The organism is Streptomyces sp. NPDC046866, from assembly GCF_040704625.1.
Lineage (GTDB): Bacteria > Actinomycetota > Actinomycetes > Streptomycetales > Streptomycetaceae > Streptomyces.
Genome location: NZ_JBEYXN010000001.1, coordinates 507127 through 621623 on the forward strand (window position 1 = coordinate 507127; position 114497 = coordinate 621623).

Annotated in this window: 93 protein-coding genes, 2 tRNA genes and 4 pseudogenes (2 of these 99 only partly in view); 56 read left to right on the top strand and 43 right to left on the bottom strand. The window is 71.7% G+C overall.

Going from position 1 to position 114497, the window contains the following annotated elements; translation table 11 throughout:
• The 8 genes from AB0953_RS02395 to AB0953_RS02430 form a co-directional block, all read left to right on the top strand.
• Positions 1–187, top strand: the end of a protein-coding gene (locus tag AB0953_RS02395; protein WP_366857479.1) for a BTAD domain-containing putative transcriptional regulator. It extends 1790 nt beyond the left edge of the window; 187 of the gene's 1977 nt are visible here — the last part of the coding sequence; its start codon lies off the left edge, out of view; its stop codon occupies positions 185–187.
• A gap of 125 nt (positions 188–312) precedes the next feature.
• Positions 313–1620 (top strand): adenylosuccinate lyase, encoded by a 1308-nt coding sequence (gene purB / locus AB0953_RS02400; RefSeq protein ID WP_366857480.1) that lies wholly within the window; start codon positions 313–315, stop codon positions 1618–1620.
• Complete coding sequence (locus tag AB0953_RS02405) at positions 1607–2011, top strand: GNAT family N-acetyltransferase (protein WP_366857481.1); 405 nt, start codon at positions 1607–1609, stop codon at positions 2009–2011. Before purB ends, AB0953_RS02405 begins: the two co-directional genes overlap by 14 nt.
• 74 nt (positions 2012–2085) lie before the next feature.
• Complete coding sequence (locus tag AB0953_RS02410; RefSeq protein ID WP_366857482.1) at positions 2086–3867, top strand: hypothetical protein; 1782 nt, start codon at positions 2086–2088, stop codon at positions 3865–3867.
• Complete coding sequence (locus AB0953_RS02415) at positions 3857–5326, top strand: amidase family protein (RefSeq protein ID WP_366857483.1); 1470 nt, start codon at positions 3857–3859, stop codon at positions 5324–5326. Before AB0953_RS02410 ends, AB0953_RS02415 begins: the two co-directional genes overlap by 11 nt.
• Positions 5327–5329: 3 nt before the next feature.
• Positions 5330–6904, top strand: coding sequence for a glutamine synthetase family protein (locus tag AB0953_RS02420; RefSeq protein ID WP_366857484.1), 1575 nt, complete (start codon positions 5330–5332; stop codon positions 6902–6904).
• A 49-nt stretch (positions 6905–6953) separates the two neighbouring features.
• Positions 6954–7616, top strand: coding sequence for a thymidylate kinase (locus AB0953_RS02425; RefSeq protein WP_366857485.1), 663 nt, complete (start codon positions 6954–6956; stop codon positions 7614–7616).
• Positions 7616–8836: an MFS transporter gene (locus AB0953_RS02430; RefSeq protein WP_366857486.1), complete on the top strand. Its 1221-nt coding sequence runs from the start codon at positions 7616–7618 to the stop codon at positions 8834–8836. The genes AB0953_RS02425 and AB0953_RS02430 overlap by 1 nt, the downstream gene beginning before the upstream one ends.
• A 35-nt stretch (positions 8837–8871) precedes the next feature.
• Here the strand turns inward: AB0953_RS02430 and AB0953_RS02435 are convergent, their stop codons facing one another.
• From AB0953_RS02435 to AB0953_RS02485, 11 genes are all read right to left on the bottom strand, one after another.
• On the bottom strand, positions 8872–10071 hold the full coding sequence (locus tag AB0953_RS02435) for a GNAT family N-acetyltransferase (RefSeq protein WP_366857487.1): 1200 nt from the start codon (positions 10069–10071) through the stop codon (positions 8872–8874).
• Between the two features lie 56 nt (positions 10072–10127).
• Positions 10128–11177: a hypothetical protein gene (locus tag AB0953_RS02440; protein ID WP_366857488.1), complete on the bottom strand. Its 1050-nt coding sequence runs from the start codon at positions 11175–11177 to the stop codon at positions 10128–10130.
• Positions 11174–12088: a TauD/TfdA family dioxygenase gene (locus AB0953_RS02445; RefSeq protein ID WP_366857489.1), complete on the bottom strand. Its 915-nt coding sequence runs from the start codon at positions 12086–12088 to the stop codon at positions 11174–11176. Before AB0953_RS02445 ends, AB0953_RS02440 begins: the two co-directional genes overlap by 4 nt.
• A 1-nt stretch (position 12089) precedes the next feature.
• The gene (locus AB0953_RS02450; protein ID WP_366857490.1) at positions 12090–13373 is read right to left on the bottom strand and encodes a biotin carboxylase N-terminal domain-containing protein; all 1284 of its coding nucleotides are present in this window, start codon (positions 13371–13373) and stop codon (positions 12090–12092) included.
• Between the two features lie 46 nt (positions 13374–13419).
• Positions 13420–14160 (bottom strand): phosphodiesterase, encoded by a 741-nt coding sequence (locus tag AB0953_RS02455; protein WP_366857491.1) that lies wholly within the window; start codon positions 14158–14160, stop codon positions 13420–13422.
• Positions 14157–15266 (bottom strand): phosphonopyruvate decarboxylase, encoded by a 1110-nt coding sequence (gene aepY / locus AB0953_RS02460; protein WP_366857492.1) that lies wholly within the window; start codon positions 15264–15266, stop codon positions 14157–14159. The genes AB0953_RS02455 and aepY overlap by 4 nt, the downstream gene beginning before the upstream one ends.
• Positions 15263–16117, bottom strand: coding sequence for an isocitrate lyase/phosphoenolpyruvate mutase family protein (locus AB0953_RS02465; protein ID WP_366857493.1), 855 nt, complete (start codon positions 16115–16117; stop codon positions 15263–15265). The genes aepY and AB0953_RS02465 overlap by 4 nt, the downstream gene beginning before the upstream one ends.
• Complete coding sequence (locus AB0953_RS02470; RefSeq protein ID WP_366857494.1) at positions 16117–16815, bottom strand: class I SAM-dependent methyltransferase; 699 nt, start codon at positions 16813–16815, stop codon at positions 16117–16119. The genes AB0953_RS02465 and AB0953_RS02470 overlap by 1 nt, the downstream gene beginning before the upstream one ends.
• 82 nt (positions 16816–16897) lie before the next feature.
• Entirely contained in the window at positions 16898–19165 is a 2268-nt protein-coding gene (asnB, locus tag AB0953_RS02475; protein ID WP_366857495.1) for an asparagine synthase (glutamine-hydrolyzing), read from the bottom strand.
• A 1046-nt stretch (positions 19166–20211) separates the two neighbouring features.
• Positions 20212–20285: transfer RNA gene (locus AB0953_RS02480), tRNA-Pro, on the bottom strand.
• A gap of 102 nt (positions 20286–20387) precedes the next feature.
• Entirely contained in the window at positions 20388–21326 is a 939-nt protein-coding gene (locus tag AB0953_RS02485; protein ID WP_366857496.1) for a metallophosphoesterase, read from the bottom strand.
• 67 nt (positions 21327–21393) lie between these two features.
• Between AB0953_RS02485 and AB0953_RS02490 the strand changes: the two genes are divergently transcribed.
• Complete coding sequence (locus tag AB0953_RS02490; RefSeq protein WP_366857497.1) at positions 21394–21855, top strand: GatB/YqeY domain-containing protein; 462 nt, start codon at positions 21394–21396, stop codon at positions 21853–21855.
• A gap of 86 nt (positions 21856–21941) precedes the next feature.
• Here AB0953_RS02490 and AB0953_RS02495 read toward each other — a convergent pair whose 3' ends face one another.
• Complete coding sequence (locus AB0953_RS02495) at positions 21942–24221, bottom strand: transglycosylase domain-containing protein (protein WP_366857498.1); 2280 nt, start codon at positions 24219–24221, stop codon at positions 21942–21944.
• 397 nt (positions 24222–24618) lie between these two features.
• On the opposite strand from AB0953_RS02495, the gene AB0953_RS02500 reads away from it, so the two are divergent.
• Entirely contained in the window at positions 24619–24969 is a 351-nt protein-coding gene (locus AB0953_RS02500) for a WhiB family transcriptional regulator (RefSeq protein ID WP_366857499.1), read from the top strand.
• A gap of 63 nt (positions 24970–25032) precedes the next feature.
• Here the strand turns inward: AB0953_RS02500 and AB0953_RS02505 are convergent, their stop codons facing one another.
• Together AB0953_RS02505 and AB0953_RS02510 are read right to left on the bottom strand one after the other, a co-directional pair.
• The gene (locus AB0953_RS02505; protein ID WP_366857500.1) at positions 25033–26379 is read right to left on the bottom strand and encodes an ArsA family ATPase; all 1347 of its coding nucleotides are present in this window, start codon (positions 26377–26379) and stop codon (positions 25033–25035) included.
• Positions 26376–27356, bottom strand: coding sequence for an ArsA-related P-loop ATPase (locus AB0953_RS02510; RefSeq protein ID WP_366857501.1), 981 nt, complete (start codon positions 27354–27356; stop codon positions 26376–26378). Before AB0953_RS02510 ends, AB0953_RS02505 begins: the two co-directional genes overlap by 4 nt.
• A 71-nt stretch (positions 27357–27427) precedes the next feature.
• Here AB0953_RS02510 and AB0953_RS02515 point away from each other — a divergent pair, with 71 nt between their 5' ends.
• From AB0953_RS02515 to AB0953_RS02535, 5 genes are all read left to right on the top strand, one after another.
• A complete protein-coding gene (locus AB0953_RS02515; RefSeq protein ID WP_007264966.1) occupies positions 27428–27589 on the top strand; it encodes a DUF4177 domain-containing protein in 162 nt (53 codons plus the stop codon).
• Complete coding sequence (locus AB0953_RS02520) at positions 27586–28059, top strand: RidA family protein (RefSeq protein WP_366857502.1); 474 nt, start codon at positions 27586–27588, stop codon at positions 28057–28059. Before AB0953_RS02515 ends, AB0953_RS02520 begins: the two co-directional genes overlap by 4 nt.
• Before the next feature lie 143 nt (positions 28060–28202).
• The gene (locus AB0953_RS02525; RefSeq protein ID WP_366857504.1) at positions 28203–29114 is read left to right on the top strand and encodes an NUDIX hydrolase; all 912 of its coding nucleotides are present in this window, start codon (positions 28203–28205) and stop codon (positions 29112–29114) included.
• Complete coding sequence (locus AB0953_RS02530) at positions 29111–29956, top strand: MBL fold metallo-hydrolase (protein ID WP_366857505.1); 846 nt, start codon at positions 29111–29113, stop codon at positions 29954–29956. The genes AB0953_RS02525 and AB0953_RS02530 overlap by 4 nt, the downstream gene beginning before the upstream one ends.
• Entirely contained in the window at positions 29953–30264 is a 312-nt protein-coding gene (locus AB0953_RS02535; RefSeq protein WP_366857507.1) for a hypothetical protein, read from the top strand. Before AB0953_RS02530 ends, AB0953_RS02535 begins: the two co-directional genes overlap by 4 nt.
• Here the strand turns inward: AB0953_RS02535 and AB0953_RS02540 are convergent.
• Together AB0953_RS02540 and AB0953_RS02545 are read right to left on the bottom strand one after the other, a co-directional pair.
• The gene (locus AB0953_RS02540) at positions 30261–31091 is read right to left on the bottom strand and encodes a nucleotidyltransferase domain-containing protein (RefSeq protein ID WP_366857508.1); all 831 of its coding nucleotides are present in this window, start codon (positions 31089–31091) and stop codon (positions 30261–30263) included. The genes AB0953_RS02535 and AB0953_RS02540 overlap by 4 nt on opposite strands.
• Before the next feature lie 201 nt (positions 31092–31292).
• Positions 31293–31967, bottom strand: coding sequence for a Crp/Fnr family transcriptional regulator (locus AB0953_RS02545; RefSeq protein WP_014046869.1), 675 nt, complete (start codon positions 31965–31967; stop codon positions 31293–31295).
• 251 nt (positions 31968–32218) lie between these two features.
• On the opposite strand from AB0953_RS02545, the gene nth reads away from it, so the two are divergent.
• From nth to AB0953_RS02560, 3 genes are all read left to right on the top strand, one after another.
• On the top strand, positions 32219–33100 hold the full coding sequence (gene nth / locus AB0953_RS02550) for an endonuclease III (protein ID WP_366857509.1): 882 nt from the start codon (positions 32219–32221) through the stop codon (positions 33098–33100).
• A gap of 116 nt (positions 33101–33216) precedes the next feature.
• Positions 33217–34065 carry a CoA pyrophosphatase gene (locus AB0953_RS02555; protein ID WP_366857510.1) on the top strand — a complete coding sequence of 283 codons (849 nt, stop codon included), beginning with the start codon at positions 33217–33219 and terminating at the stop codon, positions 34063–34065.
• A gap of 13 nt (positions 34066–34078) precedes the next feature.
• Positions 34079–35281, top strand: a complete 1203-nt coding sequence (locus tag AB0953_RS02560; protein WP_366857511.1) for a MarP family serine protease — start codon at positions 34079–34081, stop codon at positions 35279–35281.
• A gap of 394 nt (positions 35282–35675) precedes the next feature.
• Here AB0953_RS02560 and AB0953_RS02565 read toward each other — a convergent pair whose 3' ends face one another.
• The 5 genes from AB0953_RS02565 to AB0953_RS02585 form a co-directional block, all read right to left on the bottom strand.
• Positions 35676–36632 (bottom strand): alpha/beta hydrolase, encoded by a 957-nt coding sequence (locus AB0953_RS02565; protein WP_366857512.1) that lies wholly within the window; start codon positions 36630–36632, stop codon positions 35676–35678.
• Positions 36629–37087 (bottom strand): phage holin family protein, encoded by a 459-nt coding sequence (locus AB0953_RS02570; protein ID WP_366857513.1) that lies wholly within the window; start codon positions 37085–37087, stop codon positions 36629–36631. The genes AB0953_RS02565 and AB0953_RS02570 overlap by 4 nt, the downstream gene beginning before the upstream one ends.
• A gap of 88 nt (positions 37088–37175) precedes the next feature.
• Complete coding sequence (gene nhaA, locus AB0953_RS02575; RefSeq protein ID WP_366857514.1) at positions 37176–38597, bottom strand: Na+/H+ antiporter NhaA; 1422 nt, start codon at positions 38595–38597, stop codon at positions 37176–37178.
• Positions 38598–38847: 250 nt separating this feature from the next.
• The gene (acs, locus tag AB0953_RS02580) at positions 38848–40845 is read right to left on the bottom strand and encodes an acetate--CoA ligase (protein ID WP_366857515.1); all 1998 of its coding nucleotides are present in this window, start codon (positions 40843–40845) and stop codon (positions 38848–38850) included.
• A 167-nt stretch (positions 40846–41012) separates the two neighbouring features.
• Positions 41013–43535, bottom strand: coding sequence for a SulP family inorganic anion transporter (locus AB0953_RS02585; RefSeq protein ID WP_366857516.1), 2523 nt, complete (start codon positions 43533–43535; stop codon positions 41013–41015).
• A gap of 241 nt (positions 43536–43776) precedes the next feature.
• Between AB0953_RS02585 and AB0953_RS02590 the strand changes: the two genes are divergently transcribed.
• Positions 43777–45078 carry a hypothetical protein gene (locus AB0953_RS02590; protein ID WP_366857518.1) on the top strand — a complete coding sequence of 434 codons (1302 nt, stop codon included), beginning with the start codon at positions 43777–43779 and terminating at the stop codon, positions 45076–45078.
• Here the strand turns inward: AB0953_RS02590 and AB0953_RS02595 are convergent.
• Entirely contained in the window at positions 45032–46072 is a 1041-nt protein-coding gene (locus AB0953_RS02595) for an ATP-binding protein (protein ID WP_366857519.1), read from the bottom strand. The two genes, AB0953_RS02590 and AB0953_RS02595, sit on opposite strands and share 47 nt — an antisense overlap.
• Positions 46073–46181: 109 nt before the next feature.
• On the opposite strand from AB0953_RS02595, the gene AB0953_RS02600 reads away from it, so the two are divergent.
• Positions 46182–47006, top strand: coding sequence for an oxidoreductase (locus tag AB0953_RS02600; RefSeq protein ID WP_366857520.1), 825 nt, complete (start codon positions 46182–46184; stop codon positions 47004–47006).
• 432 nt (positions 47007–47438) lie between these two features.
• Here AB0953_RS02600 and AB0953_RS02605 read toward each other — a convergent pair whose 3' ends face one another.
• The gene (locus AB0953_RS02605; RefSeq protein WP_366857670.1) at positions 47439–48314 is read right to left on the bottom strand and encodes an HAD-IB family hydrolase; all 876 of its coding nucleotides are present in this window, start codon (positions 48312–48314) and stop codon (positions 47439–47441) included.
• A 532-nt stretch (positions 48315–48846) separates the two neighbouring features.
• Here AB0953_RS02605 and ssd point away from each other — a divergent pair.
• From ssd to AB0953_RS02640, 7 genes are all read left to right on the top strand, one after another.
• Positions 48847–50073, top strand: a complete 1227-nt coding sequence (gene ssd / locus AB0953_RS02610) for a septum site-determining protein Ssd (RefSeq protein WP_366857521.1) — start codon at positions 48847–48849, stop codon at positions 50071–50073.
• A complete protein-coding gene (locus tag AB0953_RS02615) occupies positions 50070–51218 on the top strand; it encodes a TadA family conjugal transfer-associated ATPase (protein WP_366857522.1) in 1149 nt (382 codons plus the stop codon). The genes ssd and AB0953_RS02615 overlap by 4 nt, the downstream gene beginning before the upstream one ends.
• A 44-nt stretch (positions 51219–51262) precedes the next feature.
• Entirely contained in the window at positions 51263–52108 is an 846-nt protein-coding gene (locus AB0953_RS02620) for a type II secretion system F family protein (RefSeq protein ID WP_366857671.1), read from the top strand.
• A complete protein-coding gene (locus tag AB0953_RS02625; RefSeq protein ID WP_366857523.1) occupies positions 52108–52884 on the top strand; it encodes a type II secretion system F family protein in 777 nt (258 codons plus the stop codon). Before AB0953_RS02620 ends, AB0953_RS02625 begins: the two co-directional genes overlap by 1 nt.
• 360 nt (positions 52885–53244) lie before the next feature.
• Positions 53245–54291: a tyrosine-type recombinase/integrase gene (locus AB0953_RS02630; RefSeq protein WP_366857524.1), complete on the top strand. Its 1047-nt coding sequence runs from the start codon at positions 53245–53247 to the stop codon at positions 54289–54291.
• Positions 54288–56804 carry a site-specific integrase gene (locus tag AB0953_RS02635; protein WP_366857525.1) on the top strand — a complete coding sequence of 839 codons (2517 nt, stop codon included), beginning with the start codon at positions 54288–54290 and terminating at the stop codon, positions 56802–56804. The genes AB0953_RS02630 and AB0953_RS02635 overlap by 4 nt, the downstream gene beginning before the upstream one ends.
• Positions 56801–57346: a DUF6262 family protein gene (locus AB0953_RS02640; RefSeq protein ID WP_366857526.1), complete on the top strand. Its 546-nt coding sequence runs from the start codon at positions 56801–56803 to the stop codon at positions 57344–57346. The genes AB0953_RS02635 and AB0953_RS02640 overlap by 4 nt, the downstream gene beginning before the upstream one ends.
• A gap of 50 nt (positions 57347–57396) precedes the next feature.
• Here AB0953_RS02640 and AB0953_RS02645 read toward each other — a convergent pair whose 3' ends face one another.
• From AB0953_RS02645 to AB0953_RS02670, 6 genes are all read right to left on the bottom strand, one after another.
• Positions 57397–57663, bottom strand: coding sequence for a hypothetical protein (locus AB0953_RS02645; RefSeq protein ID WP_366857527.1), 267 nt, complete (start codon positions 57661–57663; stop codon positions 57397–57399).
• A gap of 301 nt (positions 57664–57964) precedes the next feature.
• The gene (locus AB0953_RS02650; protein WP_366857528.1) at positions 57965–59068 is read right to left on the bottom strand and encodes a methyltransferase domain-containing protein; all 1104 of its coding nucleotides are present in this window, start codon (positions 59066–59068) and stop codon (positions 57965–57967) included.
• A complete protein-coding gene (locus AB0953_RS02655) occupies positions 59065–60066 on the bottom strand; it encodes an MvdC/MvdD family ATP grasp protein (protein WP_366857530.1) in 1002 nt (333 codons plus the stop codon). The genes AB0953_RS02650 and AB0953_RS02655 overlap by 4 nt, the downstream gene beginning before the upstream one ends.
• Complete coding sequence (locus tag AB0953_RS02660) at positions 60066–60350, bottom strand: hypothetical protein (RefSeq protein WP_366857531.1); 285 nt, start codon at positions 60348–60350, stop codon at positions 60066–60068. Before AB0953_RS02660 ends, AB0953_RS02655 begins: the two co-directional genes overlap by 1 nt.
• Positions 60351–60544: 194 nt before the next feature.
• Complete coding sequence (locus AB0953_RS02665) at positions 60545–60778, bottom strand: hypothetical protein (RefSeq protein ID WP_366857532.1); 234 nt, start codon at positions 60776–60778, stop codon at positions 60545–60547.
• Complete coding sequence (locus AB0953_RS02670; protein ID WP_366857533.1) at positions 60775–60945, bottom strand: hypothetical protein; 171 nt, start codon at positions 60943–60945, stop codon at positions 60775–60777. Before AB0953_RS02670 ends, AB0953_RS02665 begins: the two co-directional genes overlap by 4 nt.
• Positions 60946–61435: 490 nt before the next feature.
• Between AB0953_RS02670 and AB0953_RS02675 the strand changes: the two genes are divergently transcribed.
• Positions 61436–62479: a tetratricopeptide repeat protein gene (locus AB0953_RS02675; RefSeq protein ID WP_366857534.1), complete on the top strand. Its 1044-nt coding sequence runs from the start codon at positions 61436–61438 to the stop codon at positions 62477–62479.
• Positions 62480–62541: 62 nt separating this feature from the next.
• Positions 62542–62784, top strand: coding sequence for a hypothetical protein (locus AB0953_RS02680; RefSeq protein ID WP_366857535.1), 243 nt, complete (start codon positions 62542–62544; stop codon positions 62782–62784).
• Positions 62785–62788: 4 nt separating this feature from the next.
• Here the strand turns inward: AB0953_RS02680 and AB0953_RS02685 are convergent, their stop codons facing one another.
• The 4 genes from AB0953_RS02685 to AB0953_RS02700 all read right to left on the bottom strand — a co-directional run bounded on the left by AB0953_RS02685 (position 62789) and on the right by AB0953_RS02700 (position 65990).
• Complete coding sequence (locus AB0953_RS02685) at positions 62789–63166, bottom strand: DnaB-like helicase N-terminal domain-containing protein (protein ID WP_366857536.1); 378 nt, start codon at positions 63164–63166, stop codon at positions 62789–62791.
• 375 nt (positions 63167–63541) lie between these two features.
• Positions 63542–64123 carry a hypothetical protein gene (locus AB0953_RS02690; protein ID WP_366857537.1) on the bottom strand — a complete coding sequence of 194 codons (582 nt, stop codon included), beginning with the start codon at positions 64121–64123 and terminating at the stop codon, positions 63542–63544.
• Complete coding sequence (locus tag AB0953_RS02695; protein ID WP_366857538.1) at positions 64120–64935, bottom strand: hypothetical protein; 816 nt, start codon at positions 64933–64935, stop codon at positions 64120–64122. Before AB0953_RS02695 ends, AB0953_RS02690 begins: the two co-directional genes overlap by 4 nt.
• Positions 64936–64937: 2 nt before the next feature.
• Positions 64938–65990, bottom strand: a complete 1053-nt coding sequence (locus AB0953_RS02700; RefSeq protein ID WP_366857539.1) for a hypothetical protein — start codon at positions 65988–65990, stop codon at positions 64938–64940.
• 236 nt (positions 65991–66226) lie between these two features.
• On the opposite strand from AB0953_RS02700, the pseudogene AB0953_RS02705 reads away from it, so the two are divergent.
• The 3 genes and pseudogenes from AB0953_RS02705 to AB0953_RS02715 form a co-directional block, all read left to right on the top strand.
• Positions 66227–66328, top strand: a pseudogene (locus tag AB0953_RS02705) (DUF4244 domain-containing protein); the annotation flags it as partial.
• Positions 66315–66713: a TadE family type IV pilus minor pilin gene (locus tag AB0953_RS02710; RefSeq protein WP_366857540.1), complete on the top strand. Its 399-nt coding sequence runs from the start codon at positions 66315–66317 to the stop codon at positions 66711–66713. The pseudogene AB0953_RS02705 and the gene AB0953_RS02710, both read left to right, overlap by 14 nt.
• Positions 66710–67201, top strand: coding sequence for an Rv3654c family TadE-like protein (locus tag AB0953_RS02715; RefSeq protein ID WP_366857541.1), 492 nt, complete (start codon positions 66710–66712; stop codon positions 67199–67201). The genes AB0953_RS02710 and AB0953_RS02715 overlap by 4 nt, the downstream gene beginning before the upstream one ends.
• Here AB0953_RS02715 and AB0953_RS02720 read toward each other — a convergent pair.
• A complete protein-coding gene (locus AB0953_RS02720) occupies positions 67179–69632 on the bottom strand; it encodes a DEAD/DEAH box helicase (RefSeq protein ID WP_366857542.1) in 2454 nt (817 codons plus the stop codon). The two genes, AB0953_RS02715 and AB0953_RS02720, sit on opposite strands and share 23 nt — an antisense overlap.
• Before the next feature lie 80 nt (positions 69633–69712).
• Between AB0953_RS02720 and bldG the strand changes: the two genes are divergently transcribed.
• From bldG to AB0953_RS02775, 11 genes are all read left to right on the top strand, one after another.
• A complete protein-coding gene (bldG, locus tag AB0953_RS02725; protein WP_030152678.1) occupies positions 69713–70054 on the top strand; it encodes an anti-sigma factor antagonist BldG in 342 nt (113 codons plus the stop codon).
• Between the two features lie 121 nt (positions 70055–70175).
• A complete protein-coding gene (locus AB0953_RS02730; protein WP_366857543.1) occupies positions 70176–70613 on the top strand; it encodes an ATP-binding protein in 438 nt (145 codons plus the stop codon).
• 251 nt (positions 70614–70864) lie between these two features.
• Positions 70865–73273, top strand: a complete 2409-nt coding sequence (locus tag AB0953_RS02735; protein WP_366857544.1) for a sodium-translocating pyrophosphatase — start codon at positions 70865–70867, stop codon at positions 73271–73273.
• A 147-nt stretch (positions 73274–73420) separates the two neighbouring features.
• A complete protein-coding gene (locus AB0953_RS02740; RefSeq protein WP_366857545.1) occupies positions 73421–73993 on the top strand; it encodes a small secreted protein in 573 nt (190 codons plus the stop codon).
• Between the two features lie 63 nt (positions 73994–74056).
• Positions 74057–75562, top strand: coding sequence for a class I SAM-dependent methyltransferase (locus AB0953_RS02745; protein WP_366857546.1), 1506 nt, complete (start codon positions 74057–74059; stop codon positions 75560–75562).
• A 269-nt stretch (positions 75563–75831) separates the two neighbouring features.
• Positions 75832–76029, top strand: a complete 198-nt coding sequence (locus AB0953_RS02750; protein WP_366857547.1) for a hypothetical protein — start codon at positions 75832–75834, stop codon at positions 76027–76029.
• 291 nt (positions 76030–76320) lie between these two features.
• Positions 76321–79143: a type I DNA topoisomerase gene (topA, locus tag AB0953_RS02755; protein ID WP_366857548.1), complete on the top strand. Its 2823-nt coding sequence runs from the start codon at positions 76321–76323 to the stop codon at positions 79141–79143.
• 210 nt (positions 79144–79353) lie between these two features.
• Complete coding sequence (gene tmk / locus AB0953_RS02760) at positions 79354–82578, top strand: dTMP kinase (protein WP_366857549.1); 3225 nt, start codon at positions 79354–79356, stop codon at positions 82576–82578.
• A gap of 175 nt (positions 82579–82753) precedes the next feature.
• Positions 82754–83965, top strand: a complete 1212-nt coding sequence (locus AB0953_RS02765; protein ID WP_366857672.1) for a DNA polymerase III subunit delta' — start codon at positions 82754–82756, stop codon at positions 83963–83965.
• A gap of 87 nt (positions 83966–84052) precedes the next feature.
• On the top strand, positions 84053–85627 hold the full coding sequence (locus AB0953_RS02770) for an alpha/beta hydrolase (protein ID WP_366857550.1): 1575 nt from the start codon (positions 84053–84055) through the stop codon (positions 85625–85627).
• A gap of 108 nt (positions 85628–85735) precedes the next feature.
• Positions 85736–85809, top strand: a tRNA-Thr gene (locus tag AB0953_RS02775).
• A 121-nt stretch (positions 85810–85930) separates the two neighbouring features.
• On the opposite strand, the pseudogene AB0953_RS02780 reads toward AB0953_RS02775, so the two are convergent.
• Positions 85931–86380: pseudogene (locus AB0953_RS02780) on the bottom strand (tyrosine-type recombinase/integrase); the annotation flags it as partial.
• Between the two features lie 4 nt (positions 86381–86384).
• Positions 86385–87056, bottom strand: a pseudogene (locus AB0953_RS02785) (IS481 family transposase); the annotation flags it as partial.
• A 396-nt stretch (positions 87057–87452) separates the two neighbouring features.
• Here AB0953_RS02785 and AB0953_RS02790 point away from each other — a divergent pair.
• From AB0953_RS02790 to AB0953_RS02805, 4 genes are read left to right on the top strand one after another with little or no spacing between them, the layout of a single operon-like run.
• Positions 87453–88928 (top strand): ATP-binding protein, encoded by a 1476-nt coding sequence (locus tag AB0953_RS02790; RefSeq protein ID WP_366857551.1) that lies wholly within the window; start codon positions 87453–87455, stop codon positions 88926–88928.
• A 49-nt stretch (positions 88929–88977) separates the two neighbouring features.
• Positions 88978–91767, top strand: a complete 2790-nt coding sequence (locus AB0953_RS02795; RefSeq protein ID WP_366857552.1) for a Z1 domain-containing protein — start codon at positions 88978–88980, stop codon at positions 91765–91767.
• On the top strand, positions 91764–92771 hold the full coding sequence (locus AB0953_RS02800) for a PD-(D/E)XK motif protein (RefSeq protein ID WP_366857553.1): 1008 nt from the start codon (positions 91764–91766) through the stop codon (positions 92769–92771). Before AB0953_RS02795 ends, AB0953_RS02800 begins: the two co-directional genes overlap by 4 nt.
• Entirely contained in the window at positions 92764–94782 is a 2019-nt protein-coding gene (locus tag AB0953_RS02805; RefSeq protein WP_366857554.1) for an AIPR family protein, read from the top strand. The genes AB0953_RS02800 and AB0953_RS02805 overlap by 8 nt, the downstream gene beginning before the upstream one ends.
• A gap of 31 nt (positions 94783–94813) precedes the next feature.
• On the opposite strand, the gene AB0953_RS02810 is transcribed toward AB0953_RS02805, so the two are convergent.
• On the bottom strand, positions 94814–95002 hold the full coding sequence (locus AB0953_RS02810; RefSeq protein WP_366857555.1) for an AbrB/MazE/SpoVT family DNA-binding domain-containing protein: 189 nt from the start codon (positions 95000–95002) through the stop codon (positions 94814–94816).
• Between the two features lie 63 nt (positions 95003–95065).
• On the opposite strand from AB0953_RS02810, the pseudogene AB0953_RS02815 reads away from it, so the two are divergent.
• Positions 95066–95224 (top strand): annotated as a pseudogene (locus AB0953_RS02815) (very short patch repair endonuclease); the annotation flags it as partial.
• Between the two features lie 289 nt (positions 95225–95513).
• Here the strand turns inward: AB0953_RS02815 and AB0953_RS02820 are convergent.
• Positions 95514–97490 (bottom strand): DNA cytosine methyltransferase, encoded by a 1977-nt coding sequence (locus AB0953_RS02820; RefSeq protein ID WP_366857556.1) that lies wholly within the window; start codon positions 97488–97490, stop codon positions 95514–95516.
• A gap of 481 nt (positions 97491–97971) precedes the next feature.
• Between AB0953_RS02820 and AB0953_RS02825 the strand changes: the two genes are divergently transcribed.
• Both AB0953_RS02825 and AB0953_RS02830 read left to right on the top strand, forming a co-directional pair.
• Complete coding sequence (locus AB0953_RS02825; RefSeq protein WP_366857557.1) at positions 97972–100221, top strand: sensor histidine kinase; 2250 nt, start codon at positions 97972–97974, stop codon at positions 100219–100221.
• On the top strand, positions 100218–101432 hold the full coding sequence (locus tag AB0953_RS02830) for a hypothetical protein (protein ID WP_366857558.1): 1215 nt from the start codon (positions 100218–100220) through the stop codon (positions 101430–101432). The genes AB0953_RS02825 and AB0953_RS02830 overlap by 4 nt, the downstream gene beginning before the upstream one ends.
• An 86-nt stretch (positions 101433–101518) precedes the next feature.
• On the opposite strand, the gene AB0953_RS02835 is transcribed toward AB0953_RS02830, so the two are convergent.
• From AB0953_RS02835 to AB0953_RS02845, 3 genes are all read right to left on the bottom strand, one after another.
• Positions 101519–103564 (bottom strand): hypothetical protein, encoded by a 2046-nt coding sequence (locus tag AB0953_RS02835; protein ID WP_366857559.1) that lies wholly within the window; start codon positions 103562–103564, stop codon positions 101519–101521.
• A 352-nt stretch (positions 103565–103916) separates the two neighbouring features.
• The gene (locus AB0953_RS02840; protein ID WP_366857560.1) at positions 103917–104456 is read right to left on the bottom strand and encodes a hypothetical protein; all 540 of its coding nucleotides are present in this window, start codon (positions 104454–104456) and stop codon (positions 103917–103919) included.
• A 51-nt stretch (positions 104457–104507) separates the two neighbouring features.
• The gene (locus tag AB0953_RS02845) at positions 104508–105167 is read right to left on the bottom strand and encodes a hypothetical protein (protein ID WP_366857561.1); all 660 of its coding nucleotides are present in this window, start codon (positions 105165–105167) and stop codon (positions 104508–104510) included.
• A gap of 208 nt (positions 105168–105375) precedes the next feature.
• Here AB0953_RS02845 and AB0953_RS02850 point away from each other — a divergent pair, with 208 nt between their 5' ends.
• Together AB0953_RS02850 and AB0953_RS02855 are read left to right on the top strand one after the other, a co-directional pair.
• Positions 105376–106590 carry a serine hydrolase domain-containing protein gene (locus AB0953_RS02850; protein ID WP_366857562.1) on the top strand — a complete coding sequence of 405 codons (1215 nt, stop codon included), beginning with the start codon at positions 105376–105378 and terminating at the stop codon, positions 106588–106590.
• A gap of 151 nt (positions 106591–106741) precedes the next feature.
• Positions 106742–107194 carry a GNAT family N-acetyltransferase gene (locus tag AB0953_RS02855; protein ID WP_366857563.1) on the top strand — a complete coding sequence of 151 codons (453 nt, stop codon included), beginning with the start codon at positions 106742–106744 and terminating at the stop codon, positions 107192–107194.
• An 8-nt stretch (positions 107195–107202) separates the two neighbouring features.
• Here the strand turns inward: AB0953_RS02855 and AB0953_RS02860 are convergent, their stop codons facing one another.
• Positions 107203–108948: a bifunctional 3'-5' exonuclease/DNA polymerase gene (locus AB0953_RS02860; RefSeq protein ID WP_366857564.1), complete on the bottom strand. Its 1746-nt coding sequence runs from the start codon at positions 108946–108948 to the stop codon at positions 107203–107205.
• Positions 108949–109682: 734 nt separating this feature from the next.
• Here AB0953_RS02860 and AB0953_RS02865 point away from each other — a divergent pair.
• The gene (locus AB0953_RS02865; RefSeq protein ID WP_366857565.1) at positions 109683–110861 is read left to right on the top strand and encodes a DUF2786 domain-containing protein; all 1179 of its coding nucleotides are present in this window, start codon (positions 109683–109685) and stop codon (positions 110859–110861) included.
• Between the two features lie 617 nt (positions 110862–111478).
• Entirely contained in the window at positions 111479–111694 is a 216-nt protein-coding gene (locus AB0953_RS02870; protein ID WP_360631634.1) for a DUF397 domain-containing protein, read from the top strand.
• 183 nt (positions 111695–111877) lie between these two features.
• Here the strand turns inward: AB0953_RS02870 and AB0953_RS02875 are convergent, their stop codons facing one another.
• Positions 111878–112414, bottom strand: a complete 537-nt coding sequence (locus tag AB0953_RS02875) for an ATP-binding protein (protein ID WP_366857566.1) — start codon at positions 112412–112414, stop codon at positions 111878–111880.
• A gap of 344 nt (positions 112415–112758) precedes the next feature.
• On the opposite strand from AB0953_RS02875, the gene AB0953_RS02880 reads away from it, so the two are divergent.
• Together AB0953_RS02880 and AB0953_RS02885 are read left to right on the top strand one after the other, a co-directional pair.
• The gene (locus tag AB0953_RS02880; protein ID WP_366857673.1) at positions 112759–113637 is read left to right on the top strand and encodes a helix-turn-helix transcriptional regulator; all 879 of its coding nucleotides are present in this window, start codon (positions 112759–112761) and stop codon (positions 113635–113637) included.
• A gap of 86 nt (positions 113638–113723) precedes the next feature.
• On the top strand, positions 113724–114497 hold the 5' portion of the coding sequence (locus AB0953_RS02885) for an aldehyde dehydrogenase family protein (protein WP_366857567.1). It continues 684 nt past the right edge of the window; the window shows 774 of its 1458 coding nt (coding positions 1–774); the start codon lies at positions 113724–113726; its stop codon lies beyond the right edge, outside the window.

Here is a 114497-nt window from a genome sequence, read left to right on the forward strand (position 1 = left end):
GCTCCACGCCCGCGAGCTCACCTTCAACGTGGACCCCGTGCACAGCAGGCACGGCGCCGTGCAGAACGCGCTCGCCGCCTGGTACGCGCGCCCCGCGGGGGCACTCGTACCGCTGCGGGCCACCCCGGCCGGACCGGCCCTGCGCCGGGCCGCGGCCCTGCCACCGGAGCTCGGCTTCACCGCCTGAGCCGTACCCCCCGCCCGCCTCCCACGTCCCTCCCATCCCCTCACCCCCACGTCCCGCCCCCGCCATACCGCCCGCGGCACCCCGCCCGCGGTCCGCGCGGGGGCAGAACCGAGGAGACCGCGACCGTGATCGAACGCTATTCCCGGCCCGAGATGGCCGCCCTGTGGACCGAGGAGCACAAGTACGCGACCTGGGCGCGGGTCGAGGTGCTCGCGACCACCGCCCAGGTCGAGCTCGGCGTCGTGGACGAGGCCAGCCTGGAGGACATCCGGCGCGCCCCCGTGCCCACGGTCGAGCGGATCCGCGAGCTGGAGCTCACCCGCGACCACGAGATCCTCGCCTTCCTCGCCGCGTACACCGAGACGATGCCGCCGGACTCCGCCCGCTGGGTGCACCACGGGATGACCAGCTACGACCTCGTCGACACCTCCCTCGGCCACCTCCTCGCCCGCTCCTGCGACCTGGTCCTGGACGCGGCCCGCGCCTTCGCGCTGCTGCTCGTCGAGCGCGCCCTCGAACACTGGGACACGGTCTGCATCGCCCGGACCCACGGCATCCACGCCGAGCCCACCACCTTCGGCCAGAAGCTCGCCGTCCACGCCTTCGCCCTGCACCGCAGCATCGAGCGGCTGACCGCCGCCCGCGCCGCCGTCGCCGTCGGCACCATCTCCGGGCCCGTCGGCACGTACGCGCACATCTCCCCGTACGTGGAGGAGTGGGTCTGCGGGCAGCTCGGCCTCGGCGTCGAAGCGATGCCGACCCAGGTCGTGGCCCGCGACCGGCACGCCGAGCTGCTCTCGGCGCTCGCCGTGGCGGGAGCCGTGGTCGAGCAGTTCGCGCTGGAGATGCGCATGCTCCAGCGCACCGAGGTCGGCGAGGTCGACGAGCCGCGCACCAGCGCCTACCAGGGCTCCAGCGCGATGCCGCACAAGCGCAACCCCACCACCAGCGAGCGGCTGTGCGGCCTCGCCCGGATCCTGCGCTCCAACGCGGGCGCCGCCTACGAGAGCGTCGCCCTGTGGCACGAGCGGGACCTCGCGCACTCCTCCGTGGAGCGGGTCATCCTGCCCGACAGCCTGACCGTGGCCCACTACCAGCTGGTGTCGGCCGCCGAACTGCTGCGCGGGCTGCGGGTCTTCCCCGAGCGGATGGCCCGCAACATCGACGCCACCCGGGGCCTGGTCTACAGCTCCGAAGTGTTCCTGGACCTGGTCGCCCAGGGCCGGGACCGCGAGGAGGCCTACCGGCTCGTGCAGGCCGCGGCCACCGAGGCGTGGGAGCAGGAGTCGGCCCTGTCCGACCGGCTCGCCGCCCGCGGCGTCGAGGTCACGGCCGAGCAGCTCGACCCGCGCCGCTTCCTCGGCAACCGTGACCACCTGAAGTCCCGACTGAACGAACTGAGCAAGGAGTTGCAGCGCCATGTGGAAGTGTGAGCCCGTCGTCGGTGCCAGCCTCGACGTCGCCGAGGTCATCGGCCTCTACCGAGCGTCCACCCTCGGCGAGCGCCGCCCGATCGAGGACGTGGAGCGGTTCACCCGCATGCTCGCGGGCGCCAACCTGGTGATCACCGCCCGCCTCGACGGCCGACTCATCGGCATCGCCCGCTCGGTCACCGACGGCTCGTACGTCACGTACCTGAGCGACATCGCCGTGGACGCGGAGTTCCAGCGCCAGGGCGTGGGCCGGGACCTGATCCGCGCCACGCGCGAGGCCGCACCGCAGGCCAAGCTCGTGCTGCTGTCGGCCCCGGCCGCCGTCGACTACTACCCGCACATCGGGTTCACCCGCCATGAGTCCGCATGGACCCTCGATGCCCTCGGCTGATCCCGGGACCCGCGGGACCGGGACCGCTCCCCGGTCCCGTCCCGCCGCCGAACGACGTTTTCGTAGGTGACGAAATGCTTCTGAAGACCCCCGGATTCGCTGCCCAGGTCACTGCGGCCGCCGCGCGGGCCCGCGCCTGCGCGCAGGCCGCCGACGCCATCCGCATAGCGGCCACCCTGGACGGGATGGTCCCCGAACAGGTCGGCAGAGCCGCCATGGGGCTCGGCGAGCGCGTGTACACGGAGCTCGCCGAGGCGCAGGCCGCCGGCTTCGACCCCGTCGCCGGCCCGGTGGACGGCCCGGCCGGCGACCCGGCCGCCGGTGCGGGCGGGGAAGCCGGCGAGGACGGCGCCGGGACGGGGGACCTGCTGATGCTGACCGAGACCGGCCGGCTGCGCGTCGTCCCGGCCGGGACCCGCCCGGCGGTCGGCGGGACGGCCGAGGCGGCCGAGCCGCTCGGCACGCTCAAGTGGCAGTCCCGGCCCCGCTCGCTGGGCCGGCTGTGGGCCCTGGCCCAGGACGTCCAGCGTCGCCAGTTCGAGGAGCTGCGCCGCTGGCTGGCCCAGCAGGACGAGGAGGCGGTCCGCCGGCGCATCGACGCCATCGGCCACGCCCTGGTCCACATGGCGCCCGTGCTGCTGTACGTCGGCGACCGCTTCTACAGCAACCTCGGCCGCTTCAGCAATCTGCCCGGCCGTTCCATGGCCCCCGGCGCAGAGGGCTCCCTGCTCACCGGCCTGGCCCGCACGCCGGCCGCGCAATGGGCCCCCGAGGACGCCACCTTCGTGGTGTGCATGCACGCCCTGATCAACTCCGGCTCCCCGGTCCGCGCCGAGGAGTTCAACGGCGTCCAGCTGGTCCCGGACGAGCTGGCCGACTTCCTGTGCGAGCGCATCGAGGCGTACGGCGACCCCGTCCCCGAGGTGGCCGGCGAGCCCACCGGCGCCGCGCTGGAGACCCTGGCCGCCGCCTGCGCCGGTGCGCGGGCCCGGCGGCTCGGCGAGGGCGCCGTGTTCTACCGCGAGATCAACGGGGCCTCCCTGCACAAGCGGGAGCGGATCATGTCCGAGCCGTTGGGCTGGGACGAGCTGCCCGCCGAGGTGGCCGGGCTGCTGTCGGGCGCCGCCGGGCGGCCCTTCCCCCCGGTGGACGGGCCCGGGACCGTGCGGGCGTACGCGGAGGAGGTCGTCGAGCGGGTCGTGCGCCTCGCCGCGCCGGCCGGCTTCAGCAGCCCGTACGAGGGGTTCCTGCACCGCTTCTTCGAGACCGCGGCCGGGGCCCTGGACTGCGACGTGGCCATGGGCCGCGGCCCCAAGAGCACCGCCGTGCTGCACAGCGACGTGCCCGCCGAGGACCGGATCGCCCTGGCCACCCGCGACTTCTACTGCTGCGTGGCGCCCAGCGGCGGCTTCGCCGCCCGGTTCGCCGAGGACCGGGCCGCCCTGGCCAAGACGCTGTCCGCGTACAGCGCGCGGATGCGCTACAACACCTGGCACTACCTGCCGCACAGCATGTCCTGGACCGAGCGGACCCCGACGCGCGACGACTGGTTCTTCGCGCCGATGACCGCCGACATCACCAACTGGTCCGACCAGCACCACACCGGCCACGTCACCTTCGGCGTCCGGCACGCCCTGCGCGTCCCGCTCGGCATCGTGCTGGAGGGGGAGTACCGGCCCGGCCTGTACGACCTGAGGCTGCTGCGCACCTCGGGCGAGGAGTTCGGGCTGGAGCACCTGCGGGCCGCCATGGTCACGGGCCGGATCCAGGCCCTGCTGCACCAGGCGGCCGCCGACCGGGGCCTGGTGGTCCGCGACTTCGACAACGGCTGGTTCCGGGACTTCCATGGCGCCTGACCCGCGGTTCGCCGACATCCGCACCCTGCGCGCGCTGTACGCGGACGGCAGCCTGCTCCCCTCGGAGCACGTGGCCGCCACCTTCGAACTGCTCGCGCAGTGGGAGCCGTACCTCGGGGCCTTCCTCACGCTCGCCCGCGAGCGGGCGGGCGCCGAGGCCGAGGCAGCCGACCGGCTGCTGCACCGCCTGGGCGCGGCCGCCTGGCGGGAGCGACCGCTGCTCGGCATGCCCGTCTCGGTCAAGGACCTCACGCCGACCGAGGGGCTGCGCACCACCCGCGGCTCCCTGCTGCACGCGGACACCGTGCCCGAGCGGGACGCCCCGGCCGTCGCCCGGCTGCGCGCCGCGGGGGCCGTGGTCATCGGCAAGACCAACACCACCGAGGGCGGCTGGAGCGCGGCCTCGGTGAACCGCCTCCAGGGACCCACCCGCAACCCGTGGGACCTCTCCCGCACCCCCGGCGGCTCCAGTGCGGGCGCGGCCGCATCGGTGGCCGTGGGCATCGGCGTCGGCGCCACCGGCACCGACGGCGCCGGGTCGATCCGCATCCCCGCGGCGTTCTGCGGGGTCGTCGGCTTCAAACCCTCCCTGGGGCGGATCCCGTACGTGCCGCAGAGCCCCGAGGAGCTGTCCCACCTGGGCCCGCTGACCCGGACCGTCGCGGACGCGGCCCTGCTCACGCAGGTGATGTCCGGCCACGACCCGGGCGACCCGCTCTCCTTCGGCCTGCCCGCGCACCTCGGCGCGGGTGCCGCCGGCGACCCCGCCGCCGACCTGGAGGCCGCGGCCGGACGGCTCACCGGCCTGCGGATCGGCTGGATCCCCTCGCTCGGCGCGCCCGCACCGGAGCCCGGCATCGCCGCCGCCGCCCGCCGGGCCGTGGAGGCGCTCGCCGCCCGCGGACACACCGTCGAGGAGATCGACCCGCCGTTCGAGGACCCGTACCCGGCGCTGGAGGTGATCCTGGCCGCCTGGGAGGCGGCCGCCCACGCCGACGACCTGGACGCGGTGGCGGACCGGCTCGACCCCGGCCGCCTGGAGGTCGTCCGGTACGGGCGCGGGCTGAGCGCCGCCCGCCTCGCGCAGGCGTACGAGGCCCGGAGCCGGCTCAGGGCCCGCGCCCAGGCCCTGATGGAGCGCTACGACCTGCTCGCCCTGCCCACCGTGGCCGTCGCCCCGTTCGCCGCCGAGCGCCACGGGCCGGCCGCCCCCGTCCGCAAGGGCGCCCTGAACTGGCTGGCGTGGGCCCCCGAGGCCTACACCTTCAACCTGACCGGCCAGCCGGCGGTGTCCGTCCCCGCGGGCCTCGCCCCCGACGGCCTGCCCGTCGGCCTGCAACTGGTCGGCGCCCGCCACGCCGACCCCACGGTCCTCGCCGCTGCCCGCCAGGTGGAGCAGGACCGCCCCTGGCACCACTGGTACCCGGCGCTCACGACGCCACGGCTGGAAGAGGACTGACCCATGACGACGACCGGATCCCCCCACGAGGCCGGCGCGCACCGCTACGCCCGCTTCGCCACCGGCAGCGTCGGCTTCGTCGCGCGGCACGGACTGTGGAACGAGGCCCAGCGGGCCGCGGCCGAGGCCCTGGAGGACACCCTGTCCTCCCTGGAGTTCGTGCGCGTCGGCTTCGGCGACCCGCACGGGCTGATGCGCTCCAAGACCCTGACCGTCGACGCCTTCCGCACCGCGCTGCGCAACGGCATCGACATGAGCCCCGGCCCGTTCGTCTTCGACACCGGCCACGCCGTCGGCGTCGACTTCTTCGCCCCGGGCGGCGGCATCGGCATCCCCGAGCTGACCGGCGCGGGCGACTTCCTGATCGTCCCCGACCCGCTGACCTTCAAGGTGCTGCCGCACACGACCGAGGCGGCCACCGGCTGGGTCATCGCCGACGAGTACCTGCGCGACGGCAGCCCCCACCCGCTGTCCAGCCGCGCGGTCCTGCGCCGCCAGTGCGAGCGCGCCGCCGCCCGGGGCCTGGCGCCCGTGGTCGGGCTCGAGGTCGAGTGGTACGTGACCCGGCTGGCCGAGCCGGCGCCCGGCGCGGCCGCCGCGGCCGTCGGCGGCTTCGGCGTCCAGGGCGAGCCGCCCGCCGTCGAACCCGTCAACGGCGGCTACCAGTTCAACCTCGACACCCACACCGACGGCCTGATGCACCTCGTCGCCCCGCTGGCCCGGACCCTGCGCGAGCTCGGGCTGCCGCTGCGCACCGTCGAGCACGAGTCGGGCCCGGGGCAGCTGGAGTTCACCTTCAGCCCGATGGACGCCCTCGACGCCGCCGACGCCATGCTGCTCTTCCGCACCGTCGCCAAGCAGGTCTGCGCCCGGCACGCGCACCACGCCTCCTTCATGGCGCTGCCCCGCCTCGACCGCTTCGACCCCAGCGGCTGGCACCTGCACCAGTCCCTGTTCGACACCGCCGCCGACCGCAACGCCTTCGTGCCCGACGCGGGCGGTGACGGCCCCGGCGACGGCGCGCTGCTGTCCGAGGCGGGCCTCGGCTACGTCGCCGGGCTGCTCGAGCACGCCGCCGGGATCGCGCTGTTCTCCGTACCGACCGTCAACGGCTACCGCCGCCTCGACGAGCAGTTCTCCCTCTCCCCGGACCGGGTCGTGTGGAGCGCGGAGAACCGCGGCGCCCTGGTGCGCGTCCTCGGCGGCCCCGGTGAGGAGTCCACGCACGTGGAGAACCGCATCGGCGAGCCCTGCGCCAACCCCTACCTCTACCTCGGCGCGCAGCTCGCCGCCGGCCTGGACGGCATCGAGCGCGGGCTGCGGCCCGGCGACAGCGCCGAGGACCCGCACGCCGCCTCGGCTGCCCCGCTGCCGCGCGACCTCGCCGAGGCGGTGGCCGCGATGGAGGACAGCGCCCTGGCCCGCGACCTGCTCGGCAAGCAGCTCCACGACTGCCTCGTGCAGCTCAAGCGCAGCGAGGTGTCCCGGTTCCGGGAGTGGCTCGCCGAGGCCGGCCCGGCCGCCGGCCCCGGCGAGGTCACCGACTGGGAGCACCGCGAGTACTTCGCCGCCTACTGACCCGACCCGCAGTACCCGCATGAAGGGATTTCCAACAGTGATCGTCGCGATGGACGGACCCGACGGAGCCGGCAAGAGCACGCAGGTCAAGCGGCTGCGGTCATGGGCCGAGAGCCAGGGCCTGTCGTTCCGCGTGGTGGGCAAGTGGCAGGTCTTCGAGGAGGCGGAGGTGCCCGAGGCCCGCTTCCTGCGCGGCACCACCCTCGACGAGCTGCGCGTCTGCATCGCCGAGATGCCCAACCCGGCCCGGATGCTGTTCCTGGGCTGGCTCAACACCTTCGCCGCGGAGCGGGCCCGCGCCGCCGACGAGGACCTCGTCGTCCTCGACGGCTACTGGGTCAAGCACGCGGCGACCGAGCTGCTGGCGGGCTGCCCCAAGGAGCTGGTCGACGCGATCGTCGGCGCCATCGCCCCCGTGGACAACGTCGTCTTCTTCGACGTCACCCCCGAGGAGGCGCTGCGCCGCAAGAAGGGCGACATCACCCCGTACGAGTGCGGCCGCGACCCCGAGTGCCGCCCCGAGCGGTTCCTGGCCCACCAGGCGGCCACCCGCGACGTCATGCTGGAGTGGGCCGGGCAGCACGGCTGGGACGTCGTACGGGCCAACACGGCCGAGGCGGCGGCGCAGCAGCTGCGCAAGCTGCTCGCGCCGAAGCTGGGGGTGGAGGTCAACCCCCGTCCGGCGGCGGTCGACGCCCCGGCCGGACCGTGATGCCGCGCGAGGAGCGGAGCCTGCGGCGCGGCCTCGCGGCCGCGCTGTTCGTGCGCTACCTCGGAGCGGGCAGCTGGGCGCCCCTGCAGGTGCTGTTCTTCGTCCGCTCCGTGGGCCTGTCCACCGGCAACGTCGTCCTCGGACTGACGGCGGCCGGGCTGGCCGGGCTGGTCGCGGGCCCCGTCGTCGGGCGGCTCGCCGACCGGTTCGGGCCGCGCGAGGTGGGCATCGCCGGCCTGGTCGCCCAGGCCGGCGCGGCCGGGGCGCTGCTGACCGTGGACGGGATGGGCGGCTTCCTCGTGGTGATCACCCTGATCGCCCTGGGGCGCGGTGCCTTCCCCGCGATCAGCGGGGCGCTGGTCGCGTACGTCGGCGGCAAGGACCGGGTCGCGTACCGGGCGCGGATCTACTCCCTGCAGAACCTGGCGATGGTCTCCGGTTCGCTGCTGGGCGGCCTCGCCCTGCAGGCCGACACCCGTACCGCGTACGTGATCGCGATCTGCGCGGACGTGGTGTCGTACCTGGTGGCGGCGCTGCTGGTGGCCCGGCTGCCGCACCTGCCGCCCGTGCCCCGGGAGGGCGGCCCCGGCGGGCGGCGGTACGCGCTGTCCGACAGGCCGTTCCTCGCCGTGAGCATGCTCGCGGGGACCCTCGTGATGTTCGACGTCTTCATGACCGTGCTGATGCCGGTGTGGATCGCCGAGTACACGAAGGCCCCCCGCTGGACGGTCTCGCTGGTCTTCGCGCTCAGCTGCACCCTCGTGGTGCTGCTGCAGACCAAGGTGGCCCAGGGGGTCGAGACCCCGCGGCAGGGCGCGCTGACGATGCGGCGCAGCGGGCCGGTGATCGCGCTCGCGATGGGCCTGGTCTTCGCGGCGGCGCACGTGCCGACGTGGGCGGCGGTGGGGCTGGTCCTGCTCGGCACCGCGGCGCTGACCCTCGGCGAGATGCTGTTCACGGCCGGCGAGTACGCCCTCTCCTTCGGGCTGGCCCCCGAGCACGCCCAGGGCGAGTACCAGGGCGTCTTCGCCGTCGGGGTGGGCATCGGCGGGGCGGTCGCGCCGACCGTGCTCAACGCCCTGTGCCTGGGCGCGGGACCGCTGGGCTGGGCCGTGCTCCTGGCGGTCATGGTGGCGGCGGGCGCGGCGGTGCCGCCGGTGGCGGCCCTCGCCGAACGCGGCCGGGACCTGCGCGAGCGCACGCCCCGGCCGGCCGCCTGAGCGGCCGCCCGGGGCGGGGCCCGAGGTCGGGGGCCTCAGCCCCGGGCGGCCACCAGGCGGGCCACCTCCGACTCGATCCCCGGGTCGTGGGCGGCGAACTCCTCGCGCCGGGCCTTCTCCTCGGCGCGTACCCGGTCCAGCACCGGCCCGGACCAGGGGGCGTCGAGGACGACGCCCCACAGGGCCTGCATGCGGGCCCCGCGCGACATCTTCGCCCCGAAGGCGTCGCAGCTCAGGTCGATCCGCCGGTAGCCGTGCTCCGACGCGTACTTCACCGCCTCGTAGTAGGTCAGGTTGAAGTACAGCTTGGCCTCGCGGGCGATCGAGTCGTCCAGGCCGTGGGAGCGGGCGTACATGGTGTCGCCCCAGAAGAAGAACTGGGTGAAGCCCACCATCCGCTCGCCCTGGTACGCGGCCAGCACCCGGCAGTTGTCGTCGAACAGCGGGGCCTGCTGGGCGAAGCGCTCCGACTCGCTCTCGTCGGTGACGGGGTGGCCGTAGCGGATCAGCACCTGCGCGGAGAGCGGACCGAGCAGGTGGTGGCACTCGGAGAGCCGCTTGACCTCGGTGCGGCAGCCCGCCTCCGCGTAGCGGCGCATCTCCCGGCGGATGGAGGTGAACTGGTGGGAGGTGAAGAGCCCCCGGTACCCCTCGATCCCGCCCGGCAGGACGGGCAGCACGGCGGTGGCGTCCATCAGCACCACCCGGTCCCGCGGCCCCAGAAGCGGCAGCAGCCGCTCCACGGAGGCGTCGGTCAGGTAGAGCAGGGCGGTCAGGGCGCCGTCGGCCGCCCCCAGGGCGCGGAACCGGTCGAGCACGGCGGCCACCGCGGCCCCGGCGGCGGCTGCGGGCGCACCCGGGGCGACGAGGACCTCGCTGATGTAGCCGAGGCGGGTGCCGCCCAGCAGCAGCGGCCGCTCGGGCGTGGCGGGTTCGGCCGCGCCCGGGAAGAGGACGGCGGGGTCGTAGAAGTGCGGGACCTTGCCGGTGAAGCGGTGCGTGGGCAGGCCCGCGACGTACGCCCCGTCGACGGAGGCGACCAGGTGGCGGGAGGCGGAGTCGGCGAGCTCCTCGCCGTACTCCAGCCAGCGGTGGCTGGAGTAGAGGGCGGCGTCGCCGGCGAGGGCGTTCCACTCCGCCGGATCCGCCTCGCGTATCGAGGCGAACTCCAGGAGCTCGGGCCCGGATGCCGCCCCGTCCGCCCTGTCCGCCGTGCTGCCCGTCCCAGCCGCCACCGTGCACGTCCTTCCGGTTCGTTCGTGATCAACTTGCAGGCCACGCTAGGCCAGGTTCAGCCGTGCGCGCGGTCCAGTACGCGAAAGCCGGCCATCCCGTCGTCGATGCGCAGGTAGGCCAGGCGGGCGGCCGTCGCACCGCGGCGTGCGTACATGTCGGCCGCGGCCGCGGTGAGTTCGGCGGGGTCGGCCTGCGGGTCGGAGTCCAGGTGGTCGGAGACGGTGGTCTGCACGAGGTCGGAGTCGGCGTCCACGGCCAGCCGGTCGGTCAGGGTGACGGTGAGGCCGTAGCCGTGCCGGGCGGCCCAGTCGCGCAGCTCGCCGCCGGCGGCCAGGCCGTCGCCGGTCTGGAGCAGGAGGGCGGTGAGGTGCGCGGTGCCTCCGGGGGCCAGGTGGCGGGGGAGTCCGGCCAGGACGCGCCGGCCGACGCTGAAGCCGTCCTCGCCGCCCTCGTGGGCGGCCTCCTCGCCGCGGGCGGAGAGGGTCGGCAGGAAGGGGATGTTCGCCACGACGTGGCCGTACGGCTCCACGTCGGAGGGCAGCGGGTCGTACAGGTCGCCCACCAGGACCTCGATCCTGTCCGCCAGGCCGTTGACCTGCGCGTTCAGCCGGGCCACCCCGGCCGTCCCCGGAAGCAGCTCCACCAGGGTCGCCGTCAGGCCCCGCCGGGCGGCGACCAGCCCCTGGAAGCCCGGCCCGGAGCACAGGTCGAGGACTGGGGCGCCGTCCCGGTAGCCGGTCCGCCGGGCCAGCGCGATCGAGTCCCGGCCGAAGTAGTGCCGCACCGGGAAGGGGCTCGGCGGCTCCGCGAAGAGCCACACCCCCGACGAACGGAACAGGCTCACGTCGACGAGCTGGACCCCGTCCCCGCCGCGGGCGGCCACCCCGCCCTCGACCAGCGCCGGCACGGCCTCGGCCAGCGCCGGGGGCAGCAGGTCCTCCCGGACGGCTTCCCCCAGCAGGAGGAACCCGGCGACGGTGCGCAGGGGGCCGTCGAGGCCGCGCAGGCCCGCGGCCCACTGGAGGCGGTCGACCGAGTCCCCGGGGAAGTCGGCCAGGAACTCCGCCAGGCCTAATCGCTCCAGTTCGGCGACGAGCCGCCTCACCGGGCGGCCGCCGTTTCCGCGCCGGCGGAGCCCGGCAGCCCGATCCAGGTGCGCAACATCAGCCTGCCGCCGCCCCCGCCGCCGGCCGCCGCACCGTCCTGGAAGGCGGTCCTGCCGTGGACGATGGACCGGTTGTCGATGAAGATCATCTCGCCGGGCTCCAGGCGCGCGTGCGTCTGGAGGTCCCGCCGGTCCAGCAGCGAGTCGAGCAGGTCCAGCGCCTTGACCTGCTCGGGCGTCAGCGGCGGCACGTGCGGGTGGCGGTGGCCGATCTCGATGTAGTCCCGCAGGTAGTACATGCGCTCGCGGCCGCCCTCGTACGCGAACACCGGCCGCTCGGTGGTCAGCGGCACGCCCGGGGTGTCGTCACGGGTGTCGAAGTGGACCGGCAGCCGCAGCGCGGCCAGCTCCTGCGGGTGGTCCGCGAGGATCTCCAGCAGGTCGCTGACGTGCACCAGGACCAGGGATCCGCCGCTGACGGCCTGCCGGAAGCAGAACAGCGTGAAAATGTCCGGAAGCCGACCGGGCCGGTGCGCGGCATCGGTGTGCAGGCTGCCGCCCTGCCGGCTGTCGGAGTAGCGGCCGGTCGCCCCCTCGCCCAGCTTGACCCCGCGGTCGCGCACGTCGCGCAGCAGGGCCCCCGCGCCGTCCTGCGGCAGCAGCTCCCCGGCGAGCTTCGAGACGGCGACGGTGAACCGGCGGGCCTGCTCCTCGGTGAGGCCGCCGAGCCCCCCGAGGACGAAGTAGCCCGGACGGGCGTCCAGATGGCGCCGCACCAGGTCCTGGACGGTCGCCTCGAACTCCCGGAACCAGGGCTGCGCCGCCTCCTCGCCGGTGCTGTCGGCGACGGCGGCCGCCAGCTCGGGATCGAGGGTGTGGCGCACGGGCGCGAACGGATCGTTGCTGTTCATCTCAGACTCCCAAGGCCTGGCTGCCCGCACGCTCCGGGACGATCCCGGAGCCGCGCAGCCACACGGCTATCTCTTCCGCGCAGTGCGCGACCCCCGCTATCCCACTGCCCTCGACGGCCCGCAGCACCGCCCCGGCCGCCAACTCCCTGCTGTCACCGCAGGCCAGGACCTGGGTGACGATGTTGTCGAGCACCACCGGCCGGCTCGTGTCGAGCGCGCAGTTGTACGTCACCCCGGGCTCGGGCGGCAGCACCAGCGAGGTGATCCGGCCGGGCTCCCCGTCCGCGGCGGGGGTGATGAACAGCCGGGCCTCCAGGCAGTGCACGTCCCGGTCCGCCCGAATGCTGCCGGGGGCGAAGACCGCGCCCTGCGCCAGCTCCGTCTGGAGTGCGACCACGTCGCGGCCGGTCTGCGCCTCGCACATCCGGTAGGCCAGCGGCAGCCTCCCGTTGACCTCCAGGAAGTAGTGCCGGCCCGCGCCGACGATGAACTCGACGGTGGCCACGCCCCGCAGGCCCATCCCGGTCACCAGCTTCGCCGTGTCCGCCCGCATCCGCTCCAGCAGCTCGGCGGCCACCCCCTGGACGGGGGAGGCCTCCAGGAGCTTCATGCTGCCGTCGACCAGCAGGCTCTCGCGCTCGCCCAGCGGGTGCACGGTGCCCGCGGCGTCCACGGCGACGGTGACCCCGACCACGTGGCCGCGTTCCACGTACCGCTCGGCGTACCAGTCGGCGCCCGCGTCCGCGGCCATGAGGGAGAGCGCCTCCTCCGCCTCGGCCCCGGTGTGCACGATGCGCACCCCGAGGCCCCCGCAGCCGGTGACCGGCTTGAGGATCACGGGCAGCCCGATCTCCTTGACCAGCGCGGCGATCTGCTCGCTGCCGGTGGCGTGCGGGAGCACGGGCAGGCCGAGCCGGTCGGCCGTGGCGACGGCGTGGTCCTTGTCCTGCGCCGCCGCCAGCACTCCGGCCGTCGGCCCGATGAACGCGATGCCCGCCGCGGCCAGCTGCTCCGGCAGCGCGGGGTCCTCGGCCAGCGCCCCGTAGCCCGGGTACACGGCGTCGGCCCCGCAGGCCCGGGCCGCCTCGACGATCCGGCCGACGTGGTCGTACGTCTGCGCCAGGCCGGCGCCCTCCAGGTACTCGCAGCCGTCGGCGGCGAGCGTGTGGAGCCGCTGCGGGTCCGAGACGGCGGCGACGGCGGTCGGCGACCATCCCAGGGTGCGGAACGTCTCGATGGCCCGGGCCGCGATCGCACCACGGTTGGCGATCAGGACTCTTCTCATGGCCTTCTCTCAGTGGTCGGGGACGCCGCGCCGGCCGGTCAGGCGGCTAGCCCAGCGCCCTGTAGTGCGTGACGAGCCGCCGCGCGTCGTCGAGGACGTGGAACGCCAGCGCCGGGGCCAGCTCGTAGTCCACGGCCGGACGGCCCTCCAGGGGCAGCGGAACGGTGGAGGCCACGCCGGGCGCCACCAGCAGCGGCAGGCCCGCGAAGGTGGTGGCCGCGGCGACGTGCGCGTGCCCGCACAGCAGGGCCACGACCTGCGGGTGGCGGCCCAGCACCGCGGCGAGGCGGTCCTCGCCGAACTGGCGGACCCGGTCCACGTACGGCGTGTGCAGGTCGACCGGCGGGTGGTGGAAGCAGACGAAGACGGGCAGGTCGCCCGCCTGGTCGGCCAGCGTTTCGTCGAGCCAGCGCAGCGTGGCGTCGCTGAGCAGGCCCTCGTCGCTGCCCGGGACCGTCGAGTCGCACAGCACGAAGACGGCGCCGGGCACGGCGACGACCCGGTTCAGCTCGTCGTCCTCCGGCTTGCCGTCGAGCAGCCCGGTGCGGAAGGGCGCCCGCCGGTCGTGGTTGCCCGGCAGGACCAGGACCGGCCACGGCAGGTCGAGCAGCTCGCGCGCCTGCGCGTACTCCTCGTCCGTGGCGTGGTCGGCGATGTCGCCGGAGACCAGCACGGCGTCCACCGGGCCGGGGATCTCCCGCAGGTAGTCCATGACCGTGCGGGCGCGCGCGGTGGCGCGCTCGCCGAGGTCCAGGTGCAGGTCGCTGACGTGGGCGATGACGGTCAAGGGGCGTCCTTCCGGCTGTCGTTCGCCGCGGCCTGGAAGCGGGCCCGGACCTCGGCGTTGGTGTGCGCCGACGTTACCCGGGGCGGGGTGGCCCCGCCCTTGCCGATGTGCAGCGCCACCAGGTGCGGGCCCGGTCGGCCGTCGATCTCGGCCAGGTGGGCGTCGACCTCCTTGACGGTGCGGCAGATCCGGGCGGTGCGGTACCCGGCCGCGAGCGCCAGCTCGTCCCAGCGCAGGGCCGCATCGCGGGTGCGCTGGCCGCCGGTGGAGTCGTACGAGCCGTTGTCGAGGACGAAGTGGGTGAGGTTCTCGGGGCGCCGCTCGCCGACCAGCGCGAGCCCGCCGAGGTGCATCACCACGGCGCCGTCGCCGTCGATGACGACGACCCGCTCGTCGGGGCGGTTGAGCGCGGTGCCCAGGCCCAGGCCGATGGCGTGGCCCATGGAGCCCTGCATGTAGAAGTTGCGCGCCGTGTCGCTGACGCCGAACAGCTCGCGGCTGATCATGCCGGTGGTGCTGTAGACCAGCGCGCCGTCCAGGTGGGCGGCGATCGCGGCCACGGCCTGCTGCCGGTCCATCTGCGCGTCGGAGGCGGCGGCCGGCACCTGGCACGTGCCCACGGTCTTCGCGGGCACGAGGACCACGAACGAGCGCCGCTCCCGGCGGGCTTCCTCGGCCCGGTCGAGGAGGGCGCCGAAGCTCTCCTCGGTGGGCTCCAGGATGCCGTGGGCCACCCCGATGGCCTCCAGGACGCCGATGGTCCCGGCGCCCATGGCGGCGTGGTGCGGCTCGTCGTCCTCGGCGGACGGCCAGCCGCGCAGGCTCACGAAGAGCAGCAGCGGGATCTCGTACGCCATGGTGAGCGAGGTCAGCGGGTCGAGCAGGTTGCCCAGGCCGGAGTTCTGGGCCAGCACCACGGCCTTGGTGCCGGCCAGTTCGGCGCCGGCGGCCATGGACAGGGCGATGCCCTCGTTGGGTGCGGGGACGTAGCTGCTGCGCTGTTCGAGCAGGGCGAACGGGCCCTTGAGGTACGAGCACGGCACCCCGCTGAAGAACCCGAACCCGCGCCGGTCCAGCTCCGCGCAGAAGAACTCGGCGCTGATCATGCGCTCCACTCCTCCCACCGGCTGACCTGGGTCAGCCCGAACAGCTCCTTCATCGGGGCGATGCTGTCCTCGATGCCGCCGGTCCCGCCCTGGAGCCGGATCTCGCCCAGTACGTCGCGCATGGCCGAGACCGAGGCGCGCAGGGCGTGGTTGGCGTAGATGACCATGGAGACGCCCGCGGCCTGTGCCTCCGCGAGGTCCCAGTGCGGGTAGGTGGTCGGGACGACCACCACCGGCTTGCGGGACTGCCAGGCGGCCAGGAAGTCCACGATCTCGCCGGGCCCGGTCTGCTTGGAGTGGATCAGGACGGCGTCGGCGCCGGCGTCCGCGTACAGGTGGGCGCGGCGCAGGGCCTCGTCGAGTCCGGCGCCCGCGATGAGCGCCTCGACGCGGGCGACGACCTGGAAGTCCTCGCCGGTCTTGGCCCGTGCGGCGGCCTCGATGCGGCCGGCGAACTCGGTGGCGTCCTCCAGGTTCTGGCCGCCGCCGAGGAAGCTGTTCCGCTTCGGGAAGACCTTGTCCTCCAGGCAGATCCCGGCGATGCCGGCGGCCTCGAACTGGCGGACCGTGCGGACGACGTTGATGTTGCCGCCGAAGCCGGTGTCGCAGTCCGCCAGCAGCGGCAGCGAGGTCGCCTGGTTGACGTGGGAGGAGGCTTCGAGCAGCTCGGACATGGTCAGCAGGCCCAGGTCGGGCAGGGCCCGGGACGCCGAGATCTCGAAGCTCGACGCCCACACGCCGTCGAACCCGGCCTCCTCGACGAGCAGGGCGGTGAGCGCGTCGCGGGATCCGACGATCCGCGCTATCTCCTCGCGCTCCAGCAGCTCGCGCAGTCGCGCAGATTTCGACACTATTCCCCAGCCCTCTGCGCGAAGTGGCCGTGGCGGGTGCCGGCCACGTCCTGTCCGGGCAGCTCGAAGACGCAGTGCCAGTGGAAGGAGCCCGGCTTGGCGTGCTCGGCGTCGGTCGCGCTGAGCAGCCGGAAGCCCTCGTGCAGGCGCAGCAGGTCGGCGGCGTCGACGTACATGTGCGGGTGCACCTTGTCGTCGGTGGCCTCGGGCTGGCAGAAGGTGTTGGGGCTGACCTCGTTGCCGCGGCCGTACTCGCCGTTGCGCTTGGAGAGCATCGTGGACTGGTAGATGCCGCCCGGGCGCAGCACGCGTCGGACCTCGTCGAGCACCTTGGCCAGGCCGGCCTCGTCGTTGTGGTAGACGACGTTGAAGGCCAGGACGTAGTCGAAGCTGTCGTCCGCGTACGGAAGTTCGGTGAAGTCGCCGACCTCGAGGGCGAGCTCGACCCCGCGCCGGGCGCTCTCCTCGCGGGCCGCCGCCACGGCCGCCTCGCTGGCGTCCGTACCGGAGCTGGCGAATCCGGCCTCTGCGAACCACAGGGCGTGCCGGCCGACGCCGCAGCCGAGGTCCAGTACGTCCTTGGCGCCGAGCTTCTGCAGCCGGGCGGCCTCGTCCACGACCCACGGGTGCGGCCGCGACCAGTCCGTGCGCCCGCTGTCGGTGCGCCAGACCTCGTCCCAGTAGAGATGGGCTGTCATCGGGTTGACCTCACTCGTGTCTGCTTCCGTACATCCACATCCGGATGCCGAATCCAATGGGGGAACCACAGCTCCGGGGCGGTCAGAGCGTGGGTGCTACAGGTTCGGGGGCGGCTGCGGGGGCGGCTGCTGGGACGGCCTCCAGCAGGCCCGCCTCCAGCGACCCGTCCAGCAGCGGGCGCATCGCGGCGAGCTCGCAGCCCGCATCGGCCAGGGCCTGCGCCAGCGGGCGGCGGCCGTCGAAGCCGCGCAGCAGCCGCAGCCAGTCGGCGTGCGTGAGGTGGTCGATGACGAACCGGATGCTGCCGTCGACCACGACGTACGAGGTGTTCGCGCCCTGCACGTCGTCCAGGACGAGCACGCCCTCGGCCAGCCGGAAGACCGAGTCCTCCTCGATCCGGGCCTGCGGGAACAGCTCCTGCACCTCAGGCCCCTCGAAGTCGGTGACCCGCAGCTCGTAGGGGGCGGGGCCGTTCGGGGTCCGGCTGCCGGGGACGTCCACGGCCATCAGGTCCAGCAGGCCCAGGTTGACCACGCGCATCAGCAGCTCGACGTGGCCGGAGCTCTGGTCGCGCTCCAGCCGGCGCAGGGCGCGGTGGATGTTGGCGCGGTCGAGGTACTGGGCGGCGCGCGGCGAGGACAGGGCCTGCTCGACCAGCTCGTCGCCGTTCTGCGCGAGCATCCGGGTGAAGGTGCGGTGGGTGTGCCGCACGCCCTCGCCCTCGTAGAAGGCGAGCTTCGGCCGGCTGATCACCTCGGCGGGCAGGATGTCCCGTACGGCCTCGCGGATGACCTGCTTGTCCCAGAAGAGCCGCTTGCGGTAGGCGCGCGGCACGGTCGCCAGCAGCTCGATGATGCGGTGGTCCAGGAAGGGGACGCGGGCCTCGACCCCGTTGCCGGAGGCGGTGCGGTCCTCGACCCAGAAGTTGTACTGCTGCATGTCCCGGAACTTCCAGGACAGGTAGGAGCCGTACGGGTCGTCCACCGCGCCGGGTGCGTACGCCGCCACCGCGTCGTCGCTGAGCAGCGGCAGGTCGGTGCCCTCCCACCACACGGAGACCGAGGACTGCGAGCCGAGCGCCTTGCGGCGGGCCATCGTCCGCAGGTTGCCCTCGAAGTCCTCCCAGTCGCCGCCGCCCGACAGCGCGACGCTGTACCCGCCGCTGAACTCGTCCGCGCCGGAGCCCAGCAGGATCGCCTTGAGCTCGGGCCGCTCGGCGCGTGCGAAGCGGTACATCTCGCTCTTGTAGAACTGCTCGGGTCCGCACTGCGGCGTCTCCATCAGCCACAGCAGCAGCCGCCACTCGTCGGGCGAGGGGATGCGGTCCGCGCCGAACGCCACTTGGTGGTTGGGCAGGCCGAGCAGGTCCGCGGTCTGCCGGGCGTACTGCGCGTCGCGGTTGACGACGGTGCTGCCGGTCAGCGCGGAGAAGGTGTGCAGCCCGGTGTGGGCCGACAGCGCGGTGATCGCCGCGGAGTCCAGGCCGCCGCTGAGGAAGACCCCGATCTCGGCGTCGGCGATCAGGCACTCGCGGACGGAGGAGGCCAGCAGGTCGCCCATGCTCTGGACGAAGAAGCTCTCCGGCAGGCTCCCGGCCTCGGCGGGGGCGGGCAGCTCCCAGTACCGGTGGACGCGGGTGGCGCCGTCGCGCAGGCTGATGTTGACGATCGCGCCCGAGGGGACGTGGTCGACGTCCTTGAACCAGGTGACCGGCTCCTCGTCGGTCATCACCGGGGCGGAGCTGAGGCCTTGGTCGGCCAGGGCGCGCGACCAGTCGAGCTCGCGCGGGCAGGCGGGGTGCGCGAACAGCGCCTTGATCTCGGAGCCGAACAGGACCGTCTCGCGGCTGCGGTGCAGGAACAGCGGCTTGATGCCGAGGCGGTCGCGGGCGAGCAGCAGGCGCTGCTCGCGCAGGTCGATGACGGCGATGCCGAACATGCCGCGCACGTCGTCGAGGAAGTCCAGGCCCTTCTCCAGGTAGAGGTGCAGCAGCACCTCGCAGTCGGAGTCGCTGCGGAACGCCACCCGGCCCTCGAAGCCCTTGCGGAGCTCGCGGTAGTTGTAGACCTCGCCGTTCGCGGCGAGGATGACGTTGCCGTCCTCGCTGATGAAGGGCTGCCGGCCGCCTTCGGGGTCGATCAGCGCGAGCCGGGTGAAGGACATGCACGCCTGCTCGGTGTGGTGGAACTGCATGTCGTCCGGACCGCGGGGCCGCAGGGCGTGGGCCATGTCCCGGAGAATCCCGTCAGCGGACCCGTGAAGGGCGCTTCCGTCCGTGTGGGCGAATCCTGCAATTCCGCACATATGGCTTCCGATTCCCCTGGTGACTACTGGTGGTGGAGCGGACATGCCACGCCCCCCGGTACGGGAGGCGTGGCATGGGGGTCGCTACTAGCGGACAGCGGCGACGATGGTGCCCTGGTCGACCTTCTTGGCCTCCGGCTTGGTGTAAACCTTCATTGTTTTCACCTCCGTTCGGATGTCCTGTGGTCATCTACTGGTGAAGAGCTTCCGCCCACCCGGTGTTGCGCCGGTGGCGCGAGGGTGGCGCGCGGGTGTGCCGCACGAGGGGCAGGCGCTGCCGCACCGAACCGGACGGCCCGCACACGACGAACCGCCTCGTGATCCCCGCAGGCCGGGGGCAGGGCGGCCGCAGAAGATCACCACGCGGCCGGCCGGTACTCCGGCGAGGCGGTACCCGAGGAACCCGGAAAAAGATCCACACAGCGGTCCAGCCCGCACCCCGAGCTGCCACCCCGGCCGGTGATCTCCCCGCCCCCCAGCCCGACCGGGAGCCCCCCGGCTCACCCGAAAACAGAACAGCCACCTAGGAGATCTCCTAGGTGGCTCTGACCTGGTCTTACTGAGTCGGGGTGGCGGGGTTGAACCCAAAGACCTCTTCGTCCCGACCCAACTTGGGTGGGGCGCCGCCTTGGGCCGGTGCGGCTCTCACCTGTGTTAATGGTCCGCAGCTGTTCGCGCTCGTCCGCCTCCGTTCGTCGGCGTCGTCACGCAGTGAGACACTCACCGCCCCGCGCTTCCCCTTACTGCCGGACGGGGTCGCTCGCTTGCCTCACATCAGCTTGAGGTGTTCCACCAGCGGGATGATCGCCTCGGGTGCGTCGAGTGCTTTTCGCTGCCTCCACCGCATGATCCGCAGCGCGTCGGGCTGCCCTGGCCTGCAAATATGTCGCTGGAAGTACCAAGGCCGTAACTCCGGCTGCGACTGGGGCGGCTATCCCCCCAAGATGAGCGGCGAGGACGTCGACCGGGGCGACGGCCATGGACGAGATCTTTGGGGCCGCTCCGAACCCGTAGTCACTCAGTTAGTCACCCAGACGCAGAGAGAGCCGGTGCAGATTGCTCTGCACCGGCTCTCACCTGGTCTTACTCTGTCGGGGTGGCGGGATTTGAACCCACGACCTCTTCGTCCCGAACGAAGCGCGCTGCCAAGCTGCGCTACACCCCGATCGCCGCCGTTTCGGGCCTTCGCCCTGGCGACATCGATTACTTTAGCGGACCCTCGGCCGGAGACGAAATCCGGTTTTCGCGGGGCGGTGCCCCGGCCGGGTCAGGCCTTCGGTGCCAGGGTCAGCAGGGTCGCCTCCGGGGGGCAGGCGAAGCGGACCGGGGTGAAGCGGTTCGTGCCGCAGCCCGCCGAGACGTGGAGGTAGGCGCGGTGGCCGCCGGCCTCGTGGGTGGACAGGCCCTTCACCCGGTCGGTGTCCAGGTCGCAGTTGGTGACGAGCGCCCCGTAGAAGGGGATGCACAGCTGCCCGCCGTGCGTGTGGCCCGCGAGGATCAGCGGGTAGCCGTCCGCGGTGAAGGACTCCAGGGAGCGCAGGTACGGGGCGTGCACCACGGCGATCGAGAAGTCGGCGTCCGGCTGCGGGCCGCCGGCCACCCGCTCGTAGCGGTCCCGCTTGATGTGCGGGTCGTCGAGCCCGGTGAAGGCCAGCTCCAGGCCGTCCAGCTTCAGGCGGCCCCGGGTGTTGGTCAGGTTCACCCAGCCCGCCGCGTCGAAGGCGTCCCGCATGCCCTCCCAGGGGTTGTGCACGGCGCCGACGACCGGCTTGTTGCCGTTCAGGCCGTGCCGCCCCTGCACCTTCTCGATCAGGTACCGTCCGGGGTTGCGCAGCCGCGGCCCGTAGTAGTCGTTCGAGCCGAAGACGTACACGCCGGGGAAGTCCATCAGAGGCCCCAGCGCGTCGAGCAGCTCCGGCACGCCCTCGGTGTCGGAGAGGTTGTCGCCGGTGTTCACGACGAAGTCGGGGCGCAGCCCGGCCAGGGACTGCAGCCAGGCGCGCTTCTTGCGCTGCCCGCTCACCATGTGGATGTCGGACACCTGGAGCACGCGCAGCGGGCGCATCCCGGCGGGGAGCACCGGAACGGTGATCCGGCGAAGGCGGAAGGACCGCGCCTCGAAGCCGGCGGCATAGGCCACACCCGCGGCCCCCACCGCCGCGATTCCGGCGGTGACCTTCAGGGGTACTCCGTAACGCGCACGCATGGCCCCATGGTCTCAGACCCGGAAAACCGGCGGGCGCCACCGGGCCCGGACCTGGCAGACTCGGGACATGACCACGCTCAAGGCCAAGCTGCAGGATGACCTCACCACCGCGATCAAGGAGCGCAACGAACTCCACTCGTCCACGCTGCGACTGACCCTCGCCGCGATCACCAAGGAGGAGGTCGCGGGCAAGGAGGCGCGCACCCTCTCCGACGACGAAGTCCTCAAGGTGATCGCCAAGGAGGCGAAGAAGCGCCGCGAGGCCGCGGAGGCGTTCGCGCAGGGCGGCCGGGCCGAGCAGGCCGCGCGGGAGACGGCGGAGGGCGAGTTCCTCGACACCTACCTGCCCAAGCAGCTCTCCGACGACGAGCTCACCGCGATCGTCGCGCAGGCCGTCGAGGAGGCCCGGGCCGCGGGTGCCGAGGGGCCGCGGGCGATGGGCGCCGTCATGAAGATCGTGACGCCGAAGGTGGCCGGTCTGGCGGAGGGCGGCCGCGTGGCCGCCGCCGTGAAGAAGCACCTCTCCTGAGACGGGGGAAGGGCCCCGGTGCCGTCTTCGGCGCCGGGGCCCTTCCTGTTCTCCTCCCGCGGTGCCGCAGGGACCGCGGCCTTCCGCTACTGGGTGTCCGGGCCGCCGATCAGGCCCGGCTCCAGGGAGATCCCGGGGACCGGGACGTTCGGGGAGCCGCCCGTCGGGGAGCCCGTGGAGCCGGTCGAGCCCGTGGATCCGGTCGCGCCGCCGGGCTTGCCCGGCTTGCCGTTCCCGGGCTTGTTCGGCTTGCCGGGCTTCGGGCCCGCCGGGGGGTTGGCCCGGCCGCCGCCGACCGGCGCGCCGCCGTCGAGGCCGACGGTGGCGAAGTTGGGCGCCTCGCGGCCGGCCAGCGCGCCGGAGACCGCCTGCTTCCAGATCGGCCCCGGCAGCCCGCCGCCGTAGACCTTCTCGAAGTACTGGCCGCCGATGGTGATGTTCTCCATCGCCACCTGCTTGGCGCCGCCCGAGCCGACCCAGGTCGCGCCGGACATGTTCGGCGTGTACCCGACGAACCAGGCGTTGAAGCGGTGGTCGGTGGTGCCGGTCTTGCCCGCGTTCTGCCGGTCGGTCAGGCCCGCCTGCGTACCCGTACCGGAGTCGACCACGCCGAGCAGCAGGGTGTTGATGGTGTCGGCGGTCCGCTCCGACATCACCCGGTCGCACTTGGACTTCGGCACGGACAGGGCCTTGCCGTGCGCGTCCGTGATGGACTCGATGGAGACGGGCGTGCAGTAGGTGCCGCGGTTGGCGAAGGTCGCGTACGCGTTCGCCATCGTCAGCGGCGACATGCCCTCGGTGCCGAGGGCGATGGCCGGGACCTCGGGCAGCTTGCTGCCGTCGGCGGGGATCACCCCGAGCTTGGTGGTCATCTCGGTCACCGGGCACAGGCCGGTCTCCGCGATCATCTCGGCGAAGTACGTGTTGACCGACTTGGCCATCGCGTCCCTCAGGTTGTACGCGCCGAACTCCGACAGCGACTCGTTCGGCACCCGCTCGTGGTCGGTGTTCACCCACGGCTTGTCGCCGCAGGTCTCCACCGGGCCGGGGTACTCGATCTCCTGCGCCGTGGTGTACACCTTGCTCGCCGGCATGCCGTTCTCCAGGGCCGCGGCCGCGACGAACGGCTTGAACGTCGACCCGGTCGGGAAGCCGAAGTTGGAGCCGCCCATCCGCTTGTCGACGGAGAAGTTGATCTGCGTCTCGTTCTTGCCGAAGCCGTACGGCTTGGACTGGCCCATGGCGAGGACCCGGCCGGTGCCCGGCTGGACCAGGGTGACGGCCGTGGCGACCTTGTCGTCCTGGCTGACGTGGTCCTTGATCGACTCGTTGACGGAGTCCTGCGACTGCGGGTCGAGCGTCGTACGGATGGTCAGGCCGCCGAGGTTCCACAGCTTGGCCCGCTCCTCGCGGGTCTTGCCGAACACCGGGTCCGTCAGCACCGTGTTGCGCACGTAGTCGCAGAAGAAGCCCGCGCCCTTGACGGCGGTGATGCAGCCGTTCTTGGGCCGGGTCACCTTCAGCTGGACCGGCTTCTTCTTCGCCTCGTCGGCCTCCTCCTGCGTGATCTCCTTCAGCTCGGCCATCCGCTGGAGGACCACGTTGCGGCGCTTCATCGCCTCCTGGGAGTCGTTGACCGGGTCGTACCGGCTGGGCGACTGCACGAGGCCGGCGAGCAGCGCCGACTCGTCCAGGGTGAGGTCCTTGGCGGGCTTGCTGTAGTAGCGCTGGGAGGCGGACTCGATGCCGTACGCCTGCTGCCCGAAGTACGTGATGTTGAGGTAGTTCTCGAGGATCTTCTTCTTCCCGAGCTCCTCCTCGACCTGGATCGAGAACTTCAGCTCCCGGACCTTGCGCCCGAGGCTCTTCTCCTGGGCCTCGCGCACCTTCATCTCGTCGTCGCCGGCCTCCTCGACGAAGACGTTCTTCACGTACTGCTGCGTCAGCGTCGAGGCGCCCTGGGCGGCGCTGCCCTCCTGCGCGTTCTGGTTGACCGCGCGCAGGATGCCCTTGAGGTCGACCGCGCCGTGCTCGTAGAAGCGGGAGTCCTCGATGGCGACGATCGCCTTCTGCATGTACGGGGAGATGGCCGTGAGCGGGACCACCTGCCGGTCGCGCGAGTAGACCGTGGCGATCAGGCCGCCCTCGGCGTCCAGGATCGTCGTGCGCTGGCTCAGCGGGGGTGTCTTGAGATTGGCCGGGATCTCGTCGAACCCCTCGACCGTGCCCTTTGCGGCGAGTCCCAGGGCGCCGGCGCCCGGGATCGCGATACCGGCCAGTACGACGCCGGCGAGAACGGACACCCCGAGGAACTTTGCGGCCTGTTGCGGCCCCGTGAGCCCGGCGCCCGAGCGCTTCTTTCCCATGGAGGGCAGCCTACGTTCTCATTCACCGGACACGCGCGAATGCCTTGGCCTAAGCTGTCCCCAACTGTCACAGCAGTGTGGTGCGACATCAACCCCCCGGCTTGATTTTCACCCTTCCCGAATGGGGTGGACTCATGTCCGAATCCCGCTCTTCACTCTGACGGCCGCTCGTCCCGACTCCGCCGATTACACCCGAATCGCCGGAATGGTCGGGCATGTCGCCGGATCACTCCGTCGGGTGATCTGCCGCTTACCCATAGTCCGTTCGGACCATTCAAGATTGGGCCCGTCGGGGGTGTTGCACTGTGCTCGCCTTCCGTAACGTCCTCAACTGGCAGCGGTGAATATGCCGCTACCGCCGTGGGGGAGCCTCGATTCGGGAGAGGACGGCGCCGGGATGGGCTGGGTTACCGACTGGAGTGCGCAGGCAGCCTGCCGCACTACCGATCCGGATGAACTGTTCGTTCAAGGAGCGGCACAGAACAGGGCCAAGGCGGTGTGTACCGGGTGTCCGGTGCGGACCGAGTGCCTGGCCGACGCGCTCGACAATCGCGTCGAGTTCGGAGTATGGGGCGGAATGACCGAGCGGGAGCGACGCGCACTGCTGCGCCGGCGTCCCACCGTCACCTCGTGGCGACGGCTGCTCGAAACCGCCCGCACGGAGTACGAGCGCAGCACGGGCATCCTCACCGTGGATGTCGATGGGGAGATCGACGTTCCGTACGAGACCTACGCGGCGGCCGGGTAGCCGCCCGACCCGCTCCGCCCGCCCCCGGGCGAGCGGCCAGAGGTCCGCATTCCGTACGAACGCCTACGCTCCGGCCGGTACTCCGGCCGCGAGTCGTTCTCCGATGGCCCGAAGCCCGGCGAGGTCGTGCACATCGCCGGGCAGGGCGGCCACCTCCGTCACCGCGACCTCCGGGTGCAGCGAGGTGAACCGGTCGCGCGTGCGCTGCTCGCGCGCGATCACCTGCATGCGCTCGGCGTGCAGGCGCAGCAGCCCGGCCGTGATCAGGTCCACGTCGGCGTCCGAAGAGGCATCCGCGGAGGCATCCGCATCGGATCCCGGGCCGTCGGCAGTGGGGGAGCCGGTCCCGGGAGTCGGCGCGGAGTCGGAGCCCCCGGCGTCACGAAGTCCAGCTTTCCCGGACTCCTGATCGACAATGCCGCCTTCCTCAAGATTCTCTGCGGCGGCCAGCGCGCGCTCCGCCGACAGCTGCGCGGCACCGCTTCCGTGCACCCGGTTCAGGACGAGCCCGGCCAGCGGCATCCGCTCCGCGGCCAGCCGCTCCACGAAGTACGCCGCCTCCCGCAGGGCGTCCGGCTCGGGCGCCGCCACCACCAGGAAGGCCGTACCGGGAGCCTGCAGCAGCCGGAACGTCGCGTCCGCGCGCGTGCGGAAGCCGCCGAACATCGTGTCCATCGCCGCCACGAACGTCTGGACGTCCTTCAGCAGCGACGCCCCCATCAGCTTGCTGAGCGTGCCGGTCATCAGCGACATGCCGACGTTGAGGAACTTCATCCCCGCCCGGCCGCCCACCTTCGCCGGAGCCATCAGCACCCGGATGAACTTCCCGTCCAGGAACGACCCCAGCCGCTTCGGCGCGTCGAGGAAGTCCAGCGCGGACCGGCTCGGCGGGGTGTCCACCACGATCAGGTCCCAGTCGTCCCGGGCCCGGAGCTGCCCCAGCTTCTCCATCGCCATGTACTCCTGCGTGCCCGCGAAACCGGCCGACAGGGACTGGTAGAAGGGGTTGGCCAGGATCGCCCCGGCCCGCTCGCGGTCCGCGTGCGCCTCGACGATCTCGTCGAAGGTCCGCTTCATGTCCAGCATCATGGCGTGGAGTTCGCCACCGCCGTCGGCCACGCCCGCCACCCTGCGCGGCGTGTTGTCGAGGGAGTCGATCCCCATCGACTGGGCCAGCCGGCGCGCCGGGTCGATCGTGAGGACGACCACCTTCCGCCCGCGCTCCGCCGCCCGCAGTCCCAGGGCCGCCGCGGTGGTGGTCTTGCCGACGCCGCCCGCGCCGCAGCAGACGATGATCCGGGTCGAGGGGTCGTCCAGCAGGCGGTCCACCGCCAGCTCCGGCGGCGCGTCCGTGCCGGGGCCGCTCACGCCCGTACCCGTGGTGTGGTCCTCTGCCCCCGTCGCGCTCATTCCTCGCCCGCCTGCTTCCGCAGCTCCGAGGCCAGCTCGTACAGCCCGGCCAGATCCATCCCCGCGCCGAGCAGGGGCAGTTCGTACGTCGGCACCTTCAACTCCCGCAGTACGGTGCGCTGCGCGCGCTCCAGCTCCACCCGGCTCGCGTGCTCCGCGGCCTGCGTCAGCAGCGGCTCCACCAGCCGCTCCGCGAGGCCGCCGCGCCGCGAACCGCCCAGCCCCGCCCGGGACAGCGCCCGGGCCACGTCGGCCCGGCGCTCGCCGCCCGCGGCCCGCAGCGCGTCCTCGTCCAGGTGGTGCGGGCGGACCATGTTGACCACGACCCGCCCGAACGGCAGCCCCGCCTCCGCCAGCTCGGCGATCCCGTCGGCGGTCTCCTGGACGGGCATCTCCTCCAGCAGCGTCACCAGGTGGACCGCCGTCTCGGGGGACTTGAGCACCTTCATGACGGCCTGCGCCTGGTTATGGATCGGCCCGAACCGGGCCAGCCCCGCCACCTCGTCGTTGACGTTCAGGAAGCGGGTGATCCGCCCGGTCGGCGGCGCGTCCATGATCACGTGGTCGTAGACGTACCGGCCGGACCTGTCCTTGCGGCGCACCGCCTCGCACGCCTTGCCGGTCAGCAGCACGTCGCGCAGGCCGGGGGCGATGGTGGTGGCGAAGTCGATGGCCCCGAGCTTCTTGAGGGCGCGGCCGGCCGAGCCGAGCTTGTAGAACATCTGCAGGTAGTCCAGCAGCGCCTGCTCCGCGTCGATGGCGAGCGCGAAGACCTCCCCGCCGCCCGAGGCGACGGCGATCTTGCGCTCCTCGTACGGGAGCGCCTCCGTCCCGAAGAGCTGCGCGATGCCCTGCCTGCCCTCGACCTCCACCAGAAGCGTCCGCCTGCCCTCGCGTGCGAGGGCGAGCGCGAGTGCCGCGGCGACCGTGGTCTTCCCGGTTCCGCCCTTGCCGCTGACCACCTGGAGCCTGCTCACAGGGCCTGAGCCTAACCACTCGCCCCTCGGGCCGCGCATGACCCTCCCCCACAGGCGATACGCTCGCCCCCATGACCAAGAAGTTCGAATACGCGACGGTCCCGCTGCTGGTCCACGCGACCAAGCAGATCCTGGACACCTGGGGCGAGGACGGCTGGGAGCTCGTCCAGGTCGTGCCCGGCCCGAACAACCCCGAGCAGCTCGTGGCCTACCTCAAGCGGGAGAAGGCATGAGCGGCGCCGTCGAAGCCAAGCTGGCCGAGCTCGGCCTGACCCTGCCGGAGGTGGCTGCGCCGCTGGCCGCGTACCAGCCGGCGGTGCGGTCGGGCGCGTACGTGTTCACCGCGGGCCAGCTCCCCATGGTCAAGGGCAGCCTGCCGGTCACCGGCAAGGTCGGCGCCGAGGTCTCCGCCGAGCAGGCGAAGGAGCTCGCCGCGACCTGCGCGCTGAACGCGCTGGCCGCCGTGAAGTCCGTCGTCGGCGACCTGGACCGGATCGCGCGGATCGTCAAGGTCGTGGGCTTCGTCGCCTCGGCGCCCGACTTCACCGGCCAGCCGGGTGTCCTGAACGGCGCCAGCGAGCTGCTCGGCGAGGTCCTCGGCGACAAGGGCGTCCACGCCCGCAGCGCGGTCGGCGTGGCGGTCCTCCCCCTGGACGCCCCGGTCGAGGTCGAACTCCAGGTGGAAGTCCTCCCCGACGCCTGACGGGCGGGCCGGGCCTTCTCGGCCCCCGCCGGCATGCGGGGCGCGGGTTCCCCGGGGCGGCGCCCCGGGGAACCCGGCTCCGCAGGGCCCCCGCTCGCAGTGGGGGCCTCGAACATCGGGGCGGATGGTCGTAGCATCCCGGCATGCCCAACGGTGAGCAGGGACAGCAGCAGACACACGGAGCCACCCCCGCCGGAGGGCAGTGGTATCCGCCGGAGTGGCCCGACCGGATCCGCGCCCTCGCGGACGGCAGCCTCGTGCCCGTGCAGCCCAGACGTGCGGCCACCGTCATGCTGCTGCGCGACACCCCCGCCGGCCCGGCCGTGCACATGCTGCGCCGCCGCGCCTCCATGGCCTTCGCGGGCGGTGCGTACGCCTACCCCGGCGGCGCCGTCGACCCCCGCGACGAGGACCGCCTCGTCGGCTGGGCCGGCCCCGGCCGGGCCGAGTGGGCGGCCCGCCTCGGCACGGACGCCCGTACCGCCCAGGCCATCGTCTGCGGCGCCGTCCGCGAGACCTTCGAGGAGGCCGGCGTCCTGCTCGCCGGCGAGACCCCCGACACCGTCGTCGGCGACACCACCGGAGACGACTGGGAGGCCGACCGCCAGGCCCTGGTGGCCCGCGAGCTGTCGTTCGCCGCGTTCCTCGACCGCCGCGGCCTGCACCTGCGCTCGGACCTGCTCGGCGCGTGGGCCCGCTGGATCACCCCGGAGTTCGAGCCGCGCCGTTACGACACCTGGTTCTTCGTCGCCGCCCTCCCCGAGGGCCAGCGCACCCGCAACGCCTCCACCGAGGCCGACCGGACCGTCTGGATCCGCCCGGCCGACGCCGCCGACGGCTACGACAAGGGCGAGCTGCTGATGATGCCGCCCACCATCTCCACCCTGCGCTCGCTGGAGCCGTACGCGACCGCCGCCGCGGCCCTCGCCGCGGCCCCCGGCCAGGACCTCGCGCCCGTCCTCGCGCAGGCCGCCTTGGAGAACGGCGAGGTGGTGCTCAGCTGGCCCGGCCACGACGAGTTCACCAAGCGCGTCAGCTTCGGAGGTACGGCATGACCGACGCCGCAGCCCTGCCGGGCCAGCCCCGCGGGGTGGTCGCCTCCGGCCCGGCGACGGCCCGGGCCGTCAACATCCTGGCCCCGAACCCCTCGGCCATGACCCTCGACGGCACCAACACCTGGCTGCTCTCGGAGCCCGACTCCGAGCTCGCCGTCGTCGTCGACCCCGGCCCGCTGGACGAAGGGCACCTGCGCGCGGTCGTCGACACCGCCGAGCGGGCGGGCAAGCGCATCGCCCTGACCCTCCTCACCCACGGCCACCCCGACCACGCCGCGGGCGCCGGCCGCTTCGCCGAGCTCACCGGGACCAAGGTCCGGGCCCTGGACCCGGCCCTGCGCCTCGGCGACGAGGGGCTGGCCGCGGGCAACGTCATCCGCACCGGAGGCCTGGAGCTGCACGTCGTGGCCACCCCCGGGCACACCGCCGACTCGCTCAGCTTCCACCTGCCCGCCGACCGCGCCGTGCTCACCGGCGACACGGTCCTCGGCCGCGGCACCACGGTCGTCGCCCACCCCGACGGGCGCCTCGGCGACTACCTGGACTCGCTGCGCCGGCTGCGCTCCCTGACGGTCGACGACGGCGTGCACACGGTGCTGCCCGGCCACGGCCCCGTCCTGGACGACGCCCAGGGGGCCGTCGAGTTCTACCTCGCCCACCGGGCGCACCGGCTCGCGCAGGTCGAGACCGCCGTGGAGAACGGATTCACCACCCCGGAGGAGGTCGTCGCCCACGTCTACGCCGACGTGGACCGGTCCCTGTGGCCGGCGGCGGAATGGTCCGTGCGGGCGCAGCTGGAGTACCTTCAAGATCACGGATTGATCCCGGGGGGACCTGAATGACCGAGGTGCTGCTGTTCGCGCTGATCGCCGTCGCCGGCTGGCTCGCCACCTCCGCGTCCCTGCGGATGCGGGCCCTGGAGCACCGGGCGGAGCGCGCGGAGCGCCGCCTCGGCCTGCTCCTGGACCACCTGGGCGTCGAGGAGCCGGAGCCGGCCGGCCTGGACGAGGTGCGGGCGCTGCTGCGCGACGGCCGCACGATCGAGGCGATCAAGGCCTACCGCGGCCTCACGGGCGCAGGCCTGGCCGAGGCCAAGCGGGCGGTCGACACCCTGGCGCAGCGCGAGCGGACCCGGTCCGCGTCCGCCTAGGAAGCGTCGGCCGCGCCCGCGTCGCGGGGCGTCTTGGTGCCGAGGCGGGCGGCGTACTCCCGGGCGAGCCACGGCCCGAGGTCGTCGAGGAAGTCCCGCAGCACGGCCGGATCGGCGGTGGGCTCCAGAGCCGCCGCGGCGGCGGCCCGCATCTGCGCCGCCCGCTGCGGGTAGTACCGGCCGAAGACCTCCGCGGACTCGGCGAGGTCGCTGGTCCAGCCGCCCCACCGCGGCATGACGAGGGTGAACCCGGTGCGCACCAGCTGCCGGGAGACGCTGCGGGACAGCCTGCGCAGCTCCTGCGGGGTGGCAGCCTGCGCCAGGCGCCGGCGGAACCTGGGCAGCAGGACGGCCAGGTCCCCGTTGGTCTCCCGGGCCAGCAGGGCGTCCGGGCGGTAGCGCGGCAGGTGCTCGGCCAGGTCGTCGCCGAGCAGCGGGGTGCACAGGCAGGCGAGGAACCAGCCCAGGTCGTGACGTTCCTGCGCGCTCAGCAGCCGGCCCTTGCCGTACAGCAGCACGCCGACGCCGTCGATCTGCGCGAACTCCTCGTCCAGCGTCCGGCCCAGCACCTCGGCCGTGTCCCGGTCCTCGCCGTCCGGCTCCTCGTGCAGGGCCAGCAGCAGGTCGAGGTCGGAGCGGCCCGGGCGGGCGGTGCCGCGCGGGACGGACCCGTACAGGTAGGCGCTGTGCAGCCGGGCCCCGTACGCCTCGGCGATCAGGGCGCGGGCGGCGGCGACCACGGGTGCGAACGGCTCCTGCACCCGGGAGAGGGAGCCCTCCCGCTCCAGGTACCCGTCCGCGTCCAGTCCCGCTCGTGGCTGCTCCATGGGCCTACTGTGCCCCATGGGGCACGTGGGGCGGCTCCGGAGGCCCGCAGCAGCACGAAGGGCCCCACCCGGGCTGCGGGCGGGGCCCCCTCGTCGTACGGGGCGCACGGAGGCGTACGCGGGCCGCGTGCAGGCGGTGCGCGGGCCGTGCGGGCCGTGGGCCGGACGACCGGTGCGGCCTGCGCGGCCGGGCCGGGCGGGTCAGCGCGAGCGCTTCGCCAGCCGCTCCACGTCCAGCAGGATCACGGCGCGGGCCTCCAGACGGAGCCAGCCGCGGCCCGCGAAGTCGGCCAGGGCCTTGTTCACGGTCTCGCGCGAGGCGCCGACGAGCTGGGCCAGCTCCTCCTGCGTCAGGTCGTGCACGACGTGGATGCCCTCCTCGGACTGCACGCCGAAGCGGCGCGACAGGTCCAGGAGCGCACGGGCCACCCGGCCCGGGACGTCGGAGAAGACCAGGTCGGACATCTGGTCGTTGGTCTTGCGCAGGCGGCGGGCCACCGCGCGCAGCAGCGCGGTCGCGACCTCGGGCCGGGCGTTCAGCCAGGGCTGGAGGTCGCCGTGGCCCAGGCCCAGGAGCTTGACCTCGGTCAGGGCGGTGGCGGTGGCGGTGCGCGGGCCCGGGTCGAACAGCGAGAGCTCGCCGATCAGCTCGCCGGGACCGAGGACGGCCAGCATGTTCTCGCGGCCGTCGGGGGAGGTCCGGTGCAGCTTGACCTTGCCCTCGGTCACCACGTACAGCCGGTCACCGGGGTCGCCCTCGTGGAACAGGGCGTCACCGCGTGCGAGAGTCACCTCGCTCATGGAGGCGCGGAGCTCCGCGGCCTGCTCGTCATCGAGCGCCGCGAAGAGCGGGGCGCGCCGCAGAACGTCGTCCACGAGTCTCTCTCCTATGTCGACCGGCTCAGGGGACCGTGTTCCCCATTTTGCCGGACGGCTCAAACAGTGCGATCAATCACAAGGATGCCGGACGGACGGGCATGCTGTGCGGCGAGAGGCCAATCGGGGTGGTGTTACCTGAGGTCCGGGCGGGTGTCCGCGCCCGGCCTTAGGCTGGCCGGGTGTCCAATAAGCCGGTGAGAGCACAGGCCATGGGGTCCGCGGGAGTGACGGCCGCGGCCGATTCAGCTGTGGGCGAACAACCCCCCGAGAAGGCGCCCCGACCCCGGAAGAAGGCGTCCGAGCCGCCGCAAAAGGCCGCCCCCACGCCGCCGGGCAAAGCTTCGGCCAAGAAACCGGAATCCCGCCTGGCCATGGTGCGCCGAGCCCGCCGCATCAACCGGGAGCTGGCCGAGGTCTATCCGTACGCCCATCCGGAACTGGACTTCCGGAATCCCTTCGAGCTGCTCGTTGCGACCGTCCTGTCGGCCCAGACGACCGACCTGCGCGTCAACCAGACGACCCCTGCCCTGTTCGCCGCGTACCCCACGCCCGAGGACATGGCGGCGGCCGTGCCCGAGGAACTGGAGGAGATGATCCGGCCGACCGGGTTCTTCCGGGCGAAGGCCAAGTCCCTGCTCGGCCTCGCGCAGGCCCTGCGGGACGACTTCGGCGGGGAGGTCCCCGGGCGGCTGGAGGACCTCGTGAAGCTGCCCGGCGTCGGCCGCAAGACGGCCAACGTGGTCCTCGGCAATGCGTTCGGCGTGCCGGGCCTCACCGTCGACACCCACTTCCAGCGGCTGGTCCAGCGCTGGAAGTGGACCGCGCAGAAGGAGCCGGAGAAGATCGAGGCGGAGATCGCCGCGATCTTCCCCAGGAGCGAGTGGACGATGCTCTCGCACCGGATCATCTTCCACGGCCGCCGCATCTGCCACGCCCGCAGGCCCGCCTGCGGCGCCTGCCCGATCGCCCCGCTGTGCCCGGCGTACGGGGAGGGCGAGACGGACCCGGAGAAGGCGAAGAAGCTCCTGAAGTACGAGAAGGGCGGCAAGCCCGGCCAGCGGCTGAGCCCGCCGCCGGACTACCCGGGGCAGCCGGCCCCGCCGCTGGGCGCCGACCCGTCGGCGTCCTGAGCAGGGCGGGGGCCGACCGCACCGGCGGGCGGCCCGCGCAGGAACGAATCCAGGCCGGGGCGGCGTTGTCCCGGTGTCGGGACGGTGCCGGAGACGGCAGGGAGTCAGGGGTGCCTATGACGCGCGGAGCGCGGGACGACAGCAGTGTGGCCCAGGCGGCGGCGCCACCGGCCCCGAGCGGGCGGGACGCCGCCGCCCCGGGCGGCCGCGACGGGCACGACCGCCGACACGGCCACGACGGGTATGGCGGCCACGACGGCCACGACGGCCACGGCGGCCACGGCGGCCGCGACGGGTACGACCTCCGGCTGAACACCCGTGGGCTGCCCGAGTGGCTCGACCCGGTCGTCGAGGCGGTGCGGACGGTCCGCCCGACCCAGCTGAGCCGCTTCCTGCCGCCCGAGGACGGCCGCGGCCGCCAGTCCGCCGTCCTGATCCTCTTCGGCGAGGGCCCCAAGGGCCCCGAACTGCTGCTGATGGAGCGCGCCGGCAGCCTTCGCTCGCACCCCGGCCAGCCCTCCTTCCCCGGCGGCGCCCTCGACCCCGAGGACGGCGACCCGCACACCACCGGCCCGCTGCACGCCGCGCTGCGCGAGGCCGAGGAGGAGACCGGGCTCGACCCGGCCGGCGTCCAGCTCTTCGGCGTGCTGCCCCGGCTCTACATCCCGGTCAGCGAGTTCGTCGTCACCCCGGTGCTGGGCTGGTGGCGCGATCCCAGTCCGGTCGGCGCCGTGGACCCGGCGGAGACCGCCCGTGTCTTCACCGTCCCCGTGGCGGATCTCACGGATCCCGCCCACCGCGCCATGGCCGTGCACCCGAGCGGCCACCTCGGCCCCTCGTTCACCGTCAACAACGCTCTGGTCTGGGGTTTCACCGCCGGAGTGATCGACCGCCTGCTGCACTTCGCGGGGTGGGAGCGCCCCTGGGACCGATCGAGGCAGGTCCCGCTCGACTGGCGCGCATGAGACGGTGACCCACGTGAACGTGCTGGACATCCTGCTGCTGGTCGCCGCCGTGTGGTTCGCGATCGTCGGCTACCGCCAGGGGTTCGTCGTCGGCATCCTGTCGGTGATCGGATTCCTCGGCGGTGGCCTCGTCGCCATGTCCCTGCTCCCGCTGATCTGGGACCGGGTGACCTCCGAGGGCACCCAGGTGTCCACCACCGTCGTGGTGTTCGCCGTCGTCGTGATCATCGTGTGCGCCTCCATCGGCCAGGCGCTCACCACCCACCTCGGCAACCGGCTCCGCCGCCACATCACGTGGTCGCCCGCCCGCGCCCTCGACGCGACCGGGGGCGCCCTGGTCAACGTGGTCGCGATGCTGCTGGTGGCCTGGCTGATCGGGTCGGCCCTCGCCGGGACCTCGCTGCCCACCCTGGGCAAGGAGGTCCGCAACTCCAAGGTGCTGCTCGGGGTGTCGCGGGTGCTGCCCGGCCAGGCCAACACCTGGTTCTCGGACTTCACCTCCACCCTGGCGCGCAGCGGCTTCCCCCAGGTCTTCAGCCCGTTCTCCAACGAGCCGATCACCGAGGTGAAGGCGCCCGACCCGGCCCTGGCCAAGAGCCCCGTCGCCGAGTCCGCCAAGCGCTCCATCGTGAAGGTGGTCGGGACCGCGCCCAGCTGCAGCAAGGTGCTGGAGGGCACCGGCTTCGTCTTCTCGCCGGGCAAGGTCATGACCAACGCCCATGTCGTCGGCGGCGTCTCCGAGCCGACGGTGCAGATCGGCGGCGAGGGCAAGCTCTACGACGGCAAGGTCGTGCTGTACGACTGGGAACGCGACATCGCCGTCCTCGACGTGCCCAAGCTGAAGGCGCCGGCCCTGGAGTTCACCGACAAGGACGCCGCGAGCAGCAGCGACGCGATCGTGGCCGGGTTCCCGGAGAACGGCGCGTACGACGTCCGCTCCGCCCGCGTCCGCGGCCGGATCAACGCCAACGGCCCGGACATCTACCACCGGGGCACCGTCCGCCGCGACGTCTACTCGCTGTTCGCGACCGTCCGCCAGGGCAACTCCGGCGGCCCGCTGCTGACGCCCGACGGGCGGGTGTACGGGGTCGTTTTCGCGAAGTCCCTCGACGACCCGAACACCGGCTACGCCCTGACGGCGGACGAGATCCGTGACGACATCCGGATCGGGAAGGTCAGCGACCGCCGGGTCGACAGCCAGGGCTGCGCCCTCTGAGCCGTCCGGCCCGTCGGGACGTACTGCGCACGGCCGCGCGGCAGCCGACCGCCCGGCAGCCGGCTAGGTGCGGGGATGGCGCAGCCGTGCCGACACCCAGCGGGCCCGGCGGCGCAGGATGCGCGGAATCCCGAGCCGGGGGTCGTGGCCCTCGCGGCCCGTACTCCCGTGTGCGCCCGGCGTCGCTGCGGGGCGGCGGTCGCGTGCGGTGTCACCGTGGTCGTACGTCCAGCCCATACAACGAGCTGTGCCCGGGGGCCAAGGTCCGTAACCCCGTCCGGAGCGGCCAATTGGCCTATGCGCCGGGCAATTGAACGTTCGTCGGACGGTCGCACCGACGGTTCGTCAGATAGCCGGTTCGTCAGATCGCCGGTTCGTCGGACCGTCCGGTTCGTCAGCGGTCCGGTTCCGGGTCCTTGAGCCAGTTCACCAGCTCGGTGGAGAAGCCGACCGGGTCCTCCTCGTGGGGGAAGTGGCCGAGGCCGTCGAACAGCCGCCACCGGTAGGGGGCTTCGACGTACTCGCCGGATCCGGCGGCGCTGCGCGTACGCATCACGGGGTCGAGCGAGCCGTGCAGGTGCAGGGTCGGCACCCGGATCGGCATCTTCATGCGGCGGTTGAACTGCAGCCCGTCGGGCCGGGCCATGGACCGCATCATCCAGCGGTACGGCTCGATCGAGCAGTGCGCGGTGGACGGGATGCACATCGCCCGCCGGTACACGGCGAGGTCCTCCTCGCCCCCGTCCTCCCCGAACCGCGGCCCGGACCAGTCCCGGATCAGCTCCGCGACGAGCGCCCCGTCGTCGGCGACGAGCCGCCGCTCGGGGATGAACGGCCGCTGGAAGCCCCAGATGTGGGAACTGGCGCGGGTCTGGCCGAAGTCCGACAGCATGGCCGAGCGCCAGCGGCGCGGGTGCGGCATGGAGGACACGACGAGCCGGCGCACCAGCTTGGGCCGCATCACGGCCGCCGTCCAGGCGAGGTAGCCGCCCAGGTCGTGCCCCACGAGGGCGGCGTCCGGCTCGCCCAGGGAGCGGATGACCCCGGTGATGTCGAGCGCCAGGTTGGCGGGGTCGTAGCCGCGCGGGGTGCGGTCGCTGCCGCCCACCCCGCGCAGGTCCATCGCGACCGCGCGGTACCCGGCGTCGGCGAGCGCGGTCAGCTGGTGCCGCCAGGTCCACCAGAACTGCGGGAAGCCGTGCAGCAGCAGCACCAGCGGGCCGTCGCCCAGCTCGGCGACGTGGAACCGGGCCCCGTTGGCGGCGACGTCCCGGTGCGTCCAGGGTCCGTCGAGGCGCACCGCCGTCGCGGCGGTGGGCGGAGGGCTGGAGTCCGGTGCGGTCGCTGTCATGAGGACGAGCGTGCCACACCCACGGCCTGGTCACTCACCGGCCGCGGGTGCGGCTTGACGGTTCCGACGACCGCCGCGGTCTGCTTGACCGAGGTGATGGTCTTCTCCGGCGGCTTGACCTGCTTGAACTTGGACACGGCGAAGAGCGAGAGCACGCCCGCCAGCAGCAGGAACGCCACGCCCACGATCAGGAAGGACCAGGCCAGGCCGAGCCCGAGGTTGTGGATCCCGTACGCGGCGGCGAAGCTCAGCACCGGCAGGGAGAAGAGCGCGAACACCCCTCCGATGGAGAGGGTGATGCCGCCGATGCCGGCCCGCTTGACGTCCTGGCGGATCTCCGCCTTGGCCAGGGCGATCTCGTCGTGCACCAGGGCGGACATCTCGGCGGTGGCCGAGGCGACCAGCTGGCCGAGTGTGCGCTCGGCTCCCTGCGCCCCTTGGTCCCCTGCGCTCATCGCTTGCTCCCTCTGTCGTCTGCCGGCTGCTGCTGTCGGGCGCTGCGGCCGCCGGGCTGTCCTCCGCCGGTTACCGCGCCAGTTCAGATCATGCCGGACGGTCGCCGTCCGTGCTGGACCCGGCCGCCTCTTCGGCCGTGGCGGCGGCCGCTGCGCGGGCCTTGCGGCGGTGCTCGGCGGCCTTCTCCTCGTGGATCCTGGCCATCCGCAGGTGGTACGCGGGGTTCTGCTCCTCGTAGATGTCCGGGATGCCGTCCTGGTCCTCGTCGCGCTCCTCGGCCTCGGTGAGGGCGCGGTACCTGCGGTCGCGGAGCTTGAGCAGGATGCAGGCGAGGACCGCGGCGATCAGCGAGCCGATCAGGACGGCGGCCTTGACCTCGTCGGTGAGGGTCTCGTCGCCGGCGAAGGCCAGTTCGCCGATCAGCAGCGAGACGGTGAAGCCGATGCCGGCGAGCGAGGCGACGGCGAAGACGTCGGGCCAGGCGAGGTCCTCGCTGAGCGACGCCCTGGTGAAGCGGGCGGCCAGCCAGGTGCCCCCGAAGATGCCCAGCGCCTTGCCGATGACCAGGCCGAGGACCACGCCGAGGGTCTCGGGCCGGGTGAAGACCTGGGCGATGGCCTCGTCGGAGAGTGAGACCCCGGCGGAGAACAGGGCGAACAGGGGCACGGCGAGGCCGGCTGACAGGGGTCGGACCAGGTGCTCGATGTGCTCGCCGGGGGAGTGCTGCTCGTCGCCGGTCCGGGTGCAGCGGAGCATCAGGCCCATGGCGACGCCCGCGATGGTGGCGTGGACGCCGCTGTTGTACATGAGGCCCCAGATGACCACGGCGAGCGGGACGTACACGTACCAGCCGCGGATGCCCTTGCGGAGCAGGAACCAGAAGAGGACCAGGCCCGCCGCGGCGCCGCCGAGGGCGAGGAAGTCGATCGAGCGGGTGAAGAACACCGCGATGATCAGGATGGCGAAGAGGTCGTCGACGACGGCGAGGGTCAGCAGGAAGGCGCGCAGGGCGGACGGCAGCCAGGTGCCGATCACGGCGAGGACGGCGAGGGCGAAGGCGATGTCGGTGGCGGTCGGCACGGCCCAGCCGGCCATCGAGCCGCTGCCCAGCGCGTTGACGAGGGCGTAGACGCCGGCGGGGACGGCCATGCCGCAGACGGCGGCGATAACCGGGAGGGCGGCGGCCTTGGGATCGCGCAGGTCGCCCGCCACCAGTTCGCGTTTCAGCTCGATGCCGGCGACGAAGAAGAAGACGGCGAGCAGGCCGTCCGCGGCCCAGTGCTGGAGCGACAGGTCCAGGCCGAGGGCGGCGGGGCCGACGTGGAGGTCGCGGACGCTCTTGTAGCTGTCCGCGAGACCGGGGATGTTCGCCCAGATCAGGGCGGCGACGGCGGCCGCGAGGAGCAGGACGCCGCCGACCGTCTCGGTGCGCAGGGCGTCGGCGACGAAGCGCCGCTCGGGCAGGGAGAGCCTGCCGAGGAGCTTGCGGCTGGTGCTGGGCGCGGCCACGGGGGAACCTCCGGTTGGTCGACGGCATGGCGGAGCTCGTGCCGACCAGACTTCCCGGCGCACCCTGGGGACTTACGGATTTCCCTGACGGTTTCCCCACTGTACAGGGCGGGACTGGAAGGGGCTTATCCGGCGATCATCACTTTAGGCACAAAAGGGGCACCCGGCATGATCCGTGCCTGCAGGCCGATGCCGGATGCCCCTCGTCAGCGGGCCTGCCCCAGGCCCTCCCCGGGGCAGGCCCCCTGGGTCAGTCCTCGCTGGACGCCGTCGGCAGCTTGCTCTGGATCAGGTCCATGACGGAGGAGTCGGCGAGCGTGGTGACGTCGCCGACCGCGCGGTTCTCGGCGACGTCGCGCAGCAGACGGCGCATGATCTTGCCGGAGCGGGTCTTGGGCAGCTCCTGGACCGGCAGGATCCGCTTCGGCTTGGCGATCGGGCCGAGGGTGGCGCCCACGTGGTCGCGCAGGTCGCCGACCAGGCCCTCGGTTTCGGCCGCGCTGCCGCGCAGGATGACGAAGGCCACGATGGCCTGGCCGGTGGTCTCGTCGGCCGCGCCCACGACGGCCGCCTCGGCGACGGAGGGGTGGGAGACGAGCGCCGACTCGACCTCGGTGGTGGAGATGTTGTGGCCGGACACGAGCATCACGTCGTCCACCCGGCCCAGCAGCCAGATGTCGCCGTCCTCGTCCTTCTTGGCGCCGTCGCCGGCGAAGTAGCGGCCCTCGAAGCGGGACCAGTACGTGTCGACGAAGCGCTGGTCGTCGCCCCAGATCGTGCGCAGCATCGAGGGCCACGGCTGGGTGAGGACCAGGTAGCCGCCACCGCCGTTGGGGACCTCGTTGCCCTCGTCGTCCACGACCGTGGCGCCGATGCCGGGCAGCGCGCGCTGCGCCGAGCCGGGCTTGGTCTCGGTGACGCCGGGCAGCGGGGAGATCATCATCGCGCCGGTCTCGGTCTGCCACCAGGTGTCCACGATCGGGCAGCGGTCGCCGCCGATGTGCGTGCGGTACCAGATCCAGGCCTCGGGGTTGATCGGCTCGCCGACCGAGCCGAGCACGCGCAGGCTCGACAGGTCGAACTTCGCCGGGATGTCGTCGCCCCACTTCATGAACGTGCGGATCGCGGTCGGCGCGGTGTACAGGATGGTGACGCCGTACTTCTGCACGACCTCCCAGAACCGGCCCTGGTGCGGGGTGTCCGGCGTGCCCTCGTACATCACCTGCGTGGCGCCGTTCGCGAGCGGCCCGTAGACGATGTAGGAGTGCCCGGTCACCCAGCCGATGTCGGCGGTGCACCAGTAGACGTCCGTCTCCGGCTTGAGGTCGAAGACGGCGTGGTGGGTGTAAGCGGTCTGCGTCAGGTAGCCGCCGGAGGTGTGCAGGATGCCCTTGGGCTTCCCCGTGGTCCCCGAGGTGTAGAGGATGAACAGCGGGTGCTCGGCGTCGAAGGCCTGCGGGGTGTGCTCGGCGGACTGGCGGCCGACCACGTCGTGCCACCAGAGGTCGCGGCCCTCGGTGAAGGCGGTGTCCTGGCCGGTGCGGCGTACGACGAGCACGTGCTCGACCTGCGGGCACTTGGCGACGGCCTCGTCGATGGCGGGCTTGAGGGCGGAGGCCTTGCCGCGGCGGTAGCCGCCGTCGGCGGTGATGACCAGCTTGGCGTCGGCGTCCTGGATGCGCGAGGCCACGGCGTCGGCGGAGAAGCCGCCGAAGACCACCGAGTGGGCGGCGCCGATCCGGGCGCAGGCCAGCATCGCGACGACGGCCTCGGGGATCATCGGCAGGTAGACGGCGACCCGGTCGCCGGCCTCGACCCCGAGCTCGGTCAGGGCGTTCGCGGCGCGGGAGACCTCGTCCTTCAGCTCGGCGTAGGTGATCGCGCGGCTGTCGCCCGGCTCGCCCTCGAAGTGGATCGCGACCCGGTCGCCGTTGCCGGCCTCGACGTGCCGGTCCACGCAGTTGTATGCGACGTTCAGCCGGCCGTCGGCGAACCACTTGGCGAAGGGCGGGTTGGTCCAGTCGAGCGTCTCGGTCGGCTCGACCTCCCAGGTCAGGCGGCGGGCCTGGTCGGCCCAGAAGCCCAGCCGGTCCGCCTCGGCCTGTGCGTACGCAGCCGACGTCACGTTGGCGGCGGCGGCCAGATCGGCAGGCGGTGCGAACCGCCGCTCCTCCTTGAGCAGATTGGCCAGGCTCTCGTTGCTCACGACATCTCCCTTTCCCAGGGTGTCCGTTGTGTCCCCGGGCATAGCTCATCAGTCGGACGCCCCAGGTGACAAGGGGTAGCCCGAAATTGGTGTAGACCTATTTCCTCAGGGGCCCGTGCGCACGAGTGGCCCCTCCCCGCTGCAGGGTGCGGGAAGGGGCCAAACGATGGCACGGATACCGGAGGGTATCGGCTCGGGGCGCGCCGGGCTCAGGCGTGTTGGCCGACACTGTCAAAAACCCGACAGTCGAAAAAATCCTCGCCCTCGGACAGCAGGTAGGCCTGGGCCTCCCCCACGTGGAAGTACATCCCGTGCAGCTCCAGCGTGCCGTCGGCCAGCCGCCGGGCCACCGACTCGTGGGCCCTGAGGTGCTCCAGCTGCTGCACCACGTTGGTCAGGCACAGCTGCTCCACGGCGTCCGCCGGGAGCCGGCCCGCGATCCGGGCCCAGGCGTGGTGGCGGCTGGCCATCCGGTCCAGGCTGGGCACGCCGTGCCGCAGCCACCGCGTCAGCGGAGTGGCCGGATCGCCGGGCGCGGCGTTGAGCAGGGCCTGCATGGCGCCGCAACCGGAGTGCCCGCACACCGTGATGCTGTCCACCCTCAGGACGTCCACCGCGTACTCGATGGCCGCCGCGACGGAGTCGTCCCCGCTCTCGGCGCCCGGCAGGGGGACCAGGTTGCCGACGTTGCGGACGGTGAACAGGTCGCCCGGGCCGCTCGCGGTGATCATGCTGGTCACCAGCCGGGAGTCCGCGCAGGTCAGGAAGAGCTGGGAGGGGCGCTGGCCCTCGCGGGCCAGGCGGGCCAGTTCGTCGCGGACGTGCGGGGCGGTGTCCCGCTGGAAGGCGTTGATCCCGCTGGCCAGCCGGCTGGCGCCGCGGCTGCGGGGGGCGGGCGTCGCGGGCGGAGTGGGCGCGGCGGCTGCGGCCGGTGCAGGCGGGGCGGGCAGGGCGGCTGCGGCGCTGTCGGCGGCGGGCCCGCCGGGGAGCGGGGCCGGCAGCGTACGGCCGGCCTCGGCCTGGTGGTCGCAGTGGTTCTTCCACGGGGTCCAGGGGCGGCAGCAGTGGTGCCCGTCGCGCTGGGCGGCGCGGACGCGCGCGCCGTGCCCGCTCTGTGCCCCGTGCGCGCCGGGTGCCGTGTGGCTGCCGTGCCGTCCGCCGCCGTGCCCGTCGCCGTGCCCGTCCCCGTTCCCGTGCTCCGCGCCGGGCCGTCCGCTCTCCGCGGTGTGGTCCCGCTCCACCGAACGGCCCCTCACCTCCAGTGAACCGCCGTGCGCCACATGGGAGTCCTGCCAGTCGTGGAGCGTCTCGTACGCCGCGTGGTCCATGAACGAGCCGTCCAGCTCCAGCACCACATGCCCCGTGTGGGGGATCTGGTTCAGCGTCCGGCTCAGCCGCGGCACCGCGAGGAAGGTCAACTGCCCGCGCACCCAGACGTGGTGGACGCCGTCCAGCACCTCCACCGTGATCCGGGTCCGGGCCAGCCGGTGCAGGGCCAGGGCCACGGCGACCGCGATGCCGATCGCGACGCCCTCCAGGACTCCGCCGAGCACCACCGCCGTGATCGTGGTCGCGTACACCACGACCTCGCGGTGCCGGGTGACGTTGCGCAGGTGCGTGATGTTCACCATCTGCACGCCGACCGCCATCACGAGGGCGGCCAGCGCGGCCAGGGGGATCAGGTCGAGCACGGGGACCAGCAGCCCGGCCGCCAGCACGATCCACAGTCCGTGCAACATGGCCGAATTCCGACTGGTCGCACCGGATTTCACGTTCGCCACGCTGCGTACGGCCACCCCGGTGATCGGCAGCCCGCCGAGGGCCCCGGAGACGATGTTCGCCGCGCCCTGGCCGCGCAGCTCGCGGTCGAGATCGGCGCGCGGCGGCCGGTTGCCCGTGCGCCGCTCGGAGGCGATCAGCTTGTCGGTGGCCACCGCGGACAGCAGCGATTCCACGCTGCCGACCAGGGTGATGGTCAGTACGGCGCCGATGAGGCCGAGCACCGGGCCCTCGGGTAGCTCGGGCAGGGCGTGGCTGCGCCAGGACGGCAGGTCCACCCGGGGCAGGGTCAGCCCGGCCAGCGCGGCGAAGGCGGTGGCGGTCGCCACGGCGGCCAGGGCGGCCGGCACCGTACGCAGGGCGCGGCCCGCCCGCCCGGGCAGCCGGGGCCAGCCGAGCAGGACGGCGAGGGTGAGGGCGCTGACCCCGAGGGCGGCCGGGTGGAGGTCGGCCAACTGGGCCGGCAGGCCGCGGACGTTGGCGACGGCCGAGCTCTGCGGCATGCCGCCGAGGACGATGTGCAGCTGGGCCAGGGCGATGGTCACGCCGATGCCCGCGAGCATGCCGTGCACGATGGCGGGGCTCACCACCAGGGCCGACCGGGCGGTGCGCAGGGCGGAGAGCCCGAGCTGGCAGACGCCGGCCAGCACCGTGATGGCGCAGGTGGTGCGCCAGCCGTAGCGCTGGATCAACTCGGCGGTGACGACGGTGAGTCCTGCGGCCGGTCCGCTGATCTGGAGGGGCGCACCCCCCAGCCGCCCGGCCACGAGTCCGCCGGTGGCCGCGGCGACGAGCCCGGCCTGCAGCGGGGCGCCGGTGGCCAGGGCGATGCCGAGGGAGAGCGGCAGGGCGATCAGGAACACGGTCAGGGAAGCCGAGAAGTCCGCCGCGAGGCCGGTGCGGGACCGGGCGGCGGGCTTTTCGGCGGGGCGCTGGGGAGAGGTGGCTGTCACAGGTCCCGTCTCCTCTGGGGAGGGATGAAGCGGCGGGATGGAGCGGCGGGCGTCTCAACACTCAGTAAATGAAAGGTAATGGACGGTAAAGAGGAGCGGTAGGTAATACGGGCAAATGGCTCCGGGATTCCCACGGGTGGGTGATTAAGCATTTTGTCCGGCAAGTCACACCATCTCCGGGGTGTGCGGCGTGGGACCTTGCGGCGCGGAAGGAAGTCCCGCTGCGAGGAGAGGTGGACGGATGATCGCCGCCACGAAGAAGACCGCCGGCGGCCTGGTCGCCATCGCGCTGGTGCTGGGCGCCGCCGGGTGCAGTGCCTCCGAGTCCCCGGGAGCGGCCCGGGGTCCGGGCGGCCGCAAGGGTGCCGCCGCCCCGGAGGCCCCGGGCTCCGTGAAGCGGCTCATCGGCGACGGCTCGACCTCGTACACGGGTCCGCAGCCGCACGTGCAGAAGCCGCAGAAGCTGGGGGCCGGCGAGAAGCCGCCGCAGTTCGTGGTGTTCTCGTGGGACGGGGCCGGCGAGGACGGCCAGAGGCTCTTCTCCCACTTCCGCGAGGTGGGCAGGAAGTACAACGCCCGCATGACGTACTTCCTCAGCGGCCTGTACATGCTCCCCGAGGAGAAACGTTCCCTCTACACGGCGCCCCAGCACGGGCCCGGCCGCTCCGACATCGGCTTCGGCGACCTGCAGAACATCAAGGACACCGCCACCCAGCTGCGCGCGGCCTGGCTGGAGGGCAACGAGATCGGCACCCACTTCAACGGCCACTTCTGCGGCCCGGACGGCGGCGTCGGCACCTGGTCGGTCGAGGAGTGGAAGAGCGAGATCGAACAGGCCAAGTCCTTCGTCAAGAACTGGAAGACCAACACCGGCCTGAAGGACGTGGAGGCGCTCCCCTTCGACTACGACAAGGAGCTCATCGGCGCCCGCACCCCCTGCCTCGAAGGCCAGAAGAACTTCATGCTCGCCGCCCGGACCATGGGCTTCCGCTACGACTCCAGCGGGATCGGCAAGCAGGTCTGGCCGAAGAAGACCGACGGCCTGTGGGACGTCCCGCTCCAGCTGGTGCCCATGCCCGGGCGCGCCTTCGACACGCTGAGCATGGACTACAACTACATGGTCAACCAGTCCGGTACGACCACCCAGGGCGACCCCGCGCAGCACGCCTACTGGGGCGCCCAGATGCGCGACGGCCTGCTCCAGGCCTTCGAGCGGGCCTACCGGGGCAACCGGGCGCCGCTGATCATCGGCAACCACTTCGAGTCCTGGAACGGCGGCACCTACATGCGCGCCGTCGAGGAGGTCATCCAGAACGTCTGCACCCGGCCGGAGGTGCGCTGCGTGCCCTTCCGCGAGCTGGCCGACTGGCTGGACGTCCAGGACCCCGAGACCCTGGAGCGGCTGCGCACCCTCGACGTCGGCGAGGCCCCGAAGGAGGGCTGGGAGAAGTTCCTGACGGCGGGGCCGCCGGCCGGGGCGGGCGCCCCCACCGCGGTCAAGCCGGCTGCGGGGCAGGGCGAAGGGGCGCAGCGCAAGGAGTAGCGCCGGCGCCGTCCGCGCCGTCCGTGCCGCTGTCCTCCCGCAGGACGAAACCGGGGTCGACCTGGGCCGCCAGGTCGACCCCGGTCTTGGCGTTGCCCCAGCTCTCCGCGTTCCGCAGGTGGAAGTGCACCATCTGCGCGGTGTACCGCTCCCAGTCGCGCAGCGCGTACGAGCCGTCGGCCGCCTCCCGCAGGGTCTCCAGTGCGGCCCGGTTGTCCGCCTCCAGCAGCTCGAACGCGGGCGGGCGGCCCTTCTCCATCGCCCGGACCCAGTCGGAGTGCCCGACGGCGGCCAGCAGGTCCTGGCCCACCTCGTCGCGCAGGAACGCGAGGTCGTCCTCACCCTGCACCTTGTTGCCCACCACCTTCAGCACGACGCCGAAGTCCCGTGCGTACTCCTTGTACTGGCGGTAGACGGAGACGCCCTTGCGGGTCGGCTCGGCGACCAGGAACGTCACGTCGAAGCGGGTGAACATGCCCGAGGCGAAGGAGTCCGAGCCGGCGGTCATGTCGACGACGACGTACTCGCCCGGGCCGTCGACCAGGTGGTTCAGGCACAGCTCCACCGCCCCGACCTTGGAGTGGTAGCAGGCCACCCCGAGGTCGGACTCCGTGAACGGGCCGGTGGCCATCAGCCGCACGGGCCGACCGTCGAGCGGGACGCTGCGCGCGCAGGCCCCGTACACGGGGTTGTCCTCGGTGACCCGCAGCAGGCGCGACCCGGTGCCGGGCGGCGTCGTCTTGATCATCGAATCGGCGGACGCGATGCGCGGGTTGGAGCCGCGCAGGTAGTCCTTGATCAGCGGCAGGTGCGCGCCGAGCGAGGGCAGGGCGGCCGCCTGCTCCTCGTCGAGTCCCAGTGCGACGCCGAGGTGTTGGTTGATGTCGGCGTCCACCGCGACGACCGGAGCCCCCTGGGCGGCGAGGTGGCGGACGAAGAGGGAGGACAGCGTCGTCTTGCCGCTGCCGCCCTTTCCCACGAAAGCGATCTTCATGTTCACGAAGGGTAGCGGCTCGATCGCTGTGTGTGGTGAACGTGAGTGAAGAAGACCACTCCAAGGAGGTGTCGGTGCTATGGGCGTCCAGTGCGTAGGCTCCCTACTTATGAGTAGTGCTACTGACCCGCTGGCCGCCCTGGGCGCGCTCCCGGGCGTCTCCGAGAGCGTGGACTCCGTACGCAAGGCCGTGGACCGGGTCTACGGCCACCGGGTGATGCGCCGCCGCAGCGGGGAGATCACCTCGGAGGCCGCGCTGCGCGGGGCCCGCGGCAGTGCCGCCCTGTCCGGGGCGGACTGGGCGCTGGAGGAGGTGCGCCGCCGCACCGACTTCGGCGCGGACGCGCAGGCCCGCACGGTCGGCGCCGCGCTGCGGCTCACGGCCGAGGCCGGGCAACTGCTGAGCATCTGGCGCCAGTCGCCGCTGCGGGTGCTGGCGCGCCTGCACCTCGTGGCGACCGGGACCGCGGCGGACGGCGACGTGGTGGGGCGGCCCCGCCTGGCCGGCGAGCCGGTGGACGAACCGCTCCTGGCCGACGTGCCGCTGCCCTCGGCGGACGAGGTCGCCGGGCGGCTGGACGGTCTCTCCCGGCTGGTGATCGCGGGCAGCTCTGCCCCGGCGCTGGTCGTCGCGGCGGTGGTGCACGGCGAGTTGCTGGCGCTGCGCCCGTTCGCCTCGTACAACGGGCTCGTCGCGCGGGCGGCGGAGCGGATCGTGCTGATCAACAGCGGTCTCGACCCCAAGGCCATCTGCCCGGCGGAGGTCGGCCACGCGGAGCAGGGGCGCGAGGCGTACCTCGCCGCCTTCGACGGCTACGTCTCCGGTACCGCGGAGGGGATGGCCCGGTGGATCGCCCACTGCGGGCGGGCGGTCGAGCTCGGCGTCCGCGAGTCGACGGCCGTGTGCGAAGCCCTGCAGCGCGGCGCTGCCTGACCTACACATGGGTTGCGGCGACACCGTCAAGCCATGGTGTCGCCGCTGGCATTCACGCCGAGTTACCAAGCGTCCTCGATAAGTGCCCATCAGGTCGGGAACTTTGCCCGGTTACCTGGTGCGGCTGGCCCGTAATCGACGGGTCGACGTCGCGTGGGTGCTCGGCGTTCCTGCTATTCGGTCCGTGGGCCTTACTGCGTTTTAAAGATGATCCTCTCGGATGTTCTTTGGTCTCGCGGGCCGTGACTCCTTTGTACTCCGCTTCCGTGTGAAGTGGAACCCCTGGCTGCTTTTTTTACTTTCCGGGCGCAGCGGGGCGAACCGGACGCGGTCGCGCCCGCGCCGCCGACGGTCCGGGTGGGCCTTCGGCGGCGGCCGGGGCGGGCCGGGCGGAGGCGGCCGGGGAGGGTCAGGCGGAGGCGGCCGGGAGGGTCAGGCCGAAGCGGCCGCGGCGGCTGCCGCTGCGGCGGCGGTCGTCGCGGCGGCAGCCAGGGCGCCCGCCGCCCGGCGCCGGCTCGCGTACCAGACGAGTCCGGCCGTGGCCGCGGCCGCACCCACCGCCGCGGCGGCGACCAGCGCCGGCCGCGTCGGCATGGACAGGCCGGGCAGCCGCTGCTTCAGCCGCACCGGCCGGTTGAAGACCAGTACCGGCCACTCGCGGGCCAGCGCCTCGCGCCGCAGCGCGCGGTCGGGGTTGACGGCGTGCGGGTGGCCGACGGCCTCCAGCATCGGGATGTCCGTCACGGAGTCGCTGTAGGCGTAGCAGCGCGAGAGGTCGTAGCCCTCGGACTCCGCCAGTTCGCGGACCGCCTCGGCCTTGGTGGGGCCGTAGGCGTAGTACTCGATCTCCCCGGTGAAGCAGCCGTCGTCGCCGATGACCATGCGGGTGGCGACGACCCGGTCGGCGCCCAGCATCTCCCCGATCGGCTCGACCACTTCCGCCCCGGACGTCGACACGATCACCACGTCGCGGCCGGCGGTGTGGTGCGCCTCGATGAGGGACGCGGCCTCGTCGTAGATCAGCGGGTCGATGAGGTCGTGCAGGGTCTCGGCGACGATCTCCCGGACCTGCTGCACGTTCCAGCCCTTGCACAGGGCTGACAGGTACTCCCGCATCCGCTCCATCTGATCGTGGTCGGCGCCGCCGACCAGGTAGATGAACTGGGTGTATGCGGTGCGCAGCACGGCGCGGCGGTTGATGAGGCCGCCGTGGTAGAAGGACTTGCTGAACGTCAGAGTGCTCGACTTCGCAATGACCGTCTTGTCCAGGTCGAAGAACGCTGCGGTGCGGGGCGACGAGTGCGGCAAGGGCTGGATTTCCACGCCCCGAGCATATGCGCCCACCATTCGGCGTAAGGTGTGGCGCGTGGGTTTGCCTGAGAGGCCTCTCGGGTACACCATGGAAGTCACGGATCGTTCGCGACCGTGCTAACCCGGTCTGGCTCCTCCCCCCCCGAGTCGGACCGTGGGGACGACCCCCGCTCTCCCCCCCGGCGGGGGTCGTCGCATGTCCGGACGCGGTTTGCGTCCTCGCCCCTGGTGCCAAGTGCCCACCCGTGCGGCCCTCGTGTCCCGATGGGCCCGAGTGGTGAGGGCCCTTCCCCTCCCCCGATTCGTCACGCTGTGTAGCTGCCCCGCCGCGCTGGGGAACTCACCTGCGGGAGTGACGGAGTTATTCACATGGCTCCCGTTGTCCACAGTTTTCGAGCAAGATCCACTTCTTTTTCCGGATCGCTGCACGGTGATTCCAGCCGCGAAGTCCGCGGCGGCTGGCATTTGCGGCGAGAAGGGGGCGCAGATCGTGGCTGGATCGAAGTCGTGCGAACTGGTGGAACGGGTCGTGACTGGCGGAATCGGGTCGGCGGGACCCACGGGCGGGGCGGCCGGCGGCGGGCGGCCGCTGATCCTCACCGAGGACCCGTTGCTGCTGGACGACCTGCTGCGGCTGTGCGCCGCCGCCGGCGCCGAACCGCACGTGCACCATGCCGTGCCCGGGCTGAGCGGCGGCGGCGGCGAGGCCGGAGGCAGCGGTGAGGGTGGAGGCGTCAGCGACAGCCCTGGCGCGGGCGGCGCCGCGGATGGCGGTGGTGCGGGTGGCGGTGGGCGGGGCGCGGTCGGATGGGAGTCCGCGCCGCTCGTGCTCGTGGGCACCGACGCCGCCGGGCGCGTCCGCGGCGCCCCGCGGCGGCCGGGGGTGCTGCTGGTGGGGAGGGATCCGGACGATCCGCTGGTGTGGCAGCGGGCGGTGGAGATCGGCGCCGAGGAGGTGCTGCGGCTGCCCGACGCCGAGGCCCTGCTGGTCGACCGCATCGCCGACGTGGTGGAAGGGGCCGGCCGCAGCGCCTTGGCCGTCGGGGTGATCGGCGGCAGCGGCGGGGCCGGGGCCTCGACCCTGGCCTGCGCCCTCGCCCTGCGGGCCGCCCGGGCGGGGGAGCGCACCATCCTCATCGACGGGGACCCGCTCGGCGGCGGCATGGATGTCCTCCTCGGCGGTGAGAGCGCCGAGGGGCTGCGCTGGCCGGACCTCGCCGGCTCCCGCGGTCGGGTCGCCGCCGGCGCGCTGGAGGAGTCCCTGCCGGAGCTGCACGCGCTGCGGGTGCTGAGCTGGGACCGCGGGGACCGGGTGGCGCTGCCGCCCGCCGCGATGCGCTCGGTGGTGGCCGCCGCGCGCCGCCGGGGCGGGGTCGTCGTGGTCGATCTGCCCCGCCGGGTCGACGAAGCCGCCGCCGAGGCCCTCGCCCAGCTCGACCTGGTGCTGCTGGTGGTCCCGGCCGAGCTGCGGGCGGTGGCCGCCGCGGGCCGGGTCGCGGCCGGGGTGCGGATCGCCGCCCGGGACGTGCGGGCCGTCGTACGGGGCCCCGCGCCCGGCGGTCTCGATGCCGAGGTGGTGGCCGGGCTGCTGGGTGTCCCGCTGGCCGGCGAGGTGCCGCTCGAGGTGGGGCTCCCGGGGCGGGTCGCCGACGGGGAACCGCCGGGGGCGCACGGCCGGGGCGCACTGGCCCGGTTCTGCGACGGCTTCTGGCGGCGCGCGCTGGGCCCGGCCGCCGCCCGGGGGGTGACGGCATGAGCGCGGTGCTCCTGGACGCGGTCCGCCGGCAGCTCGCCGAGACCGGGGCGGAGCCGACCCCGGCCCGGGTGGCCGCGGCCCTGCGCGCACAGGGCCGGCTGCTGGGCGATGCGGAAGTGCTGGGCGCGGCTGCGGTGTTGCGGTCCGAGCTGGTCGGCGCGGGGCCGCTGGAGGAGCTCCTCGCCGACCCCGGGGTCACCGATGTGCTGGTGGCCGCCCCGGACCGGGTGTGGGTGGACCGGGGCGGCGGGCTGGAGCTTGCCGGCGTCACCTTCCCCGATGCCGAGGCCGTGCGCCGGCTGGCCCAGCGGCTGGCCGCCGTGGCGGGCCGGCGCCTGGACGACGCCCGGCCCTGGGTGGACGCCCGGATGCCGGACGGCACCCGGCTCCATGCGGTGCTGCCGCCCGTCGCCGTGGGGTCGGCCTGCCTGTCGCTGCGCGTGGTGCGGCCGCGGGCGTTCACGCTGGAGGAGCTCGTCGAGGCGGGGACGCTGCCGCCCGGCGGAGCGCGGCTGCTGCGGCAGATGGTGCAGGCCCGCCTGTCGTTCCTGGTCTCCGGCGGGACCGGCACCGGCAAGACCACCCTGCTCAGCGCCCTGCTGGGGCTGGTCGGTCCCGGCGAGCGGATCGTCCTCGCCGAGGACTCCGCCGAGTTGCGGCCCGACCATCCCCACGTGGTGCGGCTGGAGACCCGGCCCGCCAACCAGGAGGGAGCGGGCCTGGTCACCCTCGCGGACCTGGTCCGGCAGGCGCTGCGGATGCGGCCGGACCGGCTCGTGGTCGGGGAGGTGAGAGGGCCCGAAGTGGCCGATCTGCTGGCCGCGTTGAACACCGGGCACGAAGGGGGGTGCGGCACCGTCCATGCGAATGCCGCCGCGCACGTACCGGCCCGGCTGGAGGCGCTCGGGACCGCCGCCGGTCTTGACCGCGCCGCCCTGCACAGCCAGTTGGCGGCCGCGCTGACCCTCGTCCTGCACCTGGTCCGGGACCGGGGCGGGCAGCGCCGGGTGGCCGAGGTGCACGTCCTGGAGCGGGACGCGGCCGGGCTGGTGGTCACCGTACCGGCGCTGCGCTGGTCCGCCCGCGGCTTCGTCCGGGAGCGCGGCTGGGAGCGGCTGCGCCCGCTGCTGGGCGGTGCGCGGTGAGCGGGGCGGGGGCCGCCGCGGTGCCGCTGCCGGTGTTCGCCGGGATGCTGTGCGCCGGGACGGCCGCCTGGGCGCTGTCCGGGGGCGACCGGGCGGCGCGGCGCGCCCGCGGGGTGCTGGCCGGCGGCGGGCCTGCGGCGCGGGGCGGGCCGGGGGCCCGGGAGCGGCTGGTGGGCGCGGTGCGGGTGCGGGCCGCGCGGTGGCGGGAGTGGTGGGCCTGCCTCGGGGCCGGGGCGGTGCTCGCGCTGCTGGGCGGGTCGGTGGTTCCGCTGGCGGCGGCGGGCGTGGCGGTCCCGCTCGTGCGGCGCCGGCTCGCGGCCCGGCAGCAGGAGCGGGACCGGTGTGCCCGGGCCGCCGAGGTGATCGCGCTGTGCGGTGCGGCGGTGGGCGAGTTGCGGGCGGGGGCCCAGCCCGGGCAGGCGCTGACCGCGGCCCTGCGGCGGACCGCCGCGGGGCCGGGGGCTCCCGGTCCGGCGGAGACGGCGGTGCTCGCCGCGGCCGCGTTCGGCGGGGACGTCCCGGGGGCCCTGCGGCAGGCGGCCCGGGAGCCCGGCGCGGAGGGGCTGGCCGGGATGGCCGCCTGCTGGCGGATCTCCGTGGACGGGGGTGCCGGCCTGGCCGCCGGACTGGACCGGCTGGAGGGCGCCCTGCGGGCCGACCGGGACCGGCGGGAGGCGCTGCGGGCCCAGTTGGCGGGCGCGAGGTCGACGGCGGTGGTGCTCGCCCTGCTGCCGCTGGTGGGGCTGGTGATCGGGACCGGGCTGGGGGCGGACCCGCTGCGGGTGCTGCTGCACACACCGGTCGGGTGGGGCTGCCTGCTGGCGGGCGGGGTGCTGGAGGCGCTGGGACTGCTGTGGTGCCGGCGGATCGTACGGGCGGGGGAGGGGTGATGGGCGGGTTCGCGGTCCACAGGCTGGGGACGGTGCTGTGCTTCGGGGCGGCCGTGCTCTGCGCGGCAGGGGCGGTGGCCGTCCGGGTGAGGATGCGGGCGGCGCGGCGCAGGGCCGTCGGATTGCTGGCGGCTCCGCAGCAGCGGCGGCCGTCGGCCCTGGCGGCGCGGATACGCGGTGCGGTGGCCGGGTGGGCGGTCCCGGTGGCGGTGCTGTCGGCGGTGGGCCTGCTGCTCGGCGGGGTGCTCGGGTGGGCCGCGGGCTGCGGGGCGGCGTATGCGGTGTGGTGGCTGCGCCGGCGGCAGCGCGGGGGCGCAGGGGTGGATCAGCGCGCGGCGGAGCGTCAGCTGCCGTTCGCTGCCGATCTGTTGGCAGCCTGCCTGGCGGCCGGTGCCGGGCCGGTGGAGGCCGCGGAGGTGGTGGGGGAGTCGCTGGGCGGCCCGGTGGGCGAGCGGCTTGCGCTGGCCGGGGCCGAGCTGCGGCTCGGCGGCGAACCGGGCGCGGCGTGGGGGAGGTTGGCGCAGGTGCCGGGGGCCCGGCCGCTCGCGGAGTGCCTGGAGCGGGCCGCCCGGACGGGGGCTCCGGCCGCCGAACCCGTGGCGCGGCTGGCGACGGCCCTGCGGGAGGAGCGGACCCGGGAGGCGGGCGCCCGCGCGCAGCGGGCGGCGGTCCTCGTCACCGCGCCGGTGGGGCTGTGCTTCCTGCCCGCTTTCCTCGCCGTCGGTGTCGCCCCGGTGGTGATCGGAATGGCTTCCGGCCTGCTGTCGGGTGCCTAAAGGGGTTCAGCCGAAAACCGGCTGAGATCACGTCAGGAAATCAATATCAACGGGAGGTCGTCATGAGGATCATCGTGTTTCGGATGGGGGCTGCGCTGAAGGGCCGGACGGGGGATGCGGGGATGTCCACGTCGGAATACGCCATGGGCACGATCGTTATCTTGGGCAACTACATGACCAGCAGCCACATGAGGGACGGCCAAGGGTCAACTGTCGTGCCTCACAGATATCTCAGGGGTGTTAGTGACGTACAAGAAGCCTTCCGGGTACCGCTCTGAGAAGGCCATCAGGCCGGACGGGACCCCCCTGTGGACGGTCGTGTCCCAGGACTATGAAGTCCACCCGGAAGCGGAGTCGTACATGGCCTCGCTCCGGAACCAGGACTCCTCCGTGAACACGGAACGGACCTACGCGTCCCGGGTCGCGCTCTACCTCACGTGGTGCGCCGACCAGGAGATCCCCTGGAGCTCCCCGACCGTGCCACAGCTCGGCCGCCTGCTCCACTGGCTCCACGAAGCCCCCCTGTCGCCCCGAGGACGCACGGCGAACCCAGAGCCGCGGTACCGGTCCAAGGGCACCTCGAACGCGATCCTGGGAACCGTCTGCCGGTTCCTCAGCCACTGTGCTCTCCTGGGCTGGGTCAGCCCCGATCTGATCGCACTACTGTCCGAGCCTCGCCGCCTGTGGCATGTCCCTGCTGGCATGAACCCCGGCGAAGACGGCCAGTTCCTCAACGTACGGGCCCGCACCCTGCGCTACCGGGCCCCCACCCCCGGCTTCGAATACTTCACCGAAGACCAGGTCTCCGACCTGATCAACGCCACTACGCACGCCCGGGACCGCTTCCTGGTCACCCTGTTGTGCGAGACGGGCGTACGGATCGGCGAAGCCCTCGGCCTGCGCCGGGAGGACATGCACTTCCTGGCCAACTCCTCCAGCCTCGGTTGCAGGGAACCCGGCCCCCACATCCACGTCCGCCGCCGCCAGAACGTCAACGGCGCTCTATCGAAGGCCCGCCAGCCGCGGTGGATTCCGGTATCCCCAGATACCGTCGGCCTCTACGCCGCCTACCAGTGGGAACGCAACACAGTCGCGGCCGCCGCCAGCACGGACATGGTCTTCGTCAACCTGTTCGCCCTCCCCTACGGCAGCCCGATGAAGTACCCATCCACCTACGAGCTGTTCAAGCGCATCTCTGCCCGTTGCGGGTTCGACGCTCACCCGCACATGACCAGGCACACCGCCGCCACACGCTGGCTCCGAGAAGGCCGCCCACGCCACATCGTCCAGAACCTCCTCGGACACGTCAGCGCCCAGTCCATGGACATGTACGCCCACGCCAGCGACCAGGAGAAGCGCGACGCCGTCCTTGCTGTCACCGCCGCCCGGAAGGCAGTCACCACGTGAGCAACGTCGTACGCATCGCCGATGCTCGCGGGTCGGCCCCCGAAGGCCTGCTGGCTGGGTGGACGGCGTGGCTTACCTCGAAGCTGGACGCGGCTTGGCGGCCCGGTGAGTGGGACGCCGAGAACCTGCTGTTCACCGGCGACCCTTCCAACCCGCGCAATGCGATCCACAAGTGCCGGCATCCGCGATGCTTCGTCACCACCGCAGCGATCTACTGCACCGCGTGCTCCCGTGAACTACGTAAGAGCGGCATGGACCCGGGTCAGTTCGACGACGAGTACACCCCGATCAGCAACCGCCGCTTCAACGTGATCACGGAGTGCCAGGTACCGGGATGTCAGCGTGACCGGAGCTCTCAACGCCTGTGCCTCAGCCACTACAACCTCTGGCGCCACCAGAACCCTGGGGCTCCGCGTCTCGCGGAAGCAGTGACGGCGTGGGCCCTGACCCAGATGCCGTATCCGCCGCACAGCCCTTGCGCTGTACGAGGGTGCGGGGTGCAGAGCACGAAGAAGCAGGCGGTTTGCCTACGGCATTGGAATCACTGGAAAAAGCACGTCCGCCAGCGTGAAGCGCGGATCAACGACGCAGCCGCGTTCGCTGACTGGATCGAACACACCCCTCCCTACCTCGGAACGAACAGCTTCTCGCTGTCCCCTTGCCAGCCGGCCGCCCGTCTGGAGCTCCTCTACGTCGTCCAGCGCTATGACCTCGGCCCGACCCCCCTGCGGCCGGCCTCAGTCCGGACGAACATTCTCGCCACCGCCCATCTGCCTGCCCTCGCACTCGCCTTGAACGAACTTCCCCAGCTCCACGAGGCCATCACCGAAGTGGGAGCCAGGTCCTTCGCGCGTTTCATCAGGGATGAACTGGCCGTCGCTTTCAACCTCTTCCGAGGCGTCAAGGAAACCGATAAGGCGACCTGGGACTTTCGCATCCTGGACCGAGAGGCGGACCGTCCGCGCACCGGTCGGCGGGTGAATCAGCCAGTTGACTTCACGACGATCACGCAGCCGTGGTTTCGGGATGCCGTTCTGCACTGGGCCCGCACCACGGAACCGGAATCCGGAGACCTGCGGATGGCCGTCCGCGCCTGCGGTATCGCGTCGCGGGCGCTCGCCACCCGGCCCGGCGGCGGCCACGACGTGACCAGGCTCGGCTACGCCGACATGTCGGCCATCGCCGACGGGTTCAACACCAGCCTGAAACTCGATGGAACCCCGTACAGTCCCGCGCGACGAGTGACGCTGTACAACTGCGTCAACGACGTCCTCGAGTTCGCGCGTCGCGACGGTGCGGTTCCCGGCCTGCCCAGCCGATTCGTCCGCCACCCCCGCGAGCACCGGATCCACGTGCCCGAGCGTGACGAAGATGAGATCGGCAAGGCCCTGCCCGAGGCGGTGATCCGCCAGCTCGACCAGCATCAGGACACGCTCGCTGACGGCTTCCCCTACGGAGCGCTGACCCCCGAGGAGGTCCATGCTCTGTTCCGCACCGCGTACATCATCCTGCGGGACACCGGCCGCCGTCCCCTGGAGGTAGCGGGCCTAGACCTGGACTGCTTGTCCTACGTGCAGGGCGGATACGAACTGATCTGGCACAACCACAAGGGCAAACGACTACGCCGGCGCCTGCCGCTCGGCGACATGGAGACGGTGCAGGCGATCAAGGACTGGCGGGCGATCCGGTCCCGCCTCGATATCCCAGATCGGAGCCAGCCATTCCTGTTTCCGCCTATCCGAGACGGGGGTAGGTTTCCGCACCTGAACCCGGGGAACTTGGCCCGCGTCATCCGGGCTTGGGCGGATTCGATACCCGTGATCTTCTCCGAGGAGATGGGCCCGGACGGCACCCTTCTGCCCTTCGACCCGAAACTGGTCTACCCATACGCCTTTCGCCACAGCTTCTGCCAACGGTACGCCGACGCCGGGATGCCCGAGCGCGTCCTCATGGCGCTCATGGATCACAAGTCTGCTGACACCACGGCTGGCTACTACCGGGTTCCGGCCAAGTTGAAGCGAGAGGCCATCGAAGCCATCCGGCCCCTGGTGACCGATGCCCAAGGCAACCCGGCACCGGGTGGGTCGACACTCGCCTACAGCCTGCGATCGGTCGCCGTGCCCTTCGGTAACTGCGTAGAACCTTCGAACGTGAAGGCCGGGGGGAAGCACTGCACGGTACGGTTCCAGTGCGCCGGCTGTGGCTCATACCGGCCCGACCCCTCGTACACGCCAGCCATCGAGGACCACGTGCGCCAGCTCAAGATGGACCGGGAATCCGCTCTGGCCATGGGCGTAGCGGACTGGGTGATTCGGAACCTGGACGACCAGATCAGGGCCTTCCGCGCCGTCATCAACCAGAACAAGGAGAGGCTGATGGCCCTGCCAGAGGACCAGCGGCACGAAGTCGAAGAGGCCAGCAAGGTCCTGCGGCGCCTGCGTGCCGGCCAGGCCGCCGGCCCCGTGGACCTGCCCATGCCGATCCTTCCGCGACCGGCCGGTGGCAGCTCGTGAACGCCGTTCGGAAGCCCGCCGAGATCCTCTTGGAGGCCCGCCAGCGGGCCAGCCGCGACAAACGGGCCGCAGTCCTCGCCGCCGTCGACGCGATGGTCGCCGCCGGGGAGCCGATCACGTTCCTGGGCGTCGCCCGGAGGGCGAAGGTGTCGAACTGGCTGGTCTACCAGGACGGGGTGCGCGAGCACATCGACGGCGCTCGCGCGGCCGGGGAGACCCGCAAGGCCAAGGTTCGGAAGGCCGGTGCACAGGCCAGTGCGGCCAGCCTGGCGACCGATCTGGAGCTGGCCCGCGCACAGCTCCGACAGGTGATCGAGGAACGCGACCGCCTCAAGGCCGCCGTTCAGCGGGGCCTCGGCCAGCAGATCGCCGACGGCGCATCCGAAAGCCTGCGGACACGGATCGGCGAGCTTACTGAGGAGAACCAGCGGCAGGCCGCCGAGCTGAAACGTCTACGGGACGAGCTGGAAGAGGTCGAAGGGGACCGCGACGCTGCCCGCCAGAGGCTTCGTGACACCCTCCGGGCCCAGAACCTCAGGTAACCGACGACAGGCCGCGGTGGCCGCCGCTGCGGCCTGCCGGCGGTGCGAGATCAGGCAGTCGGCTCGGTCGGATCCGTCAGATCCGACTGCCCGTGCTCGATACGGGCCCGCTCGGTCGCGTTCGTCTCGACGATGTACGTCTTCGCGACGTCGGCGACCTGACCGACCGCGTAGCCGACAAGCGCGGCGACCCCGACGCCGGGGCCGCCTCCAGCCGCTTCCACGAGCTGCTGGTACGCGGCGGGCGCGGGTGCGGGGGGCTCGGGTGCTTCGGCTGCGGTGTCGGGGACGACACGGATGTGTTCGGCTTCGCTCATGGGTACATGGTCCCGCCGCTGGCCCACGGGTGCCTGCGAGCGGTTCGGAGAGAGATCGCTCAGGGTGCGTCGTCTGCCGGACGGCCGGGCGGATACTTCGGTCATCCGCTCACCCTCGCTCGGGGGCGGAGGCTGGCCCGGCGGCCCGCCGGGGTCGCGGTCCAGGTTCATCCCTCCGCCGGTCAGCCCAGCCGCCTGGGGCTCCCCTGCGGGTGGGGCCGCCTGCGCCGACCCGCTCGGCCGGTGAGTCAGAACGCGGCGGCCCTCGAAGGTGGCCGTGGGGGATCGCGCCTGCGTCAGGTCAGGCGAGTGTCCAGGTCGGGCCTTCGGGTGAGTCGAGCCAGACCCGCTGCCCCGTCTTGTCGATGGTGACGCCGTACCGGGCCGGACCCGGGCTGTCGGCCCCGGTGTAGGTGCGGTGGGCGTCTTCGAGGGCCGCCCAGATCGGCCGGGGCCCGGTCTCGGCCACGGTGCCGTCCGGCCGCAGGGCGGCCAGCGATCCGTCTGCGGCCCACAGGGTGGCGCCGGTGATCTGCTTGTCCTCGCCCATGTTGTACTGCCAGGTCAGGCCCGGCTCCACGATGCTGACCAGGAACCGGAACGCGTTGTCGGACACTGCGGTGATCGGCAACGTGGAGGGTCGGCCGGGACCGGTGGGCAGGTCCGGCCGGCGCAGGGGGACGCCGTCCTGGCTGTCCTGGCGCAAGGCCATGAAGAAGACGCCGCCGGGCAGGAAACGGCCTTCGGCCGTGTCCGGGCCGGTGCGGTGGATGCGCGCGAGGGCGTTGCCGAGGGGGGCGAGGATGACCCCTTCGTCGGCAAGCTGGGCGATCAGGGCGGGCGGGATCCGGTCCAGCCGGCACGTGGCCATGATCCTGTCGTACGGGGCCCGGTCGGGCCAGCCAGCGGCGCCGTCGCCGGTGAGGACCAGGGGGTGGTAGCCGGCCGCCGCGAGGTGTTCGGTGGCCGGGCCGGTGATGTCGTCGGCCACGTCGATGGTCACCACGTGGTCGTCCCCGAGCCGGTGGGCCAGGAGGGCGGCGTTGTAGCCGGTCCCGGCGCCGATCTCCAGGACGGTCATGCCGTCGCGGACGTCCAGCGCTTCCAGCATGGTGGCCATGACGGACGGCTGAGAGCTGGACGACGTCGCGGCGCCGCTGGTGCGGTGGGTGACCAGCGGCCGGTCATCGTGGACGGCGGTGAACCAGCGCTGACGGGCGTCCGGGTCGTCTCCGGCGATGCGGGCGCCGTCGTTGTCGTAGAAGTACGGGACGAACAGGTGCCGGGGGACGTCGGTGAACGCGGCCTGCCAGGCGGGGTCGGTCAGGTCCCCGGCGTCGGCCAGCCGCCGGGCCAGGGCGGTCCGGGCGGTGGCGGCGTCGGTGTCAAGGTCGGTGAGGGTCACGCGGTGTGGCCTTTCTGGAGGAGATCGGCAAGGGCGTGGGTGACAGCGTCCCGGGTCTGGTCGATCCATGCCCACTGACCGCCGGGGTTGACGTCGATCAGGTGATGGGTGCCTTTGCTGTCCACGATGAAGTCCAGGGCGGCGTATACGAGGTTGAGGCGGCGCATCATCTCCCGGATACCGTCCTGGACGGGGCCGGGCAGGGTTACGGGACTGTAGGTGAGGGCGGCGGAGTCGCGCCGCCAGTCCAGCCGTGCGGGGCCGGCGGGGGCGTGAATGGCGACGGGGAACATGCGGCCGTCCACGACAGGTACGCGGATCTCGTAGGCCTTGTCCGTGATCTCCCGCTGGAACAGGTGCGCCGTCAAGGCGATCCGCGGATCCGACCACTGCTCCTCGGGGACGCGGCGGGTGTAGAGCTGGCCGCGCCGGCCGTCCTCGGTGTGGACGATCCCGCCCAGCACCTTGGTGATGATCCTCCCGCCGCACGAGCGGGCGAACGGGGCGACGTCGGCCGGGTTGTTCGTGATCAGCGTCTCCGGCACGTGCAGCCCCGCTTCGACGGCTGCGGTCAGCTGGACGGGCCGGGTGCAGTCGGCGTTGTCCTGCGGCCGGTTCACCCACAGCACCCCGGGCAGGGCCCCCAGGACGGTCATGGCCTGCTTGGCCTGCACACCAGCGAACCGCTGTTCCGGCACGCTCATGGTGGCCGCGAACTCATGCCCGGTCGGCTTGCGCCACCACACCGCCCGCAGCTCGGACAGGTCGATCCCGTGGGCCGGCCCGGCCCACGACCCGGCCCACCCGCCATCGGGGCGGAGCCCGGCGCTCAGGGTGGTGCGGGTGGGGAAGTCGGACAGATCCGTCCGCCAGAACGGTATCCCCCGGCTGTTGAGCTCCCGTAGAACGTAGTCGGCGGTGGGGTCCAGGGCGTAGGTGACGACGAGCACGCGCGGCGATTCCTCGCCGCGCGTGCCCTGGCCAGGGGGGAAGGCCATCAGTCGTCGTTGGTGTCGTAGTCCACGGCGATGGCGTCCTTGCCGTCGGACTCGGTGTTGCACGCCGTGCCCTGGTTCATGGTCGGGCTGTCGAGGACCACGCGGCCGTCCATCACCGACAGCTGCGAGACGGGGTCCACGGTCAGGACCGGGCGGGGGCCGGCGGCCGCCGGGACGGGGTTGGTGAGCGCGTCGAGACCGAACGGCCGGGTGGCCGCCGGGCCGGCGGGTTCGGTGTGGATTCGGTGGGACAGGGTCGGTACGCGGTCCAGGAGAGCAGACACAGGGTGTCCTTTCGTCGTCGTTGGTCGGCTGGTGTTGGTGGTCTGCCGGTCGGCTGCTACAACCCGCCGCACGTCGTGCAGCTCGGGTCGGTGCCACCGCACCGCGGGCATTCGGGACCCATGCCGGACCCCCTCTCTGTCGTCAGGCCCCCGGGGTGGGGGCGGCGGTTGCTACCGGTGCCCCCAAAGGGGCGTCAGTGGCCGTCTGCGGGCCGGAGGGCGTCGGGGGCGACGATCCACTCAGCCCCGCCCCCCTCGGGCCGCAGAAAGACCGCGTTCGGCATGTACCGGCCGGTGTACGGGTCTTCGTAGTCACCGATGAACTGGACGATCGCTTCACATTCCCGGCCCGGGTCGAAGACCCGGGCCCCTTCGTTCAGCCAGTCCGGGAGACCGTGGTGGGAGGCGGGACGGGGTCCGCTGATCACTCCGGGGACCCCTCGGCTCGGAAGTCGGCGCGGCGCATGAACCGCTCCCACCCGTCGGCGGCCCGCTTTCGCAGGGCCCGGCTCGGGGCGCCAGGGGGCACCTCGGGAACGGTGAGCCGACGGCCGCTGGAGCCGGGCGTACGGCGGGGAAGGGGGTGATGGTCCATGCGTCGCTCCTGCCGTTGGAAGGGGCGGCAGCCGGCCCGTGAAGGGGGATGACCCAGACCGGCTACCGCATGGCGGGCCCGGGAACTGCCAACTCCCGGGCGGGTGATGGCCAATCAACACCCTGTAGACCCTGGGCCGCAGGGGCCAAGATGTAGTCCTCTGTAGTCCTGCGTAGGCCAAGGGGGTGCGGTGCGATCGTTGACGATCACGGACCTGATCGTGGAGGCATGCGAACAGCGGGGCTGGGGTCCGCAGACGCTCGCACGGAAGGTCGCCGTGGCTCGCGGCTGGGATCCGGACTCCGTTGACCGCCAGTACGGCCGCAAGTGGATGACCGGTGAACGCGTCCCCGGACCGAAGGCCTGGCTTCCGTACGTGGTCAAAGCGTTAGACCTGGATCTGACGCGCGTCGGCGTTGTCAACTCGGGTGATCCCAACCCCCTATCCGGGGATACGGTGACGGCAGTCCTGGCCCTAGGGAGGAGTGACGTGGATCCGCACCGCCGCACCGTGCTGGCCGCCACCGCCGCGTTCGCCCTGTCGGCGCTGAACCTTCCAGACGCCGAGGCGGTCACGCGCCGCGTGTCCGCCGCCCCGGCCGGCGCCGTACGGGTCGGCACCGGCGACGTCGACGCGATCCGCATGATGACCCGCACCCTGGGCGACACCGCCGCAGAGGTCGGCGGCGCCCACGCCCGCCAGCTGGCCGTGCACTACCTCACCACCACGGTCGGCCCGTGGCTCGACGGCCGCTACACCGAAGCCACCGGCCGGGCCCTCTTCGCCGCGACTTCCCAGCTGGTCCACCTGTGCGGATGGATGGCTCAGGACGCGGGCGGCGATGACCACCACCAGGGCCTCGCCCAGCGCTACTACGCGCACGCCTTCGCGCTCGCCGAGGAAGCCGGCGACGCCGAGCTGTCGGCCACCGCCCTGCGGGGCATGGCCACGCAGGCAATCGATCTCGGCCCGCGCGGCCGAGCGGTCGCCCTCAGGCTGTCCGAGAGGTGCGTCGAGTACGCCGACCGCCTGGACGAACCCAAGGCCGTCGCCTACTACCAGACCACCCTCGCCGACGCCGCCGCCCTGGACGGAGACCAGCGTCTGGCCCGGTCCGCCCTCGCGGCGTCCCAGACGGCGATCGAGCGGGCCAGCGCAGCCCCCGGGGAGTCCTGGGCCAGTCACTTCTCTACAGGCCGATGGGCCCACCACAGCGGCATGATCCTGGCCCGCCTCGGCGACCTGGACGGCGCCCGCGAACACCTCCGTCACGCACTCGAGGTCCACGGCCTGGACCGCCGCCGTTCCCGCGCGATCGTCCTGGGCGACCTCGGCGACGTCCACCTACGGCAAGGCGACCTGGACGGCGCCCTGGCCGTCTGGTCCGAGTTCATCGACTGCTCCGCCGGCATCCAGTCCGTGAAGATCACCGACGCCCTCACGGACCTGCGGGTCCGCCTGTCCCGGTACGGCAAGGCCCCCGGGGTGGCCGAGCTGGACGGCCGCGCCGCTGTGCTCCTCGGCGAAGCCTGACCTGGACGCACGGCCCGGCGGCTTCCGGGATCTCCCGGTAGCCGCCGGGCATGATGGGCGGCATGGACGTGAAGCGCTGGGTTGAGACGGGGGTGTACGGCCTTGAGGCCGGGCAGCGGGACGACGGGGTGATCGTCACCCGCACCGCTGGCGGCACGCGTCGGATCGAGCTCGACCGGCTGTGGCAGATCGCCGCGATGAGCGGCCCGGACGTGGCTCCAAACGATCCGTGGACGCCGGATCTGGCCCGCACCGTCCTGCGAGCCCTGGGCCTGCCGGAGGCGCAAGGCCCGCAGTACACCTGAGCCGCTACCCCGTGCTGGTATCCCGGCGGGGCAGGATGCCGCGAGCGGCCAGCGGCCGGTCCTCCGGCGGCATCTTCCGCAGCGGGATCGCCACCGCACCGATCCACCACAGGTAGTCCAGGCCCCCGACCTCCTTCGCCCTGCCCCGGCGGGCGAGGTGCACGGCGACGTTGCCTGGGGTGACCGGCTTGCCCATCGCGGCGACGGCCAGCGCGGCGACGAAGATGATGGCGTGCCTGGGGTCCTGGAAGTCCTCCGGGTAGGTATGCCGGGCCGCCGCCACGACGACCTCAGGGTCCTGGAGCATCATCCCCAGGAGCTGCACCTCGGGATCGTCCTCGGGATGCGGGTCAGGGGTGGACACCAGCGTGCGGATGTTCAAGGCCGTCTTCCCTCGTGTCGCCAGGCCGCACAGCCTACGACTGGGGTCCGACACTCAGCGTCGGGTATTCCACTGCCCCGCAGCCAGCCAGGTGCGGTACCGAAAGGTCGGAATTGTCGTATCGCCGCGGCCATGGAATCCGTGCGGCAAGGCGCAACCTGGCCGGCATAGCGAGCTCAGCGAGAACCAGTGAGGCCGCGTTCCAGCACGCCCGGCACACCTCAAGCCGGAGCAGGTCGTCAGGGAGTCCCGTTTCGAGCACTGCCAGGCAATCCCTGCACGTTCCACGCCACGACCAGGTCCATCCGCTGTGAGCCATCAGTGGGTCCATTCACTGCCTCGGTTCTCTCCGGCTGGGGAACGACCTCAGCCCCGCTAGGCGGCCCTCCTGCGCGTGCGCTGCACCTCCGGAACCCAAGGGGTGAGCGCGAAGCCGTGGACGACCCACGAGTGGAACGCTGCGGCGGTGTAGAGCTGGCCGCTTCCTTCGAGCCACTTCGGCTTCGGCTGGCGGCGGACCTGAGCCAGCAAGAGCATGTGGAGGCCGTCAGCGACCGGGGAGGGCCCGAGGTCCAGGTAGACCGGACGGGTGCACGCTTCGATGGTCTCGCGGGCCTGGAACCACCGGTAGCGGACAAGGGGCCGACCTGGCGAGGTCGCGACGACAAGGCGCTGGTCTGCGTGTGCGGTGGTCTCGTTGAACAGCCACGCCATCGGACCGTAGACGCGCTCGCATTGGTGGATACGGAAGCGCGGGATCGGGCCTTGCTGCTGCTCTACTACGGTGCCGTCCTTCGCTACTACGTCCGCGATCAGACCTTCGGGGTAGGGCCTGAATTGCTGACCGGCCGGAACTCCGACGCGCCAGCCCTGGTTCCACTCTCCTTCGCCACGGACGAGCGGAGCACTGACCACGGCCCCGCAGGTCGGGCAGACCTGCGGGGTCCCCGGCATCATGCGGCGCGGATCTTGTCGTCCATCCACGTCACGACGCGGTCCGTGAGCCCCATCTCTTCGGCGTCCACGCCAGCGGCCGTGAGAAGCCCGCGGACGGTGGTCTCGGTGCGATGCTTCTGCGCCAGGTCTTCGAGCTGGGGTAGGGCGGCTTCGGCCATCTTCATGTCGGCCACCAGGTCGCGTTTTGCACGGGCTTGGGAGCTGAGGGTCTTGGAGTGGGTGGCCAAGCGGTCGGCCTCCACGCGTTCTTCCTTCATCCAGGCCGGGAGGTGGTGGCCGAGGTCGGCCAGTTTGATCACGAAGAGGCTTCCCTGTACCGCAGGTCCGCGCTTGCCTCCCTGTCCTCCAGTCGATGTTCCCCCGCTCCAGCCGGGGCCCACACCTGTGCCCGTGCCCGCACCGGTGCCCACCCCCGTACCTGTCCCGGCGCCTGTACCTGTGCCCCAGGGGCCGGCACCGCAGCCGCCCGTACCGGTGCCCTCGGTCCCGGTGTTCTGGCCGGCGCTGCCGCCGTCCGTGCCATCGCCGTTCTTGCCGGTGTTCACCTCGATCTGCGAGATGCGGGAGTCCTCCCACTTCCGGTACTGGTCCAAGACGGTGTGCGCCTTGGCCAGCGCCAGCATGGTCAGGTAGCGGATCGCGACGGTTTCACCCGTCATCGCGCGCTCCACTGCCCGGTCTGCCCACCACCGCCGGAACTCAGCAGGCCCAGAAGGCGACTTGGCCGTGATCTCCTCGCAGACGTCGAGGAGGAAGCCAGCGGTCTCCGTGTCGTACGGCTTGAAGAAAAAAGCTGCGTTGTCCGTGGTCACTGCTACCTCCCCACGACGCGCAAGCCGGGCTTGCGCGACTCGGTGATGGCCTGAACCCAGGTGTTGAAGTCCTCGGCCACTGATTCGATGACGTCGATCAGGTCGTGATCTGACTTGGCGATGACGACCTGTGCTGGATAGCTGGACTCGACCAGCGTCCGGACTCTGGTGATGGCCTGGACGAAGTCGTTCTGCCAGCCTGCGAGCTCCGTAGCCGGGCTGGGCTTGCCTCCGCCGAGACCTTCCACGATCTCCTGAAGCAGAGCGCGGGTCTCGTAGTTGGGTCCATCGCTGGCCGGGGTGCCGTTGTCCTGCCTCGCGGCGAACTCTTCCGAGGCGACCTGAGCCAGTTCGGGGTCTTCCCGGATGACGGCCTGGGCCAAGGCTGGACGGTCCAGGACATATGCCGCGACGACGGCCCTTCGGGCCTCTTCGTCGGCCTTAACGGACTCCAGGACAGCGGCCCGCACTTCCGGCCGCTCCGCGTACTGCTTCACCGCCCGGTTGACGACTCGCTTGGCGTTTTGGACGCCTGGCTGGTGGCTCGGCCTGACCTCTTTCCCCAATGACCTGAGGAAATGCGCTTCCGTGATCTCGCGCCGGCCTGCTGAATGTGCGATGTCGAGAACCCGAAGCAGCCAGTTGATCTTAGGTTCACACATTGAGATGTCCACGAGGTCCTTGTGGCCATCAACCCGTACGGCTGCGAGCATCACTGCCTGTGCCGCAAACACAGGGTGCTGTAGGACTTTCACGCGAGCCTCAGCATGAACGCCTGACCACCTGTAGGCCGCCTGCCGGCGCTTTTGCAGGGTGAACACGTCAACACCCTTACGGTCGGCCAGCGCACTGAGTTTCTCGTCGTTACGGTCGCGCTTGCCTGATTCGGGAGGGCCGTACTTCTCCAGGAGCCAGTCACCCAGGTCGAAGAAGGCGGCCCGCGCTTCCCGGGCCCCGCCTTGCTCCCTGGCCAGGAGGGCTTGGATTTCTTCCAGTTCGGCGTCGGTGCACCCGGTGTCGTCGGCCGGGTTGGCTGTCCAGAAGGGTTCGATCATGGTTCCGTCCAGGCGTTGGCGGCCCGCCCACGGGGCTTCGACTGCACGCATAGTAGCGGTGTCGATACTTTCGGTTACCGCTGGGCGTCACGGAAATGCTGGGCGGATCCGCCGGGGTGTGCCCCCCTCAAGCCAGACACCCCACCCCGACAACGGCCGCGTGCCTCACGTGCCTTCACCCCCAAGAGTCGTTCTGACCTGCGCAGGGGAGTTGACAGCCCTAGATAATCCCGACGGCCTGTGCATTCGCGGCCGTTCTGTACAAGGTGGTGACGAGCGACGTGGTCTCCACCGCCCTCCAGTCGACCATCGGGAAGGCGCTCGATGTGCCGTTCTGAGGAAAAGCGGGGCCGGCGGCGGTGGCGGGGCGCGACACGCGGGGACGGGGGATACGTGACGGCGGAGGCCGCCGTGGTGATTCCCGCGCTGGTGCTGTTCGCGGCGCTGCTGGTGTGGGCGCTGATGGCGGCGGCCGCGCAGATCCGCTGTGTGGACGCGGCCCGGGCCGGTGCCCGGGCGGCGGCCCGGTCGGAACCGCTCGACACGGCGGTGGCGGCGGCCCGGGCGGCCGCCCCGCCGGGGGCGGAGGTGGCGCTGGAGCGGGAGGGCGACCTGTGGCGGGTGCGGGTGGCGGCTCCGCCGCCGGGGCCGGGCGGGCTGCCGGTGCGGCTCGGCGCCCAGGCGGTGGCGCTGGCCGAGGACAGCGTGGGGCCGCCGCCATGAGGGGCGACGACCGGGGTTCGGCCACCGTGTGGGCGGCGCTGGTGGCGGTGGTGCTGGGCGCGGTGTTCGGCGGGGTGCTCCTGCTCGGCCAGGCCGTCGTCGCCCGGCACCGGGCGGCCGCGGCCGCCGATCTGGCGGCTCTGGCCGCGGCGGCGGCCTGGGCCCACGGCCCGGAGACCGCCTGTGCCGCGGCCGGCCGGGTGGCCCGGGCCCAGGACGCCGCCCTGGCCGGCTGCACCCTCCACGGCGAGGTGGCCGAGGTCGCGGCCCGCCCGGCCAAGGGCCCCTTCACCCCCGTGTCCACCGCCCGCGCCGGCCCTCCGCTGCCGGCCCCGGGCCCGGGCCGCAACCCGGCCCCGGCGCCCGTGCCGGCTCCGGGCCCCGTGCCGGATCCGGGCCCCGTCCCCGCTCCGGGGGCCGGGGCGGGTCCGGTCCCGGGCCTGCCCGCCGGGGGTTCTGCGGGGGTCAGGGGGGCGGGGACTCCTTGAGGAGGCGGGTCAGGAGGCGGATGGCGCCGCGTTTGTGGAGGGGGTCGTTGCCGTTGCCGCATTTGGGGGACTGGATGCACGAGGGGCAGCCGGCCTCGCATTCGCAGGCGGCGATGGCGTCCCGGGTCGCCGTGAGCCAGGCGCGGGCGGTGTGGAAGGCGCGCTCGGCGAAGCCCGCGCCGCCGGGGTGGCCGTCGTACACGAAGACCGTCGGAAGGAGGGTGTCGGGATGCAGCGGCACGGACACGCCGCCGATGTCCCAGCGGTCGCAGGTGGCGAACAGCGGGAGCAGGCCGATCGAGGCGTGCTCGGCGGCGTGGAGGGCGCCGCCGAGGATCTCCGGGTGGATCCGCGCCTCGTCGAGCTGGTCCTCGGTCACGGTCCACCACACCGCCCGGGTGCGCAGGGTGCGGGGCGGCAGGTCCAGCTTGGCCTCCCCGAGCACCTCGCCGGTGATCAGCTTGCGGCGCAGGTAGGACACCACCTGGTTGGTGACCTGCACCGTGCCGTAGCAGAGCCGGGCCCCGCCCCAGGGGATCTCGGTCTCCGTCTCCAGGATGGCGATGGAGGTGGTGTCGCGGGCGGTGGTGGAGAACGGCGGGCTGGCCTCCTCGACCAGCGCCACCGAGTCCTCCAGGTCCAGCCGCTGCACCAGGTAGGTGCGGCCCTGGTGGAGGTGGACCGCGCCGTCGTGGACGGCGGTGTGGGCCGCGGACTCGTCCACGGTGCCCAGCAGGCGCCCGGTAGCCGACTCGACGATCTGCACCGGGCGGCCGCCCTCGCCCCGGATGTCGGCCAGGTCCGAGGCCCGCTCCCGGCGGGTCCAGTGCCAGGCGGTGGCCCGGCGGCGCAGCAGCCGCGCGGCCTCCAGCTGCGGCATCAGCCCCGGGGCGGCCGGCCCGAACAGCGCCAGGTCCGCCTCGGTCAGCGGGGACTCCGCGGCAGCCGCGCACAGGTGGGGGGCCAGGACGTAGGGGTTGTCGGGGTCCAGCACCGTGGCCTCCACCGGACGGCGGAACAGCGCCTCCGGATGGTGGACGAGATAGGTGTCCAGCGGGTCGTCCCGGGCGACGAGCACGGCCAGGGCGCCCTGCCCCGACCGTCCGGCCCGGCCCGCCTGCTGCCACAGGGAGGCCCGGGTGCCCGGATAGCCGGTGATCAGGACCGCGTCCAGGCCCGAGACGTCCACGCCCAGCTCCAGGGCGGTGGTGGCGGCCAGGCCCAGCAGCTCCCCGGAGTGCAGGGCCCGCTCCAGGGCGCGGCGCTCCTCGGGCAGATAGCCGCCCCGGTAGGCCGCGACACGCCGGGGCAGGGAGCGGTCCACCTCGGCCAGCCGCTCCTGGGCGATCACCGAGATCAGCTCGGCCCCGCGCCGGGAGCGGACGAAGGCGACCGTGCGGACGCCCTGGACCACCAGGTCGGTCAGCAGGTCGGCGGTCTCGGCCGTCGCGGTGCGGCGCACCGGGGCGCCCTTCTCGCCCCGCAGGTCGGTCAGCGGCGGCTCCCACAGGGCGAAGACCACCTCGCCGCGCGGGGAGGCGTCGTCGGCGACCTCGGTGACCGGAACCCCGGTCAGCCGGCAGGCGGCGGTCGCTGGGTCGCTCGCCGTGGCGGAGGCCAGCAGGAAGACCGGTTCGGAGCCGTAGCGGGCGCACAGCCGCCGCAGCCGGCGCAGCACCTGTGCCACGTGGGAGCCGAAGACGCCCCGGTAGGTGTGGCACTCGTCGATGACCACGTAGCGCAGCGTGCGCAGGAAGGAGGACCAACGGGGGTGGGCGGGGAGGATCCCGCGGTGCAGCATGTCGGGGTTGGTCAGGACGTAGTTCGCGTACTGGCGCACCCATTCGCGTTCCTCGACCGGCGTGTCGCCGTCGTACACGGCGGGCCGGACCGCGTTGCCCAGCGGGGCGGCCAGCTCGCGCACGGCGCGCCGCTGGTCGGCCGCCAGGGCCTTGGTGGGGGCCAGGTACAGGGCGGTGGCGCCGCGCCCGTTCGGGGCCTCGGCGCCGTCGGCGAGGGCCGACAGGACGGGTGCCAGGTAGGCCAGCGATTTGCCGGAGGCGGTGCCGGTGGCGACCACCACCGACTCGCCGTCGAGGGCGTGCTCGGCGGCCGCGGCCTGGTGCTCCCACGGGTGCTCGATCCCGGCGGCCCGGATGGCCGCCACGACATCCGTTCGGATGCGGTCGGGCCAGACTGCATGACGGCCCGCCCGAGGGGGCAAGTGCTCCGTATGGGTGATGCGCGCAGCTCGGGAAGGCCCCCGTGACAGGCGGTCCAGAACCGCTCCGGGGGTGGGTCGCAGGTCCTCGGGTGCCGTGGGCCGACCGGGACGGTGAGTATTGGCCATTGGAACCGAGTGTGTCACCGGCGTGCGGGACAATGGTCCGAAGGCGTCGTGCGCGCCTGCCGGTAAGTGGTTGAATGCCATCGCGGCAGCCAATCTCTCCCCGCCCGCGGGTGGGGAGGCCCCTGGGGGGCGCCGCTCGATAGCAAGGTGCTGGAGGATCCGTGGACCTGTCCCTGTCGACTCGCACTGTCGGCGACCGCACGGTCGTGGAGGTCGGTGGCGAGATTGATGTGTATACCGCGCCCAAGCTGCGCGAGCAGTTGGTCGAGTTGGTGAACGACGGCAGCTACCACCTGGTTGTCGACATGGAGCGAGTGGACTTCCTCGACTCCACCGGCCTCGGTGTGCTCGTGGGAGGCCTCAAGCGCGTCCGCGCGCACGAGGGCTCGCTGCGTCTGGTGTGCAACCAGGAGCGCATCCTGAAGATTTTCCGCATCACCGGCCTGACCAAGGTGTTCCCGATCCACACGACGGTGGAAGACGCCGTCGCGGCCACCGACTGACGGCTTCGTCGCGGGGACCGGCGTCCGCCGGCCCCCGGGGCGGAGTGGAAGAGGAGCGGGGGCGCGGGCCGTGAGCGGCCCGGGCCCCTGTAAGCCACGCCCGTAGTCCGAGGGGGACGCAATGGCCACCGTTGAACTGCGCTTCAGCGCCCAGCCCGAGCACGTCCGGACGGCCCGCCTGGTGGCGGCTGCCGTGGCGCGGCGGGCGGGCGTGGACGAGGCCGTGCTCGACGAGGTCCGCCTCGCGGTGGGCGAGGCCTGCTCGCGCGCCGTCGGACTGCACCTGAGCAACGGGCTGACCGCGCCCGTCCGGGTGGTGCTGACCGAGGAGGAGAAGCTGTTCTCCATCGAGGTCGGCGACGAGGTCCCCGGACCGCCCGGCGGCCCGGACGCCGTGCCCGGGCTCGAGGCTGCCCTGGACCCCGACGGCGACACCGAGGACGAGATGGGCCTCGCCGTCATCAGCGGTCTCGTCGACGACGTCGAGGTGACCAGCGGCGAGGGCGGCGGGACCATCCGGATGAGCTGGCCCGTTGCCGGGGAGGCCCGAATCTCGTAGTCCGGTCGGTTTATTCGATCTTATTCAGGGCCCTGTGAACAGGGCCTTTTTTCATGCCCGCGCAGTATTTCTAGATCAATGATCAGGCGTCAATGCCTTTGTCCCATTACCTCTTTCGAGGGTAATGGAGTGACGAGATCTATTGGTGGGGAGCAAGAGCAGGCCAATTCCGTTTCCCGCGCACTGTTTTGATCGGGAAGAGCTCCCTACAATCCGTCCACATCTTGAGCTCATCACGTCAAGGAGGACGAATGACGGGGCTCTTCACCCCTCTCTCGCCGGACGGCACCGCCGATCTGGCAGCCGCGGTACTCACCGATGACAACCGGCTCATCGTGATCGTGATCGCGGCCGTGGCCCTTGCCGCCCTCGTCGTGGCGCAGATCCTGGTCCGCCAGGTCCTCGCCGCCGGCGAGGGCACCGACAGCATGAAGAAGATCGCCGCCGCCGTGCAGGAAGGCGCCAACGCCTACCTGGGCCGGCAGCTGCGCACCCTCGGCATCTTCGCCGTCGTCGTGTTCTTCCTGCTCTTCCTGCTCCCCGCGGACAACTGGAGCCAGCGGGCGGGGCGTTCCGCCTTCTTCCTCGTCGGCGCCGTCTTCTCGGCGATCACCGGCTACGTCGGCATGCGGCTCGCCGTGCGCGCCAACGTCCGCGTCGCCGCCGCCGCCCGCGAGGCCACCCCCGCCGCGGGGCAGCCCGCCAAGGACCTCACCGACGTCGCCCACAAGGCCATGCGGATCGCGTTCCGCACCGGCGGCGTCGTCGGCATGTTCACCGTCGGCCTCGGCCTGCTCGGCGCCTCCTGCGTCGTCCTGGTCTACGCCGCCGACGCCCCCAAGGTCCTGGAGGGCTTCGGCCTCGGCGCCGCCCTGATCGCGATGTTCATGCGCGTCGGCGGCGGCATCTTCACCAAGGCCGCCGACGTCGGCGCCGACCTGGTCGGCAAGGTCGAGCAGGGCATTCCGGAGGACGACCCGCGCAATGCCGCGACCATCGCCGACAATGTGGGCGACAACGTCGGCGACTGCGCCGGTATGGCCGCCGACCTCTTCGAGTCGTACGCCGTCACCCTGGTGGCCGCGCTCATCCTGGGCAAGGCCGCCTTCGGCGACCTCGGCCTCGCCTTCCCGCTCATCGTCCCCGCCATCGGCGTCATCACCGCGATGATCGGCATCTTCGCCGTCTCCCCGCGGCGCAGCGACCGCAGCGGCATGACCGCCATCAACCGCGGCTTCTTCATCTCCGCCGTGATCTCGCTCGTGCTCGTCGCCGTCGCCGTCTTCGCGTACCTGCCGGCCACGTACAAGGAGCTCGTCGGCGTCGAGGACACCGCGATCAGCACGCACTCCGGCGACCCGCGGGTCCTCGCCCTCGTCGCCGTCGCCATCGGCATCGTCCTGGCGGCCCTGATCCAGCAGCTCACCGGCTACTTCACCGAGACCAGCCGCCGCCCCGTCCGGGACATCGGCAAGACCGCCCTGACCGGCCCGGCCACCGTGGTCCTCGCGGGCATCTCCGTCGGCCTGGAGTCCGCCGTCTACACGGCGCTCCTCATCGGCCTCGGCGTGTACGGGGCGTTCCTGCTCGGCGGCACCTCCATCATGCTCGCGCTCTTCGCGGTGGCCCTGGCCGGCACCGGCCTGCTCACCACCGTCGGCGTGATCGTCGCCATGGACACCTTCGGGCCCGTCTCCGACAACGCCCAGGGCATCGCCGAGATGTCCGGCGACGTCGAGGGCGCGGGCGCGCAGGTCCTGACCGACCTGGACGCCGTCGGCAACACCACCAAGGCCATCACCAAGGGCATCGCCATCGCCACCGCCGTGCTCGCCGCGTCCGCGCTCTTCGGCTCGTACAACGACGCCATCTCCAACGCGGTCAGGGACGTCGGCGCCAAGGCGGGCGAGATGAACCTCAGCCTGGACATCGCCCAGCCCAACAACCTGGTCGGCCTCATCCTGGGCGCCGCGGTCGTCTTCCTCTTCTCCGGCCTCGCCATCAACGCGGTCTCCCGCTCCGCGGGCGCCGTCGTCTACGAGGTGCGCCGCCAGTTCCGCGAGCACCCCGGCATCATGGACCACACCGAGAAGCCCGAGTACGGGCGCGTCGTGGACATCTGCACCAAGGACGCTCTGCGCGAGCTCGCCACGCCCGGCCTGCTCGCCGTGATGGCGCCCATCGCGGTCGGCTTCATCCTCGGCGTCGGCGCACTCGGCGCGTACCTCGCGGGCGCCATCGGGTGCGGCACGCTGATGGCCGTGTTCCTCGCCAACTCCGGCGGTGCGTGGGACAACGCGAAGAAGCTCGTCGAGGACGGACACCACGGCGGCAAGGGCAGCGAGGCCCATGCCGCGACGGTCATCGGCGACACCGTCGGCGACCCGTTCAAGGACACTGCGGGACCGGCGATCAACCCGCTGCTGAAGGTCATGAACCTGGTGGCCCTGCTCATCGCCCCGGCAGTCGTCCAGTTCAGCTACGGGGCCGACACCAGCGCGACGGTGCGCGCGATCGTCGCGGCCGTCGCCGTCACGGTCATCGTCGGTGCGGTCTACGTCTCCAAGCGGCGCGGCGTGGCCGTCGGCGGCGACGCCGAGGGCGGAACGGGGACCGCCGAGCGGGTGTCGCAGCCGACCGACCCCGCGGTGGTGTCCTGACCGGTCCCACGGCGGACCGACCAGGCGGGGATAGGCCCGAACGGCGGACGGGTGGCGCGGAGCGACGCGTCGTCCGTCCGCCTTTCCGCTTACCCGGATGGCGGGTTGGTATCTTCCCGGCCGAGAGCCTTCGAAGGGACCAATCCGGTGAACAAGAAGCTTGCGGCCGCGCTGTCCGGCAGCGCGGTACTGATGCTCGTGCTGTCCGGTTGCGGCGGCGAAGACGGCGACGAGAAGGCCAACGCCTGGGCCAAGCAGGTCTGTGACAAGTGGGCGCCCCAGCTGAAGAAGATCGAGACCGCCAACGCCGACCTCAAGCGCGTGTCGGGCGAGAGCACCAAGCCGGACGAGGTCCAGAGGACCGACTCGGCCGCCTTCCAGGCCCAGGCCGATGCGTACAAGGCGATGAGCGCCGCCGTGGCGCAGGCCGGGGTCCCGCCCACGAAGGACGGCCAGGCGACCAAGGACGCAGCGGTCAAGGGCTTCGACGCGGCGTCCAAGGCCTACACGGACCTCAAGGCGAAGGTGGACGCGCTGGACCCCAAGGACCAGGGCAAGTTCGCCGACGGCCTCAAGGAGATCGCGGCCGGCATCACCGAGGCGCAGAAGGGCAGCACGGACGCCTACGGCCAGTTGAAGAAGGCCGGCCTGGACCAGGCGATGAACACCCAGAAGGGCTGCAAGGTCACCCTGGCGCCCACGGCGTCGCCCGCGAAGTGAGCCGTCGGCGGCGCACGGGTCCGCGGCGCACGGATCGGAGCCCGTAGCCGACACAATGGACGCGTGAGTACCACCAGCCTCCCCACGCCCGACCGCGCCGCCGAGCTCCGCACCGCCCTGCTCGCCGCCGGCTTCACCGCCGACGGGCTGCTCGACCTGCTCGGCGCCCCCGCCTACGCGGCCCTGGCCCGCAGCGAGACGGTCCCCGCGCTGCGCGCCACCCGCAACCGCAGCAACGGCCCGCTCCCGAGCCTGGTCCGGCTGTTCCTGCTCCAGCAGCCGGAGCCGTACGTTCACGTCTCGCCCGCGCTGCCCGTCGAGGCCCTGATCGCCGACGGCTGGCTGCGCCGGGAGGGCGACGAGGTGCACGCCACCGTCGACGTGCGCCCGTACGGCGGCCCGGACGGCGAGGACTGGTTCATCGTCTCGGACCTCGGCTGCGCCGTCGGCGGGGCCGGCGGCATCGGCAGCCGCGAGGAGGGCGTCGTCCTCGGCGTCGGCGGCGCCTCCACCACCCTCGCCGGGATCACCGTGCGCCGCCCCGTCGCCAGTGCCCTCGACCTCGGCACCGGCTCGGGCATCCAGGCCCTGCACGCCGCGCAGCACGCCACCCGCGTCACCGCCACCGACGTCAACCCGCGGGCCCTGGAGTTCACCCGGCTGACCCTGGCGCTGTCCGGTGCCCCGGAGGCCGAACTGCTCCTCGGCTCCCTCTTCGAGCCGGTCGGCGACGCCACGTACGACCTGATCGTGTCGAACCCGCCGTTCGTGATCTCGCCCGGCGCCCGGCTGACGTACCGGGACGGCGGCATGGGCGGCGACGACCTGTGCCGGACCCTGGTCCAGGAGGCCGGCGCGCACCTCAACCCCGGCGGCTACGCGCAGTTCCTCGGCAACTGGCAGCACGTGGAGGGAGAGGACTGGCGCGAGCGGCTCCGCTCCTGGGTGCCGCGCGGCTGCGACGCCTGGATCGTGCAGCGCGACGTGCAGGACGTCACCCAGTACGCCGAGCTGTGGCTGCGCGACGCGGGCGACCACCGCACCGATCCGGCCGAGTACGCGCGCCGGTACGAGGACTGGCTCGACGAGTTCGAGGCCCGCAAGACCAAGGCCGTGGGCTTCGGCTGGATCACGCTGCGCCGCAGCGACGCCGACGAGCCGTCGATCGTGATCGAGGAGTGGCCGCACTCGGTGGAGCAGCCGCTCGGCGACGCCGTCACCGCGCACTTCGCCCGCCAGGACTACCTGCGCGCCCACGACGACGCCTCGCTGCTGGAGGCCCGCTTCGCGCTGGTCGCCGAGGTCGTCCAGGAGCAGGTCGGCTCCCCGGGGGCCGAGGACCCCGAGCACGTGGTGCTCCGGCAGAACCGCGGCATGCGGCGCGCCACGACGGTCGACACGGTGGGGGCGGGCTTCGCCGGCGTGTGCGACGGATCGCTCACCGCGGGCCGGATCCTCGACGCGATCGCCCAGCTGATGCAGGAGGACCCGGTCGTGCTGCGGGCCCGGACGCCGGAGGCGATCCGGATGCTGGTGGAGCAGGGCTTCCTGGAGCCGGTCGAGGCCTGATCCGCGGGGCGGCCGGGTGCCCCGCCGGGCCCCTGCGCCGCCCTCCGCTTCTCCCTTCGCCTCCTGCTTCGCGCTCCCCTCGCGCCGCCTTCCGCTTCCCCTCTGTTTCGCTCTCCCCCACGCTTGCCCCGGGATGTAACCCGCGGTTCGTTTTCCGTTCCCCCTCGGCTGGCAGGCTGTCGGCCGAGGGGGAAAGCCAGGGGTGTCCGTGGGTGTCCGGGGGGATCCGGGGGGACCCGAGAGCGGCCCGGGGGACGAAGGGGAACGGTATGGAGAGCGGTCCGGCGATCTTCGCGGCGGCCGTGTTCCTGCTGTTCGGGACCGCTCTGCTGGCCTGGACTGGGGCGCGCGCCCGCAAGGGTGCGCCGGTCGCCGAGGGCGTGCGCCCCGCCGTGGCCGTACCGCTGGCGCTGGTCGCCGGCGCGGCGTCGCTGGCCCTCGGCGTGTGGTGCCTGGCGCGGCTGTGACTTCCGCGCCCTGCCCCGCGTAGCACCGGTCGCCGCGCAGAGAGCGGCCCCGCGGGGGAAACCGGACGTCAGGCGGGGTGCGGGGGAGCGGCCAGACGGCCCCCGGGCCACTCGGGGCGGTGATCGGGACGGGCCCGGCGGGGTATCCGGGCGGCAGAAATGGCACTTGTCGGGTTACCGTTCGAGTGGCCGTTGCGGGCTTGTGCCGTTTGACACGGGGGCGGGTTGTACCGTCACACTCCGCAGCGTCGCCGTACTGCGACCGAGTGCCGACCGGAGAGAAGAGCCAAGTTGTCCCCGACTAGCGAGACCGCACAGGGCGGCCGCCGACTCGTCATCGTCGAGTCCCCTGCCAAGGCGAAGACGATCAAGGGCTACCTCGGCCCGGGATACGTCGTCGAGGCGAGCGTCGGGCACATCCGCGACCTCCCGAACGGCGCGGCCGAGGTCCCCGACAAGTACACGGGCGAGGTCCGCCGCCTCGGCGTGGACGTCGAGCACGACTTCCAGCCGATCTACGTCGTCAATGCCGACAAGAAGGCCCAGGTCAGGAAGCTCAAGGAGCTGCTGGCCGATTCCGACGAGCTCTTCCTCGCCACCGATGAGGACCGCGAGGGCGAAGCCATCGCGTGGCACCTGCAGGAAGTCCTCAAGCCGAAGGTCCCCGTCCACCGGATGGTCTTCCACGAGATCACCAAGGACGCGATCCGCGAGGCCGTCGCCAACCCGCGCGAGCTGAACCAGCGCATGGTCGACGCCCAGGAGACCCGCCGCATCCTCGACCGCCTCTACGGCTACGAGGTCTCGCCGGTCCTGTGGAAGAAGGTCATGCCGCGGCTGTCGGCCGGACGCGTGCAGTCCGTCGCCACCCGTCTCGTCGTCGAGCGCGAGCGCGAGCGCATCGCCTTCCGCTCCGCCGAGTACTGGGACCTCACCGGCACCTTCTCCACCGGCCGGGCCGGCGACCCGTCCGACCCGTCCACGCTCGTCGCCCGCCTGAACACCGTCGACGGCAAGCGCGTCGCGCAGGGCCGCGACTTCGGTGCGAACGGGCAGCTGAAGAACACCGAGGTGCTCCACCTCGACGAGGCGAACGCACGGGCGCTGGCCGCCGCGCTCGCCGACAGCTCCTTCGCCGTCCGCTCGGTGGAGTCCAAGCCGTACCGCCGCTCCCCGTACGCCCCGTTCCGCACGACGACGCTGCAGCAGGAGGCCTCGCGCAAGCTGGGCTTCGGCGCGAAGGCCACGATGCAGGTGGCGCAGAAGCTGTACGAGAACGGCTTCATCACCTACATGCGTACCGACTCCACGACCCTCTCGGACACCGCCGTGGCGGCCGCCAGGGCCCAGGTCACGCAGCTGTACGGGGCCGACTACCTGCCGGAGAAGGCCCGCGTCTACGCCGGCAAGGTCAAGAACGCGCAGGAGGCGCACGAGGCGATTCGCCCGTCGGGTGATCGTTTCCGCACGCCCGCCGAGACCGGCCTGACCGGTGACCAGTTCCGCCTGTACGAGCTGATCTGGAAGCGGACCGTCGCCTCCCAGATGAAGGACGCCACCGGCAACTCGGTGACGGTGAAGATCGGCGGCACGGCCTCGGACGGCCGGGACGCCGAGTTCACCGCGTCCGGCAAGACGATCACCTTCCACGGGTTCATGAAGGCGTACGTCGAGGGCGCGGACGACCCGAACGCCGAGCTCGACGACCGCGAGCGGCGCCTGCCGCAGGTCGCGGAGGGCGACGCCCTCACCGCCGACGAGATCACCGCGGACGGCCACGCGACGAAGCCGCCGGCCCGCTACACCGAGGCCTCGCTGGTCAAGGAGCTGGAGGAGCGGGAGATCGGCCGCCCGTCGACGTACGCGTCGATCATCGGCACGATCCTCGACCGCGGGTACGTCTTCAAGAAGGGCACGGCGCTCGTGCCGTCCTTCCTGTCGTTCGCCGTGGTCAACCTGCTGGAGAAGCACTTCGGCCGACTCGTCGACTACGACTTCACCGCCAAGATGGAGGACGATCTCGACCGCATCGCGCGGGGCGAGGCCCAGGCCGTGCCGTGGCTCAAGCGGTTCTACTTCGGCTCCGAGGACGCCTCCGCGGTCGCCCCGGCGGCCGACGGCGGCGACCACCTCGGCGGTCTGAAGGAGCTCGTGACCGACCTCGGTGCGATCGACGCCCGGGAGATCTCCTCCTTCCCCGTCGGCGAGGGCATCGTCCTGCGCGTCGGCCGGTACGGGCCGTACGTGGAGCGCGGCGAGAAGGACGCGGAGGGCCACCAGCGGGCCGACGTGCCGGACGACCTGGCTCCGGACGAGCTGACGGTGGCGTACGCGGAGGAGCTGTTCGCCAAGCCGAGCGGCGAGTTCCAGCTGGGCAAGGACCCGGTCACCGGCAACGAGATCGTCGCCAAGGACGGCCGCTACGGTCCGTACGTGACGGAGGTCCTGCCCGAGGGCACGCCGAAGACCGGCAAGAACGCGGTCAAGGCGCGGACGGCCTCGCTGTTCAAGTCCATGTCCCTGGACACCGTCACCCTCGACGACGCGCTGAAGCTCATGTCGCTGCCGCGGGTGGTCGGCACCGATGCCGAGGGCGTGGAGATCACCGCGCAGAACGGCCGCTACGGCCCGTACCTGAAGAAGGGCACGGACTCGCGGTCCCTGGAGTCGGAGGACCAGCTCTTCACCATCACGCTGGACGAGGCCCTGGCGATCTACGCCCAGCCGAAGGTCCGCGGCCGGGCGGCGGCCAAGCCGCCGCTGAAGGAGCTGGGGACCGACCCGGTCAGCGAGCGGCCGGTCGTGGTGAAGGACGGCCGCTTCGGCCCGTACGTGACGGACGGCGAGACGAACGCCACGCTGCGGCGCGACGACGACGTCGAGACGATCACGCCGGAGCGCGGCTACGAGCTGCTGGCGGAGAAGCGGGCGAAGGGGCCGGCGAAGAAGACGGCCAAGAAGGCCGCCGCAAAGAAGGCGCCGGCCAAGAAGACGGCCACGGCGGCGAAGAAGACCGCGGCCAAGAAGACCACCGCCAAGAAGACGACGACGGCGGCGGCGAAGAAGACGGCGGCGAAGAAGACCGCCGCCGCCACGCCCCCCGCGGAGGACTGACCTCCGCCCGGCCGCTCGAACGCCGGCGGGGCTGGACCTCTCCAGCCCCGCCGGCGTTCGAGGCGCGGGGGCGGGGGGCGGAGCCCCTGGCTTCGGGAAGGGGCGGGGAGGGGAAGGGCTCCGCGCAGCGGCCCGCCGGCCCCGGGGCGCGCCGCCCGGGTTGTCCACAGGGCAGCAGCACCGGCCAAGCGCAGCGGATAGGCTGGGCGGATGACGCGAGCCGAGCAGCCGACTGGCGTGACCGCCCCCCAGAACCCCACCTACGACGAAGCCCTCGCCGCGGATTCCCGCGAGCGGGCGGTGCGCGCACTGCTGCGCACTCCCAGGCTGCGCCGCCTGTGGAGCGCCCAGCTCGTCAGCGGCATCGGCGACGCCCTCGCCGTCCTCGTCCTGGTCCTGCTCGTCCTCCAGGCGGCCGTCTCCCAGGAGGCCTTCGGCGGCGGCTACCGCGGCTGGGCCCTGGCCGTCGCCGCCGTCTTCGGGGTGCGGATCCTCGCCACGCTGCTCTTCGGCGCGGTCCTGCTCGGCCCCCTCGCCAAGCTGACCGGCCCCGGCGGCGCGTTCGACCGCCGCTGGACGATGGCCGGGGCCGACGGCATCCGGCTCGCGCTCTTCGTCGTCGCCCCGCTCTGGCTCGACTGGATCCCGGAGCACGCGCTGACCGCGCTGCTGGCCACCGTCTTCGTCTCCGGCGCCGCCGAGCGGCTGTGGACCCAGGCCAAGGACGCCGCCGCCCCCGCCCTGCTGCCCGCGGCGCCGCCGGAGGGGGCCGCCGTCCGGCCGCTGCCCGACCACCTCGACGCGCTGCGCCGGCTGACCCTGCGCACCTCGTTCGCCGCCATGCCGGCCGCCGCGGCCGCACTGCTCGCCGCGTCGCTGGTCGGCAAGGTCCTCGGCCTCGGCATCGACTGGTTCGCCGCGAACCGGGCCGCCCTCGGCTCGTACGTGGCGGCCGGCCTGTTCGCCGCCTCGCTCTCGCTGCTGCTGCCGCTGGTGCTGCCCACCGGCAAGGCCCCGCGCCTGCGCTCGCCGCTGGAGGGCCTGCGGCCCCCGAAGGCGGGGGACGTGCCCGACAAGGGCCGCACCGGCGCCATCCCGCTGCTCGTGCTGGCCTGCGCCGCCGTGGCCGGAGCCGTGGCCTCCGCGGCCGCCGTCGCCGTGCTGCACGCCTACGACCTCGGCGGCGGGCCCGCCACCTTCGCGCTGCTCGTCCTGGCCCTGGTCGGCGGCACCGCCCTCGGGATCCGCGCCGCCCAGGCCGGCAAGGTGCTGCCCGCGCTGTCGCGGCGCCGGCTGCTCGCCCTGGCCACGGCCGCCACCGGGCTCGCGCTGCTGCTGACCGGCCTGGTCACGGATGCGGCGACCGTGCTGTTCCTGTCGCTGCTCGCCGGCACCGCCGCGGGCGTGGCCGCCAACACCGGGCACACCCTGCTCGACCAGGAGACCGAGGAGCCGCGCCGCGCCCGGGTCACCGAGCACCTCCAGGCCGTCGTCCGGGTGGCGGTGGCCCTCGGCGCCGTCACCGCCCCGGTCGTGGCCGCCGCGATCGGCCCGCACCGGCTGGCCGGCGGGGGGCTCGTCTTCGAGCACGGCGGCGCCGCGTTCACCCTGATGCTGGTCGGCGCGCTGCTGCTGCCGGCCGCCGTGGTGGTCCTGGCCAAGGCCGACGACCGCGGCGGCGTACCGCTGCGCCGCGACCTGCGCGAGGCGCTGCGCGGCGGGGAGCCGGTGCAGGCTCCGTCCGCGACCGGTTTCTTCATCGCCCTGGAGGGCGGCGACGGGGCCGGCAAGTCCACCCAGGTCCAGGCGCTGGCCGACTGGATCCGGGGCAAGGGCCACGAGGTCGTCGTCACGCGCGAGCCGGGCGCCACCCCGGTCGGCAAGCGGCTGCGGTCCATCCTGCTCGACGTGTCCTCGGCCGGGCTGTCGAACCGCGCCGAGGCCCTGCTGTACGCGGCGGACCGCGCGGAGCACGTGGACACCGTGGTCCGGCCCGCCCTGGAGCGCGGCGCCGTCGTCATCTCCGACCGCTACATCGACTCCTCCGTCGCCTACCAGGGGGCGGGTCGCGACCTGTCCCCGACCGAGATCGCCCGCATCTCCCGCTGGGCCACCGGCGGACTCGTACCGAACCTGACCGTGCTGCTCGACGTGTCGCCGGAGACGGCGCGGGAGCGGTTCACGGAGGCGCCCGACCGGCTGGAGTCCGAGCCGGCCGAGTTCCACCAGCGCGTGCGGGCCGGGTTCCTGACCCTCGCCGCCGCCGACCCCGGCCGCTACCTGGTGGTCGACGCCGGGCAGGACCCGGAGTCCGTCACCACCGTCGTACGGCACCGGCTGGACCGGATGCTGCCGCTCTCCGAGGCCGAGCTGGCCGCGCAGGCCGAGGCCCGGCGCAAGGCGGAGGAGGAGGCGCGGCGCCGCGCCGAGGAGGAGGCCGCGCGCAAGGCGGAGGAGGAGCGGCTGCGCGCCGAGGAGGAGGCCCGCCGGGCCCGCGAGGCCGAGGAGGCCCGCCGCAAGGCCGAGGCGGAGGCCGCCGAGGCGCGCCGCCGGGCCGAGGAGGAGGCCGCCCGCCGGGCGGAGGAGGAGCGGCTGCGCGCCGAGGAGGAGGCCCGTGCCCGGGCCGAGGCCGAGCGGCTGCGCGCGGAGGCCGAGGCGAAGGCCCGTGCGGCCGAGCAGGAGCGGCTGCGCAAGGAGGCCGAGGAGGAGGCCCGGCTGCGCGCGGAGGCCGAGGAGCGGCGCCGGGAGAAGCAGCGGCGGGCCGAGGAGGCCCTGCTGAAGGCGGAGGAGGCGCGCCGGCTGGCGGAGGCCCAGGCGGCGGCCGCGGCGGCAACCGCTGCTGCCGCGGCTGCTGCGCGGCAGGCGGCCCAGGAGCCCCCGGCCGCCCAGGCGGCCCCGAAGGTGTCGATGGCCAAGGAGCCGCTCCCGGACGACGCGGTGACGGTCGAGACGCCGATCGTGAGGCCGCCCGCGGACAAGCGGGTGGTCCGGCCGGACGACGTGACCCAGACGGTGCCGGTGCCGAAGGTGGACCCGGCCGCGGAGACCTCCGTGCTGCCGGCCGTCCCGGGAGCCGGCCCGGCCGACGAGACGGCCGTGCTGCCTCCCGTACGCCCGCAGGCCGCCCAGGGCGACCGGCAGCAGGCCGCGCAGTCGTACTCCGCGGTGCGCCCGACGGCCCGCCACTCGGACGAGGCCCCGGCCGACCGGGTGCCGCCGGGCATCTTCCGTGACTCCGCCGAGGACGTGACCCGCGAGCTTCCCGTCCTCGACCTGGACGAGGAGGGCCGCCCGCGCGGCCCGCGCCCCTCGTGGGCCGAGGAGACCCCGCTGGACGACCTGCCGAGCCTGGCGGACGAGCTCCTCGGCCCGCACGCGGACGAGGACGACGACGAGGGCCGCAACGGCAGGGGAGGCCCGCGCCGCCGCCGCTGACCGCAACCGCCGCCGACCGCAGCCGCGGGGAGCGGACGGTGGCGGGACAGGACGGGACGGCACGGGAGAGCACGGGATTGTCAGCGGCGCACGCCACACTGGTGGCAGCGCAGGCGCAGGGGTGAGAGCACCGGAACGCGCCGGGCAGGGACGGCGAGGAAAGGCGGTGGGCGGCATGCCCGTGTGGGACGACCTGGTGGGCCAGGAGCGGGTGCAGACGCAGCTGGCCGCCGCCGCCCGCGACGCCGACGCCCTGGTCACCGCCGTCGAGGCGGGGCAGGAGCCGCCGGCTGCGTCCAAGATGACGCACGCCTGGCTGTTCACCGGCCCGCCCGGCTCCGGCCGGGCCACCGCCGCGCGCGCCTTCGCCGCCGCCCTGCAGTGCACGAGCCCCGACCGGGCCCTGGGCGGCGAGCCGGGCTGCGGCTTCTGCGACGGCTGCCACACCACGATGGTGGGGACCCACGCGGACGTCGAGATCGTCCGCACCGACCTGCTGTCCATCGGCGTCAAGGAGACCCGCGACCTGGTCCGCCGGGCCCAGCTCTCCCCGGCCGTGGGCCGCTGGCAGGTCATCGTCCTGGAGGACTCCGACCGGCTGACCGAGGGCGCGGCGAACGTGCTCCTCAAGGCCGTGGAGGAGCCCGCTCCGCGGACCGTGTGGCTGCTGTGCGCGCCCTCCCTGGAGGACGTGCTGCCCACCATCCGCTCCCGCTGCCGCCACCTGACCCTGCGCACCCCGCCCGTGGCCGCCGTCGCCGACGTCCTGGTCCGCCGCGACGGCATCGAGCCGGCCGTCGCCGCGTTCGCCGCCCGTGCCACGCAGGGCCACATCGACCGCGCCCGCCGGCTCGCCCAGGACGAGGCGGCCCGGGCCCGGCGCACCTCCGTGCTGAAGCTGCCGCTGCGCATCGACGACGTGGGCGGCTGCCTCAAGGCTGCACAGGAGCTCGTCGACGCCGCCGCCGAGGACGCCAAGGCGCTCGCCGAGGAGATCGAGGTCAAGGAGACCGAGGAGCTCAAGGCCGCGCTCGGCGCCGGCGCCGGGACCGGCGGCCGGATGCCGCGCGGCACGGCGGGCGTGATGAAGGAGCTGGAGGACCGGCAGAAGCGCCGCCGCACCCGAACCCAGCGCGACAGCCTCGACCTGGCGCTGACCGACCTCACCGGCTTCTACCGCGACGTCCTGGCCCTCCAGCTCGGCTCGGCGGTGGCCATCGCGAACGAGGACGTACGGCCGGACCTGGACCGGATCGCCCGCGCCGGCGGCCCCGAGCGGACCCTGCGCCGCATCGAGGCCATCCGCGCCTGCCGCGAGGCCCTCGACCGCAACGTGGCCCCGCTCCTCGCCGTCGAGGCCATGGCGATGGCCCTGCGCGCGGGCTGACCGCGGGGGGCCGGCCGCTCCACCGCCTCACCCGTACGAGCGACCCGGCGCAGGCCGGGACCCGGGCGTAGCACGTAGGCTCCCAGAATGGACACCAGGCGCCTGCTGCGCACCACCGGAACCGTGACCGCAGCCGCCGTGCTGCTGCTCTCCGGCTGCACCGCGGAGGGCTCGGCCGGCCCGCGGGCGGCCGTCTCCTCGTCCGCTGCCCGGGTCGCGGCGCCTCCGGCCCAGCCGCCCGAGATCCCGGCCGGGCTGCGCCCGTACTACGAGCAGAAGCCGGTGTGGCGCGACTGCGGCGTCCCCGGCTTCCAGTGCGCCACCCTGAAGGCCCCGCTCGACTACGACCGCCCCGACGCAGGCCAGGACGTCGACATCGCACTGGCCCGGCGCCCCGCCACCGGCCCCGGCAAGCGGCTCGGCTCCCTCGTGGTCAATCCGGGCGGCCCCGGCGGCTCCGGCATCGGCTACCTCCAGGCGTACGCCGGCATCGGCTACCCGGCGGCCGTGCGCGCCCAGTACGACATGGTGTCCTTCGACCCGCGCGGCGTGGACCGCAGCAGCCCGGTCGAGTGCCTGTCCGGCCCGGCGATGGACACGTACACGCAGGTGGACCAGACCCCCGACGACGCGGCGGAGCGCACCGCGCTGGTCGCGGCGTTCAAGGACTTCGCGGCCGGCTGCGCGTCGCGCTCCCGGCGGATCCTGCCGCACGTCTCCACCGTCGACGCCGCCCGCGACCTGGATCTGCTGCGGGGCGTGCTGGGCGACGAGAAACTGACGTACGTCGGCGCCTCGTACGGCACCTTCCTGGGGGCGACGTACGCGGACCTCTTCCCGGGACGCGTCGGCCGGCTGGTCCTGGACGGCGCGATGGACCCCTCCCGCTCGGCGCTCGACCTGAACCGCGACCAGACCGAGGGCTTCGAAACGGCCTTCCGCTCCTTCGCCAAGGACTGCGCGAAGCAGCCCGACTGCCCGCTCGGCAAGGGCGGCCCCGACGCGGTCGCCACGCGCCTCGGCGCGTTCTTCCGGCAGCTCGACGCGAAGCCCGTCGCCAGCGGCGACCCGGAGCGGCCGCTCGGCGAGTCCCTGGCCACCACCGGGGTGATCGCGGCCCTGTACGACGAGAGCGCCTGGCCGCAGCTGCGCGAGGCGCTCGCGACGGCGATGGACGGCGACGGCTCGGGCCTCCTCGCCCTCGCCGACAGCTACTACGAGCGCGAGCCGAACGGCAGGTACGCCAACCTGATGGCCGCGAACGCCGCGGTCAACTGCCTCGACCAGCCCCCCGCCTTCCCGGGCCCCGACGCGGTCGACGCCGCCCTGCCCTCGTTCCGCAAGGCCTCCCCGGTCTTCGGCGCGGGCCTGGCCTGGGCCTCGCTGAACTGCACGTACTGGCCGGTCAAGGCCACCGGCACCGCCCGGCCGCTGAGCGCGAAGGGCGCCCCGCCGATCGTGGTGGTCGGCACGGTCCGCGACCCGGCGACCCCGTACAAGTGGGCCCAGTCCCTGGCCCGCCAGCTGGACTCGGGCGTCCTGCTGACCTACGACGGCGACGGCCACACGGCGTACGGCCGCGGCAGCACCTGCATCGACAACGCGATCAACACCTACCTCCTCCAGGGCAAACCCCCGCAGAACGGCAAGAAGTGCACGTGACCCCCGGCCGCCAGGGAACCTGGTTCGGGGCACCCCGTTCGAGCCTGTAGACTAGGCGCCGCTGCTGATGAGCGCTCCCTCCCGAGGGAACACTTGTCTCCCGGCGGTGCCGCCTTAGCTCAGTTGGCCAGAGCAACGCACTCGTAATGCGTAGGTCTCGGGTTCGAATCCCGAAGGCGGCTCAGAGAAAGGCCAGGTCAGATACCGTCTGACCTGGCCTTTTCTGTTGCTCGGGGCATGGCAGGGCACGCGGCTGGGGTGCGCAGGCCTGCGTGCGTGAGCGATGCGTGAGCGGAGGGGCCGTCAGCCCTTCTTGGCGGCCTTCTTGGTCTTGCCCTTCTTCTTCCCCTTGGTCTTCGCCTTCGCGGCGCGCTTGGCCTCCTTGGCGGCCTTGCTGGCCTGCGCTTCCTGCTCGGCCTTGCGCTGGAGGGGGACCAGCTTCGCGGTGGCCTCGGCGGCGCTCTTGCCGACGTGGGGGAGCACGCTCTGGTAGATGTCGCGCGTGATCCGGGTGTCGCTGTGCCCGAGCGTGTCCGACACGATCTTGATGTCGATGTCGGCGGCCAGCATGAGCGTGGCAGCGCCGTGCCGGAGGTCGTGCAGCCGGATCGGCGGCAGCCCGGAGGCCGCGACGAGCCGCTCGAAGAGGTCGGTCACCTTCCCGGGGTGGAGCCAGGAGCCGTCCTCCTGGGTGAAGACGAGCCCGGTGTTCACCCAGGCCGACCCCCACTCCAAACGGTCGGCTTCCTGTTGCCGGAGACAGGACACGCTCGACGGTGACGCCCATGGAAGCGAACCAGGCGGTGGCCCGGATGAGGAAGGCGGCGCAGGCCGGGGCGGTCTCGTCGGGCAGGTCCTCGGTGTAGGCCAGGCGGGAGTGGTCGTCGAGGGCGGTGTGGAGGTAGGCCCAGCCGGCGCCGTTCGTTCGGTCCTTGTTCGGGCTGCCGGCCGCCCGGCCGAGGGCTTTGTGGCCGCCGCCGTCGGGGATTCGGCCGAGTTTCTTGACGTCGATGTGGAGGAGTTCGCCGGGCCGGGCGCGTTCGTAGCGGCGGACAAGTTCGCCTGTGGCGCGGTCGAGGGCGGCCAGGGGCGGCAGGCCGTGCCGGACGAGGATGCGGTGGGCGGTCGACGGCGCGATGCCCAGCCGGGCTGCCAGCCGCAGAGGGCCGATGCGGTATTCGCGTCGGAGCCGGATGGCCTGCTGTTCCACGTCGGCCGACGTCCTGGCCGGCTGGCGGTGGGGGCGGCTGGTGCGGTCACTCATTCCGGCGACACCGAGCTGTCGGTAGCGGCCGGCCCAGCGGGCGGCGGTGGTGTGGCTGACCTGGAAACGTTCCGCGGCCCGCCGCACCGGCCAGCCGTTCTCCACGACACAGCGGGCCAGGCGAAGTCGTCCGGTCTCGGTCAGCGGGGCATTACGGTGGACCACGAGGGCCTCCTGATCTCGGTGGAGATGTCGCAATCCACACCGAGCCAGAAGGCCCTCACCCATTTCAAGAACCCAGCACGCGTGTCACCAACGTCCCGGGACAACACATCTAGGCCGAGTGCAAGAAGCTGTACGCCGGGTGCTGAGCCAGCAGGCACGAACTCGGCGCGCGTCATGCCCGCGGGGCCGGCGGACAGCCCTTCACTGAGATCACCTACGCCGGACAAGATCCCTTCGGTACCATGCTACGAACGGGGGATCTTGGCTGGCGCGGGACGAGTAACAGCGCACTTACCGCACGCGACCCGAGAAGTCCTGACACATGCCGCTCTGCGGAGCACAAAGACGAGTCGACCGCACAGGACTGAACGGGTACACCGGGTACGGAGCGTGAAGATGGACTTCGACGTTGCCGCGCCCGACCCTGCCGGCATGGTGGCGTCGCTCAGTTCGCTCGGCTACTCGCTTCCCGCGGCCGTTGCAGATCTCGTGGACAACAGCGTCTCCGCAGAGGCCAAGAACATCGACGTCGACTTCACGTGGGACGGAAACAGTTCCTGGATCGCGGTGACGGACGACGGCAAAGGGATGACGGAGCCAGAGCTGGTGACCGCTATGACGGTGGCGGCCCGTGGCCCGTCTGCCGAGCGGAGCGCCACGGATCTCGGTCGTTTCGGTGTGGGGTTGAAGTCCGCCTCCTTCTCTCAGTGCCGCAAGCTCACCGTCGCCACAGTCAGGGACGGGATCTGGCACGTTCGGACGTGGGACCTCGGTGTCGTGGAGCACCACAAGGAGTGGCGGCTACTCCGTGACCCCGGCGACACGACCACGACCCTCCTGCGTCGGATCGCGGGAAGCATGGAGCACGGGACCGTTGTCCTATGGGAGCAGCTCTCCGGCTACCACAACAGTGCCGTGGCCAGCGACGATGAAAAGACGCAGGCACAGTTCTATGCGGAGGCGGAACGTACTGAAGCCCACCTCTCGATGATCTTCGCCCGTTTCCTGAAGCGTCCGGCCCGGTGCCGCATCCGGGTGCGCGGCTCCGACCTCTCCCCGTGGGACCCGTTCCTGTCCAAGCACCCGTCGGTTCAGCGGATCCCCTGGGAGCCTCTGCCGCTGGGGTCGGAGTCGGTGCGCGTAGAGCCCTTCGTCCTCCCGACGGCACAGCGTCTCTCGGATGCCGAGTACAAGTCGGCTGCCGGGCAGAGGGGATGGCTGGGGCAGCAGGGGTTCTATGTCTACCGCCGTGACCGCCTGATCCTGGCCGGTGACTGGCTGGGGATCCGCGGCCTGCGGCGCGAGGAGAAGTACAACCTCGCGAGGATCGCCGTGGACATCCCTGCGGAGACCGACGCCGACTGGGGCGTGGACGTGCGCAAAGCGAGCGTGGTTCCCCCCGTCTCCTTGCGTCGTCACTTGGAGAGGATCGCGAGGCACACCCGCGAGGTGGCCTCTCGTTCCGCACGACAGCGTGGTCAGGTGGTCTCGCGGGCGCACGGTGACCCCCTGAAGTTCGCCTGGAACGTGAAGCGCCACGACGGCCGGATCGTTCTGCGCATCAACAGAAAACACCCCTTGGTGAAAGCAGCGATGGACGACCAGGGCGGCAATCCGGACGTCGTCCGCTCGATGATCCGCCTCCTTGAGGAGACGGTCCCGGTCACGGCGCTCCGCGTGCTCCACGAGACCGACACGGTCGACGACCCCGAACCCTTCGGCGGCCCAGGGCCAGCCGCTCCGGAGACCGTCGACATCGCCCGCCAAGTGTACGAAGCACTCCTTGGGCAGGGCCGCTCCCCAGAGGACGCCCGGGGCGTACTCAGCTCCATGCCCCCCTTCGACGAGCAACAAGGTTTCTGGAACTCCTGACCCACCTGGTAGTCCCCACTCCCAACCGACCCGGCCGCAGGAGGTCGCTGTGAGCACCACCCCCGAAGACAGTCTCGAGAAGGCCGAGCAGACCGCGGTGCTGCTCCTGCCGGGTGACCGCCAGGCAACGCCGGCCGAGGTGGACTTCGCCGTGAACACAGCGGTCAGCATCCTCGCTGCCCAGGGGATCACCGTAGAGCGGGACCAGGTGCGGAAGGTGCTCGAGGCCCGGGCCACCGTGTTCCAGGCCGATTCCTCCGCGATGAAGGACGACGAGGGGCATGTGGCCTGGCTTGCCGACGCGAAGGCCGACCGGAAGTGGGACTTCTGGGACCGCTACCGGCGCTACCTCCTGACCGTCTCCAAGCTCCCGACGCAGGTCGTGCGCCGACTCGACCAGAGCACCGACGACGTTCTCGGTGAGCTGGAAGACCCTCAGCGGGAAGGCATCTGGCGCCGGACCGGGCTCGTGATCGGACAGGTACAGTCCGGCAAGACGGGGCAGTTCATCGGACTTGCCGCGAAGGCAGCCGACGCCGGCTACCGGCTCATCGTCGTGTTCGCCGGGATTCACAACGACCTGCGCAGCCAGACCCAGCTCCGTATCGACGAAGGGCTTCTCGGGTTCGACACCCAGTTCCAGTTCCGCTCTGACGACGACGCGCATCGTCATATCGGTGTCGGCGCTATGTCGCACGGCAAGCGCCTGAAGGCCGCGTCGCTTACCACCAGTCACGAGAAGGGGGACTTCGCCCGCAAGACGGCGGTCTCCGCGAACGTGCCCGTGGGCAGTGTTCCTGTGGTCCTCGTGGTCAAGAAGAACCGGCGGATCATCGACAACCTGCGGGACTGGGTGATCGACAACCACGGCGTGGAGGACCCGGAGACCGGCCGGATGGTCGTTCCCGACCTCCCCCTCTTCGTGATCGACGACGAAGCCGACAACGCCGGGGTGAACACCTCCAAGGACCCCGACACCAACCCGTCGGCGATCAACAAGGCCATCAGGCGTTTGGTCAACAGCTTCACGAAGGCGTCCTACGTCGGCTACACCGCGACCCCCTTCGCGAACATCTACATCAGCCCCGACATGGACCACGACGAGTTGGGCCCCGACCTCTTCCCGGAGAGTTTCATCCGCACCCTGCGGGCGCCGTCGAACTACCTCGGTCCGGAGCGTCTCTTCGGTCTGCAGACCGACGGCGACGAGGAGGACATCGAGCCGCTGCCTCTGATAAGGCACATCAAGGACACCGACTTGTGGGTGCCGGACAAGCACAAGTCCTACCACCAGGTTCCCGACTTCCTGCCCGAGTCGCTGCAGCGAGCCATCCGTTCCTTCGTCCTGACCTGCGCGGTACGTCGAGCGCGGGGTCAGGTCGCCGTGCACAACTCCATGCTGGTGCACGTGACCCGCTTCACAGCCGTACAGCAGCAGGTCCGCGAGCAGATCGACGCCCATGTGCGCCTGCTCTTCGACGTTCTCCAGGACAGGTTCAGCAGTGCCCGCGAAGACCTCGAGGAAGAGCTGCGGGAGCTCTGGGACGAGGACTTCGTCCCCTGCACCGAGGACATGACCGGGGCCAGGCTCGACTGGGAGGACGTCGAACCCCATCTCCACGCGGCCCTTGCGAAGATCACCGTCATGGCTGTCAACGGTGCCGCGAAGGATGCCCTCCAGTACTACGAGCGCCGGGAGACCGGCTTGTCGGTCATCGCAGTGGGCGGCGAGAAACTCTCCCGCGGTCTGACCCTCGAAGGGCTGTCGGTCAGCTACTACCTGCGTGCCTCCAAGACGTACGACACCCTGCTGCAGATGGGCCGCTGGTTCGGCTACCGTCCCCACTACGAGGACCTGTGCCGGCTGTACACGACACGTACGCTGCAGCGCCAGTACGCGGAGATCACCGCGGCCACCGACGAACTCCGTCGCGACGTCGAGGAGATGTCCGCGGTGGGACTGACCCCCCGCGAATACGGTCTCAAGGTCAGGACCTCGTCGCTCGGCCTTGGCATCACGGCCTCCAACAAGATGAGGCAGGGCACGCGTGTCCGCCTCAGCTACTCCGGTGAGCTTCCCGAGACGACCATCTTCGACCTCTCCGAGAAGGTGGTCCGCCACAACCACGAGCTTCTTGAATCGTTCGTCGCGCGCCTTGACGCGCTCGCTGCCGGGAAGCCGGACGATCGGAGCTGGAGCATCACGTGGAGTGGCGTCGCGGCCTCGGACGTGACCGAGGGTTTCCTCGACTCCTACCTCACCGACCGGCAGGCCCAGCGGGTTCGGCCAGCCTTCATTGCGGAGTACGTACGTCAGTGTGCCAAACAGGGTGAGCTGGGCAACTGGACAGTCCGCCTGGCCAGTCGGCTGCCCGAGGGGACGCCGGCCGAGATCGCGGGCCATTCCATCGGCCTCATCACGCGCAGCCACTCCAAGTCCTCGGAGGCTGTTCCCGGCCGCTACACGATCAAGCGCGTACTCAGCCCCGCCGACGAGCTCTGCGACCTGACCGACGAGCAGAAGGACCGTGCTCTGAAGGCGACGAAGGAGGCCGCGAGGGGGAAGCTCAACAGGAAGGGCGAACCGCTGGAGCCCGACGCCCCACGAGGCCGGCCTCTGCGCCACCAGCGTCGCTCTGACCAGCCGTTGCTTCTGCTGTATCCCCTCAGTCCTGCCGAGGTGGCCAAGTCGTCGGGGAACCCCGAGCCGGTCGCTCCGCTGGTCGGGTTCGCCATCAGCTTCCCGTTCTCCCGCCACCAGTTGAAGACCGAGTACGTGGTGAACGACATCTGGTTCAAGCAGGACATGGAGTTCGACGACTTCGAGGACGAAGAGTGATCGACGAGAGTGTGTGGCAGGAGCTGGAGGCCCATCAGCAGACCCCGGGCAGGTCCACCCGGCGGCTCCACCCCGACTGCCCGCACGACATCCAGGTGTCGGTGACGCACCCTGCCCTCCGGCGGATGCTGCTCCTCGGCACCGACGCCAGGACCGCCGACACTGTACGTCAGGAGATCCACGAACTGCCCGCCACCCGCGGCCTGCAGCTGAACCTGTCGTCGGTGTCCGGCAACCACTACGAGCTTCAGGTGATGCTCACCGACGACGAACTAACCGAGGTCTTCACCCCGCTCGTCACCGACATCGCAGACGTGGTGCGGGAGGCACCGACAACCGAGACGGCGGCGGAGGCCGCGGTTCGCCGCTACGTCCGGTGGCAGCAGCTGCTGCGCTCCGTGTCGCGCGACGGCCTGTCCCGACAGGCTCGGTGCGGTCTCTTCGGTGAACTCCACTTCCTCCTTGAGCACGTGCTTCCGGCTGTGGACCAGCACACGGCCGTCAGCTCCTGGACCGGCCCTCGGCAGACGAACCAGGACTTCCAGCTGCCCGGCGCCGCGGTCGAGGTGAAGGCGACCACAGCGCGCTCTCCCCGGACGGTTCAGATCGCGAGTGAGCGACAGCTGGACACGGCCGATGCGACGCCCCTCGCACTGGCTCATGTCGTCCTCGACGACCGGCAACGTGGGCTCGGCAGGAGTCTGAACGCCTTGGTGGACGAGATACGGGCGCGTCTGACCTCACCGTCCGCCGCCCAGCGCTTCGAGAGTCTGCTGGTCCAAGCCGGCTATCTGCCGAATCAGCGGGACCTCTACGACCATGATCGGTACACCCTGCGTCGCAGCGAGTTCTGGACAGTCGGGGAGGGCTTCCCTCGCATCGTCGAGGCCGAGCTGCCGCCTGGGGTCGGCAACTGCACCTACACCATCGACGTGTCGGCATTGACCGCCCACAGCGTGACCGCCGAGACACTCGCAGACCTGATCCGAGGAACCCATGGCTGAGCACGACCTCCACGACTACTCACGCGCGCTGGTGACAGACATCCAGGCGCTGGCGGACGCCGAGGGCGGCTCTATCCCGAACACGTTCACCCAGCACGTACTCGAGATCCTCGAGGAGGCCGGGGTGGTCACCGACGCTGCGCTCGCCTACCACTCCTCCCGGGGCCTGGAGATCTACGGCTACGGCCTGCCCGACGACGGGTCCAGCCTCGATCTCTACACCACCGACTTCAACCTGACCCCGCTGAGCAGCAAGCTGACCAAGGCCGAGTCCGACAGGCTCTTCCGCAGGCTGTTCGCGTTCCTGGGCAAGCACGGGGCCATCCGCCCCAACCAGGAGGACAACACCGACGTGCACGACATGTGCGTCGGCGTGGAGAAAGCGCTGTCGAACGTTCCGAAGATCCGCCTCTTTCTCCTCAGTAACCGGGTCAGCACGACGAGTGCCCCGGCACCCGGGGAGTTCGGGGGGATCCCTGTCACGTACGAGCTCTGGGACCTTGCGCGGCTCCACAGGCACGAGACCTCGGGGAGCATCGGCGAGCCCATCAAGGTGACCTTCGAGCGTCCTCTCCCCTGCCTGGCGGCGCACAGCGACGAGCCGAACTACTCGGTCGTCCTGGCCGTCATCCCCGGCCGACAGCTTGCCGAGCTTTACAAGGAGCACCGGACCCGGCTGCTCGAACTCAACGTCCGGTCCTTCCTCCAGACCCGCGGTGGTGTGAACAAGGGCATCCGCGAAACCCTACTGAAGGATCCGAGCCGCTTCCTCGCCTACAACAACGGCGTGACCGCCACGGCCTCGGACGTGGACTTCGAGACCGACGAGGACGGCAGTCCCGTCGCCATCAGGAGCATGACCGGCCTCCAGATCGTCAACGGCGGCCAGACCACCGCCTCGCTGCACCATGTCCTGACTCATGACAAGCGGGACTTGGACGGGGTCCACGTGCAGATGAAACTCACGATCGTCGATCCCGCTTACCTGTCCGAGATCGTTCCGAGGATCTCCCAGTACTCCAACACCCAGAACAAGGTGACGTTGGTCGACTTCAGCTCGAACCACGAGTTCCACGTCGCCTTCGAGCGTGTCTCCCGCAGCCTGTGGGCTCCTGCGACCGACGGCAGTGGTCAGGAGACGCGATGGTTCTACGAGCGGGCGCGGGGTCAGTACACCGACAAGTCCGCCGAGCACGAGACCCGCGCCGCCCAGCGCAAGTTCAAGCTGATCACGCCGAGCCGGCAGAGATTCAGCAAGTCCGACCTGGCCACCTTCGTGCACTCCTGGGAGCAGCTCCCGTACTGGGTGAGTCGCGGCGCCCAGAAGAACTTCGCCCACTTCATGGAGCGGATCGAGAAGTCCGATCCCGTCGTGGACGTGCAGTACTGCAAACGCGCCATAGCGACTGCACTCCTCTTCCAGGCTGCCGACCGGATCGCCCGTGCGCACTCGGCCGGCAGCCACAAACGGCTGATCACGACCTACACGGTCGCCCGGCTCTCGCTCGCCGCCAAGAAGCGGATCGACCTCGACAGGATCTGGAACGAGCAGGGCACCACGGACGCCCTGGAGGACGCCCTCGACGAACTCTGTCCCTTGATCATGGAGACGGTGATCTCCAGCGATCGGCACATGTCGGAGTGGGCGAAGAAGCCCGACTGCTGGGACGAGGTGTCCCGCATCCCGTGGACGCTCCCCGACGCGCTGGCAGCCGAGCTCACGGCTGAGCCCTTCGAGATCGCCTCCCCCGAGAGCACCGAGTCCGACGCGGCCGAAGCCGCCGTCGAGGACATCCCCAGCGAGGAGTGGCAGGCTCTCGCGGACTGGGCCCGCGAAGGCCGGGTCCTGCGCGCCGTGGACAGACAGCTCGCCGACCGTGTCGCGCAGCGTCTCTCCCAGGGGCGACGGGTCACCGGGGCCCAGGCCAGGCAGGTGATAGAGGTCTACGAAGAAGCCCTGCGGCATGGATTCCACCCCGTGCCCGTCGGCCTCGACCACGAGACTGCGTGATAGCGGCAGTCCCGGACAGCCGGGGCTGCCGCTACAGGGTTCCTTCGCCCAACAGGTCGTTGATCGCGTCTTCTGCACGCCTCAGCACGATGCGCCCGTCCCCGTCACTGAACACGAGCAGCTTGCTACCCGGGCTGATGCCTGCTTCGGCGAGGATCCCGAGGGGGAGCTCCACACGGCCTGCCTCGTCGACGTCGAGTTCTGCGGGTTCTCGGATCATCTAGGCAGTCTGCCACCCGGAGCACGCCCACGGCGGGGCCGCCCAAGGTGAAAGCATGGCCTCGTGAGCACACACGAAGGATGGCTGAGCACGCCCTGGAGTGCACAGCTCCGAGGCCACCGCATACGGGACACCGAACCGGAAAAGACCCTCAGGAGCGCAGTCCACGCCCTCGGGCTCCGCTTTCGACTGCACCGTGAGGTCGCTCCTCGCTGCACGGCCGACTTCGTACTGCCCCGGCACTCCGTCGCGGTCTTTGTCGACGGCTGCTTCTGGCACGGCTGCCCCTCCCACGCACACGGCACTTCCGCGGGCCGAACGCCTCGCGCTGGGAGGCAAAGATCACGGCCAATATGGAGAGGGACGCCAGGAACACCCAAGCGGCGACAGACGCCGGATGGACCGTGGTGCGCATCTGGGAGTGTGAGGTCAGGGCTGACGCCGGGCGGGCCGCCCAGCGCGTCGCCGATGCCGCGCACCACAGGGTCCCTGTCCTCCCGGGAGGGCCCTGTCAGCCTGTGGTTACCACAACATCCAAGGTGGCTTCGGCTCCCTCGTCCTCCTGCGGACGGGTCGGGCAGTAGTCGCTCAGCGGGCAGCTTCCACAGACGGGCTGCTTGTCACGACACAGGTTCTCGCCGATAAACCTGATGGCGGCCATACGCACCGGTGCGTCACGGCCAGCGCCGAGAAGCTTGATGAGGTTGAGCCGGCCCTCGGTCAGTCGGTTGGTCAGGTGCGATTCGTTCTGCTGAACCCTCGCAGCCACCCGCAACGCACTCTGGCCGACCAGCATTATGTCGCCGCCGGCCAGCAGCCTGAACAACGCGAGCTCAGCCGGCTTGAGCCCCATCACCTTGCTGTGATCAAGAACCGAATCCGCGTTCACCCAGACCTCGGGCTTGTCGACGACCGGACTGAGCCTGGCCTCCAGACGCTTGCGGAGTGCTGTTGTCGGCGCCGCGTTCACGAGGGCGAGATAGACGTCCTGCGTCAGTTCCCTGTGCCCAGCGACCTTGTCCATCACGTCGGAGAGCTGCTTCGGGTGCAGCTTGCTTCCTGAGAGCACCGCCATGACGAGAGCCCCGAGCGGCTTCATCTTCCGGCCACCGGGGAACTGGTACCACTGCTTGCCCGCACGCTGCTCCTTGGCCCAGCGGGTCAGTTCCTCACGTACCTTCGGCCACTTGTCCGCGGCCTCATCTCCGGCGGGAACATCTTGCGGCAGGAGAACCCTGGCCGCGGCTTCGCCCAACAGCGGGGGAACCGCGTTGCCAATCTGGCGGAAGGCGTCGCTCCGCGTACCCGCGAACCGAAAGCGGTCCGGGAAGGTCTGGATCCTCGCGGCTTCACGCACGGTCAGCGTCCGCGCCTCTTCAGGATGGATGTACCAGTAACCGTCCTTGGCGATGTGCGCGGTGATGGTGCGGCTCAACTCCTTCCAGTCCAGCTTCTTGTACTTGTCGGTGAATTGCTCCGCGTCGTACCTCTGGAAATCCTTCTCGTCCTCTTCCAGCTTCTCTTCAAGCTCGGAGTAGAGGGTTTTGGAGTCCATGACCGTGAAGATCTTGAAGTCGTCGTTACGAACCCGCCGCGTCATGTGGTCGTGAATTACACCCTTGTCTGCCCTTCTGCGCATCTCCTTGGCGAAGGAAGAGGGCTTCGGCTCCTGCTGCTCGTCGTAGTTGCCGACTCGGGCACCTACCGCTTTCAAAGGCTCCGGATTGAGTGCAGGAAGGTCGCCGATGGCATCCCGAAGGGTGGTCTGTTTCTTCGGCTTGGCCCACGCGAAGCCGCCACCGTCTCTCCGGGCGAGGAGGATCAGACGCTTCCTGTGCTGCGGCACGCGATAGTTCCACGCATCGACGAGACGCACCTGGGTCACGTACCCAAGGCTCTCCAGCTTTGCCTCGATGATGCGGATCACGCTGAAGTCGTCGCCGAGCCCCATGTCGGGGACGTTCTCCATGAGGACGGCACGTGGAAGGAGTCGCTCCACCACATCGACGTAGGCGCGCCAGAGTTCCTTACGGAGATCGTGCGGGTCACGGTTGTGGTACTCGACCAAGTGCCGGATCTTACTGCGTCCGGCACGACTGAACGGCTGGCAGGGGGGACCTCCCGCGACGATGTCGATCTCGGCGCCAGAGTCAAGGATCCGCTGAACGAATTCGCCTCGCTGACTGTCATCCCCGAGGTCGACGCAGAGACTCATTCCCGGAAAGTTCGCTGCATGTGTCTCGCGGGCCCGATCGTCAAAGTCCACGGCCGCAGCGGTGGTCCATCCGGCCCGTTCAAGGCCCAGGCTCAGCCCGCCGGCGCCCGAGAAGAGGTCGACAGCCAGGCGCTTATCTTTTCCGTAACCGGACTGGACCCATTTCCTGAAATCGTCCGGCTCACAGTGGTGCCTGTGCTTGTCCAGTTTGAGGTAGTCGCTCCGCTCCAGGGGCACGCCATACGTGCTTTTTGCCCCCTTCTCCTTCGCCACGACCCACTCCTCCGTACCTGACGACCTGAATGACCTCCAGGAGATCACGCACGACGCTGCGGAGGCAAGGCTTCCGGCCGGTCCGCGCCGCCGCAAAGCCTCGTCTGTCACGCGGGTGACCTGCCTGGTGAACACTGCTGTTCACTCACCGTGTTCCCATTGGTAGCTTGAAGCAGTGCTCTACTCTTGAACCACCCCATGCTAGAGGACACCCCCTGGGCTACTCTGCGGGACTCCCCCGTTCCGGTTGCGATACGTCCACGAACGTCAACTGTCTCAACGAACCCCCGAACCAGAAGACACGTTCGATCACAGGGCTGTGCACCGTTCGTCGGGTGCCGTAACCCCTGTGAAGCCCGGTCCCGGCACACGTGCTGCCCAAATCTCCTGAGCAGCGTTTCCCGAACCCTCCCCGCCGTTAAGATCACGGCTGGTGCTCCTCGGGCGGGGGTACGGGTGCGAAGCGGCCAGAGGGGCGAGCGTGGACTCCGAGAACACACAGACGTTCCTACGTCCCCGTGCGCGCCTGATGAGCACACTCGGTGAGGAACTGATCAGCAACGAGCGGGTGGCGCTCACCGAGCTGGTCAAGAACGCCTACGACGCCGATGCGAGCCTGGTTGTGATCAGGTTCAACGGGCCGTTGGAGGAGGGCTACGGTTCCATCGAGGTGTGGGACGACGGGCACGGCATGTCCCCCGAGACCGTCCGGGACACCTGGATGGAGATTGCCACGCCGTTCCGGCACCGCGCACCGCGCAGTGCGCAGTTCGGGCGACGGGTTCTTGGCGCAAAGGGAATCGGGCGCTTCTCCGCAGCCCGCCTCGGCGCCGTGACCGCAATCAAGAGCCGCAAGGCCGGCGGCCCCGAGGTGAACATCCGGCTCGACTGGAGCGACTTCGCCGCCGAGAACGCCTACCTAGACCAGGTACCGGTCCAGTGGAACGTGGGCGCTCCCGAGGTGTTCGCGGACAACGGCCAAGCGCGACGCCTCTTCGACGAGGTGACAAGTGCTTTCCGCGCGAGCGAGAAACAGTCCGCCTGGACGGGCTCTCACGGCACCCTCGTCCGACTCGAAGGGCTTCGGCAGGACTGGACGGCCGAGTCGGTGGAGAGCCTGAAGCGGTCCCTGTCCCGACTCCTTCCCCCTCCTCCTCCTGCGGAGCTGGACGTACCCGACCAGCCGGAGTTCGCGATCTACCTCTCGCTTCCGGCTGGGCCGTTGGACCACCACACCGGTTTCGTCGGGGCCAGCGAAGCTCTGGCGCATCCGCACTACCGCCTCATAGGGGCCATCGACGAAAACGGTCTCGCCGACCTGACCATGACCAACCTCACGTCCGGGCAGTCGGAGACCCTGAACCAGTACCTCTTCCCGTCGCACGGGAAGGCACCCAAGTGCGGTCCCCTGAAGGTCGACCTCCGTACCTGGGACCTCGACTCGGCCTCCCTCAAGGAGATGCTCAACATCGACCTCGGGGCCCGCAACATCACCGAGGTCCGTAAGTTGATCAAGGACAACAGCGGTGTCGCCCTCTACCGGGACGGCTTCCGGGTGCAGCCCTTCGGAGAGGTCGACTTCGACTGGCTGGGCTTCGACCTCCGCCGCGTGAACAACCCCACCATGCGGTTCTCCAACAACCAGGTCGCGGGCTTCGTGTACATATCGGCGGACGGTAACCCCGGGCTTCGGGACCGGTCGCACCGGGAAGGGCTCATCGACTCGCCCGAGTACGAGGACCTGAAGGGTGTCCTGACCCAGGCCGTGAGTCGACTCGAGACCTGGCGCTACGGGCTGCGCCGCCCGAAGAGAGAGGGCCGCGAGTCGGGGCCGATCACGGTGGACGCCCCCTCCGGTGCCGGAAGCGACCGCCACGGCCTGTTCCAGAACTTCACCCTCTCGCCCGTCCGGGACGTTGTCAACGCGAAGTACCCGGACGACACCGAGTTGAGCCGCGCACTGGAGGAGGCTCAGGAAACGATCGACGAGAGCGTCGAGAAGGTCCAGGAGGTCCTCTCGCAGTTCTCCCGCCTCGCGACTCTCGGAGCGCTGGTCGACGTCGTACTGCACGACGGTCGAACGGCGCTGACCCGGATCGCCTACGTCCTCCGCCGACTGAACAAGCTGGCAGGCCGCAAGCGCGACGAGGACGAACAGCTCGCCTCCGCTCTCACGAAGATGCACGTCGACCTCACCGCTCAGGAACAGGCTCTGGACCGGCTCTTCACCCGCGTAGAGCCCCTGAGCGGCCGGCGGCGAGGCCGCCCCCGCGCCCTGTCCCTCCAAGCGGCGATCGACGAGGCCGTCGCGGTCCACGAGGGCACGCTGGAGAAGAATGGCATCACCGTCACCGTCAGCGGCGAGGACGTGACAGTGACGGCTGACCCCGGTGACATCTCCCAGGTGGTCCACAACCTCGTAGGGAACTCGATCTACTGGCTCTCCACCCTGCCCGAGGGGAAGGAGCGCACCATCCTCATCGAGACGAGGCGGACGCCCGAGGACGAGGTCGACATCGACGTGAGCGACAGCGGCCCAGGAGTGCGTGAGGAGATCCAAGAGATGATCTTCGACACGTACTTCAGCGACAAGGAGGACGGCATCGGGCTGGGCCTCAGCATCGCCGGCAGCGTCGTGAAGGACTTCTACGACGGCGACCTGTCCCTGGTGACACCAGGGCCCCTCGCCGGAGCCACGTTCAGGGCAAGACTGCGAAGGAGAGTTGGGTGACGGACGGGGGCGCGGTGTACCGGATCTTGATCGTCGAGGACGAGGTGGACATCGCGGAGGAACTGTCCGAGATGCTTGTGGAGGAGCTCTCGGATCTCGGAACGCTCGACATCCACGTCGAGAACGATTTCGACGAAGCCGAACGCCTTTTGGAATTCCAGGCGTTCGATCTGGTCGTGCTGGACGTCAGGGACGCGACACGTGGTGGCTCCCCCGCGCACCCGAACCTGCAGGGCCGTGAACTGTATGACCGGATCGCCAAGACTCGTTGGGTGCCGGTCGTCTTCTGCACCGGCCTCGCGGAGCAGGTGAGCGACTTGGCGAAGCCACCGCTCATCCAGGTGGTCCCGAAGAACCGGCTGGACGACGCCGTCACCGCAATACGGGACGGCCTTGAGTCCGGTGTCCCGGCCCTCACCCGGCACATCACCGCTCTCGTGGACGAGCACGTGCGAGGATTCCTGCGGGACGAGATCGCCACGAACTGGAACCGGCTCGAGGCTGTCGACCGCAGCCAGATCGCCCCCGCCCTCGTGCACCGCCTGGCAGCCTGGCTGAAGGAGAACGCGGTCGAGGCACTCGGAGCAGCGCTCGGTTCCTCCGAGGACCGTGTGATGGGACACGCGTCGACCGCCCGGATGTACTTGATGCCGCCGGTCACGAAGCACGTGACCGCCGCAGACATTCTGCGGGACTCCCAGGACGGCTGGTGGGTCGTCCTCACGCCGGCGTGCGACCTCTACGAGGACCTGCCCTCCGGTGGCAATCGTGCGGCCAAGGCCGAGTACGTGCGTCTCGCCAAGGCGGTTCCGTTGAGCGAAGCGCCCTTGATGGCTCGCTGGGTCAAAGCTGGATCCCCCGACAAGGGGAGGGAGCGGAACGCGGCACTGGAGATGTTCCGCGGCAACAGCGCCCGTTACCGGATTTTGCCCAAGTACCTCGATATCCCGGACCTTCTGGTCGACTTCGAGATCGTTCAGTCTGTTCCGTTGGCAGAGGTCCGCTCGTGGACCCGCGTCGCCACGCTGGACAGCCCGTTCGCCGAGGCCATGCTGACCTCGCACGGGCACACGGTGGCCAGGATCGGCACCCCGGACGTCGACTTCGAGAACATCAAGCAGTCCCTGGGGCTGGACGGAAAGGGGAAGGCCGCGGACCAGGTTTCGGTTCCGAGCCCTCGTGCTACGACGAAGGACGCCAAACAGTCATGATTCTCGGCCCGGTGATCAGCGTGTCGGCCATCTCGCCCACGCACCGGGTTGTGAGGCGTGATCTGATCCTGACCATGCCGGGGAGCTCAGACGGCAGAGTCGCGGAGTCCTGTGATCCATGGAAGGTGAGCTGGCGCATGTCTCCGCAGGACCCGATCCGCCGGCAAGAACTCGCGGACGAGTTTGAAGGGGGCAGCGCTCTTCAACCGGTGGGATTCTCCGGCAAGAACTTCAGCGAAGGCCGACAACTTGCGTTGGGCTGGTCCCTCAAGAAGATGCGCTGCTGCCTTGGTGCCGTCGCTGATCAGCTTCGCAGTGTTGATCAACTCGTCCTTGGCAGCTGGATCACCGTGTGCAAGGACAGGCGACAAGCGGTCTCGTTCTCCGACGACATGGACAGCCGCCAAGCAGAGAACCGTTGACGCTGCTGTCTCGGCGGGTTCTCCCGCATTGGTCATGGCATTCGCCAGCAGGGGGAGAGCGGCGAAAGGGAGGGGGTCGGCAATGTCCCAGAGCGGCTCCGCGACCTGCAGGCCAGCATGGGTTCCAGCACGGTCCACGTGCAGCAGCGGCCGGTCAGGAGAGCTCTGACGTAGCTCCCAGCGCTCGACGCTGTGGTCCGCGATGGCGGCCCTGAGGATGGCGCGAAACGCCTCTCTCAGGCTCTCAACGTCGATGTCGGCCACGTCCAGCCGCACGAGACTGCCATGGCGTCGGATGTCCAGCACCGGAAATCTGGCTTCTCCAGCTGCCTGGAGTATCGAGAGGTCTCGGCCGACGTAGTTCGCGTCCTCCGCGCCCCGGATGACGAGTGATGCGTTCTGTGCGTAGGCCACGGCGACCCCGTGCTCGAATCCTCGGCAGATCGCGCGAGCGCGGATCGCTGCGTCCAGTACCTCTTCGAGATCGGCTGGCTGTCCGTTCAAGAGGAGTGTGCTGTTGACGGGATCCCAGCGGAAGTCCTCGTGTGCGTTCGCGTTGCGCCACTCAGAGCGGATCGTCGAAGCAAGGAACCTGCACAGCGGCTGACTGTCTTCAGCCATCAGCAGATCCCGGACGGTGGCGAGCGAAGCCCCCTGCGGAACCGTCCTGCCCAGCAGTTCCATCACCACAACAGCCGTGCGCTTGACGTCTGCTTCCAGCACGGCCCGGTGCAGGTCCATGACCGCCCGCGCCTTTTCCTCCTGGTATTCCGCCTGGTAGTAGGCGTCTAGGTAGGCGATCTGTCCGCGATGGGAGGACAGCATCTCCGGTTCTCGAGCGACGTGTCGTGCAATCACTGCACATGTCAGTTCTGGTTTGGACTTCAGATGGGACGTCACAAGATCACGCCCCAGGAGGGCGGCGCGGTGCGATACCAAGGGGCGATCAGACAGCGCGAGGACGGCAAGGTGATGGAGAAGTATCACTGTTAGTGATAGCGAGTCATCGATTAGATGTCTCATGCTCCGGCGCAGTCGACGATCGAGTGTTTTCGGGGCTTCCGCCCAAGCGGCCAGCAGGCGGGCCCGCGACGCCACACCCGACCCGGGACGCAGCTGCTCGGCTGATACCCCGAGCGTTCGCTGGTAGACGTCCTCGTCAGGAAGGCCGGCGTGATCAGTCTTGGCGGCAGCCTCCAGAGTTCGCCCGGCTGCTTGGGCCGCGAGGGCATTCCTCCGTACTGCAGACCAAGCGGACTCCGCCCATCCCTGTTCCAGACAGGTGAACAGCGCTTGAGCCTCGCTCAGATTCGCTTGCGCCAGGTCAGTCGCCAACCGTTGCTCTGCCGCGCTAGTGCGGGACGGAATGAATCGGGACACCTCTTCTGCGGCATCACCCAAGGCGACAACCGACGCGTGGAGACGCCGCAACTGCTCTGGGAGCTCCTTCCCGACGGTCCGGCCAGAAGCGGTCCGCAGACGCAGGATCTCGCCAACGATGCCGTCGGTCTTCCGCTGAAGCCCGGGAAGGTCAGCGTCCCTCAACACTGACTTCCACTGAGGGCGAGTCACCGGTACAAAGGCAACGTCCTGCTGTCCGGCGATCCGCTCGGGCGGTGCGGAAAGATTCAGCTTTCGGATCACCGCAGGCGCAGCGGCACTGGACTCTCGTTCAACTAGGCCCAGTTGGTCGGGCAGGGGTGCGTCCACCAGTACAGGATGGCACTAGCGCCCTGCCCGAGCGTGTTGTTTCCCTCGCTCCATCGGTGCCGCGTACGCGACGATGCTGGTGTGGAGCGCGCCGTTGGTGTCGGTCAGGTACCGGTCTGCGTGAGCGCTGTGTGAGCGGATGGGGTGGCACGGGGTGGACTGGGCGGCATGTTGGGGTCGGGCAATACCTTCCTGACCTGGAGAAACGGGATTCTGCGGCACAGGCCGACACCAGCTGGGATGATCTCGGGGGGCCTCGTAATGCGTAGGTCTCGGGTTCGAATCCCGAAGGCGGCTCAGAGGAAGCCCAGGTCAGATTTGTCTGACCTGGGCTTTTCTGTGTGGTGAGGGGTCAGTCCGCTTCGTCCTGGACTTCCAGTGCCTGCCGTGCCAGGCCGACGAAGGCCAGGTATGCGTCACGGAAATCCCGGTAGGCAGCGTCGTAGTCGTCTCGCCGCTCGCCGCTTTCGTCGCCGATGAGGGCCTTCAGCAGCGGCTGCACGCGTCGGGCCGTCTGCCGCACCTCCTCCGCCGCTGCGGACACCTCGGCAGGGCCGTCGAGCCGGACCTCGTGGGTCGCCTTGTTCATGTTCGCGATGGCCGGGCCGATGCGCTCGTACATCCGCGTCAGGATCCGGTCCTTGGCCACGCGGTCACGCGCCGCGTCGACGTCGTCGATCTGCCAGGTGACCTCGTTGTACGCGTGCGCGCAGTCCATCATCGCCCGGTAGGTGGTTCGGCGCCGGTCGCGCTGATCACGAAGGGCCGCTGCCGTCGTGGTGGTTCGCGCCTGGGCCAGCGCCGCGCGCGAGGTGGCCCGCGCGGTGATGTAGCTGGCTCCGAGCGCCGTCAGCGCGGTGAGGATGCCGACCCACAGTCCGCTGTCCGCCATGATCGAGGAGTCTGCCACCGGGAGCGGCGCGGGGACAGGCCGCGCATCGACTTATGTCACGGTGAACGTCACGGTCTTCGTGATCGTCCCGCCGCATTGCGGTGCGGCCTCGGTGGCGGTGAAGCGGTACGTGCCCTTCGGGGTCGGTGCGGCCACCTTGAAGATCGTCTGCCATCCGCCCTGTGCGCCCACGCTCGGGCTGGCCGACGGCGTGTTGAAGATGCCTTTCGAGCCGTACGGCAGGGAGATGTGCACGGTTCCGCCGGCTTGCCACGCATTTCCCTTGATCAGGACGTTCGTGCCGATGGCCCCGGCTGCGGGAGTGATGTGGATCGAGGGCGCGCATTGCCCCGTGGTGGGATGCGTCCTCCCGCCCGGAGGCACGTAGACGAACTGCGCGGTGGCGGCGCCGCCGCTGCCCGTGAGGGCGGCCACCTCGGTCACGATTCGCTTGTTCCCGAAGTCGGGGATGGTGATGCTGGTCCGGAAGGTGCCGCCGGAGTCCGGAACGGCAGTGCCGACGGGCGAGCCGTTGACCGTGATGGGAGTCCGGATGCCGCGGGATCCGTTCTCCTCCCATCCACTCCCCGTGACGATGACTTTCGTCCCGGCCGTGCCCGACGTCGGGTTGATGGTGATGGATTCCCCGTAGGCGGAGGCCGCTGGCGGAAGGAGTATGACGGCGAGTCCGAACGTCGCCAGAGCGGCCATGAAGATGATGAACCGTCGTTTCATGATTGCGCTCTCCGGGTGCAGTCGGCTGCTGCTTCGTACGCCTCCGGACCCCCGCTTCGACCAAGCTATCCCGACCCGCCGGGCAGGCGCCATCGCGAGGTGTTCCGACAGCGGTCGCCGCGAGGTGGGGGCGGGCTTACGTTGGGAGGGCCGGACCTGGGCGTCGCGTGGCAGGAGGCCAGGGATGAGGAAACGGTTGCGCAGAGCGGCGGCGGGGGCGGCAGCGGCAGGGCTGGTGGTGCTGCCCCTGGGGACGGGCACCGGGTACGCCGCGCACGCCCCGGCCCGGCCGGCGGCCCCGGTCACGGCGCCCGTCCGGGCCGACGACCCGTTCGTGCAGCTCACTCCCGCCGTGGCCAAGCAGTTGGACGACGCGGTGCGCAGGGTGCTGGCCGATGCCAAGGTGCCCGGCGTCGTCGTGGCCGTTTCGGCGCCGGGCAAGGGGGAGTACGTCCGGTCCTTCGGCGTGGCCGACAAGGCCAGCGGTGCGCCCATGGCCACCGACGTGAACGTGCGGATCGGCAGCCAGACCAAGACCTTCACAGTCACCGCCCTGCTGGAGCTGGTGGACCGGGGCAAGGTCGGGCTCGACGATCCCATCGGGAAGTACGTCAAGGGTGTGCCGAACGGCGATCGCATCACCCTGCGCGAGCTCGCCGGCATGCGCAGCGGGCTCTTCAGCTATACCGAGGACCCCGACTTCTACAAGGCCCTGACCACGCATCCGACGCGGCCGTTCACCCCGCAGGAGTTGCTCGGGTACGCGTTCAGGCACCCGGTGATGTTCGAGCCGAACGCGAAGTTCTTCTACTCCAACACCAATCTGATCCTGCTCGGGCTGGTCATCGAGAAGGTCACCGGGCAGAAGCTCGGCGACGTCATCCACGACAACGTGGTCGTGCCCGCCGGGCTGAAGCACACGGTCTTCCCGACCGGCGCCGAGTTCCCCACGCCGCACCCGCAGGGCTACACCAACCAGACCGCCAGCGGAAAGGTCGAGAATTCGACGGCCTGGAACCCCTCTTGGGGGTGGGCCGCCGGCGCGATGATCTCCGACCTTCCGGATCTGCGGAGGTGGGCCAAGGTCCTGGCCACGGGCGAGCTGCTCAAGCCCGCCACGCAGGCCGAGCGGCTGAAGTTCGAGTCGGCCGACAACTCGCCCGACACGGGTTACGGGTTGGGCATCTTCACGGACGGGGGCTGGATCGGCCACAACGGCTCCCTGCCCGGGTACGAGGTCGTGGCGATGTACCTGCCCCAGGCCAAGGCGACGATGGTGGTCATGCTCAACACCGACATCGCCGCCGAGGGCGAGGAGCCGAGCACGCTGTTCGGGCGGGCGATCACGCAGATCGTCTCGCCGGAGCACGTCTACTGGCTGAAGCCCGTGCAGCCGTGAGTGCTGCGGTTCCACCCACCCGTCTCTCATCGTCCTTCGTGTGACGTGGGATGTCCCTTGTGGACAATGGGACTTCGGGTCGGGTCCGGTGGGCGGAGGTAGGGACGTGGGTGTGGGTGGGGGCGTGGGCGCGGGTGTGGGTGTGGGTGGCGTGCGGACTCGGGTGGCCGGGGAGGGGGACCTCGATGCGGCTGTGGCGCTGTTCCGGGAGTACCTGCGCTTCTATCGCGTCGATGTCGCGGACCCCGAGCAGCCCCGCGCCTTCATCGCCGAGCGGCTGCGCAGCGGCGACTCGCTGATCCTGCTCGCCGAGGCCCCCGGCGGTGACGTGGTCGGGTTCGCGCAGGTGTACCGGACCTTCGCCTCGCTGCTGATGCGGCCGAGCTGGATCCTGCACGACCTGTACGTCGACCCCGCGGCGCGGCGTACCGGCGCCGGGCGGGCCCTGCTGCGGGAGGTGCTGCGGCGGGCCCGGGAGGCCGGCGTCGCGGGAGTGCAGCTGGACACCGCGTACGACAACCACGCCGCGCAGGCGCTGTACGAGGCGGAGGGGTTCGAGAGGGAGGAGTTCCACCTCTACTTCCACGGGCTCGGTGAGTCCTAGGCGCGGAGTCACTTGGCGTCCGCGTAGCACTCGACGACCGCCGTGGTGAACGGGAAGCGGACCGGGGTGTCCCCGAAGGCGATGCGGGCCGCCCGGTCGGCGGCGGCGCCGATCGCCTCGGCCACGGCTTCGGCCTCCTCGGCGGGGCAGTGCACGATCACCTCGTCGTGCTGGAAGAACACCAGCTCGGCCCGCATCCCGGCCCCGGCGATGGCTTGGCGCAGGGCCGCGAGGAGCAGCAGCGCCCAGTCGGCGGCGCTGCCCTGGACGACGAAGTTGCGGGTGAAGCGGCCGCGGGCGCGGGAGTTGGTGGAGGCGTAGCTCGGCGTCCAGGCGTCGTCCCGGTCCGGGCGGTCCGGGCGGTCGGAGTGGTCCGGGGGGTCCTGCGGGATGCCGGCCTCGCCGTCCGCGTCGGCGGCGCGGGCGGGCGGGGGACAGGTCCGGCCCAGCCAGGTGCGTACGAGGCGGCCCTCCTCGCCCGCGCGGGCGGCATCGTCCACGTACGCCACGGCGCGGGGGAAGCGGCGGCGCAGGGCGGCCAGGTTCTTCAGGCCGTCGCCGGAGGTCTGCCCGTACACGGCGCCCAGGACGGCCAGCTTGGCCTGCTCGCGGTCGCCGGAGAAGCCGTGGCGGGAGATGGACGTGTACAGGTCCTCCGGGCGGCCGGCCACCTCCATGAAAGCCGGGTCGCGGGAGATCGCGGCCAGCACCCGCGGCTCCATCTGGTCGGCGTCGGCGACGACCAGGCGCCAGCCGGGGTCGGCGACGACGGCCCGACGGATCACCTTGGGGATCTGCAGGGCGCCGCCGCCGTTGGTGACCCAGCGGCCGGTCAGGGTGCCGCCGGGCACGAACTCCGGGCGGAAGCGGCCCTCGCGCACCCAGTCCTGGAGCCAGCTCCAGCCGTGCGCGGTGTAGATCCGGTACAGCTTCTTGTACGCGAGGAGCGGCGCGACCGCGGGGTGGTCGAGGCCCTGGATCTCCCATCGGCGGGTGGAGGTGAGCCGGATCCCGGCCGCGGCGAAGGCCTTGAGCACGTCGGCCGGCAGATCCGGGCGGACGCGGCGGCCGAAGGCGGCGGAGACCTCGTCCGCCAGCTCGGCGAGGCGGCGGGGCTCGCCGCCGCCGGCGTAGCGCTCGCCGAGGAGCTCGGTCAGCAGCGCGCGGTGGACGTCCGCCCGCCAGGGCAGGCCCGCATGGTGCATCTCGGCAGCGATGAGGAACGCGGCCGACTCCGCGGCGGTGAGCAGCCGCATCCGGTCCGGGTGGGCGGTGGCCTCGTGCCGGCGGGCCTGGTCCTCGTAGACGGCGATCAGCGCGTCGAGGGGCAGCGGCGCCGGGCGCGGGTCGAAGAGGGAATCCTGCGCGCCGGGCGCGGCGGAGCGCGCCGGGGGGTCCGGCGGGACCGGGGTGTTCGTGAGGCGGGCCCAGGCGGCCGCGGCCGAGCGGGGCTCCGCCGGGCGGCCCTCGTGGGCGAGGAGGAGCGCTTCGGCGGCCTCGATGTCGTAGCAGCGGTCGATGCGGATGCCGGCGGAGAGGAGGCGGGGGTAGACGGCTGCCGTCGAGCGCCAGATCCAGCGGGTGGAGGCGGGGGCGCGGGCGGTGCGGATCGCTTCCGCGGGGTCGGGGGCGCGGGTGGTGCGGACCGCTTGCGCGGGGGTGTGGGGGCCGGGGGGTCGGGGGGTGAGTTCGGCGGCGTGCCAGTGGCCTTCGGCGTCTTCGGCCAGGGTCCAGCGGGGCACGTGCTCGCTCATGCATGCGAGTGTCCCACCGCGGTCTGACAGCGTCCGGCCGCCGCCCCGGGGGCTCGCGCCGCGGCCATGGGGACAGCGGAGCCGGGCCCGGCTTCCGGGGCGCCGCCCCAGACCCCGCGCCTCAAGCGCCGGCGGGGCTGGGTTTGGCGGAGCGTGGTTGCGGGAGCCGGCGGCACGGCTGGGTTGCCGGGGCTCCGCCCCAGGCCTTGCCGCCTCAAGCGTCGGCTGGGCTGGATTGGCGGGCCCCGCTATGGGGGGACAACGGAGCCGGGCCGGGCTTCTGGGGCTCCGCCCCAGGCCCCGCGCCTCAAGCGCCGGCGGGGCTGGGTTTGGCGGAGCGTGGCTGCGGGAGCCGGCGGCACGGCTGGGTTCTGGGGGCGCGGCTGGCCCAGGCCCCCGTGGCGTAAGCGCCGGTGTGCTGGATTGGCGGCCCCCGCCGTGGGGGACAGCGGAGCCGGGCCGGGCTTCTGGGGCGCCGCCCCATGCCCTGCGCCTCAAGCGCCGGCGGGCTGGACTTGCCGGGCCGTGGCTGCGGAGCTGGAGGCACGGCTGGGGGTGTGGGGGCTCCGCCCCAGACCCCGCGCCTCAGGCGCCGGTGGAGCTGGGTGGGGCGGGGGTGGGGGCGCGTGGCCTGCGGGCCGGGGTTGTTGGGGCTCCGCCCCGAGCCCCGCCGGCTCAAGCGTCGGCGGGGCTCGGGCGGCGGGGTGGTGGGGTGGGCGTGGGAAGCTGGGTGGGTGGTGGATGTGGTGCGGCGCGCCTGTGAGGTTGCGCTTTATGGGGATGGCGATGCCGGGCTGGATGCCGGGGCCTCGTTGCTCGCGGCCGATGGCGCGGCCTGGGGCGGGGTCGCCCGGGAGCTGCTCGCGCGCGGGGAGGCGTACGTACGGCAGGCCTGGGAGCGGGGCTGGCAGCCGGCCGACGTGCAGCGGCTGGTGCGCCGGGACCTCGACGAGCGGCACGTGCGGCTGTTCGCAGACCTGGTGGCGGGGGAGGCCCGGCGGTACGCCACGCTGCCCGAGCGGTGGAGTGACGCCCGCGTCTGGTGGGGCGAGGACGACGCCGCCTACGGGGAGCGGCTCGCGCAGCGGGAGCGGGCGAACCGGTTCGCCCTGGCCACCGCCGTGCTGGAGCTGTTCCGGCTGCTGATCCGGCTGCCGGGCATCGAGCCGGTGGGTCCGGTTCCGGGGGATCCCGCGGCCGATGTGCTCCGGCACGCGCACATCGAGCCCCGCATGCTGGGCCGGATCCGCGCGCTGCTCGCGAAGGCCGAGGCCACGACGTACCCGGAGGAGGCGGAGGCGCTCAGCGCCAAGGCCCAGGAGCTGATGGCCCGGCACACCGTGGACGAGGCGCTGCTCGCCGCCAGCGGGAAGGGAACAGCCCAGGCGCCGGCGGCCTGCCGGATCGGGGTCGAGCCGCCGTACGAGGAGGCCAAGGCGGTGCTGCTCGACGCGGTGGCCGGCGCCAACCGGTGCCGGGCCGTCTGGAACGGTGCCTTCGGGTTCTCGACGGTGGTGGGGTTCGAGAGCGATCTCGAGGCCGTCGAGCTGCTCTACACCTCGCTGCTCGTGCAGGGAACGGCGGCCATGACGCGGGCCGAGGCCGGCCAGCGGGCGGGCGGGCGCAAGCGGACCAAGACGTTCAGGCAGTCGTTCCTGCTCGCGTACGCCAGCCGTCTCGGCCAGCGCCTCGCCGAGACCGCCGAGCACACCGCGGCCGAGGCCCCGGACAACCTGCCCGCCCTGGTGGCCCGCGACGTCGCCGTCACCGCCCGGGCCGAGGAGATGTTCCCCCGCACGACCACGACCCGGCTGCGCGGGGCCAGTGATGCGGCCGGATGGAACGACGGGACCGCTGCGGCCGATCGGGCCCATGTCGGGAGCCGACAGGGGCGCAGGCCGCTGCCGCGGTAGGGCGCCGATGCCGTGCGGGCGTCCGCGCCGGGATGGCCCTCGGGGCCTTCAGGGCCGGGTCCCGTTGCGTCGGCTCCCTCGGCGGGGGCCGAGGACGTCTCGGGCTCCCCGCGCTGCTCGCCGCCTGGGGCTTTCCGGCCCAGCCGTCGCGAGCATGCTGGGCGCCGGCACCCTGCCCCCCTCCGTCTCGCAGGCCGTTGGCCATGCCGCCTGCCGGTCGGGCGTCCGGCGATGCCCGGATCGCCCGGCATGAGGTGCTGGAGCGGCCGGGGGTGGACCGGTGCGTCACCGCGGGCTGTCCGTCTGGCCCGGTGGCTGCCGGAGGCCGGGGGCGCGGGCAATGCTCGCGGATCCGGGCACCCCCCGCTCCCCCCCCCCGCCCCGCCTGCTGCGCCGGGGCCGCCGGGCGGCGAGGCGGGCTCGTGGACCACCTCTCCGGGGTCCTGCGGTGGTGTCGCGACCCGGTCTCGAGCCGTCCAGCCCCTCACAGTGATCAAGGCGGCACCCTCCGCGTGCACGTGCATCTGCCCATGCGGGTGCATCTGAACACAGCTATGATCCGGTGGAGTTGACATCTGCACTATCGGGGGCTTCCTGTGGACCACGCGTACAACGGGATGGCAGCTGCAGAACTCGACGGAGTGACCTGGCAGAAGAGCAGACACAGCAACTCGCAGGGTTCCTGCGTGGAGTTCGCGAAACTGCCGGGAGGCGCTGTCGCCGTGCGCAACTCGCGCTTTCCTGACGGACCGGCACTCGTCTACACGCCGGCCGAGATCGAGGCGCTGCTGCTGGGCGTCAAGGACGGCGAGTTCGACCACCTGATCAGCTGAGGAGCGGAGGGGAGCGGAGGGGAGCGGACTCGCACCACTCAGGAACCGTGCCACTGATCAAGCCATGCACGTGCACTGGCCGGGAACGATCACACAGATCGGTCCCGGCCAGTCGTCGTGTTCCTGCGGTATGCGCGCCGCGTCTGCGGCGGGCGCCGGCGTCCGTCCGCCGCCGTGGCCCGCTCAGTCGCGGAGCATGAACAGCGCCCAGACGACCTTGCCGGTCAGCCGCCCCGCGAGCGGGTGCCAGCCCCAGCTGTCGCTGTACGCGTCCACCAGGAAGAGCCCGCGCCCCGACTCGAGGTCGCAGTTCTCCTGGGTGCGCTCCGGTTCGAAGGATCCGCCCGGCCGGTCCTCGCTGGGGTCGCGCACCGCGCACACCAGGCGGGAGCTCCACCGCATCAGGTGCAGCCGGACCGTGGCCTCCGGCTCACCTGCCCCGGCCCCGCCCCCGGCCCCCGCCCCCGACCTCGGCGCCTCGCCCGGCAGGCCGTGGCGCAGCGCGTTGGTGACGAGCTCGGACACGACCAGGGCCACGTCGTCGAAGCGTTCGTCCAGGCCCCACTGGGCCAGCGTCGAGCGGGTGAACGAGCGGGCGCCGCGGACCGCCTCGAAGCGGGCGGGCAGGGCGCAGGAGGCAGACCCGGACACAGCCGTGGGGTCGACCGGGGGCAGCCCCTGCCGTAACGGCTCGAGCATGGTCGATCCATTCGTCCCCATGCGAGGCACTCCCGGGATTCGCGGACGGAGCGGCGGTGTGCGTCCAGAAAGAACAGCGGGGTGGGTCCGGCGCCGGCGCGAAGAGCACGCAGGTGCGCGGCACCATCGTTCCGAATGCAGAAGCTGGATGCAAGGGCAGATGCACGTGCACGCGCCGGACCTGTCCCCTCCCGTGATGGTTCTTGCTCATTTCTTCCTACGCACGCTTACGGACTTCTTCTGCGGTCGCCCGGATTCCGTTACAGAACGAGTACGGGCCGATGCGTTTTGGTGGCAGACTGCGGTGCCTGGGGTTCGGGGGCCCAGCGACGCAGCACACGCGCAGACCACGCGTATCCATGGCGATGGGGAGGGCAGGACTAGTGACCGCAGAGGCAGGCGGTTCCGTGGTGCGCCGCATCCTCCTGGGCTCGCAGCTCAGGCGACTCCGAGAATCCCGCGGCATCACCCGTGAAGCGGCCGGCTACTCGATCCGCGCATCCGAATCGAAGATCAGCCGCTTGGAGTTGGGAAGGGTGAGCTTCAAGGCACGAGACGTGGAGGACCTCCTCACGCTCTACGGAGTCACGGACGGCGCGGAGCGCGAGTCCCTGCTGGGGCTCGTCCGCGAGGCCAACGCGGCGGGCTGGTGGCACAGTTACGGCGACGTGCTGCCCGGCTGGTTCCAGACGTACATCGGGCTGGAGGGCGCCGCCTCGCTCATCCGGATCTACGAAGTGCAGTTCGTCCACGGCCTGCTGCAGACCGAGGCCTACGCCCAGGCCGTCGTGAGCCGCGGCATGCCCGGCGCCTCCCAGGCCGAGATAGACCGCCGCGTCGCGCTGCGCCTGGAGCGGCAGAAGGTGCTCGTCTCCGAGAGCGCACCGGTCTTCCACGCCGTCCTCGACGAGGCCGCCCTGCGCCGCCCGTACGGCGACCGCGACGTCATGCGCGGCCAGCTGGAGCACCTGATCGAGGTCTCCCAGCGGCCCAACGTGCAGCTCCAGGTGATGCCGTTCTCCTTCGGCGGCCACGCCGGCGAGAGCGGTGCCTTCACCCTGCTGCGCTTCCCCGAGTCCGACCTGCAGGACATCGTCTATCTGGAACAGCTCACCAGCGCCCTCTACCTCGACAAGGACGAGGAAGTGGCGCAGTACGAGCGGGCGATGGCGCGGCTGCAGGCCGACTGCCCGGACCCCGGCCAGACCCGGGATCTTCTGCGCGGACTCCTCCAACTGTCTTGATTCGCACGTAGTATGACGTCTGATCAGTGCATGACCGATCGGTCTCCGGTGCAGCGCACGGGTGCGCGCTCGCAGTAAGGGATGGCATGTCCATATTCGAGGACCTGGCTCACCAGTACATCGACGGCAAGTGGCTGGCCGGTACCGGATCGTGGGACATCATCGACGTCAACCCCTACAACGGGGAGAAGCTCGCGGCCATCACCGTGGCCACCGTGGAGCAGGTGGACGAGGCCTACCGCGCGGCCGAGCGGGCCCAGAAGGAGTGGGCCGCGACCAGCCCCTACGCCAGACGTGCCGTCCTGGAGCGGGCCCTGCGGATCACCGAGGAGCGCCAGGAGGAGCTCGTCGAGGCGATGATCGACGAGCTCGGCGGCACCCGGTCCAAGGCCGAGTACGAGATCTACCTCGCCAAGGAGTTCCTGCGCGAGTCGATGCAGCTGGCGGTGCGCCCCGAGGGCCGGATCATGGTCTCGCCGGTCCCCGGCAAGGAGAGCCGCGTCCAGCGGCTCCCCGTGGGCGTGGTGACCGTGATCAGCCCCTTCAACTTCCCGTTCCTGGTCACGCTGAAGTCGGTCGCCCCGGCCCTCGCCCTCGGCAACGCCGTCGTGATCAAGCCGAACCAGAACGCGCCCGTGATCGGCGGCGGGGTCATCGCCAAGATCTTCGAGGACGCGGGCCTGCCGGCCGGGCTGCTCGGCGTGCTGGTCACCGACATAGCCGAGATAGGCGACGCGCTCCTGACGCACCCGGTCCCCAAGGTGATCTCCTTCGCGGGGTCCGACCGCGTCGGCCGCCACGTCGGCGCGGTCGCGGCCCGGCACTTCAAGCGGACCGTCCTGGAGCTCAGCGGCAACAGC

What these genes read in the sequence shown, in the direction of transcription:
- AB0953_RS02690 (WP_366857537.1), bottom strand. Translation starts at nt 64,123, where the DNA reads ATGATGCCGGGGACCCCGCAGGTCTGCCCGACCTGCGGGGCCGTGGTC.
- AB0953_RS02595 (WP_366857519.1), bottom strand. Translation starts at nt 46,072, where the DNA reads ATGAAGATCGCTTTCGTGGGAAAGGGCGGCAGCGGCAAGACGACGCTG.
- AB0953_RS02720 (WP_366857542.1), bottom strand. Translation starts at nt 69,632, where the DNA reads ATGGCATTCAACCACTTACCGGCAGGCGCGCACGACGCCTTCGGACCA.
- AB0953_RS02645 (WP_366857527.1), bottom strand. Translation starts at nt 57,663, where the DNA reads ATGAGCGAAGCCGAACACATCCGTGTCGTCCCCGACACCGCAGCCGAA.
- tmk (WP_366857549.1), top strand. Translation starts at nt 79,354, where the DNA reads ATGACGCGAGCCGAGCAGCCGACTGGCGTGACCGCCCCCCAGAACCCC.
- AB0953_RS02615 (WP_366857522.1), top strand. Translation starts at nt 50,070, where the DNA reads ATGAGCGCGGTGCTCCTGGACGCGGTCCGCCGGCAGCTCGCCGAGACC.
- AB0953_RS02405 (WP_366857481.1), top strand. Translation starts at nt 1,607, where the DNA reads ATGTGGAAGTGTGAGCCCGTCGTCGGTGCCAGCCTCGACGTCGCCGAG.
- AB0953_RS02840 (WP_366857560.1), bottom strand. Translation starts at nt 104,456, where the DNA reads ATGGCGGACAGCGGACTGTGGGTCGGCATCCTCACCGCGCTGACGGCG.
- AB0953_RS02870 (WP_360631634.1), top strand. Translation starts at nt 111,479, where the DNA reads ATGGCAGCTGCAGAACTCGACGGAGTGACCTGGCAGAAGAGCAGACAC.
- AB0953_RS02810 (WP_366857555.1), bottom strand. Translation starts at nt 95,002, where the DNA reads ATGATCCGAGAACCCGCAGAACTCGACGTCGACGAGGCAGGCCGTGTG.
- AB0953_RS02850 (WP_366857562.1), top strand. Translation starts at nt 105,376, where the DNA reads ATGAGGAAACGGTTGCGCAGAGCGGCGGCGGGGGCGGCAGCGGCAGGG.
- asnB (WP_366857495.1), bottom strand. Translation starts at nt 19,165, where the DNA reads ATGTCCGCTCCACCACCAGTAGTCACCAGGGGAATCGGAAGCCATATG.
- AB0953_RS02490 (WP_366857497.1), top strand. Translation starts at nt 21,394, where the DNA reads ATGACCACGCTCAAGGCCAAGCTGCAGGATGACCTCACCACCGCGATC.
- AB0953_RS02700 (WP_366857539.1), bottom strand. Translation starts at nt 65,990, where the DNA reads ATGATCGAACCCTTCTGGACAGCCAACCCGGCCGACGACACCGGGTGC.
- AB0953_RS02845 (WP_366857561.1), bottom strand. Translation starts at nt 105,167, where the DNA reads ATGGCCGCTCTGGCGACGTTCGGACTCGCCGTCATACTCCTTCCGCCA.
- AB0953_RS02680 (WP_366857535.1), top strand. Translation starts at nt 62,542, where the DNA reads ATGGACGTGAAGCGCTGGGTTGAGACGGGGGTGTACGGCCTTGAGGCC.
- AB0953_RS02860 (WP_366857564.1), bottom strand. Translation starts at nt 108,948, where the DNA reads ATGAGCGAGCACGTGCCCCGCTGGACCCTGGCCGAAGACGCCGAAGGC.
- AB0953_RS02525 (WP_366857504.1), top strand. Translation starts at nt 28,203, where the DNA reads ATGCCCAACGGTGAGCAGGGACAGCAGCAGACACACGGAGCCACCCCC.
- AB0953_RS02770 (WP_366857550.1), top strand. Translation starts at nt 84,053, where the DNA reads ATGGACACCAGGCGCCTGCTGCGCACCACCGGAACCGTGACCGCAGCC.
- AB0953_RS02410 (WP_366857482.1), top strand. Translation starts at nt 2,086, where the DNA reads ATGCTTCTGAAGACCCCCGGATTCGCTGCCCAGGTCACTGCGGCCGCC.
- AB0953_RS02500 (WP_366857499.1), top strand. Translation starts at nt 24,619, where the DNA reads ATGGGCTGGGTTACCGACTGGAGTGCGCAGGCAGCCTGCCGCACTACC.
- AB0953_RS02425 (WP_366857485.1), top strand. Translation starts at nt 6,954, where the DNA reads ATGGACGGACCCGACGGAGCCGGCAAGAGCACGCAGGTCAAGCGGCTG.
- AB0953_RS02710 (WP_366857540.1), top strand. Translation starts at nt 66,315, where the DNA reads ATGTGCCGTTCTGAGGAAAAGCGGGGCCGGCGGCGGTGGCGGGGCGCG.
- AB0953_RS02620 (WP_366857671.1), top strand. Translation starts at nt 51,263, where the DNA reads ATGCTGTGCGCCGGGACGGCCGCCTGGGCGCTGTCCGGGGGCGACCGG.
- AB0953_RS02430 (WP_366857486.1), top strand. Translation starts at nt 7,616, where the DNA reads ATGCCGCGCGAGGAGCGGAGCCTGCGGCGCGGCCTCGCGGCCGCGCTG.
- aepY (WP_366857492.1), bottom strand. Translation starts at nt 15,266, where the DNA reads ATGATCAGCGCCGAGTTCTTCTGCGCGGAGCTGGACCGGCGCGGGTTC.
- AB0953_RS02880 (WP_366857673.1), top strand. Translation starts at nt 112,759, where the DNA reads ATGGGGAGGGCAGGACTAGTGACCGCAGAGGCAGGCGGTTCCGTGGTG.
- AB0953_RS02715 (WP_366857541.1), top strand. Translation starts at nt 66,710, where the DNA reads ATGAGGGGCGACGACCGGGGTTCGGCCACCGTGTGGGCGGCGCTGGTG.
- AB0953_RS02530 (WP_366857505.1), top strand. Translation starts at nt 29,111, where the DNA reads ATGACCGACGCCGCAGCCCTGCCGGGCCAGCCCCGCGGGGTGGTCGCC.
- AB0953_RS02495 (WP_366857498.1), bottom strand. Translation starts at nt 24,221, where the DNA reads ATGGGAAAGAAGCGCTCGGGCGCCGGGCTCACGGGGCCGCAACAGGCC.
- AB0953_RS02450 (WP_366857490.1), bottom strand. Translation starts at nt 13,373, where the DNA reads ATGAGAAGAGTCCTGATCGCCAACCGTGGTGCGATCGCGGCCCGGGCC.
- AB0953_RS02600 (WP_366857520.1), top strand. Translation starts at nt 46,182, where the DNA reads ATGAGTAGTGCTACTGACCCGCTGGCCGCCCTGGGCGCGCTCCCGGGC.
- AB0953_RS02555 (WP_366857510.1), top strand. Translation starts at nt 33,217, where the DNA reads ATGACGCGCGGAGCGCGGGACGACAGCAGTGTGGCCCAGGCGGCGGCG.
- AB0953_RS02565 (WP_366857512.1), bottom strand. Translation starts at nt 36,632, where the DNA reads ATGACAGCGACCGCACCGGACTCCAGCCCTCCGCCCACCGCCGCGACG.
- AB0953_RS02535 (WP_366857507.1), top strand. Translation starts at nt 29,953, where the DNA reads ATGACCGAGGTGCTGCTGTTCGCGCTGATCGCCGTCGCCGGCTGGCTC.
- AB0953_RS02515 (WP_007264966.1), top strand. Translation starts at nt 27,428, where the DNA reads ATGACCAAGAAGTTCGAATACGCGACGGTCCCGCTGCTGGTCCACGCG.
- AB0953_RS02750 (WP_366857547.1), top strand. Translation starts at nt 75,832, where the DNA reads ATGGAGAGCGGTCCGGCGATCTTCGCGGCGGCCGTGTTCCTGCTGTTC.
- AB0953_RS02445 (WP_366857489.1), bottom strand. Translation starts at nt 12,088, where the DNA reads ATGAACAGCAACGATCCGTTCGCGCCCGTGCGCCACACCCTCGATCCC.
- AB0953_RS02485 (WP_366857496.1), bottom strand. Translation starts at nt 21,326, where the DNA reads ATGCGTGCGCGTTACGGAGTACCCCTGAAGGTCACCGCCGGAATCGCG.
- AB0953_RS02630 (WP_366857524.1), top strand. Translation starts at nt 53,245, where the DNA reads ATGGCCTCGCTCCGGAACCAGGACTCCTCCGTGAACACGGAACGGACC.
- AB0953_RS02735 (WP_366857544.1), top strand. Translation starts at nt 70,865, where the DNA reads ATGACGGGGCTCTTCACCCCTCTCTCGCCGGACGGCACCGCCGATCTG.
- acs (WP_366857515.1), bottom strand. Translation starts at nt 40,845, where the DNA reads ATGCCCGGGGACACAACGGACACCCTGGGAAAGGGAGATGTCGTGAGC.
- AB0953_RS02505 (WP_366857500.1), bottom strand. Translation starts at nt 26,379, where the DNA reads ATGAGCGCGACGGGGGCAGAGGACCACACCACGGGTACGGGCGTGAGC.
- AB0953_RS02520 (WP_366857502.1), top strand. Translation starts at nt 27,586, where the DNA reads ATGAGCGGCGCCGTCGAAGCCAAGCTGGCCGAGCTCGGCCTGACCCTG.
- AB0953_RS02670 (WP_366857533.1), bottom strand. Translation starts at nt 60,945, where the DNA reads ATGGACCATCACCCCCTTCCCCGCCGTACGCCCGGCTCCAGCGGCCGT.
- AB0953_RS02625 (WP_366857523.1), top strand. Translation starts at nt 52,108, where the DNA reads ATGGGCGGGTTCGCGGTCCACAGGCTGGGGACGGTGCTGTGCTTCGGG.
- AB0953_RS02875 (WP_366857566.1), bottom strand. Translation starts at nt 112,414, where the DNA reads ATGGGGACGAATGGATCGACCATGCTCGAGCCGTTACGGCAGGGGCTG.
- AB0953_RS02765 (WP_366857672.1), top strand. Translation starts at nt 82,754, where the DNA reads ATGCCCGTGTGGGACGACCTGGTGGGCCAGGAGCGGGTGCAGACGCAG.
- AB0953_RS02470 (WP_366857494.1), bottom strand. Translation starts at nt 16,815, where the DNA reads ATGACAGCCCATCTCTACTGGGACGAGGTCTGGCGCACCGACAGCGGG.
- AB0953_RS02730 (WP_366857543.1), top strand. Translation starts at nt 70,176, where the DNA reads ATGGCCACCGTTGAACTGCGCTTCAGCGCCCAGCCCGAGCACGTCCGG.
- AB0953_RS02570 (WP_366857513.1), bottom strand. Translation starts at nt 37,087, where the DNA reads ATGAGCGCAGGGGACCAAGGGGCGCAGGGAGCCGAGCGCACACTCGGC.
- AB0953_RS02540 (WP_366857508.1), bottom strand. Translation starts at nt 31,091, where the DNA reads ATGGAGCAGCCACGAGCGGGACTGGACGCGGACGGGTACCTGGAGCGG.
- AB0953_RS02805 (WP_366857554.1), top strand. Translation starts at nt 92,764, where the DNA reads ATGGCTGAGCACGACCTCCACGACTACTCACGCGCGCTGGTGACAGAC.
- AB0953_RS02415 (WP_366857483.1), top strand. Translation starts at nt 3,857, where the DNA reads ATGGCGCCTGACCCGCGGTTCGCCGACATCCGCACCCTGCGCGCGCTG.
- AB0953_RS02420 (WP_366857484.1), top strand. Translation starts at nt 5,330, where the DNA reads ATGACGACGACCGGATCCCCCCACGAGGCCGGCGCGCACCGCTACGCC.
- AB0953_RS02590 (WP_366857518.1), top strand. Translation starts at nt 43,777, where the DNA reads ATGATCGCCGCCACGAAGAAGACCGCCGGCGGCCTGGTCGCCATCGCG.
- AB0953_RS02790 (WP_366857551.1), top strand. Translation starts at nt 87,453, where the DNA reads ATGGACTTCGACGTTGCCGCGCCCGACCCTGCCGGCATGGTGGCGTCG.
- AB0953_RS02655 (WP_366857530.1), bottom strand. Translation starts at nt 60,066, where the DNA reads ATGGCCTTCCCCCCTGGCCAGGGCACGCGCGGCGAGGAATCGCCGCGC.